Source organism: Petrimonas sulfuriphila (assembly GCA_038561985.1).
Lineage (GTDB): Bacteria > Bacteroidota > Bacteroidia > Bacteroidales > Dysgonomonadaceae > Petrimonas > Petrimonas sulfuriphila.
Genome location: CP073276.1, coordinates 2,076,172 through 2,191,514, shown reverse-complemented (window position 1 = coordinate 2,191,514; position 115,343 = coordinate 2,076,172). Strand labels below are relative to the sequence as shown.

General features: G+C 42.6%; 118 protein-coding genes, 3 tRNA genes and 4 pseudogenes (2 of these 125 only partly in view). 51 read left to right on the top strand and 74 right to left on the bottom strand.

Annotation, left to right across the window (positions count from 1 at the left end; genetic code table 11):
• The 5 genes from KCV26_09200 to KCV26_09180 form a co-directional block, all read right to left on the bottom strand.
• Window positions 1-180, bottom strand: partial view of a PqqD family protein gene (locus KCV26_09200; GenBank protein WZX35506.1) — the 5' portion only. The gene continues 66 nt to the left of window position 1, outside the view; 180 of the gene's 246 nt are visible here — the first part of the coding sequence; the start codon lies at window positions 178-180; the stop codon falls past the left edge of the window.
• Window positions 181-382: 202 nt separating this feature from the next.
• Window positions 383-748, bottom strand: a complete 366-nt coding sequence (locus KCV26_09195) for a hypothetical protein (protein ID WZX35505.1) — start codon at window positions 746-748, stop codon at window positions 383-385.
• A gap of 42 nt (window positions 749-790) precedes the next feature.
• Entirely contained in the window at window positions 791-1,357 is a 567-nt protein-coding gene (locus tag KCV26_09190; protein ID WZX35504.1) for a hypothetical protein, read from the bottom strand.
• Entirely contained in the window at window positions 1,350-1,643 is a 294-nt protein-coding gene (locus KCV26_09185; protein WZX35503.1) for a hypothetical protein, read from the bottom strand. The genes KCV26_09190 and KCV26_09185 overlap by 8 nt, the downstream gene beginning before the upstream one ends.
• Window positions 1,644-1,688: 45 nt before the next feature.
• Window positions 1,689-2,228, bottom strand: coding sequence for an RNA polymerase sigma factor (locus KCV26_09180; GenBank protein ID WZX35502.1), 540 nt, complete (start codon window positions 2,226-2,228; stop codon window positions 1,689-1,691).
• A gap of 216 nt (window positions 2,229-2,444) precedes the next feature.
• Between KCV26_09180 and KCV26_09175 the strand changes: the two genes are divergently transcribed.
• From KCV26_09175 to KCV26_09130, 10 genes are all read left to right on the top strand, one after another.
• On the top strand, window positions 2,445-3,032 hold the full coding sequence (locus KCV26_09175; GenBank protein ID WZX35501.1) for a TetR/AcrR family transcriptional regulator: 588 nt from the start codon (window positions 2,445-2,447) through the stop codon (window positions 3,030-3,032).
• A 181-nt stretch (window positions 3,033-3,213) separates the two neighbouring features.
• Entirely contained in the window at window positions 3,214-4,728 is a 1,515-nt protein-coding gene (locus KCV26_09170; GenBank protein WZX35500.1) for a F0F1 ATP synthase subunit beta, read from the top strand.
• Window positions 4,729-4,750: 22 nt separating this feature from the next.
• On the top strand, window positions 4,751-5,005 hold the full coding sequence (gene atpC / locus KCV26_09165; protein WZX35499.1) for an ATP synthase F1 subunit epsilon: 255 nt from the start codon (window positions 4,751-4,753) through the stop codon (window positions 5,003-5,005).
• Entirely contained in the window at window positions 5,002-5,439 is a 438-nt protein-coding gene (locus KCV26_09160; GenBank protein WZX35498.1) for a hypothetical protein, read from the top strand. The genes atpC and KCV26_09160 overlap by 4 nt, the downstream gene beginning before the upstream one ends.
• On the top strand, window positions 5,436-6,551 hold the full coding sequence (gene atpB, locus KCV26_09155; GenBank protein WZX35497.1) for a F0F1 ATP synthase subunit A: 1,116 nt from the start codon (window positions 5,436-5,438) through the stop codon (window positions 6,549-6,551). Before KCV26_09160 ends, atpB begins: the two co-directional genes overlap by 4 nt.
• 15 nt (window positions 6,552-6,566) lie before the next feature.
• On the top strand, window positions 6,567-6,821 hold the full coding sequence (gene atpE / locus KCV26_09150) for an ATP synthase F0 subunit C (protein ID WZX35496.1): 255 nt from the start codon (window positions 6,567-6,569) through the stop codon (window positions 6,819-6,821).
• Window positions 6,822-6,828: 7 nt separating this feature from the next.
• Window positions 6,829-7,329, top strand: coding sequence for a F0F1 ATP synthase subunit B (atpF, locus tag KCV26_09145; protein WZX35495.1), 501 nt, complete (start codon window positions 6,829-6,831; stop codon window positions 7,327-7,329).
• 11 nt (window positions 7,330-7,340) lie between these two features.
• Complete coding sequence (locus tag KCV26_09140; protein ID WZX35494.1) at window positions 7,341-7,895, top strand: F0F1 ATP synthase subunit delta; 555 nt, start codon at window positions 7,341-7,343, stop codon at window positions 7,893-7,895.
• Between the two features lie 10 nt (window positions 7,896-7,905).
• Entirely contained in the window at window positions 7,906-9,489 is a 1,584-nt protein-coding gene (atpA, locus tag KCV26_09135; GenBank protein ID WZX35493.1) for a F0F1 ATP synthase subunit alpha, read from the top strand.
• 3 nt (window positions 9,490-9,492) lie between these two features.
• Complete coding sequence (locus tag KCV26_09130; protein WZX35492.1) at window positions 9,493-10,368, top strand: F0F1 ATP synthase subunit gamma; 876 nt, start codon at window positions 9,493-9,495, stop codon at window positions 10,366-10,368.
• A 21-nt stretch (window positions 10,369-10,389) separates the two neighbouring features.
• On the opposite strand, the gene KCV26_09125 is transcribed toward KCV26_09130, so the two are convergent.
• Window positions 10,390-11,082: a Crp/Fnr family transcriptional regulator gene (locus KCV26_09125; GenBank protein WZX35491.1), complete on the bottom strand. Its 693-nt coding sequence runs from the start codon at window positions 11,080-11,082 to the stop codon at window positions 10,390-10,392.
• 175 nt (window positions 11,083-11,257) lie between these two features.
• Here KCV26_09125 and KCV26_09120 point away from each other — a divergent pair, with 175 nt between their 5' ends.
• The 9 genes and pseudogenes from KCV26_09120 to KCV26_09080 all read left to right on the top strand — a co-directional run bounded on the left by KCV26_09120 (window position 11,258) and on the right by KCV26_09080 (window position 21,636).
• Window positions 11,258-11,605 carry a thioredoxin gene (locus KCV26_09120; GenBank protein WZX35490.1) on the top strand — a complete coding sequence of 116 codons (348 nt, stop codon included), beginning with the start codon at window positions 11,258-11,260 and terminating at the stop codon, window positions 11,603-11,605.
• A 72-nt stretch (window positions 11,606-11,677) separates the two neighbouring features.
• Window positions 11,678-12,604, top strand: a complete 927-nt coding sequence (trxB, locus tag KCV26_09115; GenBank protein WZX35489.1) for a thioredoxin-disulfide reductase — start codon at window positions 11,678-11,680, stop codon at window positions 12,602-12,604.
• A 588-nt stretch (window positions 12,605-13,192) separates the two neighbouring features.
• Window positions 13,193-14,212: a Gfo/Idh/MocA family oxidoreductase gene (locus KCV26_09110; protein ID WZX35488.1), complete on the top strand. Its 1,020-nt coding sequence runs from the start codon at window positions 13,193-13,195 to the stop codon at window positions 14,210-14,212.
• A 15-nt stretch (window positions 14,213-14,227) separates the two neighbouring features.
• Window positions 14,228-14,980, top strand: coding sequence for a PIG-L family deacetylase (locus tag KCV26_09105; protein WZX35487.1), 753 nt, complete (start codon window positions 14,228-14,230; stop codon window positions 14,978-14,980).
• A 26-nt stretch (window positions 14,981-15,006) separates the two neighbouring features.
• Complete coding sequence (locus tag KCV26_09100) at window positions 15,007-15,939, top strand: hypothetical protein (protein WZX35486.1); 933 nt, start codon at window positions 15,007-15,009, stop codon at window positions 15,937-15,939.
• Window positions 15,940-17,028: 1,089 nt separating this feature from the next.
• Window positions 17,029-18,063 (top strand): L,D-transpeptidase, encoded by a 1,035-nt coding sequence (locus KCV26_09095; protein ID WZX35485.1) that lies wholly within the window; start codon window positions 17,029-17,031, stop codon window positions 18,061-18,063.
• Between the two features lie 52 nt (window positions 18,064-18,115).
• The gene (locus KCV26_09090) at window positions 18,116-18,796 is read left to right on the top strand and encodes a murein L,D-transpeptidase catalytic domain family protein (GenBank protein ID WZX35484.1); all 681 of its coding nucleotides are present in this window, start codon (window positions 18,116-18,118) and stop codon (window positions 18,794-18,796) included.
• 850 nt (window positions 18,797-19,646) lie between these two features.
• Window positions 19,647-20,278 (top strand): annotated as a pseudogene (locus tag KCV26_09085) (integrase catalytic domain-containing protein).
• A gap of 80 nt (window positions 20,279-20,358) precedes the next feature.
• A complete protein-coding gene (locus tag KCV26_09080; GenBank protein WZX35483.1) occupies window positions 20,359-21,636 on the top strand; it encodes an ATP-binding protein in 1,278 nt (425 codons plus the stop codon).
• A 194-nt stretch (window positions 21,637-21,830) separates the two neighbouring features.
• Here KCV26_09080 and KCV26_09075 read toward each other — a convergent pair.
• Window positions 21,831-21,923, bottom strand: a pseudogene (locus tag KCV26_09075) (recombinase).
• Window positions 21,924-22,243: 320 nt separating this feature from the next.
• On the opposite strand from KCV26_09075, the gene KCV26_09070 reads away from it, so the two are divergent.
• The gene (locus KCV26_09070; GenBank protein ID WZX35482.1) at window positions 22,244-22,978 is read left to right on the top strand and encodes a phage integrase SAM-like domain-containing protein; all 735 of its coding nucleotides are present in this window, start codon (window positions 22,244-22,246) and stop codon (window positions 22,976-22,978) included.
• Window positions 22,979-23,109: 131 nt separating this feature from the next.
• On the opposite strand, the gene KCV26_09065 is transcribed toward KCV26_09070, so the two are convergent.
• The 20 genes and pseudogenes from KCV26_09065 to KCV26_08970 form a co-directional block, all read right to left on the bottom strand.
• Entirely contained in the window at window positions 23,110-24,138 is a 1,029-nt protein-coding gene (locus tag KCV26_09065) for a site-specific integrase (protein WZX38364.1), read from the bottom strand.
• Window positions 24,125-25,129 carry a tyrosine-type recombinase/integrase gene (locus KCV26_09060; GenBank protein ID WZX35481.1) on the bottom strand — a complete coding sequence of 335 codons (1,005 nt, stop codon included), beginning with the start codon at window positions 25,127-25,129 and terminating at the stop codon, window positions 24,125-24,127. The genes KCV26_09065 and KCV26_09060 overlap by 14 nt, the downstream gene beginning before the upstream one ends.
• Window positions 25,122-26,354 (bottom strand): tyrosine-type recombinase/integrase, encoded by a 1,233-nt coding sequence (locus KCV26_09055; protein ID WZX35480.1) that lies wholly within the window; start codon window positions 26,352-26,354, stop codon window positions 25,122-25,124. The genes KCV26_09060 and KCV26_09055 overlap by 8 nt, the downstream gene beginning before the upstream one ends.
• 124 nt (window positions 26,355-26,478) lie before the next feature.
• Entirely contained in the window at window positions 26,479-27,210 is a 732-nt protein-coding gene (gene istB, locus KCV26_09050) for an IS21-like element helper ATPase IstB (protein WZX35479.1), read from the bottom strand.
• A 551-nt stretch (window positions 27,211-27,761) separates the two neighbouring features.
• A pseudogene (gene istA, locus KCV26_09045) lies at window positions 27,762-28,760 on the bottom strand (IS21 family transposase).
• Between the two features lie 531 nt (window positions 28,761-29,291).
• Window positions 29,292-29,975, bottom strand: coding sequence for a hypothetical protein (locus KCV26_09040; protein WZX35478.1), 684 nt, complete (start codon window positions 29,973-29,975; stop codon window positions 29,292-29,294).
• A complete protein-coding gene (locus tag KCV26_09035; GenBank protein ID WZX35477.1) occupies window positions 29,929-30,993 on the bottom strand; it encodes a hypothetical protein in 1,065 nt (354 codons plus the stop codon). The genes KCV26_09040 and KCV26_09035 overlap by 47 nt, the downstream gene beginning before the upstream one ends.
• A 59-nt stretch (window positions 30,994-31,052) precedes the next feature.
• Window positions 31,053-31,364, bottom strand: coding sequence for a hypothetical protein (locus tag KCV26_09030; protein WZX35476.1), 312 nt, complete (start codon window positions 31,362-31,364; stop codon window positions 31,053-31,055).
• A gap of 96 nt (window positions 31,365-31,460) precedes the next feature.
• A complete protein-coding gene (locus KCV26_09025) occupies window positions 31,461-32,471 on the bottom strand; it encodes a hypothetical protein (protein ID WZX35475.1) in 1,011 nt (336 codons plus the stop codon).
• A 26-nt stretch (window positions 32,472-32,497) separates the two neighbouring features.
• Window positions 32,498-33,214, bottom strand: a complete 717-nt coding sequence (locus KCV26_09020; protein WZX35474.1) for a hypothetical protein — start codon at window positions 33,212-33,214, stop codon at window positions 32,498-32,500.
• 105 nt (window positions 33,215-33,319) lie between these two features.
• Window positions 33,320-34,342 carry a hypothetical protein gene (locus tag KCV26_09015; GenBank protein ID WZX35473.1) on the bottom strand — a complete coding sequence of 341 codons (1,023 nt, stop codon included), beginning with the start codon at window positions 34,340-34,342 and terminating at the stop codon, window positions 33,320-33,322.
• A 40-nt stretch (window positions 34,343-34,382) separates the two neighbouring features.
• Window positions 34,383-34,988, bottom strand: a complete 606-nt coding sequence (locus KCV26_09010) for a hypothetical protein (GenBank protein WZX35472.1) — start codon at window positions 34,986-34,988, stop codon at window positions 34,383-34,385.
• Window positions 34,989-35,067: 79 nt separating this feature from the next.
• Window positions 35,068-35,820 carry a hypothetical protein gene (locus tag KCV26_09005; protein WZX35471.1) on the bottom strand — a complete coding sequence of 251 codons (753 nt, stop codon included), beginning with the start codon at window positions 35,818-35,820 and terminating at the stop codon, window positions 35,068-35,070.
• A gap of 122 nt (window positions 35,821-35,942) precedes the next feature.
• A complete protein-coding gene (locus tag KCV26_09000) occupies window positions 35,943-37,427 on the bottom strand; it encodes a bifunctional metallophosphatase/5'-nucleotidase (protein WZX35470.1) in 1,485 nt (494 codons plus the stop codon).
• Complete coding sequence (locus KCV26_08995) at window positions 37,324-37,635, bottom strand: hypothetical protein (protein ID WZX35469.1); 312 nt, start codon at window positions 37,633-37,635, stop codon at window positions 37,324-37,326. Before KCV26_08995 ends, KCV26_09000 begins: the two co-directional genes overlap by 104 nt.
• A 50-nt stretch (window positions 37,636-37,685) precedes the next feature.
• The gene (locus KCV26_08990) at window positions 37,686-38,825 is read right to left on the bottom strand and encodes a hypothetical protein (protein WZX35468.1); all 1,140 of its coding nucleotides are present in this window, start codon (window positions 38,823-38,825) and stop codon (window positions 37,686-37,688) included.
• Window positions 38,826-38,963: 138 nt separating this feature from the next.
• Complete coding sequence (locus KCV26_08985) at window positions 38,964-40,034, bottom strand: nucleoside hydrolase (protein ID WZX35467.1); 1,071 nt, start codon at window positions 40,032-40,034, stop codon at window positions 38,964-38,966.
• 204 nt (window positions 40,035-40,238) lie between these two features.
• Window positions 40,239-40,499 (bottom strand): hypothetical protein, encoded by a 261-nt coding sequence (locus KCV26_08980; protein WZX35466.1) that lies wholly within the window; start codon window positions 40,497-40,499, stop codon window positions 40,239-40,241.
• Window positions 40,500-40,554: 55 nt separating this feature from the next.
• Window positions 40,555-40,845: a hypothetical protein gene (locus KCV26_08975; GenBank protein WZX35465.1), complete on the bottom strand. Its 291-nt coding sequence runs from the start codon at window positions 40,843-40,845 to the stop codon at window positions 40,555-40,557.
• Between the two features lie 230 nt (window positions 40,846-41,075).
• Window positions 41,076-44,087 (bottom strand): response regulator, encoded by a 3,012-nt coding sequence (locus tag KCV26_08970; protein WZX35464.1) that lies wholly within the window; start codon window positions 44,085-44,087, stop codon window positions 41,076-41,078.
• A gap of 186 nt (window positions 44,088-44,273) precedes the next feature.
• Between KCV26_08970 and KCV26_08965 the strand changes: the two genes are divergently transcribed.
• Window positions 44,274-45,242 carry an IS30 family transposase gene (locus KCV26_08965; protein ID WZX35463.1) on the top strand — a complete coding sequence of 323 codons (969 nt, stop codon included), beginning with the start codon at window positions 44,274-44,276 and terminating at the stop codon, window positions 45,240-45,242.
• A 193-nt stretch (window positions 45,243-45,435) separates the two neighbouring features.
• Here the strand turns inward: KCV26_08965 and KCV26_08960 are convergent, their stop codons facing one another.
• The 5 genes from KCV26_08960 to KCV26_08940 all read right to left on the bottom strand — a co-directional run bounded on the left by KCV26_08960 (window position 45,436) and on the right by KCV26_08940 (window position 48,864).
• Window positions 45,436-46,014: a hypothetical protein gene (locus KCV26_08960; protein ID WZX35462.1), complete on the bottom strand. Its 579-nt coding sequence runs from the start codon at window positions 46,012-46,014 to the stop codon at window positions 45,436-45,438.
• Between the two features lie 213 nt (window positions 46,015-46,227).
• Window positions 46,228-46,467, bottom strand: a complete 240-nt coding sequence (locus KCV26_08955; GenBank protein WZX35461.1) for a DUF805 domain-containing protein — start codon at window positions 46,465-46,467, stop codon at window positions 46,228-46,230.
• 196 nt (window positions 46,468-46,663) lie between these two features.
• Window positions 46,664-47,419: an IS21-like element helper ATPase IstB gene (gene istB / locus KCV26_08950; GenBank protein WZX35460.1), complete on the bottom strand. Its 756-nt coding sequence runs from the start codon at window positions 47,417-47,419 to the stop codon at window positions 46,664-46,666.
• Entirely contained in the window at window positions 47,385-48,200 is an 816-nt protein-coding gene (locus KCV26_08945; GenBank protein WZX35459.1) for a hypothetical protein, read from the bottom strand. The genes istB (KCV26_08950) and KCV26_08945 overlap by 35 nt, the downstream gene beginning before the upstream one ends.
• Entirely contained in the window at window positions 48,175-48,864 is a 690-nt protein-coding gene (locus KCV26_08940; GenBank protein WZX35458.1) for a hypothetical protein, read from the bottom strand. Before KCV26_08940 ends, KCV26_08945 begins: the two co-directional genes overlap by 26 nt.
• Window positions 48,865-48,967: 103 nt before the next feature.
• On the opposite strand from KCV26_08940, the pseudogene KCV26_08935 reads away from it, so the two are divergent.
• A pseudogene (locus KCV26_08935) lies at window positions 48,968-49,255 on the top strand (transposase).
• Window positions 49,256-49,366: 111 nt separating this feature from the next.
• Window positions 49,367-49,678, top strand: a complete 312-nt coding sequence (locus KCV26_08930) for an RNA-binding protein (protein WZX35457.1) — start codon at window positions 49,367-49,369, stop codon at window positions 49,676-49,678.
• A 702-nt stretch (window positions 49,679-50,380) separates the two neighbouring features.
• Here the strand turns inward: KCV26_08930 and KCV26_08925 are convergent.
• From KCV26_08925 to KCV26_08885, 9 genes are all read right to left on the bottom strand, one after another.
• Window positions 50,381-51,412 carry a hypothetical protein gene (locus KCV26_08925; GenBank protein WZX35456.1) on the bottom strand — a complete coding sequence of 344 codons (1,032 nt, stop codon included), beginning with the start codon at window positions 51,410-51,412 and terminating at the stop codon, window positions 50,381-50,383.
• Window positions 51,413-51,502: 90 nt separating this feature from the next.
• Window positions 51,503-51,715 (bottom strand): hypothetical protein, encoded by a 213-nt coding sequence (locus KCV26_08920; GenBank protein ID WZX35455.1) that lies wholly within the window; start codon window positions 51,713-51,715, stop codon window positions 51,503-51,505.
• A gap of 35 nt (window positions 51,716-51,750) precedes the next feature.
• Window positions 51,751-52,818 (bottom strand): TPM domain-containing protein, encoded by a 1,068-nt coding sequence (locus tag KCV26_08915; protein WZX35454.1) that lies wholly within the window; start codon window positions 52,816-52,818, stop codon window positions 51,751-51,753.
• Between the two features lie 27 nt (window positions 52,819-52,845).
• A complete protein-coding gene (locus KCV26_08910) occupies window positions 52,846-53,436 on the bottom strand; it encodes a LemA family protein (GenBank protein WZX35453.1) in 591 nt (196 codons plus the stop codon).
• 23 nt (window positions 53,437-53,459) lie between these two features.
• Window positions 53,460-54,548, bottom strand: coding sequence for a hypothetical protein (locus KCV26_08905; protein ID WZX38363.1), 1,089 nt, complete (start codon window positions 54,546-54,548; stop codon window positions 53,460-53,462).
• Window positions 54,549-54,643: 95 nt separating this feature from the next.
• Window positions 54,644-55,183, bottom strand: a complete 540-nt coding sequence (locus KCV26_08900; protein ID WZX35452.1) for a hypothetical protein — start codon at window positions 55,181-55,183, stop codon at window positions 54,644-54,646.
• Window positions 55,184-55,196: 13 nt separating this feature from the next.
• A complete protein-coding gene (locus KCV26_08895; protein WZX35451.1) occupies window positions 55,197-56,417 on the bottom strand; it encodes a hypothetical protein in 1,221 nt (406 codons plus the stop codon).
• 97 nt (window positions 56,418-56,514) lie between these two features.
• Complete coding sequence (locus KCV26_08890) at window positions 56,515-58,080, bottom strand: DUF1565 domain-containing protein (protein WZX35450.1); 1,566 nt, start codon at window positions 58,078-58,080, stop codon at window positions 56,515-56,517.
• 87 nt (window positions 58,081-58,167) lie between these two features.
• The gene (locus tag KCV26_08885; GenBank protein ID WZX35449.1) at window positions 58,168-59,316 is read right to left on the bottom strand and encodes an SPFH domain-containing protein; all 1,149 of its coding nucleotides are present in this window, start codon (window positions 59,314-59,316) and stop codon (window positions 58,168-58,170) included.
• A gap of 337 nt (window positions 59,317-59,653) precedes the next feature.
• On the opposite strand from KCV26_08885, the gene KCV26_08880 reads away from it, so the two are divergent.
• Together KCV26_08880 and KCV26_08875 are read left to right on the top strand one after the other, a co-directional pair.
• Window positions 59,654-59,830, top strand: a complete 177-nt coding sequence (locus tag KCV26_08880; GenBank protein ID WZX35448.1) for a hypothetical protein — start codon at window positions 59,654-59,656, stop codon at window positions 59,828-59,830.
• Window positions 59,831-59,972: 142 nt separating this feature from the next.
• Complete coding sequence (locus tag KCV26_08875; GenBank protein WZX35447.1) at window positions 59,973-60,230, top strand: hypothetical protein; 258 nt, start codon at window positions 59,973-59,975, stop codon at window positions 60,228-60,230.
• 521 nt (window positions 60,231-60,751) lie between these two features.
• On the opposite strand, the gene KCV26_08870 is transcribed toward KCV26_08875, so the two are convergent.
• Window positions 60,752-60,836, bottom strand: a tRNA-Ser gene (locus KCV26_08870).
• A 147-nt stretch (window positions 60,837-60,983) separates the two neighbouring features.
• Between KCV26_08870 and KCV26_08865 the strand changes: the two genes are divergently transcribed.
• Window positions 60,984-62,291: a DEAD/DEAH box helicase gene (locus KCV26_08865; protein WZX35446.1), complete on the top strand. Its 1,308-nt coding sequence runs from the start codon at window positions 60,984-60,986 to the stop codon at window positions 62,289-62,291.
• Between the two features lie 16 nt (window positions 62,292-62,307).
• Here the strand turns inward: KCV26_08865 and KCV26_08860 are convergent, their stop codons facing one another.
• The 6 genes from KCV26_08860 to KCV26_08835 form a co-directional block, all read right to left on the bottom strand.
• Window positions 62,308-62,868, bottom strand: a complete 561-nt coding sequence (locus KCV26_08860; protein ID WZX35445.1) for a 2-oxoacid:acceptor oxidoreductase family protein — start codon at window positions 62,866-62,868, stop codon at window positions 62,308-62,310.
• 10 nt (window positions 62,869-62,878) lie between these two features.
• Window positions 62,879-63,640 (bottom strand): 2-oxoglutarate oxidoreductase, encoded by a 762-nt coding sequence (locus KCV26_08855; GenBank protein WZX35444.1) that lies wholly within the window; start codon window positions 63,638-63,640, stop codon window positions 62,879-62,881.
• 180 nt (window positions 63,641-63,820) lie between these two features.
• Window positions 63,821-64,903: a 3-methyl-2-oxobutanoate dehydrogenase subunit VorB gene (locus tag KCV26_08850; protein WZX35443.1), complete on the bottom strand. Its 1,083-nt coding sequence runs from the start codon at window positions 64,901-64,903 to the stop codon at window positions 63,821-63,823.
• A 62-nt stretch (window positions 64,904-64,965) separates the two neighbouring features.
• Window positions 64,966-65,199 (bottom strand): 4Fe-4S dicluster domain-containing protein, encoded by a 234-nt coding sequence (locus tag KCV26_08845; protein WZX35442.1) that lies wholly within the window; start codon window positions 65,197-65,199, stop codon window positions 64,966-64,968.
• A gap of 240 nt (window positions 65,200-65,439) precedes the next feature.
• Window positions 65,440-65,961 carry an HAD hydrolase family protein gene (locus KCV26_08840; GenBank protein ID WZX35441.1) on the bottom strand — a complete coding sequence of 174 codons (522 nt, stop codon included), beginning with the start codon at window positions 65,959-65,961 and terminating at the stop codon, window positions 65,440-65,442.
• Window positions 65,962-66,010: 49 nt separating this feature from the next.
• Complete coding sequence (locus tag KCV26_08835) at window positions 66,011-66,544, bottom strand: nitroreductase family protein (GenBank protein ID WZX35440.1); 534 nt, start codon at window positions 66,542-66,544, stop codon at window positions 66,011-66,013.
• 235 nt (window positions 66,545-66,779) lie between these two features.
• Here KCV26_08835 and KCV26_08830 point away from each other — a divergent pair, with 235 nt between their 5' ends.
• Both KCV26_08830 and KCV26_08825 read left to right on the top strand, forming a co-directional pair.
• On the top strand, window positions 66,780-67,445 hold the full coding sequence (locus tag KCV26_08830) for a hypothetical protein (GenBank protein ID WZX35439.1): 666 nt from the start codon (window positions 66,780-66,782) through the stop codon (window positions 67,443-67,445).
• Window positions 67,442-68,050 (top strand): response regulator transcription factor, encoded by a 609-nt coding sequence (locus KCV26_08825; GenBank protein WZX35438.1) that lies wholly within the window; start codon window positions 67,442-67,444, stop codon window positions 68,048-68,050. Before KCV26_08830 ends, KCV26_08825 begins: the two co-directional genes overlap by 4 nt.
• A gap of 4 nt (window positions 68,051-68,054) precedes the next feature.
• Here the strand turns inward: KCV26_08825 and KCV26_08820 are convergent, their stop codons facing one another.
• Both KCV26_08820 and KCV26_08815 read right to left on the bottom strand, forming a co-directional pair.
• Entirely contained in the window at window positions 68,055-68,582 is a 528-nt protein-coding gene (locus KCV26_08820; GenBank protein ID WZX35437.1) for a hypothetical protein, read from the bottom strand.
• A gap of 18 nt (window positions 68,583-68,600) precedes the next feature.
• Window positions 68,601-71,012, bottom strand: coding sequence for a TonB-dependent receptor (locus KCV26_08815; GenBank protein WZX35436.1), 2,412 nt, complete (start codon window positions 71,010-71,012; stop codon window positions 68,601-68,603).
• A 403-nt stretch (window positions 71,013-71,415) separates the two neighbouring features.
• Between KCV26_08815 and sucC the strand changes: the two genes are divergently transcribed.
• Both sucC and sucD read left to right on the top strand, forming a co-directional pair.
• The gene (sucC, locus tag KCV26_08810) at window positions 71,416-72,549 is read left to right on the top strand and encodes an ADP-forming succinate--CoA ligase subunit beta (protein ID WZX35435.1); all 1,134 of its coding nucleotides are present in this window, start codon (window positions 71,416-71,418) and stop codon (window positions 72,547-72,549) included.
• Between the two features lie 32 nt (window positions 72,550-72,581).
• Window positions 72,582-73,448 carry a succinate--CoA ligase subunit alpha gene (gene sucD / locus KCV26_08805; GenBank protein ID WZX35434.1) on the top strand — a complete coding sequence of 289 codons (867 nt, stop codon included), beginning with the start codon at window positions 72,582-72,584 and terminating at the stop codon, window positions 73,446-73,448.
• On the opposite strand, the gene KCV26_08800 is transcribed toward sucD, so the two are convergent.
• The 8 genes from KCV26_08800 to KCV26_08765 all read right to left on the bottom strand — a co-directional run bounded on the left by KCV26_08800 (window position 73,443) and on the right by KCV26_08765 (window position 78,330).
• On the bottom strand, window positions 73,443-74,336 hold the full coding sequence (locus tag KCV26_08800) for an HU family DNA-binding protein (protein WZX35433.1): 894 nt from the start codon (window positions 74,334-74,336) through the stop codon (window positions 73,443-73,445). The two genes, sucD and KCV26_08800, sit on opposite strands and share 6 nt — an antisense overlap.
• Window positions 74,326-74,619, bottom strand: a complete 294-nt coding sequence (locus KCV26_08795; protein ID WZX35432.1) for an HU family DNA-binding protein — start codon at window positions 74,617-74,619, stop codon at window positions 74,326-74,328. The genes KCV26_08800 and KCV26_08795 overlap by 11 nt, the downstream gene beginning before the upstream one ends.
• Window positions 74,616-75,911, bottom strand: coding sequence for a 30S ribosomal protein S12 methylthiotransferase RimO (rimO, locus tag KCV26_08790; protein WZX35431.1), 1,296 nt, complete (start codon window positions 75,909-75,911; stop codon window positions 74,616-74,618). The genes KCV26_08795 and rimO overlap by 4 nt, the downstream gene beginning before the upstream one ends.
• The gene (ftsY, locus tag KCV26_08785) at window positions 75,908-76,861 is read right to left on the bottom strand and encodes a signal recognition particle-docking protein FtsY (GenBank protein WZX35430.1); all 954 of its coding nucleotides are present in this window, start codon (window positions 76,859-76,861) and stop codon (window positions 75,908-75,910) included. The genes rimO and ftsY overlap by 4 nt, the downstream gene beginning before the upstream one ends.
• 142 nt (window positions 76,862-77,003) lie before the next feature.
• On the bottom strand, window positions 77,004-77,165 hold the full coding sequence (locus tag KCV26_08780; protein WZX35429.1) for a DUF4295 domain-containing protein: 162 nt from the start codon (window positions 77,163-77,165) through the stop codon (window positions 77,004-77,006).
• 14 nt (window positions 77,166-77,179) lie between these two features.
• Window positions 77,180-77,368: a 50S ribosomal protein L33 gene (gene rpmG, locus KCV26_08775; protein ID WZX35428.1), complete on the bottom strand. Its 189-nt coding sequence runs from the start codon at window positions 77,366-77,368 to the stop codon at window positions 77,180-77,182.
• Window positions 77,369-77,387: 19 nt separating this feature from the next.
• Window positions 77,388-77,627, bottom strand: a complete 240-nt coding sequence (locus tag KCV26_08770; GenBank protein WZX35427.1) for a 50S ribosomal protein L28 — start codon at window positions 77,625-77,627, stop codon at window positions 77,388-77,390.
• Between the two features lie 133 nt (window positions 77,628-77,760).
• A complete protein-coding gene (locus KCV26_08765) occupies window positions 77,761-78,330 on the bottom strand; it encodes a hypothetical protein (protein ID WZX35426.1) in 570 nt (189 codons plus the stop codon).
• A 180-nt stretch (window positions 78,331-78,510) separates the two neighbouring features.
• On the opposite strand from KCV26_08765, the gene KCV26_08760 reads away from it, so the two are divergent.
• The 9 genes from KCV26_08760 (at window position 78,511) to KCV26_08720 (ending at window position 83,751) form a co-directional block, all read left to right on the top strand.
• Window positions 78,511-79,212: a tetratricopeptide repeat protein gene (locus KCV26_08760; GenBank protein WZX35425.1), complete on the top strand. Its 702-nt coding sequence runs from the start codon at window positions 78,511-78,513 to the stop codon at window positions 79,210-79,212.
• Window positions 79,212-79,703 (top strand): 6,7-dimethyl-8-ribityllumazine synthase, encoded by a 492-nt coding sequence (locus tag KCV26_08755; protein WZX35424.1) that lies wholly within the window; start codon window positions 79,212-79,214, stop codon window positions 79,701-79,703. The genes KCV26_08760 and KCV26_08755 overlap by 1 nt, the downstream gene beginning before the upstream one ends.
• Before the next feature lie 29 nt (window positions 79,704-79,732).
• A tRNA-Tyr gene (locus KCV26_08750) sits at window positions 79,733-79,815 on the top strand.
• Window positions 79,816-79,884: 69 nt separating this feature from the next.
• Window positions 79,885-79,957: transfer RNA gene (locus tag KCV26_08745), tRNA-Gly, on the top strand.
• Between the two features lie 69 nt (window positions 79,958-80,026).
• The gene (locus tag KCV26_08740) at window positions 80,027-81,364 is read left to right on the top strand and encodes an MATE family efflux transporter (protein WZX35423.1); all 1,338 of its coding nucleotides are present in this window, start codon (window positions 80,027-80,029) and stop codon (window positions 81,362-81,364) included.
• 29 nt (window positions 81,365-81,393) lie between these two features.
• Window positions 81,394-82,107, top strand: a complete 714-nt coding sequence (locus KCV26_08735) for a peptidylprolyl isomerase (GenBank protein WZX35422.1) — start codon at window positions 81,394-81,396, stop codon at window positions 82,105-82,107.
• Between the two features lie 167 nt (window positions 82,108-82,274).
• Window positions 82,275-82,538, top strand: coding sequence for a DUF2024 family protein (locus KCV26_08730; protein ID WZX35421.1), 264 nt, complete (start codon window positions 82,275-82,277; stop codon window positions 82,536-82,538).
• Between the two features lie 65 nt (window positions 82,539-82,603).
• Window positions 82,604-83,221 carry a winged helix-turn-helix transcriptional regulator gene (locus tag KCV26_08725; GenBank protein WZX35420.1) on the top strand — a complete coding sequence of 206 codons (618 nt, stop codon included), beginning with the start codon at window positions 82,604-82,606 and terminating at the stop codon, window positions 83,219-83,221.
• Between the two features lie 11 nt (window positions 83,222-83,232).
• The gene (locus KCV26_08720; GenBank protein WZX35419.1) at window positions 83,233-83,751 is read left to right on the top strand and encodes a histidine phosphatase family protein; all 519 of its coding nucleotides are present in this window, start codon (window positions 83,233-83,235) and stop codon (window positions 83,749-83,751) included.
• Between the two features lie 69 nt (window positions 83,752-83,820).
• On the opposite strand, the gene KCV26_08715 is transcribed toward KCV26_08720, so the two are convergent.
• From KCV26_08715 to KCV26_08665, 11 genes are all read right to left on the bottom strand, one after another.
• A complete protein-coding gene (locus KCV26_08715; protein ID WZX35418.1) occupies window positions 83,821-84,804 on the bottom strand; it encodes a hypothetical protein in 984 nt (327 codons plus the stop codon).
• 504 nt (window positions 84,805-85,308) lie between these two features.
• A complete protein-coding gene (locus tag KCV26_08710; GenBank protein ID WZX35417.1) occupies window positions 85,309-86,400 on the bottom strand; it encodes a helix-turn-helix transcriptional regulator in 1,092 nt (363 codons plus the stop codon).
• Window positions 86,401-86,425: 25 nt separating this feature from the next.
• Window positions 86,426-87,634: an alanine dehydrogenase gene (locus tag KCV26_08705; GenBank protein ID WZX35416.1), complete on the bottom strand. Its 1,209-nt coding sequence runs from the start codon at window positions 87,632-87,634 to the stop codon at window positions 86,426-86,428.
• Window positions 87,631-88,167, bottom strand: coding sequence for a shikimate kinase (locus KCV26_08700; protein ID WZX35415.1), 537 nt, complete (start codon window positions 88,165-88,167; stop codon window positions 87,631-87,633). The genes KCV26_08705 and KCV26_08700 overlap by 4 nt, the downstream gene beginning before the upstream one ends.
• A 16-nt stretch (window positions 88,168-88,183) precedes the next feature.
• Window positions 88,184-89,602, bottom strand: coding sequence for a cardiolipin synthase (gene cls / locus KCV26_08695; protein WZX35414.1), 1,419 nt, complete (start codon window positions 89,600-89,602; stop codon window positions 88,184-88,186).
• A gap of 35 nt (window positions 89,603-89,637) precedes the next feature.
• On the bottom strand, window positions 89,638-90,579 hold the full coding sequence (gene rsgA, locus KCV26_08690) for a ribosome small subunit-dependent GTPase A (protein ID WZX35413.1): 942 nt from the start codon (window positions 90,577-90,579) through the stop codon (window positions 89,638-89,640).
• 6 nt (window positions 90,580-90,585) lie between these two features.
• Window positions 90,586-91,143: a ribosome recycling factor gene (gene frr, locus KCV26_08685; GenBank protein ID WZX35412.1), complete on the bottom strand. Its 558-nt coding sequence runs from the start codon at window positions 91,141-91,143 to the stop codon at window positions 90,586-90,588.
• 56 nt (window positions 91,144-91,199) lie between these two features.
• A complete protein-coding gene (locus tag KCV26_08680) occupies window positions 91,200-91,907 on the bottom strand; it encodes a UMP kinase (protein WZX35411.1) in 708 nt (235 codons plus the stop codon).
• Between the two features lie 11 nt (window positions 91,908-91,918).
• Window positions 91,919-92,668 (bottom strand): biotin--[acetyl-CoA-carboxylase] ligase, encoded by a 750-nt coding sequence (locus KCV26_08675; GenBank protein ID WZX35410.1) that lies wholly within the window; start codon window positions 92,666-92,668, stop codon window positions 91,919-91,921.
• Complete coding sequence (locus KCV26_08670) at window positions 92,652-93,014, bottom strand: MmcQ/YjbR family DNA-binding protein (GenBank protein ID WZX35409.1); 363 nt, start codon at window positions 93,012-93,014, stop codon at window positions 92,652-92,654. Before KCV26_08670 ends, KCV26_08675 begins: the two co-directional genes overlap by 17 nt.
• A 41-nt stretch (window positions 93,015-93,055) precedes the next feature.
• Window positions 93,056-93,418: a YraN family protein gene (locus KCV26_08665; protein WZX35408.1), complete on the bottom strand. Its 363-nt coding sequence runs from the start codon at window positions 93,416-93,418 to the stop codon at window positions 93,056-93,058.
• A gap of 149 nt (window positions 93,419-93,567) precedes the next feature.
• Here KCV26_08665 and KCV26_08660 point away from each other — a divergent pair, with 149 nt between their 5' ends.
• From KCV26_08660 to KCV26_08645, 4 genes are all read left to right on the top strand, one after another.
• Window positions 93,568-93,795 (top strand): hypothetical protein, encoded by a 228-nt coding sequence (locus KCV26_08660; GenBank protein ID WZX38418.1) that lies wholly within the window; start codon window positions 93,568-93,570, stop codon window positions 93,793-93,795.
• Between the two features lie 3 nt (window positions 93,796-93,798).
• Window positions 93,799-94,233 (top strand): nucleoside deaminase, encoded by a 435-nt coding sequence (locus KCV26_08655; protein ID WZX35407.1) that lies wholly within the window; start codon window positions 93,799-93,801, stop codon window positions 94,231-94,233.
• Window positions 94,234-94,252: 19 nt separating this feature from the next.
• Window positions 94,253-95,449: a beta-lactamase family protein gene (locus KCV26_08650; protein ID WZX35406.1), complete on the top strand. Its 1,197-nt coding sequence runs from the start codon at window positions 94,253-94,255 to the stop codon at window positions 95,447-95,449.
• Between the two features lie 194 nt (window positions 95,450-95,643).
• Complete coding sequence (locus KCV26_08645; protein ID WZX35405.1) at window positions 95,644-96,192, top strand: NAD(P)H-dependent oxidoreductase; 549 nt, start codon at window positions 95,644-95,646, stop codon at window positions 96,190-96,192.
• A gap of 11 nt (window positions 96,193-96,203) precedes the next feature.
• On the opposite strand, the gene KCV26_08640 is transcribed toward KCV26_08645, so the two are convergent.
• The 5 genes from KCV26_08640 to KCV26_08620 all read right to left on the bottom strand — a co-directional run bounded on the left by KCV26_08640 (window position 96,204) and on the right by KCV26_08620 (window position 100,785).
• Window positions 96,204-97,244, bottom strand: a complete 1,041-nt coding sequence (locus tag KCV26_08640) for a fimbrillin family protein (GenBank protein WZX35404.1) — start codon at window positions 97,242-97,244, stop codon at window positions 96,204-96,206.
• A 24-nt stretch (window positions 97,245-97,268) separates the two neighbouring features.
• Window positions 97,269-97,445 carry a hypothetical protein gene (locus KCV26_08635; protein WZX35403.1) on the bottom strand — a complete coding sequence of 59 codons (177 nt, stop codon included), beginning with the start codon at window positions 97,443-97,445 and terminating at the stop codon, window positions 97,269-97,271.
• Between the two features lie 517 nt (window positions 97,446-97,962).
• Window positions 97,963-99,372 carry an arylsulfatase gene (locus KCV26_08630; GenBank protein ID WZX35402.1) on the bottom strand — a complete coding sequence of 470 codons (1,410 nt, stop codon included), beginning with the start codon at window positions 99,370-99,372 and terminating at the stop codon, window positions 97,963-97,965.
• 15 nt (window positions 99,373-99,387) lie between these two features.
• A complete protein-coding gene (locus tag KCV26_08625; protein WZX35401.1) occupies window positions 99,388-100,497 on the bottom strand; it encodes a DUF5009 domain-containing protein in 1,110 nt (369 codons plus the stop codon).
• Between the two features lie 9 nt (window positions 100,498-100,506).
• Window positions 100,507-100,785, bottom strand: coding sequence for a DUF4884 domain-containing protein (locus KCV26_08620; GenBank protein WZX38362.1), 279 nt, complete (start codon window positions 100,783-100,785; stop codon window positions 100,507-100,509).
• A 255-nt stretch (window positions 100,786-101,040) separates the two neighbouring features.
• On the opposite strand from KCV26_08620, the gene KCV26_08615 reads away from it, so the two are divergent.
• The 8 genes from KCV26_08615 to KCV26_08580 form a co-directional block, all read left to right on the top strand.
• Entirely contained in the window at window positions 101,041-102,756 is a 1,716-nt protein-coding gene (locus tag KCV26_08615) for a sodium:alanine symporter family protein (GenBank protein WZX35400.1), read from the top strand.
• A gap of 102 nt (window positions 102,757-102,858) precedes the next feature.
• Window positions 102,859-103,425 carry an RNA polymerase sigma-70 factor gene (locus KCV26_08610; protein ID WZX35399.1) on the top strand — a complete coding sequence of 189 codons (567 nt, stop codon included), beginning with the start codon at window positions 102,859-102,861 and terminating at the stop codon, window positions 103,423-103,425.
• A gap of 70 nt (window positions 103,426-103,495) precedes the next feature.
• A complete protein-coding gene (locus KCV26_08605) occupies window positions 103,496-104,416 on the top strand; it encodes a FecR family protein (GenBank protein WZX35398.1) in 921 nt (306 codons plus the stop codon).
• A 153-nt stretch (window positions 104,417-104,569) separates the two neighbouring features.
• On the top strand, window positions 104,570-108,397 hold the full coding sequence (locus KCV26_08600; protein WZX35397.1) for a TonB-dependent receptor: 3,828 nt from the start codon (window positions 104,570-104,572) through the stop codon (window positions 108,395-108,397).
• 26 nt (window positions 108,398-108,423) lie between these two features.
• Entirely contained in the window at window positions 108,424-110,070 is a 1,647-nt protein-coding gene (locus KCV26_08595) for a RagB/SusD family nutrient uptake outer membrane protein (protein WZX35396.1), read from the top strand.
• A 157-nt stretch (window positions 110,071-110,227) separates the two neighbouring features.
• Window positions 110,228-111,862 (top strand): hypothetical protein, encoded by a 1,635-nt coding sequence (locus tag KCV26_08590; GenBank protein ID WZX35395.1) that lies wholly within the window; start codon window positions 110,228-110,230, stop codon window positions 111,860-111,862.
• Window positions 111,863-111,924: 62 nt separating this feature from the next.
• Window positions 111,925-114,789, top strand: a complete 2,865-nt coding sequence (locus KCV26_08585) for a glycoside hydrolase family 2 (GenBank protein WZX35394.1) — start codon at window positions 111,925-111,927, stop codon at window positions 114,787-114,789.
• Between the two features lie 128 nt (window positions 114,790-114,917).
• Window positions 114,918-115,343 carry the 5' end (the start) of a glycoside hydrolase gene (locus tag KCV26_08580; protein WZX35393.1) on the top strand. 1,053 nt of this gene lie beyond the right edge of the window, so only the first 426 of its 1,479 coding nucleotides appear in the window; the start codon lies at window positions 114,918-114,920; its stop codon lies off the right edge, out of view.

Genomic DNA, 115,343 nt, shown 5'->3' with positions numbered 1-115,343 from the left:
GGTGTAAGTATCTAATTCGTATTCCTCCTGGAGTGCCTTCATGATATCTTCATTACTGTCACCCTCTTTCATTTTACGGAGAATAAATACACCCGTCTGATTAACGCTGAAACTGTCTCCCGTAAGGGGATTAAAGATAAATCCGTTTTCGCTGACAGCAATGTTTTTTCTAATATCCATAGGCTTTGATTAATTAATCTTGATACTCCTGTATTGAGGTAAAACGGTGTCGCCAAAACGCTGTAAATTTAGTATTTTGAATTGAAACTCAACATTCCTGCGTAATAAATTTTTCTGCAAACACCCAATGGCTTTCTGATGTACAAACTAAATTCGCATAATTGGGCTAAATGTTGGTATCGGGTGCTTTGATTTTTGTGATTTATTCCCTGCGGTCACAAATGCCGTTTTTATTGGCATCCACGAAATTTACCGCACTCCCTTTACCGTTGCGAAGCCCTATGCAGCAGCCTTGTCCCCGGCCTCGCCGCGGCATGCCTTTTCCGTTACGGAAGCCCATCCCCCGGCCGCTTCCGTCAAGCAGGCGCTGTTTTCCGTTTGCATTCGGATTTCGCGGTGTCCCGTTCTCAAAATTGTCGCAAACACCGTTGTTGTCTTTATCCACAAACGCAGGTCCGTTTTGAGTGGAAGTTGTTGTGTCTTTTCTGACCGGATTCTGATTCTGAGCAGTTACCATCCCTACCGATAAAACAACTGCTATAGCTGAAATAAAAAGTTTTGTTTTCATCTTTTCTGATTTTTAATTGTTAGTTATGTGCTTCTATCTTATTTATTGCAATCTCCAACCGCGCCTGTATCTGTGCCTGTATTCCTGCCCGCGACCAATGCTGTCGTTCCGGTTGTATCTTCTTCCGAAATTGGCTACCGTCCCGTCTCTGAAAAGCGGAAGAAAGGCCCCCTGTAAACGCTCGCATTGTGAGGAATCGCATACTGATTTTATTTTCAGGTAAAAGTCGTTGGTGACATTCTTTAGTTCGGCATGATGCCTGCCTAAATGAGCCGACAAATTATGCAATCTTGTTGAGTCGGGATGAGTCCCGTTTAACTCCTCAAACATCTCGCTTTTCAGTGAGTCCATTTCGAAAATCAAATCATTGGCAACGTATTGAAAATGGCGGTTCGCTTCCCTGAAAACCTCCATCTGGGCATCATTGAATCCAAGTTCCTGTCTGAAAAAACGTCCGGTCAAGGGGTTTGGCCGGTTTTCATCGAGAACAATTGCCTGGTTGTCGTCTTTACTCTGCCTGTTATGGTAGAAAATGGTCCCGATGGTTGCCAGATTCAGGATAACCAGCAATGCTATTACGAACCACAGTATTTTGTTTGTCTTATTCATAATTTTCGAGGTTGTAATATCCTAAATTTTCCATCTGGCTGTCGTTGATGTTCATAACCGTTTCCGGCGATGTGCTGTCAACATAACTGTTACCGATTGATATTCCTAAAAAAACAACAGCGGCTACGCTCGCAGAAACGGCAGCAACTTGCCAAACCGGATTTTTTTTCACTTCCGGCTTCTGCAACTTTTCAATGTTTGCCATCACGCGGCTGCTTAAAAACGGATTAGGTTCCGTTTGCTTTTCGCGTCGGATAAAATCATCTATTTGATGTTCCGTTTTCATTCTTGTTGTTTGTTTAATGAGTTAGACACGATGACATTTAATTTCCTACGGATGTGTGCTTAATTTTTTTTGCAAATTGTTTTTTGCCCGTTGCAAAAGTTGCTCAACGGCACCTTCCGATATATTCATTACAGAAGCAATCGTTTTCTGAGGCAGTTCTTCGTATTTACTTAAGACAAAAGCCGTTCGTTGCTTTTCAGGCAACGAATCGATTGCTTTACGGATACGCTGGTCGCGTTCCGACTCTTCCAGTTGTTCCAATGGCGTTTTTTCACCGCTTGGCTTGTAAAAAATATCTTCGAGGGATTGCAAGAACCGGTTTTTTCGATTTCGATTGACGAAATTGATGCTCATATTCGCGGTAATCCTGTAGAGCCATGTAGTAAATTCCGATTCACCTTTAAAGAACACGAGCGACTGATACGCTTTCATAAAAATATCCTGGGTGATATCCTCGGCATCTTCTTTAGAATGAACGAACCCTAAAACGGTGCGAAATACCCGTAATTGGTATTTCTCCACCAGCATTTTAAAGGCAGAAGTATTGCCCGATATTATTTCGTGTATGAGTTGTTCGTCAGACATTTACTCGTTTCAGCATTCAATAAGATATAAGACACCGGAAAATAATTTTTCCTACGGTAAAGGTACAATTTTTAGCTATTCAAGTATATTTATACTTAGGATGAATGGTCACGCACGGTGTTTACCCCCTTATTTCAATTAAAAATAAAACCGGTAATCGTAAATAAGATCTATCTTTGTAATCATGTTCTCTTTTACCGTCAAATAATTATTACAATGGAAATTACGCCAAGACAACTGGAAATTATTGAAGCAACCGGAAAAATTCTTACTGCTTCGGGAGCTAACGGGCTAACGATTAAAAATCTCGCAAAAGAAATGCAGTTCTCTGAAGGCGCTATTTACAGGCATTTTTCGAGCAAAGAAGAGATTATTATTATGATGCTTAAATATTTAAAAACCAATATCAGCAAAATATTAAGTAACCTGACAAAAACCGGCGATGTAGAAAAAGATTTTGTAATATTCTTCACTAGACTTAGCCTCTATTTTAAAGAAAATCCATATTTCGTGGTTACGGTATTTTCGGAAGGATTAATGGACGAAAGTGATAAGATAAATAACGAAATATCTGGTTTAATGACCCTTACAAGTAGCCATCTGGAGCAAATTCTCCAAGAAGGCCAAAAACAAGGAACCTTTATTCAGTCCGTTGCATCAAGCGATTTAACGATGATATCATTGGCCACCTTTAAACTGCACATGTTTAATTGGAAGTTCAATAAATTCAAGTTTAACCTGACAGAGAACATCGGGAAAATGTCTGCTTCTCTCTTGGCTCTTTTAAGACGCAATCCGGATTAACAAACTAAATAATCCACAAGTGCATCCGTTTTGTTGCTAACGGGCAACAACGTACAAATAAATAAGCAATCAACGCAGTTGGTACACAAGGCAATTACCGTTGCTATGAATTAAAAAAGGTTTTGTCGGATATATTTTGTATATTTGTAGAATTAGGTTTCCTCCTCTTTATTTATACATTATGACTCATCTTATTGGATATATATCACAAATTATCGGGCCAGTAGTTGACGTATACTTCGATCTGAAAAAATCAAAAGAGTTGCAGCTCCCCGCACTTCAAGACGCACTTTCCGTCACCAGAGACAACGGACAGAAATTAATACTGGAAGTACAACAGCACATTGGCGAGTTTACGGTCCGTACCGTGGCCATGGATACCACAGACGGATTACGGCGCGGGACAGAAGTGAAAGCATTGGGACAACCGATCAGCATGCCTGTAGGAGAGCAGGTGAAAGGGCGTCTGATGAACGTGATAGGTGAAACTATAGATGAATTGAAACCGCTCGACCACTCCGGAGCTTACCCCATTCACCGTCCTTCTCCCAAGTTCGAAGACCTGACTACAAATCAGGAAATTCTCTCCACAGGAATAAAAGTAATTGACCTGCTTCAACCGTATCTGAAAGGCGGGAAGATAGGACTTTTCGGCGGAGCTGGTGTTGGCAAAACCGTGCTGATCATGGAGTTGATCAACAACATTGCCAAAGGTTACAGCGGATATTCCATTTTTGCCGGGGTGGGAGAACGCACGCGCGAAGGGAATGATCTTTTGCGCGAAATGATCGATTCGGGGGTGATCCGTTACGGCGAAGAGTTTAAAAAAAGCATGGACGAAGGGAATTGGGATTTGAGCAAAGTAGATTACAACGAACTAAGGAAGTCACAAGCCACATTGGTTTTCGGACAGATGAACGAACCTCCCGGTGCCCGGGCATCGGTAGCGCTTTCGGGACTCAGTATTGCCGAATCGTTTCGTGACCAATCGGGTGAAGGCAACGACATCCTCCTTTTCATCGACAATATCTTCCGGTTTGTGCAGGCCGGTTCTGAAGTTTCAGCCCTACTCGGACGAATGCCTTCAGCAGTAGGCTATCAACCTACACTGGCAACAGAAATGGGCCTGCTGCAAGAACGTATCACATCTACCAAACAGGGCTCTATCACGTCGGTACAGGCTGTATATGTTCCGGCGGATGACCTTACCGATCCGGCTCCGGCAACCACTTTCTCATACCTGGATGCCACCACCGTGCTGAGCCGTAAGATTTCGTCGCTTGGCATCTATCCGGCTGTTGATCCTCTGGAGTCATCTTCGCGTATCCTGGATCCGCTTATCGTGGGAGAGAATCACTACAACACGGCCATGCGCGTAAAACAACTTCTGCAACGTTACAAGGAACTTCAGGACATTATCTCCATCCTGGGGATGGAAGAACTTTCGGATGAAGACCGGATTACAGTAAACCGTGCCCGGAAAGTGCAGCGCTTCCTCTCCCAACCTTTCTTCATGGCAGCACAATACACGGGACAACCCGGAGTAATGGTTCCCATTGATGAGACTATCCGGGGATTTACTATGATCCTCAACGGCGAACTTGACTCGTATCCTGAAATGGCTTTCCTGAATGTGGGCACCATCGATGAAGCCATCGAAAAAGGGAAAAAATTAATGGATCAATCACAGCTGTAAGAGTAATTTACATTCTTCGATCATGCAATTAGAAATTATCTCTCCCGAAAAAATGATTTTCACCGGCAGTGTCAGCTCCGTCACACTCCCCGGCGCATCGGGTTCATTTCAGATACTGGAAAATCATGCATCCATTATTTCATCACTGGTGAAAGGAAGACTTTCGTTTGTAACCCACCAGAACGAACTGATCGAATTGCTTGTCGAAGATGGTTTTGTGGAAAAGAACAATAATAAGGTAACGGTTTGTTTGGAATCAATTATCAAAGAATTATGAAGAGATTAGTCAGGCATTTTCTCATCGTTCACACGGTTATGTTGTTTGCAGCAGGGTTCGGAGTATGGTATATATTAAAAATATTTTCCCCCGACACATTAATTGATGCGTACTTTGTGCTTCCGCTTTTCTTCTACATAACCGGATTAGTATTTATTTTCATTATGATGAAAATGCCTAAAGACAATCCCAAGGAAATAGTGAATATGTACATGCTGTTGCGGGTGATAAAAGTATTTATTGGAGTGATAATCATCACTCTTTACTGGTTCCTGGACAAAGAGCAAATACGCAGTTTCGCCATTATTTTTATTATTTTTTACCTGATCTATCTCGGAATAGAAACCTATATCTATATGAAAATAGAAATGTATCTGAAAGAAGAACAAAAGAAAAATAATCCGGTTAAAAAGAAATACCTGGAAGATCGATGAAGTACCCGTTTCACATATGGATGTGGGTGTGTGGACTATTTTTAATGGCTCTGCCCCTTTCGGCCTCACCGGAATCTAGTCCGGACCCACAAGCCGAAGAATTGAATGTGAAAGAAATGATTCTTGAACATCTGGCAGACACATACGAATGGAAAATTACCGGCTGGGATAACGGACACATCACCGTTCCGCTTCCGGTCATTCTTCACAGTAAGACAAGCGGATGGCACCTGTTCCTTTCGTCGAAATTACATAATGATGAAAATTCATTTAACGGATTCTACGTTACCCACGAAGGAAAATACAAAGGAAAAATTGTGGAAAGAGATGCTTCCGGAGCCGAGATAAGGCCGTTTGACCTTTCGCTGACCAAGAATGCTGCATCGCTTATCTTTTCATCCATTTTGCTGATTATTCTCGTAATGAGCGTTGCCCGTTCACTGAGACGCAATCCGATGGAAGGGAAAAAAGGATTTATCGGTTTGATGGAGATGTTTATTATGTCCATCCATGATGATGTTATAAGACCTGCCGTCGGTAAAGACCATGCTCGGTACGCTCCATTTCTGCTCACGGTGTTTTTCTTTATTTTTCTGAACAACCTCCTGGGGCTTGTCCCTGTTTTTCCGGGTGGGGCAAACGTCACCGGAAACATAGCTGTAACGATGGTTTTGGCCATTTCAACCCTGCTTGTTGTCAATCTTACCGGAACAAAAGAATATTACAAGGAAATTTTCTGGCCCGATGTACCTAAATGGCTGAAAGTTCCGGTTCCGTTGATGCCCGTTATCGAACTGGTTGGGGTTTTTACCAAGCCTTTCGCGCTAATGATCCGTCTTTTTGCCAATATTACCGGCGGACACTCCACCGTGATGGGGTTGACGGCCATTGTTTTTGTAACGGCAAGCATGGGTGCAACCATAAACGCGTCCATGACGGCATTATCGGTTATCTTCACTGTGTTTATCATGCTGGTGGAGTTGCTGGTAGCCTTTATACAGGCGTATGTGTTCACGATGCTGTCTGCCGTCTTTATCGGGATGGCACGCGTAGAATCGCATCAGAAAGAAAAAGAACTTGTGGAAACAAAATACAAGACAATAAACAAATAAACTGATTAAAAAACTATGGAACTACTTTCAATTTTATTACAAGCTACGGGCTCAGGCCTGGATGTTTTTGGTGCAGCCTTAGGTGTTGGTATCGCTGTTCTGGCCGCCGGATGGGGAATCGGGAAAATCGGCACATCCGCCATGGAAGGGATTGCCAGGCAACCGGAAGCGGCAGGAGATATCCGCATGAACATGATTATTTCAGCTGCCCTTATAGAGGGAGTAGCCCTGTTTGCCGTCGTAGTCTGTGGATTTATCCTGATAAAATAGCACCGGTATGTCCCTATTGACCCCCGAACCGGGACTTGTGTTCTGGATGTCGCTCTCGTTTGGAATGGTTGCATTCATTCTGATGAAATATGGATTTCCCGTAATCCTACAGATGGTGAACAAACGGAAAGGGTATATCGACAACGCGTTGTTGGCAGCTAAACAGGCGCATGAAGAGCTGGACAAGGTGAAAGAGAACAGCCAGACAATTCTGGAACAAACTCGCCTGGAACAAGCAAAAATACTGGAGGCTGCAGCACAATCGCGTGACCGGATACTTGAAGAAGCCAAAGAGCGTGCCCGTATAGAAGCCGATAAAATCATCACAGATGCTCAAAAACAGATTGAAATTGAGAAAGAAAGCGCAGTACGGGCCATCCGTGGCGAGATAGCATCCCTTTCAGTGAGTGTGGCCGAAAAGATACTTCGGGAGAAACTGAACTCAGAGGAAGAACAATCGAAAATGATAAACCGGCTAATGGACGAAGTAATTATTTCAAAATCGTAATTCTTTCCTTAATGAACACAGGACTTATTTCCACCCGATACGCTACTGCTTTGCTGGATTTTGCCGTAGAACAAAACCTGCAGGAAAGAGTGTATTCAGAAATCAAAACACTTCTACATATGTATTCGGAGGTGAGCAACTTCCGGGAAGCCTTGGCAAATCCAGCCATAAGTATACCGGAAAAAAGAAAACTGATTCATACTGCTTCAGGGGAAAGTATCTCTAAACCGTTGGAACAGTTTATCGATCTGTTGCTCAAAAATAAAAGGGAAGAGCGGCTGCAATATATAGCCTTGCGCTTTTTGGAATTATACCGGAAAAAATTCAACATCTTAAGCGGAACGCTTATCACGGCCACTAAGGTTGATAAACCCACGTACAACCGATTAAAGTCGTTTATAGAAAGCAAAACGGGTGAAACATTAGAATTGGAACGACTGACAGACGCATCCATTTTGGGAGGTTTTATACTTCAAATAGGCGATAATCGATTGGATACAAGCGTATCGGGACAACTACTCCGGATAAAGAGCGAATTGAAAGAAGTGAATAGAAAAATCGTCTGATAATAAAAACATGTCTAACAATATAATAAGAACGAGCGAAGTATCGGAAGTGTTACGCATGCAGTTGCAGGCTATAGACACCGATGTTCGATTCGACGAAACCGGCGTTGTGATGCAGGTGAGCGACGGTGTTGTCCGGATTTACGGACTGCGAAATGCCGAAGCTAACGAACTGCTCCGTTTCGACAACGGTGTGGATGCCATCGTGATGAATCTTGAAGAAGACAACGTCGGTGCCGTCCTGTTGGGGCCTTCGATAGAAATCAAAGAAGGAACAACCGTGAAACGCACCAAACGGGTAGCCTCAGTCTTTGTGGGAGAAGGAATGCTGGGACGTGTCATAAACACGATAGGGGAGCCCATCGACGGGTTGGGAAAAATAACCGGCGAGGTTTATGAAATGCCACTGGAGCGCAAAGCCCCCGGGGTAGTTTTCCGACAACCCGTAAATACTCCTCTGCAAACGGGACTGAAAGCTGTGGATTCCATGATTCCTATCGGCCGCGGACAACGCGAGCTTATCATTGGCGACCGGCAAACTGGAAAAACCAGCATCGCCATCGATACCATCATTAACCAGCGCAGTAATTTCGAAACTGGGGATCCGGTGTACTGCATCTATGTAGCTATTGGACAAAAGGGTTCAACGGTGGCTGCTGCCGTACAAACACTCAAGGAATACGGAGCAATGGATTATACCGTTGTTGTTGCCGCCAACGGAGCCGATCCTGCAGCAATGAGGTACTATGCTCCTTTTACCGGAACTGCCATAGGCGAGTATTTCCGCGATACGGGACGAAATGCCCTGGTAGTATTCGATGACCTTTCCAAGCAGGCCGTAGCCTATCGGGAAGTATCGCTGATTCTTCGCCGTCCTTCGGGACGGGAGGCCTATCCGGGAGATATCTTCTACCTGCACTCGCGACTGCTGGAGCGTGCGGCACGGATTATCTCGCAGGAGGAGATGGCCGTTCAGATGAACGACCTTCCCGAAAGTCTGAGAGGAAAAGTAAAAGGTGGCGGTTCCCTTACCGCTCTTCCCATCATAGAAACACAGGCGGGAGACGTATCGGCATATATTCCCACGAACGTGATTTCCATTACAGACGGACAAATTTTTCTTGAGACCGATTTGTTCAACAATGGCAAGCGCCCGGCCATAAACGTAGGGATCTCGGTGTCGCGCGTAGGCGGAAACGCTCAAATTAAGTCGATGAAAAAAGTAGCAGGAACGCTCAAAATTGATCAGGCTCAATACCAGGAGCTGCAAGCATTCACCAAATTCGGTGGCGATATGGACAAAGTGACGGCAATGACCATCGATAAAGGGCAAAAAAACGAGCAACTCCTCATACAGTCGCCCCATCAACCCCTGAGTGTAGAAAAGCAAATCGCTATCCTCTACTGCGGGACAAAAGGACTGTTAACCGATGTTCCGTTGGAAAAAGTTTCCGAATTTGAAAAGAAATTTCTCCAGATTCTTGAGCTTAACCACCGGACAGACGTACTGGATGAGTTGAAAAAAGGTGTTCTCAACGATGTTGTCACTAACATTCTGGAAACCGTTGCTGCCGACACCAAGAAACAGTTGTAGCCAATGCCTTCGTTAAAGGAAATAAAAACACGGATACAGTCGGTGCGGTCGACACGAAAAATCACGTCGGCCATGATGATGATCGCTTCTTCCAAATTACGGAAAATACAGAAAATCATAGAAAACCTGTATCCGTACCAACAGAAACTGCAACAATTGATGGAGCTTTTTGTGAACTCACAAGATAACCTGGTTTCCCCATTTGCAGAACGACGTCAGATAAAGCGGGTGGCACTTATCCTGTTTTCGTCCAACACAAGCCTTGCCGGCAGATTCAATGAAAATGTAATCTCCCAACTGAAGGTTACGGTAAACGAATATCTCCCTCTAGGAAAAGAGAATATCCACATTTATGCCATTGGTGATAAAGTGTATGAAGCAGCCCGGAAATTGGGGTTTGAGACTCCAAATAATTTTTGCCACATCGCCGACAAGCCCTCGTATGAAGCAACGCGGCAACTGGCCTCGGATCTGATGGAACTTTTTTTAAACAAGAAGATCGATAAAGTGGAGTTAATTTATCATCACTACAAAAGCAAAGGAACACAGGAACTGTTACGGGAAACATTTTTACCCATTACCCTGATGACAGAAGATGAAAGATGGAAAATTCCCCAGCCCGATTATATCGTTGAGCCTGATCCACAAACCATCATGGACCAGCTCATCCCTAAAGTACTGAAATTGAAACTATACACTATTCACGCAGATTCAGTATCATCGGAATATGCCGCACGTACTATCGCCATGCAAACCGCCACCGACAATGCCGAAGATCTGCTGGACGAACTCACACTCCAATACAATAAACTACGCCAGCAATCCATTACTAACGAGCTGTTGGATATCATTGGCGGATCGTTTGGAAAGCCTGGATAATTTTTGAAAGTGAACCTTTTGTTAACCCAACCGCTCTGTTTTTTCCAACTCCGACCGGTCAAGTATAGTGATGTCTTTTCCTTCAAGCACTATAATCCCATCACGCTCAAACTCTTTTAGAAACTTGATGGTACTCTCCGTGGCTATGGAAGCAAAATTGGCAATGTCCTGCCGGGAAAGGTGCGGAAAAACTTCTTGTCCCGAGAATTCATATCCGCTAAGATACAACAGTGCCGAAGCCAGTTTGCCCCGCATCTGCTTATACGTGATATTACCGATAACCGTCAACAATTGACGCTCATCGCGAAAATTTCGCGACGTAATGCGCATGGCAAACTCCGCATTGTTCATCAACAATTGACGCATGTTTTCCTTATCAATCATGCAAACCTGTGTATCCGTCAACGCTATAGCCGATGTAGTGTGTACCGTTTCCCCGAAAACAGAGGCAAACGCCAGAAAATCTCCCGGTTTTGCCAGTTGTAGATTCAGCTGCTTATCGCGTCCGGCTTGTAGGTAAACCTTTACCAACCCATCCATTACCAACAAGACATGGGTGGAGAATGCGCCCTGTTTAAACAACGTTTCTCCTGCCAGATAGGTGAGTTCTGTTTTACCGGAACTGATAAGCGTCAGCTCCTCAGGCTTCAAGTCGCGAAAACAAGCTACCATCTTTTCGCAATTATCTGTATCACTCTCTGGAAATGGGTTCATTTTTCTTACTTTTTCCATCAAAGATACAACCTTTTCATATAACTGACATTTATCAGTCCAAAAACTGACAAAGCTCATTTTTTTTCATGGAGTATGTCAGCCGGTATTCTTCGTTTTCAAACCGATTATGCCATAACTTTGTCGTCGGAAAATAACAATAAAATCAACAATAATTATGAAGTATTTAAGAACTAACATCCACGAGATTGAAACTGCTGAAGAGCTGCAGAAAATTATCGACGAGAACGAAAACGTAATGGTATGCTGCGGACGTATGGGACCGATGTGTATCCCTGTTTATGAAATCATGGAAGAACTGGAAGAAGAACGCCCTGAAGTGAAATTCTACTCCATGGCTTTTGACAGCCCGGAATCGGGAGTTATAAGAAATGCTCCCGAATGCCGCGGATTTATGGGACTTCCTTTCACCATGTATTATAAAAGCGGAAAGGTAGCCAAGGCAACCACCAGCATACAAAATATGCAGCAAATCACATCGAATCTGGATCAGTTTCTGTCCTGATAATTATTTTTTGTATTAATTTCATGAAGATCAATCCCCAAAAGGATTGGTCTTCCTTTTAAAAGAAAGAGTATGGAGAAAATATACGACGTAATGATCTTGGGAGCCGGAGCGGCCGGATTGTCTGCGGGAATCTATGCCTCGCGCGGAAAACTGGATACGTTGATCTTAAGCGAAGGCGTTACGGGAGGACAAATGGTATTGACCAATGAAATAGCCAATTATCCTGGCGTGGAAACGATAAAGGGATACGAACTGGTGGATATTATGAGGAGGCAGGCCAAAAGTTTTGGCTGCACCATCAAGACAAATGTTAAGATTGTACGTTACCAATTAGCGGGTGAAACTAAAGAAGTAGAACTGGAGGACGGAAGAATCTTCCGGGCGAAATCGGTGATCTTGGCCCCCGGAGGAAAACCCCGCTCGCTGGATATTCCCGGTGAAAAGGAGTTCGAAGGACGGGGAATCTCCTATTGTGCCACGTGCGATGCCGATTTCTTTCAGGACAAGCGGTTGATTGTGGTGGGAGGCGGAAACTCCGCTCTGGAAGAAGCCGTAACCCTAACCAACTTTGCATCGCACGTAACGATAGTGCATCAGTTTGACCATTTTCAGGCATTTGCTCATGCTGTGGAAGAGGCGAAGCAAAACCCGAAGATCAGCTTTGTGATGGAATCGGAGCTTCGTGCCTATATGGGCAACGGAACGTTGAAAAAGGTGCAGATCGAGAACTTAAAAACCAAAGCGGTCTCCGAATTGGAGACCGATGGCGTTTTTGTTTTTATCGGCTACAAACCCAATACCTCCGCATTTAAAGGTATGGTAGAGATCAACGAAAGGGACGAGGTCATTGTGGATCCAGCAATGAGAACCAATATCCCCGGCGTTTTTGCCGCAGGCGACAGTATTGCCAAACGCTACCGGCAGGTAACCACTGCGGTGAGTGACGGCACAATTGCCGCACTCAGCGCCACCGAATACGTAAGGGCCAAAGAGTAAATTTCCTTTCGAATTTAACAAACACAATAAAGTCCTGAAAGCCAAATGCTTTACAGGGCCTTATTGTGTTATAATACCTTGTGCCTTACTGTTGTTTATAGCGGTCTGAATCTATGCCGGCAAGTTAATTCAATAAATTACTGATTTGTTATGCTTTTTTTATACATTTGCAGAACCAACAATAAATAATTGAACCTTCCCAAACAAAACGACGTACTGTGAAACAATGGTTCAACGATACTTTCAAAGACAAACAGCTTCTTTACTTTAGTAAAAAGGCGATAGAATCAATTTTTCAGTTTCGCAAGCTTTTTAACTTTTTCGGACAAAAAGCTTGGTTTTTCTTTAACCTATGACTTGTAGTAAAGCAATCATAAGGTTGAATCTTTTTTTACGAAATTCTCAACATAAACACCGTAAGTATTTATAAAATAATTACTCCCTGAACCAAGAAATATCAATGAACAAAGCATTTAAATTTAACAGGACTTGTCAAAAGAGAATGAGTGAGTTTGCCATAGTTGAAATTATTATAAAACAATACATGAAATCAATTAAAACAATTTATAAATATAAATTCAACGTATTATGAAAAAGTATAACGTAGGAATCGTTGGTTACAGTTGGGCTGCAGGCGCCCACATAGACGCAATTAATAGGACCTCTCTTGCACAGGTTACTGCGATCTGTTCTTCGCGGGGACTGGATTCGAAGGAAATCAGCGCCAGGCACGGAGGGAACATCAGGTGTTACGAGGATTATTCGGAAATGATTGCCAATCCCGATATACATGTGGTGTCCATATGCAGTTATCCTGCCCTCCACGCTAAGCAGGCCATTATGGCAGCCCGGGCCGGCAAAAACCTGATCATTGAGAAACCGATAGCCCTCACGTGGGAAGATTGTCTGGCCGTGGAGAAGGCTGTGAAGGAAGCTGGCGTAAAGACATGCGTCTGCTTCGAGTGCCGTTTTTCCGGTCAATTACAAACTGTAAAGTCACTTATAGAACAAGGATTATTGGGGAAAATTCATTATGCGGAAGTTGATTATTACCACGGTATCGGGCCATCTTACGGGCAGTACCGGTGGAATATTAAAAAAGAGGAAGCGGGAAGTAGCTTGTTGTCGGCAGGGTGTCATGCCATGGATGCCCTCTTGTACTGTATCGACAGTGAAGTTGATGCGGTTCATAGCTACTCGACCGGCTCTTCCCATGCCGATTTTGCCAAATATGAATATCCCACCAGCTCCGTTTCGATCATAAAATTCAAAAACGGTGCTGTAGGAAAAGTTGCCTCGGTTATTGATTGTCTGCAGCCCTATTATTTCCATTTCCATTTGGTAGGAAGTGAAGGGAGCCTTTTGGATAATAAATTTTATTCTACGAAAATCAAAGAGTTAAACAAGAATAAATGGAGTGATTTATCCATGAAGCTGCTTGATTCGGGCGATGTGTCCGATCACCCATACCTGCATCAGTTTGAAGCATTTTTTAAAGCAATGGACGAAGGCAGGGAGATGCCTTTAACCAGCTTGGCGGATGCCATGAAAACACACGAACTGATTTTCGCCGCTGATAAATCCGCCGAGGAAAATAATCTTAAATGAAATAACAGGATGGATATGGAAAAAAGAATTGTTGCCATTTTAGCGCATCCGGACGATGCGGAATTCATGTGTGCCGGGACATTGTCCCTGTTTAGAAACAGGGGCTGGGAGGTTCATATTGTCACCATGACTCCCGGTGATAAAGGCTCTGCGGTACACACCCGGGAGGAAATTTCCCGGATAAGGACCGGCGAGGCACGCAGATCCGCGCAGATTATCGGGGCAACCTACCATTGCGTGGGGCTCGAAGATGTGTACATAATCTACGATAGGGAAGCGATAAACAGGACAACCGCCGTGTTGAGAAAGATCCGGCCCTCGATAGTTATTACCGCCAGCCCGACGGACTACATGGTGGATCACGAGACGACCGCAAGGATTGTTCAGACGGCCTGCTTCTGTTGTGGCATAAAAAACATGGAAGTTGATGAAGCGCCCTTCGAGCCGTCACCCTACCTCTATTACGCGGACGCCATGGATGGAAAGGACAAGTTCGGACATGCCGTCGCCCCCTCGATGTATGTGGACATAACGGGAGAGATGCCGGTTAAGGAGGAGATGTTGAAAGCCCATGCAAGCCAGCGGGACTGGCTGCTTGAACACCACAAGGTGGACGAGTACATCCTTTCCATGAAACACTTTGCGGAGGTAAGGGGAAAAGAGGTGAACCGCAAGTACGCGGAAGGTTTCCGGCAACACCTGGGGCACGGGTTCCAGAAGGGAAACGTGCTTGCCGGGATCCTGGAAGAGAATATCATTATCAAGTAAAACACCCAAATTAAATAATTTAAACTATGTCACGAAAAATAAGTATGCTGGCCCCGGACTGGTGGGATTTCACAACACTGGAAGACGAGATTCTGGGCGATGCCGCCAGGTTGACCCCCGAAGATATGCTGGCCCTTTCAAGGCCCGGATTCAAGGTTGTTTTCTACGACACGCTGGAGGACTTCTACCTGGCCGAGGCGCTTGAATACATTACAGCATGGAAACAAGCTACGGCAAGTGAACCCGTCGGGGTCTGCGGCCCCATAGGGCCAACCGAACAGCTCCCGCTGGTGGCCCGGCTGGTGAACGAGCTGGAACTGGATCTGTCAAATGCCCATTTCTGGGGTATGGATGAATGGTACGTGGACGGGAAGGAGATCGGCGTCGAGAGCCCCATCTCGTTCGAAAGGGCGAACAATGAGCTGATGTTTCACAGAATGAATAAAAAACTGCGCATGCCGGAGGAAAACATACACTATCCCGAAGCCGACACCTCGAAATACATCAAAAGTTGGAACACGGGCGTACGGTGTGCGGTAATGCAGGGCGGACAGGGTGACACGAAACATTGGGCCTTTAATGATCCGGTGAAAAGAGAAGGGAAATACAAGGACAACCCTCCCTCGCTGGAAGAGTACAAGAAACTGACCACCCGTGTTGTCGACCTCCATCCCATTACCTGTATGCAAAACGCGAGGACCAGTGCCGGCGGTGTTGTTACGGGAATCCCCTCGCAGGCCTTGACGGTGGGCCCCGTACAAACCTGGCAGGCCGAAAAGGTATCGATCTGGCAGGCGGGAGTACATGACAATCCGTTTGGACAGAGGCTGACCGCATTGATGATCGGGAAAAAGATTATTGACTCCGCCGTGCCCATGTCGCTGCTGGCAGACCACCCCAACGTCCAGTTCAACTACTACAGGGGGGGACTGGGTACCTGCGGAACCGAAATGCATTAACATGCTGGCGAAGAAAAACGAATAGGCAATTGCCTTTGTCTATCAAGGAGGATAGATCTGGAGCGTTGTCCACGTTTATTTACAGGCACGCAAAAAGAGGCCGTCTCATAATAAACTATGAGACGACTTTTTTCTGTCTTCTTTTAGTAGATAATAACATCTAAAAAGATAAAAATAGCCCCTGATAAACCTTATAATGCCACTTTAGCAGGTTATGTGCAATCGAGAACAATACATACTTCACTTCTGCCCTGTCTTTACCCCTGTAGAAGAACCGTTTGCAATTTTTTGTTTTTCAGGGTACCGAAAGTAGCCTCCTCCTTCGGGTAACAACTGTAAAGAATTCACGCTACACAAGATGATCGATGCATGTGATGGTGTCGGAAGTGGTCTGGTGAAGGCGGATTATTTTTGCGGAATTATTTCACCTGGATGAGGTGGAAGTAGTACATTGTCGTTGGACTGTAAAATTTAACATTACTTCTGCACCATTTCAAATAGTCTTAAAATCTCTAATTTTTAAGCAACTAGGCAATTTTTCGTTCATGAAAATGAAAACCGTGAAACAGCCTCTTTATCACTTAAAAATGATTCGCTTTTTCAACCAATATGTCCAACCGCTAATTACAAGCTAATTGGACTTATTCATATCTCATTTATTGCGGAGAGAGGGATTATGAACCTTCTCCTTTCCTTTATCATTATCAATGATTTAATTTTTAAAACCTACAGTCGGCAACGAATTAGGCACAATTTTACAGCACCTTATTTGTCCACTTTTGACCTATATTCTCTGCATATATCTTAGGTTTAAAGATACAATTATTTTTGTAATAAATAACTTTCATAACATCAATTAATTATATTTAATTTAGCGCAAGGAAATGCGAATGCTTTATTCTACTGGTTCTACTACAGAGCGACTACCCGACCTTCTGGGCAAGCGAGAAAAGCTCTGAGCTACCAAACAAATTATGAAATAGTTATTAAATGAATGATCATTTTGTACAGTTTGGTTGTTACATGAAGTAATCAGTTACATAAAACAATTCAAATTGAAAAAAACCACACATATAACAGAATAAACCCATGGAGTTCAAAAATATTCAACCTATTCATATTCTCCTTCTTTTATTCCTCACATTGGTAATTCAAACAGGCTGTAAGCCCGGGGACAGCAGCGACAACCTCACACCCGAAGTCACTACAGAAGACATCGACACAATCCCCATAACGGAAGTAAAAAAAGAATGGACAGCCGCCGATATACAGTTGACAGAAAACCTCGAATACGATCAATATACACTGGAAGATGAGTATCCATATAAGGACACTGTACGTCGCTTTCAATGGGAGAAAGTAAAAGAGAAGATTGCACACCTTGAAAATGCAATGGAAAATGGCGGCAACTGGGGAGTATTCAGTAACTATAAAAATATGAATGGCGAAGCTCCCACCATAGAAGGCTTTGTACGCAACGAATATAAACGCGTGTCCGACGAGTATGGCGTGGAGCGATACCAATCGGTGCCGCTTTATGACGTAACGCAAACCGACAAGATGCTACGCTACGGCAGAGATGGATGGCTCGTAAAAATTCCCGATAGCGATACCACAGAGTTAGTACGTGTGCAGGGTGTATCCTTTGAGGGAGAGTACCTCGTGCCCAACCGTTACCTGAAACCCTGGGGCAACACCATCCGCTTCACCAAGGTGGTAGTAGTTGACGTCACCAACCAGCATGTTGCTCTTCTCGAAAAGCAAGGCAACACGTGGAATATCCTTAGCAAGAACCCCGCCACCACCGGTGTACACAAACCTCCCTATGCCCAGGAAACACCCACCGGTCTCTTTGCTATTCAGCAAAAGAAGGAAAAAATGTATTACCAGCAAGATGGCAGCTCCCAAATTGCTGGTTACGCCCCTTATGCGTCCCGCTTCACCAATGGGGCATACATCCATGGAGTACCGGTACAGCTACCCAGAAAGAATATTATTGAATACAGTGCATCATTGGGCACCACACCCCGATCGCACATGTGCGTAAGAAACGCATCCTCACATGCGAAACTCGTTTTCGAACGGGCAACTGTTAAAGAATCTGTCGTATTGGTAATTGACTGATGGAAATATTCAGAAAAAAGGTATATTTGAAAATCACTTTCTGAATTTATCTATGCGTACATTCACTATTACTCTGTTTTTGGTCCTCTTCTGGAACCTCTCTTTCCCTATTGGTGGGGATTCCTCGCATGGGGATATAGTAAAACCTAAACTCTTCAATCGGGATTGTGAGCTTCTCTATGAAGAGATGAACCTCAACGGATTGATTCAATTTAATGCCTTTGAAGCAGCTTTCACGGGTTATAAAAAGTTAAATAATAATAATTCAATCCTTACGGTAATTGATTTCAGTCTTCCTTCCACTGAAAAAAGAATGTATGTTCTGGATCTTGAGTACAAAGAGGTGTTATTTGTCTCCTATGTTTCACACGGACGGAACAGTGGAGAGAACTACGCCACTAAGTTTTCAAACCGAAACGGATCATACCAAAGCTCTTTGGGATTTTATCGTACAGGCAGCACCTATGAAGGAGGAAATGGTTACTCACTTCTGCTTGACGGTTTGGAAAAAGGGATCAACGATATGGCCCGATCACGGGCCATTGTGATTCACGGAGCCGACTACTGTAGTGAGACAGTAATTCACTCTTCCGGGCGACTGGGACGCAGCTTCGGATGTCCCGCACTTCCCAGAGAGCTGACAAAGCCTATCATCGACGCCATCAAGGGAGGCTCCCTCCTATTCATTTATGCCGATCAGCCTGATTACTTGCAGAAAAGTAAGGTGATTTAAGTCGTGCAGAAAGGGAGAGTTATAAACCAACCTCTTGTTCCGATAGATATCAACAATTTAATCATTAAAACCTAGAATCGGCAACGATTTATACAAAACTTTAAAGCACCTTATTTATCCACTTTTGAGCTATGCTCTTCTGCTAAAGTGAAATTCATTTTCTTTTATTATTTTGTGCTTTCTCATAGATGTTTTTTCTACTATTGAGCCAAGTATCTGCTTCCTCTTGAATCTCAAGTTTAGTTCTCTTTCTCCCTTTCTCTATCCAAACAAGCAATTTATCTTTAAAAAAGTATAGTTTTTTCCCATTCTTATAACAAGGAACCTCTCGCTTCCTGACAAGTACATACACAGTTGCTTATATCTCTATATTAAATAATTATGGAATAAAGTTGAAGGAAATTTCACCAAATGAATATCCAATGACAGAGAAAGTAGTAGCAAGAACACTTGTGTATTTTGCAACGTGCCGTTCTCGTTATAGCGATACATAGCCGTTTATATAAAATGGCAAATGCTGGAGGATAATGGTTGCTGGATATTCGAAGTAACAAGCTGTGGTCAGAAATTAATTCAGGCACTTCCATGCCGGCAATTCATTACTATTTGCAAAGTAACTTATTTTATAATTAACTGGAAGAAAACGGTGAAATTTGGACAAATTGTTATCGTTTTGTCCAAAACGGAATCGGTAGTCGGTAACGATTTAGGCACGAAATTGTATCTTTTGGGGTCTTTTTAGTGTTCTTTTAATCGGACATAAAAGACACAAAGTCATATAAATCAATGACTTGTAGGCTTTCATCTTGTTATTATCTGGTTTTGTCCAGACCTTCCATCGGAGGCTCTTTCTGCCTATGATAGTTCTAAACCAAAACTAAAAAACTCACTCAAAAAAGTAATTTCTCTTACTTGGGATGAACTGACAAAATTTAGGGAATTCCAAATACCGGAACAAAAACAATACTTGTAGCGTGTCCGTGATGGGTTTTTATTTTGTTGCTTTACCGGATTAAGATATTCTGATGTTTTCAATCTTCACCGAAGTGACATAAAAGAAGGCCACATTGAAGTTACTACCGTTAAAACAGCCGATAGTCTAATTATTGAGTTGAACAATCACAGCAAAACCATTCTCGAAAAATACAAAAACATCGCATTTCAAGAACGAAAAGTACTGCCTGTTATCAGCAACCAACGTATGAATACCTACTTGAAAGAATTGGCGGAATTCGCAGAAATAAATGAGCCTGCGCCTGAAACCTACTATAATGGAAATGAGCGCATTGATGTGGTTACGCCAAAATATGCTCTTTTAAGCATGCCGCTCGTCGCACTTTCATCTGCAACGCCCTTTCACTTGGCATTCCGGCAAATGTGGTTATGAAATGGACAGGACACAGCGATTACAAAGCAATGAAACCTTATATCGACATTGCCGACGATATAGAAGCCAATGCGATGAGCAAATTCAATCAGTTACAGCATAATTATTCGAATAAAAACCAAGAATATTTTCAAGTGTATTTGAAAATAATTATATTTGCGAAAAATATTCAATTATGATTGAAATAATTAGTTCCATTCGAAAGTACAATTTTTGGGATAATAACCCGATATATTTGGGATATTCTCGTACATTCTACACGGACAAAATTGGTCAATATCTTGGCAATAAATTGGTAAAAGTACTTGTCGGTCAGCGTCGTGCAGGTAAAAGTTACATCTTACGCCAAATCGCATCCAAATTGATTTCCGAAGGTGTAAAGAGCCAAAATATTCTTTACATCAACAAAGAATATATGGAACTGGCGACTTTGCGAACCGCTGTTGAGTTGGAACAGCTTTACAAAACCTATCGAGAAGCTTTAAAACCCAGCGGAAAAGTGTATGTTTTTATTGACGAAATACAGTATATCGATGAGTGGGAACGGTTTGTAAACTCACATTCACAAGATTTTGCAGAGCCGAGCGAACTATTTATCAGCGGTTCAAACTCTAATCTTTTATCCGGTGAATTGGCAACGCTTTTGTCGGGTCGATACGTAGAATTTGAGATTTTCCCGTTTAGTTTTCCCGAATTTTGTGGAATTTCAGGATTGGAAATCAATAGTGGAAATTACAGAAAATTCCTCCAAAGCGGTGCCTTGCCCGAACTTTTCAACTTGCCCAACGATGAAATGAAGCAGAATTACGTGTCGTCCATAAAAGATACGGTGATGTTGCGCGACATTGTGGCACGCTATAATATCAAGGATGTAAAGTTGTTAGACGATTTGTTTGTTTATTTAGTCAATACTGCATCCAATTTGATTTCGATAACCAACATCATTAACTTTTTTGCATCGAAAAAGCGTAAAACAAACTACGAAACGCTTTCATCTTACGCCAATTATTTGGAAAATTCATTTCTCGTTCATCGTGCCGAACGCTACAACATAAAAGGCAAAGACACGATTTCGGGCAACAGCAAGTATTATCTGAACGATTTGGCTTATCGAAACTATCTTTACGCCGGGTACGGATACGGAGTTGGATATCTTTTGGAAAATGCAGTTTATTTGAGTTTACGACGTGCAGGCTACCAAGTTTATGTAGGAACAATAAAAGATACGGAAGTCGATTTTGTGGCAATAAAAGGCGATAAAAGGCTTTATTTACAAGTAACTCTTAGCCTTACAGAAGAAATCACAATAGAAAGAGAATACCGTTCTTTAAAGCTCATTGATGACAATTTCGATAAGTATGTAGTAAGTATGGACGATTACAAGATACCCACCAATGAAGGGATTGAACATATATCTGCGTGGGAATTAGAAGATTTTCTGAATAGCCTATAATATGACCAAAATCGCCGACATCCTTCCCCGATACACACAATTCAACACGATAATTGCCGAAATTTCGAACAGGCGTTCGATTGAGTTTTCTCAACAACAATTCGTTGCTGATTTTTACACTCAATTCAATAATATCCAATCGTTTGAAGCGATGTTGATTGATTTGACGATGCAAACCAAATTGGAACGCTTCAAGACCTTTCAATATTTGTATGACCTAACATTTTTGACACAGTCCCGATAGGGACACCTTTACTTAATGTGGTAGTGGTCGCAAACGTATGGCGTAAGGTATGAATAATAATCAAGGAAACAGTAATCCGCGAAACGATGCAAATAAAACGTAATTCGTTCAAGATGAATCATTTTGCTTCAAATTGTCATTTTGCTAAAAAGTAGAATATTGCAAAATACAGCAGTATTTCAGTTACCAATTCGTTACCTCGGTTGTTACCGAAACAAAACAGGTAACTAACAGCAAAACAACGAACTTGATTCGGGTTCTTTTGTTTTGATTCACAGCATTTTGCATATCAAAGAGCACTTATATAACCGGTAACTTTGTCGTCAGATATTTGACGACAAAGTCCATAAAATTATAAGTGTTATGAAAACAGAAAAATTCAAGGTTCTGCTTTACCTCAAAAAAAGCTCTCCCGACAAGTCGGGCAAAACTCCCATCATGGGTCGCATCACTGTCGGACGGACGATGGTGCAGTTCAGCTGCAAACTCTCCTGTACTCCCTCGCTTTGGAATCCCCGAGAAAGCCGCTTGAACGGCAAAAGTCGTGAGGCGGTAACCGCCAATGCCAAGCTGGATAGGTTGTTGCTTGCTGTTAATGAGGCTTACCATGCGCTGATAGAGCGTAAACAAGCTTTCACAGCTGAAGATGTTAAGAACCAATTTCAGGGCAGTGTTGATACCCAAATGACACTCCTCCGGCTATTTGACCGTCTTACTGACGAACTAAAAGCCCGAATAGGTATTGACCGTGCGGCAGGAACACTCCCAACTTACACCTATACTCGCCGAGCTTTGGCGGAGTTTATCAAAAAGAAGTTTAACGCTTCCGACCTTGCTTTCGGACAGCTCAACGAGCAATTTATCCGCGAGTTTCAAGAGTTTGTTTTAGTGGATGTTTATTTCACCCCAAAAGTATACCAGTATTTCAATCCAAAAGTATACCATTTAAAATTAATTTGCAAACTTGTTTTGTTAGTATTGCTATTTTGGCGGTACCGCCAAAATAGCAATACTAACAAAAGGTTGGTGCTCTTATTTTGTTTCTCTTTCCTTTCATTGTATATTCATCATTTTTTTTGTTTCTTTAATTCTGTATGACTCCCCGTAATTATGGAAAGCTTTCCATAACGAGGGTTATGACAACAAATTAATTATGTAAAGTCCAGTGCAAAGCATATTGATTATCGGCATATTACAAACATGCTTCACATTTGGACTTTACATAATATTCATTTCTTACCGAGTCCTTTGAGCCATGAGATCAAGTCATTATTATCAACCCATTCTCCAATAACACCAGAAGGAGTGAGATTTTCAGATGCCTTTTCAATAGCCTCTCTTTTCTGTTTCGAGTCGGCTCTCGCATATATCTCAGTTGTCTGTATGGAGGAGTGTCCCAATAAGTCCCGTATCCATACAAGGTTGACACCTGATTGAAGAAGGTGCATTGCCCGACTATGTCGCAGTTGATGGCAACTCGTGATCTCGGGAATGAGATTCGGATTGCTTATTCGAGCCATTACAGCATATTTTTTCAGTATATACGTTATACCTGCCCTTGTGAGTTTGTTCCTCGAGCTATTGCAAAAGAGTGGATTCTTTTTACCGATATCCGTATCAACGTGATAGCAGATCATGTATTTGGTCAGGATATCAACGACATGTTCACATAAAGGCACGATCCTCGTTTTCCGCCCCTTTCCATAGATTTTGATTGAGTATGGTTTACATTGTATTCTCAATGATTCTATCGTCAAGTCAGCGAGTTCCTGAACCCGGCAACCGGTATCATACATCAAGGCAAGTATTGCAAGATGCCTCAGTTCCCTCGGGTCGGTCGTGTCCGGCTGTTCAAGCAAGAGTTTTATCCCTTCTTTGGTGAAGTGCGAGGGAGTTGTGTGTCCCTTTTTCAGTCCTCTGATTGCCAGGATTCTTTGCCACTGGTCCATATGCTCCACACTGTCGTACTGAAGATACGACACGAAGGATCTGACAGCAGCCAGCCTGTTGTTTCGGGTTGCAATACTGCAGCCTTGCTTGTCAATTAGCCATTGCAGGTATCCGATGATATTATCCCTGTTTGTATCAGCAAGTGTAACCTTGTCTGCTTTAATATGCTTTTCATCTCTCAAGTATAAAAGGAAAGATATAAACGCATCTCGATAAGCAGACACCGTATTGGGACTGACATTCCTTTCGTGGGGCAGATATGTACCCAGGAATCTTGAGAGTTGTTTTGCGAAGTCATTCGATGCCATCTTCTTTGCCATATATAAAGTTGTTCAAAGATGAGCACTGCCGCAATAGGTCGGGATATTCACTACATGTGAGGCGCACATATCCTTCTGTTGCAGTTAGAGTCTTATGCCCAAGGCACGCGGCCAACAACGGAAGTGCAGCATAGATATCCATCTCTTCCCCTATCATCTTTACAAGTGAATGAGCTGCCATGGTATGTCTCAGATCATGAACGCGTGGACCGAAGTGTTCCCCCCGATACGCAATGCCACAGCGTGTATATACCTTTTTGAACCATCGATAAGCATTTGCTGAAGAGACCGCGTCTCCATTAAGTTTTACAAAGAAAGCATGTTCAGCGTAGTTTATACCCTTGATAGGCAACATATTCCTGTAATGCAGATACTTCAAGAGGTTATCCTTAAGTGAACCGCATACCGGCACCAAACGCTCTTCTCCATTCTTCGTACTGCCCCATGTTCCCACTCGCAGTATATTCCTTTTCAAGTCCACATCCTTGTTCCTTAAAGAGACAGCTTCCGTGATTCTCAAACCCGTACTGTAAAGAAGACGAAGCAGGCAAGGTATGGATATGATCGGGTCATCCTTCCTGTGACTTCTCCGTAATAGAAGGTCCGCCTCACTTAAAATATCTTGCATTTGTTTTTCCGTAAAGATATACGGTACGAATGCACGATCATTATCACATTTTGGCAATGGCATTATATAAGAATTGATGCCATGTTCATTCATGTATTTTGCCAACTGGGCAATCCGTGAGCATTTTCCATGGAACGTCCGGCTACAATCATTGAGTCTTGTCGCTGCCCACGCATCTGTAAGCTCTTTGGTGATAACCGGCTCTGTAAGTCCATATTGCATCGTGAACTCGTCGAACTCCTTATAAGCCCATTTCGTCGATATGATCGTCTGTCCACAGGCTTCTTTCATGCGGATTATGGCCTTCATATAAGGTGCCAATACTCCCTTGTAGTTAAACGGATCAGCCATAAAGCCATCCTCCTCTCTGTGTGTAGAAGGCATCACTGGCCTCCGGGACATCCAATACGCACCTCATCATGTGCGCAAGGTCTATTCGAACATATGTCCTTGTTGTATCCACCTGCGTATGCCCCAGTGTCTCGGATATGACAGGTATTGGTATGGATTTGTCGAGCATCCTCTGAGCCAGGCTGAGCCTCAGGGCATGGCCACCATGATGACGGTCACCGAAGTCAACTCCTGATTCTCTAAAAGCGACAGCGATTGCACTATGAACCGAACCCGGAGTCATTTCACCATATGGTGGGCGGCAACTTAGAAAAACCTTGTTTGATGTAGACTTTGGACGTGCATTCTTGAGATAGTCGATTATTGCATTGCCTACGACAGGCAATAGGGGGAGGGTCAGTGGATTTCCAGTTTTGTACTGTATGATGTTGATGCTATTGTTCTCCCAGTTAATATCTTTGAGGCTCAGGCTTGCCACGTCTGATACTCGCAGTCCAAGCCTGGAACATAATGCAACCATTGCGTAGTCACGTTTCCCGACATTGCTGGTTCTTGATATCGACTCTTCCAATTGCCGTATTTCTTCTGGACTATAGAATGATGGTGTTTTGATATGATCGATATTCTTGCCCGGAGACCGAAGAACATAAGAATAGTCCTTGGCTATGAGATTCTCTTTATAAAGATAATTCAGGAAGCGGCGTATCGTTCCCATATACTCTTTCTGGCGGTACTGGCGGCTTTCTATGAAATTTACAATACAGTCTTCGATTATCCCGGATATATGACTGATTCCGCTCTCAAACATGTACTCAACGAAGTTGCTGATTATTCTTTTGTAGGCCTGTATAGTTTTTTTCTCGCTTATACCATGGGCTTTCAAGGATTCAAAATAATCTTCGGCTGCAGTTCCAATTTCACCTCTGAAGGGATACTGCGCGGGAGTGTGCAGCCTCTTGCCCAGATTATCGTTCAAAAATACATTGATCAAGACATCAACGCTCTTGATCAAATCACGATGGTAGAATGTGACGGTACTACCGTCATGGAAGGTAAGCACACATTCTTTACCTACCTTCTCGTCGAAGTCAACCAAGCTTTTGGCGGTCATGTACGAAAGTATTCCTTTTTTCCACAACCAGTTATAGGTGTAGATCCGGGAACTTGTATACCGGGCCTCTGTAAGCAGTTGATTGGCACGATCAATTACATTTTGGATTTCCATAACTTTTGTTTTTTAATGTTGTTTGTGTAATATGCCACAGTAAAGTTATGGAAAGTGATTATGGAAAGTATATATAGTAAGAGTTTTGTTATAATGAAGTTAGATGGAGGATGTGCAGCACAATTCACATAATTAGATTGTTGTCATAACCGTTCATATTTACCAAGTGTGCTTTGTGCGTGATTCTGTCTACCAGGGCAGCCGTGAGTACCGGGTCACCGAAGATTTCCTGCCACCGGTCAAAGGACAGGTTGGTGGTGATGATGGTTGCCTTTCTTCCGGTTCTGAGCGATAGGTGGTTGAACAGCAGTTCGGCTCCTTTTTTATCGAAAGAGACATATCCGAACTCGTCGCAGATAACCAGGTCGTACTTCTCAAACTTGGCCTCAATCTTTCTTAACGATAGTTCCGAGTGCGATTCACGCAACTGGGTAAGCAGCCGGTGGACGGTGGTAAAAAACACCTTGTAACCCTGTAAGCAGGCTTTCAGCCCCAAGCCGATGGCGATGTGCGTTTTGCCCGTTCCGGGATTGCCCGAGAGAATCACGTTTTGGGCGGCGCCTATAAAATCCAACCGCTCCAATACAGGCAGTTTTTCCTGTGCCCCCGCGGGCAGTTGGGAGCGGTTCAGATTGCTCAGATACATTTTGGAGGGGAACTCCGCGTTTCGTATCTGGGCTTTTTTACGGTTTTCAAGCCGCAGTTCATATTCGCGCTGCATTAACGTGAGCAGGTAGGCTTCATAATTGAGTCCCGAGGCGGCCGCCTCCACTGCCAGCTCTCTGTAGTCCCGTCTGAAAACGGGCAACCTGAGCTCTTTGCTGTAGGCTACGATGTCTTGATGTGTTGTTTCCATTTGTTGTCGTTTTAAGCCATTAATCCGGTTATGTAAGCAAGTTGCCTTTGAGCCATAGTGCAGATAGTGTCCTGGGGCACGCTGGGGGCTTGCTCGATAGTGTTGCCCAACAAGGCGCGCAGCTTCTCCACGCTAAGGGATACACAGGGACAATCCAACAGCCGAGCGACGGTTTCCTCCAATCTCTGCTGACTGATTTTACGCTCATGGCAGAAGGAGAGCAGACCGATAAATTCACGTGGCTGATGGCTGAAAAAATCCAGGTATAGTTTTTTTAGATAGCCACTTTGTGCCAAGGCCACACTGCCGGCTAAAGCGCCCGGTTTCCTTTGAAAGGTGGACAGGTAGTGCGCGATGTGCACCACCCATTCGTGTTTACCGTAACTTCGCGCGTGAAGGCCGACGCGTTCCTCTCCATGATACAACTCCACGCTTCGGCTCGAGGCTTTCATTTCGACGAACTTTCCCACTAAATTATCGGGCACCGAGTAGCGGTTGGTACGGTAACAAACGGTGGCGTACTTATCCACCCGTAATTGAATTTGTTCACTGCATATAAGCTCCGAAGCGGGATGAGGCATCAACACCGGCACCTCTTGGGCAAACAGTTCTTCAGCGCTCTTGCCGTAACCCTGCTGTTTACGACCGTTTAAATCTTTCAAAATCCGGGACAGATGCGATGAGGCCTGTTCCAGGGTTTCAAAATCGTCTTTCAGAGCGAAAGCTTTGCGGCGAACGTACTCCACGCTGCGCTCCACGTGCCCTTTCTCGTTGCCCCGGTAAGCGTTGCAGAAACGATGAGTGAATCCGTAATGCGCACGCATCTCCAACAAGGCACGGGTGGGTTCTTTTTCATGACGCCCCACGAAACGGGCCACCGCCACACGCATGTTGTCGTAAACCATACGGGGGTAAACTCCCCCCACCGAGGCAAAGAAACGTACGTGAGATTCCTGGAAAGACAAGGTGTCCTGCCCATGGTAAATATAGGCTTGCCGATAGTTACTGTAAGCGCCGGTGAAAACGGCAAGGTGAAACTTGCGCCATTTACCCCCGATGAGCAGTTTTATCTCCCCCCAGTCAAACTCGCAGCTCTCGCCCGGGTTGTAAGACTGACGGATAAACGCTTCTTTTGGCTTTTGACGATTTTCTTTGCCGGCAATATAATTACACACCGTGGTGTAACCGATGTCAAATCCCTGCAGGTGGAGTTGCTCCAAAATGTCTTTCTTTTTGAGCATTTGTTTGACCAGACCTTGGGCTTTTTTTTGTTCGTTCACCGCAAGCAAATTATCGATAGCCGATTCCACTTCGCGCGTGAGTTTCAGCTTTGACCGAGCCCGGGAGAGCCGGTAAACCGGCTGCAGGAACAGATTACCCGAATGAGCCTTCTCTTTATAAGTGCTTGATTGCAAACATGAGGCATGTTCATCGAGGTATTTCTTGACCGTCTTGCGGCTGATGTGAAGATCGCGAGCTATTTTACGCTGACTGTGACCTTCACGGTGACTTCGAATGATGATTTCTTGTTTTGTATACATACTTATCATTTATGGTGAACAGATAAAATCCGTTCAGGTTAATAAGTGGTATACTTTTAGATTGAAAAGTGGGGTGGTTTTATATTAATATATACATAAGATAAGGCTTTTAAGCGTATTGGCAATGCGCCTAATTCAATTGATTTAATAAATTATCTCTTCGAGTCCATTCCGCTTTTGCTCTATCGGAAAAGTCAAGAAGATGAACATAGGATGGATGTAGATTTAAAATCTCTTGTTCATATTAATTGTCTGTCTCAGTTGTTATTGGGTCTGAAACCAAAGTATCAGGGCGATTAGCTTTCTGCTGCTGATTAGTGCAGGCAATGATTGTGAAAATAGGTAAGCATGTCCAGTGTTTCATTTTAGCAAGGTTTTTTTATTGGATGACGCACAACGTTTGCCAAACCGCTGTTGAACTAAACCTTCGGTAGCCCTTTCCGCAGATAGTCTTACTACCTTTGCAATGATAATAAATAGATTGAGGCCGAAAGTTGAGGCTGACTGCGGAGAAGTTCTCCACCTGCCATTGCTCTTTTATTACCTCGCTCCATAAAGCGAAACATTTTCTGCAATTTTTTGGATGGAAAGCTCATCGTTGTTTGCAACAAACAGATTTTTTTCATAATCTGTGAATATTATACTGTTGTTTTTGAGCCATACAGGATTTTTATTGCTCCCGATATCCGTTTGTTCTAGTATCATCTGATTACTACCATCTTTGTTGGCTATACAATAAGGACCGTGTCCTAAATCGCCCATCTCAATGATTGTACCGTAAAGAATTTTTGTCTCATCCGGTGAAAGCGTAAATGAGATGAACTCTGTTTCAACCCAATAATCTTCACTCTCTTTATTTCTCAGCACATTAAAATCCAGTTTGTCAGACAAACACACTTTTACATTGTTGCGCGTATAATAGAGTTGTTGTTTTGTTGTTTTGAAGTACTGATCTGCTTTATTACGAGGAAGTTCCGTCATGAATTTTCCTAAAACCCGTCCGTCAGATTCCTTGTCCAGAGATTTTTTTTCTTTTCCGGCAATGGAGTATATGTCAAATTTCCTAAAATCGTAGTAGTCCCAAACAAAGCCGTGCTCCATAAGCAGTTCTCCTTTATGGTAAAGAAGCGGGCTTATTTCGCCATAGGTGTCGGTTATGCAATCGTCTTTTTTCAGTTTACGCCCCACCAAACGAATCATCCACAAAAGCAAGTTTCCAGCCATTGGGTGTGTTGATGAAATAAAATCCGCGGGGATTAAGATATCTATCGGGTAAATAGACTGCCATGAGTTTTGCATTTGGGTAGGCTGTTTTTACCGGTTTTGTTTCAAAGGTTTCCATATTAACAAGCAGCTCAGGAACCTTTTCTATCGCAACATAATAGACAACATTGCTGTTTGTATAAATGAGGTCTTCAGGAGACCCGCCATCGTTTATATATTCAAGTATTATTTCTCCATCATGCATCGGCTTTAGATCATAGTCGTCATATTCAGTAAAGCCAAAATTTTCAGCTCTGGTCGCCAATTTTGTGACAGTACCTGGAGCGTGGTATCGTCTTACATCCATTTTCGAATCAATGTATGTAGCCAGTGTTTTGTCATTGTTCTTGAGCAGGCTGCTAAAGTTTTTCCCCCAATAGCAATCGTTCAGGAAGCCCTCGATAAAAGCGGGAAACAGATCTTCTGGTTCTCCGGAAGAAGCATTGCCATTTTGCGCATTTGCATTATAATCAAGCACTTCCAATTTAAAAGAATTGATTATATGTTCAATAACGCCTTCCATCCTGTCATTCTCTTCTTCGGGATATTCGAAGCGAATGGTGAAATATCTATCATTAAACACAGTATAATCAGTGTGCAACATATTATCAACCTTATATTTGATAATATAGTGGTTGTCTTCGAGCTTTTTACTGAGAACTCCTGTAATGAAAGCTAAATCCTCTGCGTAGGCCTTTTCAACCGAAGGAGGTTCACCATCTTTAGTGGGATCATCTTTGAACTCATAATAAACGATCAGTTGGATTTTTTGATCTTCCGAAATGAATTTTTGCCCGTCTCCGCTATCCGCTTCACCTTGCGGAATAAGGAAATCGGGATATTCAACGGTGTAGTCGTAGCGATCGTTGTGGTAAGTTTCGTAGTTTACGCTGCCTGGCTGCGTATCTGTTTTCCCGGGGTTGCCGTTGCACACTGTAAGTAGGACAAGGGAAATGATAAAATACGTTAGTTTGCTCATGGTTGTTAAATTTTAATAGTTGGAGGCTTGAATTAATGGACTTTGTGGGGCAAGGGCTTTCATTTAATTTTCATAATAAAGCCGCCTGTTTCAAACTCATGACTTAAATGTCCGAAAATTTGCATGGTTATACTCCTTTGTCCCATTTCTTCGGCAGAGGCTTCGGTGAGCCTGGTCATGGGCAATCGTTCAATATCGGCAATTGTGCATTCAAAAACGGGGGTCTGGCTTTTGTCGGCATACACCACCTGGTCATTTAAACACACTTTGCCGTATTCAATGTGTCCTGTAAGGATTGTACCAAGGTCATCTTTGAGTGCATGTGTTCCGTAAATCCGGAAAAGGAATGATTTTTTTGCTGTAGCTGTCATAATTGTTTTGTTTATCTTAATAATGATAATTATTAGATTGAGGCCGAAAGTTGAGGCTGACTGCGGAGAAGTTCTCCACCTGCCATTGCTCTTTTATTACCTCGCTCCATAAAGCGAAACATTTTCTGCAATTTTTTGGATGGAAAGCTCATCGTTGTTTGCAACAAACAGATTTTTTTCATAATCTGTGAATATTATACTGTTGTTTTTGAGCCATACAGGATTTTTATTGCTCCCGATATCCGTTTGTTCTAGTATCATCTGATTACTACCATCTTTGTTGGCTATACAATAAGGACCGTGTCCTAAATCGCCCATCTCAATGATTGTACCGTAAAGAATTTTTGTCTCATCCGGTGAAAGCGTAAATGAGATGAACTCTGTTTCAACCCAATAATCTTCACTCTCTTTATTTCTCAGCACATTAAAATCCAGTTTGTCAGACAAACACACTTTTACATTGTTGCGCGTATAATAGAGTTGTTGTTTTGTTGTTTTGAAGTACTGATCTGCTTTATTACGAGGAAGTTCCGTCATGAATTTTCCTAAAACCCGTCCGTCAGATTCCTTGTCCAGAGATTTTTTTTCTTTTCCGGCAATGGAGTATATGTCAAATTTCCTAAAATCGTAGTAGTCCCAAACAAAGCCGTGCTCCATAAGCAGTTCTCCTTTATGGTAAAGAAGCGGGCTTATTTCGCCATAGGTGTCGGTTATGCAGTCGTCTTTTTTCAGTTTCCAATCAACCACCCATTGTGGTGTAATTTTCGAATCGCTAATGACAGCAGATTTGAGCCATAGCGAACCATCACGCTCTACACTGTAATACAATGTTTTTCCTTCTGCATCGAAGGTAAAATTAAAAATGGTATCAGATTCTTCGACGAATTTTACTTTTTTGTTATCGTCAAAACTGTGGAAATACAATTGGCCATCAATAAGATATGCTAAGGGGCATTGCGTGTAGGCAATATCTGCAGGTTTCTCCAAAATGACTTCTGCCACAGTTGTATCAGCAGGTTGCAGCTCATTGTGGCCATTTTCCTGATTGCCCTCTCTACAAGCGGATAGTATGGCAAAGATTGCTAAGAAATAGATTGTTTTTTTCATTTGTAATACGTTTTTAAAGTAGAATGCTACCTTTCCCATTTTTCGTTATTCCATTTTAGCGTAACTTCTTTGATTGCTTCATAAGGAATTTCACGGGCTTCATCGTAATCCATTAATTGATAAGCATCTATGCTTACTTTTATAGATGTTCCGGTCTGGGGTAGTTTGTAATAAATAGCATAGTCACCTTTGGCAAATTGCTTTTCTGCAAATTTTCGGGTATCGGCCGATAGCTGCGAAACATTAATAAAGTCAGTCAACTTATAATTTTGATTTCCGCCCAAACGGTAATTGGGATCTTCGGCAAGTTTTCCGTTTTGGTAAAAAAATGTCCTTATTTCACTTCCCGATTCCGTACCATTATTTATAGCTACCAACTTGCGGCCGTCTTTCAGATTCCAGTAGCACATTTCCCATCCAAACTGCATTCCGGTAAGGCTTAAATATCCGTTTTTCACATCGCACACATCAATGGGAGTTGATGAAATATCGTAAGCTTTATCTTCACCAATATTATTAAGCAGCAGCTCTCGATTGGTTAAACTTATTGCTTCGGGAAATGCATCATCGGGCAGCAGTAGAAATATATCTTTAATATTTACGACTGTAGCATCGGTTGTTTCTCCCGCAATTTCATTTTGTTTCATGGTGCCTGAAATTTCGACGGTAGCGCCTTTTTGATTCTCACCTGTACATGAAAAAAGTATTGCAAGAAATGCGATCAGATAAATTTTCGATTTCATGGTTTATCTTTGTTTTTGAATGTGCAATTTTGTGTGAAATTATCTTTTACTAATAGATGAAAAGATTCTGTTATTAATTCATGCTTCTCACTTTATCTTAATCCATCAAGGCCCACTGTTAAACTCTATCGTTTTAACCAGGTCATTCTCATCAAAATTGACTTCTATATTAAGAATCTCCATGCTTATGAAGGCTTTATTACCGTCTTTATTTTCAAATAAATCGTCTTTAGTGAGTCCGAATTTCTCGATCAAAAAATCTTTATCGCAGTTTTTATCTTCGCAAATAATCCATCCGAAACCCTTCCCCGGCTTAGTGATATAGGCGTGAGTCATGCGGTCGTCCTGATAGGTTAACTGAATGCCGTCGTACTCCATGGTTGTGGTCGTCACAATATAATCCTCATCTATGTAACCGGAAACTTCCAAAGGTTCTGTTTCTGTATTCTCAGATTGTGGTTTACCCAACAAACGTTTTGCATCATCGGGATTGGCTCCCAATTGAAATTTAGCAAGTGCGAGATTTTGTAAAAAGGGAAGATTTATATGACCCTGATGTACATCGATTAACGCTGTTTCAATATAGTCTATCAAAAATGCATCGGCCGACGGGATAAGCACTAGAGTATTGAAAAAAACGTTCTCTTCACCGTAGTCAATAAGTGCTGTAAATTTCAAATCAGAAAGGTGGGTTATGGTCACATTTTCTAATTTATCGCCTGCTTCCATGCCGTTTCCCATTCCAAACGGGGCCCAAACTTCCTTACCCAAAGGATAAATCATTTTCCATTTGTTTTTAAACACTTTTTCGGCAGCTATCTGCTCTTCTTGTGCCTCAAATTCAGGGTATTCATAGATTTCGAGCTTTTCGTGATAAAACTCAAGATACCGTTCGGTAAACACTTTCTTCTCATCAGGCAGACAGTAGCCGATTTCAGCGGAGCATTGAAAGATGCTTTTCAGCCATTTATCGCCCGAAGCAATTTGCTGCGCATCTGTTTTTCCCATCAAAGAACCGGAAGTATTATCTTCCTGGTTGCGGGCGGCCTGGTTGCAGCTTGTTGAGAGTGCAATTGCCAGTATTGAAAACAGTAGTGTTGTTGAAGAAAGAATCGATTTTTTCATCATTATTTTCATTGTTTTAAAAGTTAAAACATTAAGTCCGAAGTCATTTGTACAAATCCATGTATTCAAAAATTATTTTAACCGCTTCTTCTTTCATATCTCTATTCAATGATCTATTCAGGCGAACATTGTTCGTTAGGTTATAAACCTCACTCCAATCTGAATCCATCGCTTTTTGTGCCTCAATCAGTGCGCAAATAATATTGATTGTGTAACTTTCGTTGTTCTTCGACCTTGCTTTGAGTGCGTAAATAATTGGCTCGTCAACATTGAAATAGTTTTCCATTGCCTGCAGGTAAGCCAAAGAAATCAGCAAATCAGCACTGGCCTGATTAAGGAATTCATCTGTGTCTTTAAAGTTATATTTCTCCTGCAAATATTCATAGAAGTAGTAGGCATTGTTAAAACCATTAAAACCCCAGCCCAGTTGATTGATTACTGCTATTTTCAATTCAACCGGATGCATACTTTCATTCAGATAATTCATTAATTCAATCGTTAACCTTCCTTCGGTTGTGGAAGCTAACTGAACTATTTTTGAATCTTTATAAGCTTCACTAATTGGTGTGGAAGTCAGCGGAGAATCTGCAAATAGATTTTGACTGAGTACAACTGCCGCAATCAGGAGTAGGGCTAATTTCGCTTTCATATTAATAAGGTTTTTTAGTCTGGTGTTTGCTACTGATGAATTATCAGCATGATTTATTCACGTTAATACGGATTACCACTTACTTAATAAACATGTTATCGTCCCAGGTTTTGCTGCCGGGCAGCTCTTTTACCTGTGAATAAAGTCCGGGAAAATTATCGACTAGAAAATATTTGCTGTCCCAGGGTTTGATTACACGAATGATGTCTTTGCCGCTGTCTTTACCGCCGGTGAGCACATAGTACTGAATGAATTTAGCATCCATTTTACTGTTGTATTCATAATTGGAATTCATAGCCTCCACTTCCACGGTATAGGGCTTTTCAGGTATGTATCCGTTTTGCTGATGGGCACCTTTCAGGTAAGCGGCTACCTGATAGGGACGCGCATAATATTCATCTTTACCGCGAAGCAGTTCGCTGAGGCGATGCATTATCCGGTCCTTGCTCATACGCCCGGGATTGTTGGGATCGTGTTCATTTTCAGTGGTTGCCAGATACAAACACTTTTCGCCAAAAACGGGGTATTTGCGGTATATTTCCATGGCAATCAACACCATGGTTACGGCGCCTTGCGGCTCGGTGGAAACCTGTGCCTGCAATTCCTGAAATTTTGCAACCGTCCATGGGAAACGATCGAAGGTGCAGGATGCCTTGTCGCTCATATCAAGCTCATCATGGTTAATTTTACCGGCAAGTGTTCCGGTAATGGAAGCATTGTCGGCAGGCACCTTTTCTTCTACAAAATCCTGAGTGGCTTTCTTGCAGGCGCTGAAGCTTATGACCAGCGCAATCGCTAAAATCAGAACATTAATTAATTTGGTTGTTTTCATTGTCATCTGTTTTATTAAAAGTTTTTACATTATTCTTGTTTATCGACCAGCCTATCGGCTACAAAAAATACTTCGTTTTTTCTTCCTACTCTTCCTACTTCCTACTCCCTATTCCCTACTCCCTACTTCACCATCTCCACCCTTGTCACTCCTCTATAACTTGGAATGGTTTTCAGCCCTTTAAGGTATTCAATGGTGGTTTCTGCTGAAGGACGAAACAGTCCCTGTCCGGGATCGTTGTGGTCGTATTTATAAACCGAAGCCATATAATCGTTCATGACTACGGAATACGTTTTGTCCATATCAAACGGTTTTCCGTCGGTTGTTAAAAGTTCCACATCTTTAAGCTTCCCATCGGGGTTTAGCATATAGCGCATAGTCATTCCCGAAGGATAAATGGGCAAATGGTCATCGAGTAGGAATGCACTGAGAAACAGATTGCGCATTTCGTGGCCTGTAAGGTTAAACAGCACTATTTCGTTGCCGAAAGGATCCATTTCATAAACGTCCTTGGTACGCACCGGACCTTTGGCAAGCGTTGATATACGAACCCCACCCGGATTGATAAAAGCAAGGTCGGTTCCCGAAGCAAAGCGTATGGCATCGGTCATCAGGAATCCTATTTCTTCGTAGTTTGAAAAATCGTCTTCGGCTATTGCGATGGTTTCGGTCAATGCCGGATTGTTGTTGTAGGCATCCACCATTGTTTGAATGTCGGCACGGGAATTCCCCTTCTTGCCCACGGTTAGCAACTGCATTTCTCTACCCACCTTTCCTTCGGGACCAACTCTCAGCTTAATGAGCGTTGCATATTTGAGTTTCCGTTCGGCCTGCGTAATCATAATTCCATTGTGGATTTGATCTTTTTCGACTTTGGTGTGCGAGTGTCCGCCAATCATTACATCTACGCTATTTGCCGGCAGTTGATTGGCTAATTTCACATCGTTTTCAAATCCGAGATGGTTCACCATCACAAATACGTCGCAACTGTCTTTCAGGAAGAGATATTCTTTGGCGATTTGAAACGGGTCTTTAAACCCAAATCCTTTTGCATTATCCGGGTGTGTGTCCGGAATTCCATTGTCGTTTATGTCCAAAAAGGACACAAAGGCTGTTCTCAGCCCATTTGGGCTTTTGATTATTACATATGGTTTAATGCGAAAATCGGGTGTTTTCGGCAGATCGATATTGGCACTAAGGAAATCAAACTTCGCTTTGTGTGTGATGTTTGCAAAACCCACAAGGCGGGAGTCAAACTCGTGGTTACCCACTGCCGACATATCAAATTTCACGGCGTTCATCAGCTCAATGATGGGTATTCCCTTTTCGGGATATTGGTCGTTTGCCGGGTTTCCTGTTTGATTATCACCACCCGAAATAAGCAATAAGTTGGGGTATATATTCCGCAAACTGTCAGCCATAAAGGCAAGCCGGGGGAAATTATCAATGGCTGCGTGCATATCGTTCACGGCAAGGATTTCTATCGTTTTTGCTTTGGGAAGCTCAGCTACTTTTACTTTGCGGTTTGTGCCACAACTTATCAAAAGTGTAGTTCCAAGCAGAGCAATACCGCAGATTAGCTTTTGTGATGTTGTTATTGTTTTCATTGTGCGTTTGTTTTTTAGTTTTAATGTACAAGTGATTTCCTTCGCTCAGGGCGCCATCGGGAGCTACGCTATTGCCATAGGCATCGGTCACGATTGGCATTTTCCGGGGCAGTTTTTTGTTGCGAGCCATGTAATAGCCCCGCATTACATCAAATACTTTGGCTCCGTTATGTATCGTTGCTTCCTCATCGTTGACAAATAGCTTCATAGTATTGTTTTATAGCGTTATGTTTTAAATGATTGGCGTTCAATTTCCACCTAAAATTTAAAATTGCTGAATTTAGGATGTGCTTTCATGGCTGCCGGAAGTTCAGGCGAAAGTTGATTGTTCGATAAATCGCATACAGTTAGCTTTACACATTTAGCTAATTCTGCAGGTATCTTGCCGGTGAGCTGATTTTGATTCAGTCTGAGTGTAGCCAAATTGAGACATGTGCCTATTTCAGACGGGATACTTCCAGTAAGTTTGTTTTGATAAAAACCCAAACCAATTAATTTACCTGATGCAAATAATTCGACAGGAAGCTTTCCGGTAAGACCACAATTGACTATAGTTACACTTTTCAGATTGGTCATTTTGGCCACTTTGTCGCCGGGTATGGGGCCGCCGGAATTGCTTAAAGCATTCATAATCAGGTATTCAAGATTTGTCAAATCCCATATTGATTCAGGAAATTTTCCAATGGGTTCTTTATTTCCACCTACAGATCCAATACTGAAGTCTACCTTAAGTAATGTTAACTTGCTTAGCCTGCCAACACATTCAGGCAACCCATTTACGGGTTGATTGGGCATTGAAATGGAAAGTTCGGTTAGGTCCGCTAACTGACAAATACTTTCGGGAATTTTACCTTCATATCCATGAAGTCCCAAAACCTGTAATTTGCTTAATTGTGAAATATTTTCAGGAATAACTCCACCAAATCCTTTGAGATATAATTTTTTCAAATCAACAAGGGTGGAAAGATCCGGCAATACCGGTTTATCCATTTTTGGCTTTGTATGCACCGTAAGGGACAAATTATTCAACTTTGTCAATCTCCTAATTTCTTTAGGGATAACATTAGGAGCATCGCATTCTCTGACAAAAACAAAAAGTTGTTCCAATGCAGTCAGTCCTCCAATCTCAGCAGGTAAAATTCCGTTTACATGGTCTCCTGCAATCCGCAATGCAATCACCCTTCCTTCATCATTGGTTTTCACACCTTCCCATTCCCCAATCGGTTTCTCACTAAGCCAATTCGTAGCTTCGGACCCTTTCCAGTTAGAACCGTTCATAGATTCATAAATTTTCACTAAAATTTCCCGGTCAGTCAATTGCTTAGGTGCAGAACCACTGCAACTGATTAGGGCTATGACCATGAACAGGCATGCCATTGTTAAAAATACTTTTTTCATAATTCCTTTTTTTTGAGTTTGTATTTTTCAGTCTTACTTTTGTTTTTTTTTACTTTTTTGGGGACGAGGGACGTGTGGGACGAGGGACGACTCCTCAAGCTACCTACTTCTTACTTCCTACTTCCAGGTTCCAACTCACTAAAACTCCCTGCAATAGTCTTCTACCATTTTCCACAGCCTGTCGCTATCAACGGTAAGTACAATGCGAGCCTCCTGCGTTCCCACCGGTTGATTGCGTTCAAAAGCGACCGATTGCCCGTAAGAGAAACCGAATTGCGAATTCACATCCACATAACGTGTGACTTCCTCTGTAATTAAGGTAGGGTCCATCATAATAGCTCCTGCAATTACGTTCCAGATATAATGCACATATTCTGTATCGTCGATGTAGAGTGCGTTTAAGAAGTTACGCTTCATCATCGCTTTCAAGTCAGGATTTTTAATGATATCAGTTATTTTCTTATACCTGTCTTTTTTAAACGGCATTTTTTCGCATGCATCCAATCCTACAATAATCTGTTCCTTGAAAGGAGAACGCAGACATATTTTTGCCGCCTCAGGGTCCATCCACCAGTTAAATTCTGCGGTGGGCGTAGTGTTTCCGGGTTTAAAGAATGAACCTCCCATGTAGATTACTTTTTTAATCAATGGAATTATTTCGGGGGCCATACGGACCGCTGTTGCCAGATTTACACATGTGCCAATGGCAATGATGGTTATTTCGTTTGGACTTTTCTTTACCTCATCGATAATAAAGTTGACCGCCTTCATATCCAAAGGTTTCGCAGTTGATTCTGACCCATATTTTTGCAAATACACCGATTCCCACGATTTTGGCTCGGGATATCCCGCAGCACCTACATAAGCATCGCCAATACCAAACAAAATACGCTCGTTCTTAATGGTTTCAAAACGGCTTGGAAATATAGGGTAGCGAATGCCCGGTACAACAGGAATATGAGATTTTCCAATGTCCTCCAACTGTCGGATGGCGTAGGCAGTTCCCTCAGGAACCCAGGTATTTCCAACAACAATGGTAACCCCTATAAGATCAATATTGGGAGCATTGGCAAGCATCATCATCGTGATGCCATCGTCAAACACCTCTACCATATCGGTGTCCAGAATTACTTTTTCTTTCTTTTGTGCTTGTGCAGTTGCCCCGAATAAAATCAGGCAGACGAGAGTGCTAAAAATCATTTTTCTCATAGTTGGAATTTTTAATAGGTTTGTATTTCATATAAATTTAAAAATAAAAGCCCAGTATTTATTTACATCTATTCATAAGCTCTAATATTGCAGCTTGTTGAGAGTGCAATTGCCAGTATTGAAAACAGTAGTGTTGTTGAAGAAAGAATAGATTTTTTCATCATTGTTTTAATTGTTTTAAAAGTTAAAACATTAAGTCCGAAGTCATTTGTACAAATCCATGTATTCAAAAATTATTTTAACCGCTTCTTCTTTCATATCTCTATTCAATGATCTATTCAGGCGAACATTGTTCGTTAGGTTATAAACCTCACTCCAATCTGAACCCATCTCTTTTTGCGCCTCAATGAGTGCACATATAATATTGGTTGTATAACTATTCTTATTCTTCCCTGTTGCTTTTTTAGCGTAAACAATCGCCTCATCAACATCAAAGTAATCATCCAGTGCTTTTAAGTAAGCCATACAAATAAGTAAATCACCTCCTGCTTGGTTAAGAAATTCATCACTGTCTTTATATCTATTTTTTTTCTTTCAAATATTCATAAAAGACGGTTGAATTATCTTTACCATTAAAATCCCAACCTAATTCATTTATTACGGCTATTTTAAATTCAACCGGATGCATACTTTCATTCAGATAATTCATTAATTCAATCGTTAACCTTCCTTCGGTTGTGGAAGCTAACTGAACTATTTTTGAATCTTTATAAGCTTCACTAATTGGTGTGGAAGTCAGGGGAGAATCTGCAAATAAATTTTGACTGAGTACAACTGCCGAAATCAGGAGTGCGGCTAATTTTGCTTTCATATTAATAAGGTTTTAATTGATCTTTTTGTACAGCAAAATTGAGATTAATCCATTATATATGTCTGTAAATATCACGCAGAAATTAGCATAAAGCACGCATTAACGTTTAAATAATTAGCACAATTAGTGCATTTGTTTGTGGTATCAGATTGATTATGTGTGTTTTGTATGTGCTAATTGGCTGTTGGCTTTTGGCTTTTAGCTGTTGGCTAATAGCTAAAAGCTAATTGCTAAACATGTATCTTCTGAAATTGCGATGGGGAAATTCCAAATTCTTTTTTGAATATGCGTGAAAAATAATTGGCATCATAAAATCCACATTCATGAGCAACTTCCGACATAGGGAGAGAAGTCTCCTGAAGCATCTTCTTTGCCTTGTTTAGCTTCACATGCAAAATATAAGACAATGTTGACTTGCCCGTTATACCATTCATTTTTCGATTGAGCTGCGATGTGCTTACCGACATTCTCTCAGCAAGATAGGCTGTGTTTAGATCAGGGTTTTGCATTTCAGTAAGAATAATACCTGTTATGACATGTAGATATTTGAGATTTGCTTCACTCTCTGCTCTATTAACAGTGTCGGTTGTTATGTTATTGGCAGACTCCATAAATTTTTCAATCAGCGTTTTGCGACTTTCCAGTATATTATGGATAGTAATGAACAGCTCCTCTGTATCAAACGGTTTCTTAATATATGCCTCGGCACCGCATCTCAAGCCCTTTATACGGTCTTCGTCGCTACTCTTTGCCGTAAGCATAACTATTGGAATATGATTGAGCATAATATTCTGTTTCATTTCGCAGCATAGCTGTGTGCCATCCATCACAGGCATCATCACATCCGTAACCACAAGGTCGGGGATATGCATTTTTGCAAGTTTCAAGCCCTCCTCGCCATTTCGGGCAACTAACACCCTATATTTTTCACTCAGTATTGTTTTAATATATGTGTTGACATCTCTATTGTCCTCAACAATCAAGATAATGTGCTGTTCATTAGTATTTCCTTCTTCATTAATATCAGTATATAAGTTGGTCTCTTTAGTTCCAACCCTTTGTTGGATCTTCGAGAGCGAGAAAGAACTCTTTTGCTCAAGAAGTGGCTCAATGTTTGTTAGGTTATTATTTTTTAATGGTAAAGTCACAATAAAAGATGAGCCTATGCCCAATTCACTGTCAACCTCAATTTCTCCTTTCATCTTTTCCACCATCATCTTGGTGAATGCCAGGCCGATGCCGTTACCCGATTCATTTTGACTATTGGTACTCTGATAAAACATCTCGAAGATACGCTTCAAGTCACTCTTTGGTATTCCATCTCCTGTGTCTGATATTTTGATCTTAATGGTGTCGGGGCGTTGTCCTTTTGAAACCACAAAGTCTATTTTATCTCCCTCTTTTGTATGTTTTATAGCATTTGATAAAAGATTGCCAATAATTTTATCGATATAGAAAGGAATGAAATCCATTTCTTGTGACTCTATCACAGAATAAAAAATAAGGTTTACATCTTTCTCTTTTGCAAAAAGCTTAAATGTTTCGGCCGACATTCTAAGATACGAAATTATGTCGCCACGTTTCCAGTTGGGAGCCTCTTTTCCCGATTTAAGTTTGGCAATATCAAGAAGTTGGTTTACGAGATTAAGCAAATTATTACTTTGTCTGTCTATGGCTGATCTATAAACATGCTTTTCTTTTTCGGATAAGTGTTTGCTGCTCATTAATAGGTCATTAAAACCCTTTATAACGGTTAGTGGAGTTCTAAATTCGTGTGTGATATTTGTGAAAAAATCGCTTCTGGTTAGCTCCAATTGTTTTAACGTTTTGTTGCTCCTAACGCGCTGTTTGTATGCATAATATAGTAGTGCTGTGATGATAATTCCTACAAGCGACAGAGCCAAGGTGAAATATAATGTCAAATGCGTCGACCGTTGTTTGGATTTATTCTCCGCCTCAATTCTCTGAATGTTCCTAATGTTTTTGTTTTGCTCGTAACTTAGGCGCACGTCTATAAACCTATTAGTTTTTTGCAATCCCTGCACGCTGTCTCGCATGAGTGATTGCAATTGATAGTGCTCAAGAGCTTTTTTGAAATCTTGTGTGCTCACATCAAAGTCGTGCTTAAGCAAATATATTTCGGCCAAATGTTCTGGCGATTTTATTTCATTTGCTGTTTGCTCTGCAAGACTGATATAGTGTTCGAATTCAGAAATATTATTGTCTAACAAATTAATTCTGGCAATTGAGATACATGCTTCCAACCAGTGCCATCTGTCGGATATTTGATGCATGAGGTCGTATGCCTGAATATACTCATCTTTCGCTTTTTCATATTTTTGCTCTCTTTCATAAAGCTTGCCTAAATGAATAAGGCATAGTCCAATTCCCATGTCCGATTTGGCTATTCGATTATGCTCCAATGATTTATTATAATAGGCATGTGCTGAGTCTAACTGTCCCCGCTCTTCAAAAATTGCTCCAATATTGGCATAGTTAATGGCCTGACCTATATTGCTTTTCAGCTTCAGCTCATCTTCCAACGCCATTCTGAAATATTTTTCAGCATGGTCATAATATCCAAGTGTCAGGCCCACGTTTCCGATTCCATTTAGAGAAACAACTCTGTTTTTCATTCCAACTCCCGGCACATGTGCCTGTGAATATGCTTCAGCATAATCCAATGCTTGATAATGATAATCTGATGCTTCGCCATGCGAGCCGATCCGTCGGAAGTCTGTTCCCAGATTATTGTATGCCTGCACTATTTCGATGGTATCATTGAGCTTCATAGCAAGTGCCAACTCTTCCTGATGATTATTTATTGCTTCGGTGAAACGCGAGTTTTCACGCATAAATACACCTAACTGCTTATAAACCAGCATTACAGCAAAATCGTTCTCCTCATCAATATATTGTTTCAGCAAAAGTTTCAGAGAATCTTCACTGTATCTGTTTCTGTATAAAACGGCGGAAATCTCTTTTCGATTTGCTTCCGCTTGCTGCAACTGTTTTTGAGCATCTGAGCAATCGCAGAAAAAACCAATTATCAGCAACACAACAAGTATAGCAAGTGAGGTTGGTGCTTTATATCTATTAATCCTAATTTTCATAGCAAACAAACAGGTATTTGGTCTTGTTTTTTCTCTGTATTGAAATATTTTAGGGAGTAGTAAACCAGGTAAATAGTTTTTCCTCCTTTTCTCAAAGATATTGTTTACTTGCGCGTTTATTCTATTCATGAACAGATTATTACTTTTTCATTTAAAATTCCATCCATATATTACATTTGTAAATTCAATTAGTAAATGCAACTTTGACGGCAGGATAGTATAGATTATTTTTTCAGAGCTAGGGAGGAAAGACTCCCCCCCTTTGCTCCGATGGAAAAAATGACTATAATTGTTCTCCGCCTAAAGTTCACATTTATGAGTCATTTAACCAGGGAACAAAGATATACTATTGCATCGATGTTGCAAAACGGCTATAATCAAAAAGAAATAGCCCTTGTTATTAAAAAAGATAAATCAGTTGTCAGCCGGGAGATCCGCCACAATGCAGATGCCCGATCCGGCGTTTACAGAGATGATTTAGCTCATCGTAAATACCTGAAGCGTCAGGAGTATAAAGCTAAAACCAGAACCTTCACACCTGAAGTAGAGGAATATGTCAGAGATAGATTGCGTCTAAAACACAGTCCTGAACAAATTGCAGGTGTTGCCAAAAAGAACGGGGATAAATGTGTGTCACACGAGCGAATCTATCAGTTTATTTGGCAAGATAAGCGAAAAAAAGGAACGCTGTATCTTGATCTTAGAAACAGAGGACGTCGCTATAAAAAGCGAAGTGTGATTTACGATAAACGGGGTATAATCCCCAATCGCACAGACATCTCTCAAAGACCGCCTGAAGTTGAACTGCGCGAACGCTTTGGTGATTTAGAAATTGACCTGATTATAGGTAAAAATCACAAAGGCGCTATCTTAACCATCAATGACAGAGCTACCGGATTCGGAAAACTTCGTAAATTAGATGGAAAAGATGCTCAGCAACTTGCAACGGCTACCATTGATTGTTTGATGGAATGGAAACCTTTCCTTAAAACAATCACATCTGACAACGGGAAAGAGTTTGCCGCTCATGAATTGGTAGCCAAACATTTAAATATCGATTTCTTCTTTGCTAAACCATATGCAAGCTGGCAAAGAGGTTCGAACGAAAATTTTAATCGCCTCGTCAGGCAATATATACCGAAAAAAGTTGATTTTGATTGTATTCCTACAGATTATATTAATTTTGTGGAATATCAACTCAATAATCGACCCAGAAAAAGATTCAAATACGAATCGCCAATGTTTATGTTTAATCAATTATTTTTCATTTTTCTATTTTTTTAATTGAACTCTTAATCTGTTCCCCTCTGACAGCCTGCCATCGTGGGCTACACTGTTTCCGTATCGATCCTCAACAGGAGGTAATGGATTTGGAATTTTGAGCTTTCGACGAACATAATATGCTCGAACTGCATCAGCGACTTTTGCGCCGCTGAAGAGTTCAACCTCTGTTCTATTTACAATGACTTTCATATGGCTAATACTCTATTTCACCCTCTCTTGTAGTTTTTATAAGTCGCCAGTTTTTGCTTTTAGCAATATCCACCGCTTCTTGCGGCACCTCATTCAAATCTTCTTCGGTGTCATAACTCACTTCTGCTACAGCACCTCCGGGTTTTTCAACGTGTTGTACTGCTTTGAAAAGTTCAATCATCGATTTTGCACTGATTTCATTATCTTGACAAATAATTCTTCTTAATTGATTGAATTTCTTTGCTTTAATCGTTTTGATTTTATTACTATCAATCCAAAGTTCTTTTAGCTCTGCATTATTACTCAAATCCAATTCTGTCAACTCATTATTTGCTATTTGCAAATCGGTTAACTGAACATTCTTTGTTAAGTCTATGGATGTAAGTTTATTACTAGTTGCTTGTAACTCCTTTAGGTTTGGGCATTTTGAAATATCCGAATTGGTTATTTTCTTCACATTCAAGTTAATATAGCTTACATCACCATAAATGGTGAAGGTATTGGCATCTAAGATTCCTTTAAATTCTGTTAGCTCATCGGGATAAATCAGTTCCCCTTCATCCTGAACTTTATCATTATTCAAATCAACCCAAATGGCTGCGGTATCATTGGCGCTCCGCTCAAAATAAAACGAAAATAGTGTGCCAACCTCTACTTCTGTTGTAATGGTGATTTGTGGGTTTTTAGATTTCTCAGATGAAGTGCCACCTCTTCAAGACATTACCAACACTGAAAGAATAGCCACTATTATGTAATACCTAGTTATACTCTTCTTTTTCATAAAAGTAAATTTATATTATTTATCAAATCTATTCGGACCTGGCTCACTATCTTTGATAGCCAATAGAATAAACCATATAGATCCAATAAGTGGAATCATATTTACCAGAATCCATCCTCCACCTTTGCCAATATCGTGCATACGGCGTACTCCAACTGCAATTGAAGGTATCAATAAAGCTAAAGCGAATAATCCCTGAATAATCATAAATAACATCCTAAGCAGTTTTACTCCACCCAGGATATTTATAAACATAGATAATACTACACTAACAATAATGTAAACAAGGATATACTACCAAAACTCTGTTTTATGTTTATATTAACCCAAAAGTATACCATTATTCCATTCCAAAAGTATACCATTTTAATTTAATCTCAAAGTTTATTTAACTCTTGGTGGCGGTACCGCCACCAAGAGTTAACGGGTGTTCTTATTTTTACTTTTTTCTTCATTGCTCTGTCATCATTTTTTTTGTTTCTTTCAATCTGTATGATACTCCGTTCATATTTACAAGATATGCCTTATGGGTAAGCCTGTCTACAAGTGCTGCCGTAAGAACAGGATCTCCGAAGATCTCTTCCCATCTGTCAAAACCTAAGTTTGTTGTTATGATGGTTGATTTTCTTCCCACCCTCAAAGAGAGATGGTTAAACAACAGCTCTGCTCCCTGTTTATCGAAAGAGATATAACCAAACTCATCACATATTACCAGGTCATACTTTTCAAACTGGTTTTCTACCTGTTTTAAGGTGCGTTCAGATTGCGACTCTCGCAGCTGGGTAAGCAGACGGTGTACGGTTGTAAACAGTACTTTATACCCCTGCATACAGGCTTTAAGTCCAAGCCCTATCGCGATATGGGTTTTTCCCGTACCCGGGTTTCCCGCGAGTATCACATTCTGTGCTGAAGCTATGAAGTCTAATCTCTCAAGAAGCGGCAGTTTCTCTCTGGCACCCTGAGGCAGCTGTTCACGCTCAAGATCGGTAAGATACATTTTAGAAGGAAACCGTGCATTTCTTATCTGTGACTTTTTACGATTCTCCGACTTAGCCTCCCATTCACGCTCCATAAGTTTAAGGAGATATTCCTCATAATCGATTCTGTCTTTGGCAGCCTCGAGGGCAAGCTCTTTATAATCACGCCTGAAGACAGGCAGTCTGAGAGCCTTGCTATATTCTGTTATTTGATTGTTTATATTGTCCATTGTCGTTTGTTTGATGCATTAATTCTGTAATCCACGATAGCTGTTCTTTAGCCTTTAGGGTTATATTGTCTTTTGTCTCTACTGTTGGTGCTACAAAAGACTTATTCCCCAAAAGAGCACGCAACTTCTCGAGAGTGGCATGATTACCACAGGTGCTGAGTAATCGCTTCACTGACTCTTCAAGCTTTTCTTCACTTACCATATGATCACGACAGTATGATAGAAGCTCTATAAACTCTCGCGATTCATTTTGGAAGAGATTAAAATAAAGATTCCGAAGGTAATGGTTGCCTGCCAGAGCCTGACTCCCGACAAGGGCTCCCGGCTTTTTCTTAAATGTGTCAAGGTAATGCTCTATATCAATAACCCAGTCATGAGACTTGTAACTTCTATGATGAATGGCAACCCGTTTGTTTTGAGAGTAGATATGCATCTGTCTGCTTCTGACGCTAACATCAACAAACAACCCTACGAGATTGTCGGGTACCGAATAACGATTGCCCTGATAACTCACAGTTGCATATTTATCTGCCCTTAACTGAATCTGTTCACTGCAAATCATTACCGATGATGGATGTTTTACCAGAACCTTCTTTTCTTCCGTCAAAAGCTCCCCGGCACTCTTGCCGGTTCCCTGCTGCTTCGTGGCATTAAGCTTCTTTAAAATGGAGTCTAGCCACTCCTGTGCTTCGATCGCAGAAGCAAAGCTGTCTTTGGGTGCAAAGGCCTTGCGACGCACGTACTCAACGCTACGCTCAACGTGACCTTTTTCGTTTTGCAACAGCAACCCGCATGTTATCATAAACCATCTCCCGGTGTACACCACCTATCTGACGGAAGAAGCGTGTATGTGCTTCCATGAAAGAGAGTGTGTCCTGACGGTGATAGACATAAGCATACCGGTAATTACTGTAGGCACAGGTGAAAACGGCTAAATGCAGACTTGTGCGTTTACCACCTATCAGAAGTTTGATTTCTCCCCAGTCAAACTCACATACATCACCTGCAAGGTATGCCTGACGGATGTATGCTTCTTTTGAGGTCTGACTGTTTTCTTTAAACCTGATATAATTGCAAACAGTGGAGTACCCAACATCAAAAACCTGTCGAAGAAGTTCTTCATGGATGTCTTTCTTTTTCATCATCTGCTTGCGTAATCCATCTTCCAGCTTCACTTTGTTTTTCGAAAGCAGCTCATCTATGATCTCTTGTACATCGGTTGTTAGCTTGACTTTTTGGCGAGGTACAGTCATATTATAAGCAGGCTTGTCTGATAAAGCGATGGACTGAGCGGCTTCTTTAGAGCAAACAGACTGTAATAATGCTTCATGCTCTAAAATGTACTTTTTTACAGTCTTACGATTGATCTGCAAATCGCGGGCAATGGTGCGCTGGCTCTTACCCTGCCGAAAGCTGTCAATAATGATTTCTTGTTTTGTATACATGCTTATCATTTGTTAAGAACGGATAGAATCCATTCATGGTTGTAAGTGGTATACTTTTCGATTAGAATATGGGGTATTATTTAATTAATATATACAAGAGAGCCTATTCAAGCAACTAAAGCAAAACTTCCCTCTTCGTTATTTTTATGGTGAAAGTGCCAATGCTATAAAGATACAAGTCTGGTGTACATTGATAGCCAACCTGCTGCTGATGTTGATTAAGTGCAGCGTAAAGAAGTCTTGGAGCTTCTCGGGACTAGCCACAATGATAAGAATTCTTATGATGTACTACGTAAACTATAAAAGTATCCTCGAATATCCAGAAAGAGATTGGGATGTGATGATTGAAGAAGTTATCAGACCACCAAACCACCTTTCGCTTTTTGATTAGAGGGCTTGGAATAAAAAACGCACTTCTCAATCACCTATTCATAAGTGATTGAGAGATGCGTTATGCTCTTTTCTGAGTTTTAGCGGACACCAATAAATTAATTATTATTACATGAACATTTTTGTTGCAGGCTTAAGTTACCAAATTAACGAAGCCGATTTAAAAGAACTTTTTGAAGAGTACGGAGCAGTATCTTCAGCGAAAATTATTACAGACAGAGATTCAGGCCGTTCAAAAGGTTTCGGTTTTGTTGAAATGGATGACGAAGCAGAAGGACAACGTGCTATTGAAGAACTAAATGACGCAGAATTCGACGGTCGTACTCTAGCAGTATCCGTTGCTCGTCCACGCACAGAGCGTCCACAAGGTGGTGGAGGTTACAACAGAGGCGGTGGCGGCGGTGGTCGTAGAGATAGATACTAAGTATCAGTCTTAATTAAAAAAGAAATTATCGGAGCTGCATCTTAATTGATGCAGCTTTTTTTGGCTCAATACTGAAAATGGTTTCTCTGGTTTTAATCTTTTTCTTTCTATCACATTCAAAAATATTTCGATCAGTTGAAAATTGCATCCACCACGGTGGAAATGTTTACAAACACATTATACTCCCCTTTTTGTCCTTATTCGGACAAATTATTACTTAAAAATCCAATTCTCGATTGAGAATTGGATTTTTATCAGCTACTTTTTTAATTTTCATCAGCTTTTCCTTTTTACTCAGCATTTTCCTCCCATATTTGTTCAATAAAGCACCACTTGGGCGATTCAAAACATTTCTACGATTGTAGATTTCGTTTTCAACAGATGAACGTCCAATATGCTCCCGTAGATTTGATTTCTAACTTTTTTATGATGCTTCCTCCCATGAATTGTGAAAAATATCGGACTATTATTTGCAATTTGACACTTTTCGGAAACGTGAAAGTAATGTGAGTGTAAGATAAAGCTTCTTATTAGTAACTAAAATGTAAATATGTTTTAGGTTTAGGTTGATTGTAAAACTATATAATATATTATGATAGTAGTTTGCTAAAAACACTATTGGGATATAGTGACTTTAAAAACATTTGATTGCTTGTGAAAAGTCTCCATTTAATCAAACCTCTCTCTCATCTATCTTGTTCTTTAATATGCTGCAACAAATTTATAATCAGTACCGTCCCACTCGCTATATACATGATACATTTTGCCGTTTGTTACGGTTTTGGCGTGGATAGTGGTGGGTGTAGTAAAATCTTGATTACCCCCGGGAGAGAGTATTCCTTCCAATTGTGGTACTTCAACTAGGCTTGCTACCCACCTATAAAAAACGATACTTTCGCCGGCTGCTAATTTTTGTCCGGTAAAAGGCAACCAACTGTATTCATTGATTTTAAACCACAAATCTCTACCTCGATCTATGGTTGAAGATTTATATGAGAATGCTTGCGTGGAAACATCAAAATATCTGGTATTGGTGCCATGATAACCGTTCCACGCCCACTTCGTGCCTTGTGGATTGTCTAATTTTAGTTCTTCTGGCATATCCATCTCTACTCCACTACTGTTCTTAAAGTGTAGTGCCATCATCCAACCACTATGCTTCAAGTTGAAGGGGACAAATGCTGGCGTTGAGCTATTTACGATATTGGCTTGTGAGAAATAGAGCATGGGGCGTGCTATCCCTTTTCCGGTACTTCCCATCTTATCAAGTGTGATGCACTGCTCTTCACTGTTCTCCAGTTCATATAACATCGAGCCATCTTTGAAATAGCCACCGTTATCATCTCGCGTATCTGTTTTTTGATACACACCAAAGAGACAGAAGCTGGCATTGTTAGGAATTTCGCTTGGCACGGTAATGGTAAACTGGGCAGACTTACCATTGTTAGAAATACTACTTCCCACTATAGGGGCATCGTTGTGATAATAAGTACCATCTTTCTCAAAGCAGAGCATCAATTTGTCACCCTCTTCCCATTTGAGGTCTAAACCATAGCTTCCTGTTTCAGCATCGGGTGTAAGCGATACACGTGTTTGAGCATCATCGTTGGCTTCGGGCATTGCAGCACTTACAGTGAATGTGCGGTTTTCTTGTGCTTCAATTTCTAAATTGTCTTGTGTGCAGCTCACCATTATCATGGCAAGGAGTGCGAGTGTAAATAATGTTTTTTTCATTTTTTTTTACGATTTGTGCGGTTTGACTTGAGAGCATTATAGTGTAACTGTTTGCCAATTAGTCCCCTGTTTGTAATTACTAATTATCTGTTACCAACCTTCACCAGGCATACTTGGCAAATCACTACTTCCACTTTGGAGGATGTTTTGCTCCAGTTCAATGTCGATAATTTCGATGTGTGGTGCAGCGTATGTTGTTGCTCCCACTTTCTCTGGTAATGATACTCGTAATTTCTCTTCTCGATAATTTGAATTGTTAGTTACAATCTCTTTGAAATTTTCAATAATCGAATTTGTGTTCATAATTTTTGTTTTTTAAATTAGTAAATAGTTCAATTTTAAAACTTAGTGGATGCTCCGCCGCCTCCACTTTTTCCTCCTCCCCACGAACCTCCCTTAGTAAAATTACCGCTTCGGTAAGTGGTATTATTTCCGCTGTTTGTAGATTCTGTTTGTGGTTTCACATATTTATAAGGAACCAACTCCTTATGCACAAATCCACATTTAGAACAAACGAACTCATACTCTTTCATGCCATCCTGTCCAGGTATTGCCTGTTGCTTGATTATGGGTTCTCCCTTTTTCAAGCTGACAGTGCCAGTTGATTTGCAACTCTGACAATCAATCTTTGCATTCTTGGCACCACCCTTGAAAAGTCTGAATAGGATAAATACAGGAAAAAATAATACGGCAAGCAAACATCCCAATCCACCAGCTGATTTCTGCTTGATGGCACCTAAATAGGGTGAAGATTCTTCAGATACTTTCTTTTTCTTTCTGCTCTCATTAAAAGCTAATGCTCCTACACCTAATACCAGCCAGATGATAATTGGCAAAGTCATGCTTTTTGCGTCAATGGGTTCTTTTATAAGTTCAGAAGTTCCCTTAAGAACTTTTTCTATCTCATCCACCCCCGCAATCAGTCCTTCTCCATAGGCATCTTCCTTCAGAAACGGTATCATTTTTTGAGCTTGAATCAGTTTTGATGTGCCATCACTCAATGTGCTTTCTATTCCGTAACCCGTTTCAAATACAATTTCTCTTTTCCCATCAGCTGTCAGAAGCAAGATAAGCAATCCGTTGTCTGAATTTTGATCGCCTAATCCCCAATAGCCGAATAATTCTGTTGCAAATTCTTTTGCAGAAGTGTATTGCTCATCAATATCAGGAATTACGACAATTGCCGTCTGAACATCTAATGATTCTCTTATCTCAAATAGTTTTTTGTTCAGTATTTCCTTGTCATTGTATGTGATCACCTGCTCAGGATCTGAAATGAACTGTTGAGCATCTCTTAGCTGCACATTGGGCACCTCTCTCACCGTGTATTGAACTTGTGCATACGAAACTAAATTAAGCAACAGCAGAAACACTATTGTCAAAGATTTCAAAATTGAATTTCTCATACCTGTTTTATCTTTTAAGTTGTTATATTAGAATTTCACATCAGGTTTTGTATCACTGTCGGGAGCAGATTCAAAATAATCTTGTTTCTCGAACCCAAACAATCCGACAACCAGATTTTTTGGAAATCGTCTTCGGTAAGTGTTGTAAACTCTCACTGTTTCGTTGAATCGCTTTCGCTCCACCCCTATTCTATTTTCAGTGCCTTCCAGCTGTCCTTGCAGCATGATGAAATTTTCGTTGGCTTTCAAATCGGGATAGTTTTCTACAATCATTATTAATCGAGACAGTGCATAGCTCAGCTCTGCTTGTTTTTCACTGAATTGCTGTAAATTCTCTGCATTGAGCTGGTCGCTCTCGATGTTTGTATTTGTGGCATTGGCTCTTGCTTCAATCACCTGTCTGAATGTTTCTTGCTCGTGCGAAGCATATCCCTTAACGGTTTCAACCAAGTTCATTATCAGATCGGCTCGCCGCTGGTATTGATTTTCTACTTGCGACCAAGCCATTTTCACGTTCTCTTCGCGTTTAATTAGCCTGTTGTATGTCCCCCAAAAAAAGGGAACAATCAACAGTAATACTGTGAATATTACGAACCAAATGATTATTTTTCTACCCATACTTTCTTTTATTTTTTTTTCTGTTACCCAAGCATCATTATCAGTGCCGCTATAACAGCTATTATTGCAGCTATCAGCAATATAATCTTGGTTTTATCTTTTGGATATTCACCAATAACCTGCCCGGTACGACCATTTACCACAAATTGATAGAGTTTACCGTTGAATTTAAAGGCACTGATCCAGATCGGCAACAGCAGCAGTTTGAACATCAAGTTGTTGTATTGTGTGTTTTTACTGCTAACCTTTTGTTTGTTGCCTCCAATGTCAGAGCGGATAGTACTATCAATCACATTATCCATTTTCTCTTTGGCTCTATTCACTCCTTCTCTGAAATCAATTTGATAAATTTCGGTGATAAACCCCGCCATAAACTCCTGCCGATAGGCCACACAGTTCGTCATGTCCCAGTTGGTTAGCTGGTTCATAATTTTGGGTGGAAGTGTTTTTGCCGCGGGAACTACTACATCATCAAAAGATACTGATACATCTCCCCGCGCAGGATACCAATCTGTAACAGTGCGACGAACTTCTTCTCCTTTGTTGTTGCGAGAAGTTTCAGTACGGTCTTCGCCACGTTCGCCGGTATAGTCGGTATAGGTATCGGCATCGTAGGTCCAAAAAGGCAGATATACACCTTTGAACATCTCATTGTCCACTCCTCCTTTTTTTAGCTCCGATGGCAGAAACCATTTCTTTCCCAGCCATTTTGTGAAATTTGCACTACTCTGTTTTTCGGTTATTTTAAACGGAAGCAGATATTTCGGTTGCCAAAAACGCTTTATGGATGCTTCGTCTAATATAAGAGGCGTAGAACAAAACACGCATTTTGCTGCCGAAATATTGGGAGCCAATGTAGTATTGGCGCCACATTGCCGGCATTTTATTTCAGAAACTTCTACGGTTTGATCCTCGTTGTTTTCATTGGCACGGTCTTTCCAATAGTTGAAATCGTTTTCTTCTATTTCGGCGGCTGTTTTATCGAGCTCTGCGCTCTTTCCACAATACACGCATTTCAAATCTTCATCGGCAGGTGAGTACTGCATTATGCCACCACACGCTTTGCATTTTGTCTGCAAAGCATCGGTTATAGGTTGTTTTATTTCAGTCATTGTACCATTTTTCATTTCCATAGAATTTAGTTTAATCAAGATTCGATTTATTGATGTATTTAAAGAAGCAGTACATTATGAATCAACCAGCACCATTACTCAATCCCAAATTCTTTAGCGCTTAGGGGACGTTGTTCTTTAAGTGTCTCAAAATTCAAAAAATCCATTATTGAGAACAAATCGTCAAACTTTCGTTCCAAATTTTCACTTGCGTAAGTTTCAAACTCATGTTGTCTTTCGTCTAACTGTTTTTCAGTATTTGCTGTAACTTTAGGATCTAATTTGTCTAACGCATCCCATGAAGCAATAGCACTAGTCATTATGTAATCTTGACGCGTCTCTTCGTCTTTTTTGGCGAGGACTTTTCCGTATTCAATCATCTGCTTTGCAGAGCTGTCATATAGTTTATCGATCTCCTTTTCAAAACTAGCATCTATTTTTGAATGTTTATTAAGCAGGTTTCCGACTTCCTGAAACACACGGGCATAAATTGCCGCTGACTCTTGAGCAAACTGCTCTTTGGTTAGTTTTTCTATTTCATCCATATCTTTAAAATTTGGTTGTGAGCTGCTTCCACCGCATCCATTAAGGATAAATGCTGCAACTATAACTGTAAGTAGAATTATTTTTCTCATTGTACTGTTTTTTTTATTTTCCTGTATAATTTACCGCCCTGTCATCTGTGCCAATGCCGAAGGCTTCCACCGCACCATACTTGTCGCTACCCGCATAAGGCTCAATAAAACTGAGTGTACGCATAGTGTATCCGCCAGAGCCGTTTGGTAGGATAATTTTGGTGTTGATTCGGCGGTGGATGATTTGTCCGAGTGCGTTTTTTTCAACCCGCCATGCCGATTCTATAATTACGAGTTCTTTGATATCCCACGATGGGTATGCTTGGCGTGCAAGTTCAAGCATTTTGGCTTTCAATGCAGGATTGTTCATCTGCGAAGCGGGTATGGGTAGTTTTTCTTGGTTAGCCAATGAGTTTATTTGTCCTTCCGCCATACTTGAAATTACAATATTCGCAAAATTATGTTCATCCCACTGCAATGATTGGTCTCTACGGTCAAGTAATCTGCGAATACCAATTAATTGAGCTCTCTCATAATCGTATATATCTGCTTTAGCGGGCGTAATTATGGGGGTTCCATAATCATCGTAAATTACGAAGTGCAGTTTCCCATCTATATTTCTGATACTGTTCATTCCTAAGGGTAACGATTTTAAGGTAAATCTATTTTCTCCCACTTTCTCAACTTCATATCGTTGCGTTACATAGCTTTTAAGAACGCCAATGTAGTGTTCATAAAGTTCGGACTCTTTTTTTATATTTTGTTCTGCACTGAATTTTTCACTATCGGTAAATAGTTTTCCCACATCTGATTTCATACTAAATGTGCCGGGTGTAAATAGAGCCTCATAAATAGATATGTTATCGTTATTTCTGTCTTCTATTTGTTTTTTTATAGCCTCCAACTCCTCAGACGAAAAACGATAAATACGTAGTACAAATTCATAATGATTCATCTTGTCGAGTGGCTTTGGATTTGCATTTTCTTTTTCAAAGTCAAAAGAGGCACCTCCTTTGTCAGCAAAGGAATCATACGCCCAACAAGTAGGTGGCCTCAGGCTTGGGTCTTTCATTTTCTCGACGGCTTGGCGCACCTCATCAGACAGACCGGTCATAGAAACCGACATTTTTGTATCCAATGTTGTGTTGGACGCACCTTCGGTTGCATTACTCGCTGCTTCTTTTGTCTCCTTTTTCACTGTTTCTTTGGCTTTGTTGAGTAATTTGCCAATTTGCGCTTGCGCCGCACCCTGTACGGCAAACACAAGGATTATAATTGCAATTATTTTTTTCATTTTTTTGTGATTTTAATTATTTACGATTCTCATTAATTTCAGACCAATTATATTTATAGTTAATCAAAACGTTTGCAACACTATAAATAATGCAGCATTAATAAACCCTTTGTGCTCCGTAGCCTTTCACAGCTCCAAAAAGGTCAAATACCTTATCAAACGGATATCGATTGCCATACATGGAAACACGTATAGTTTCAGTGCCTTGCATATTCATTCCCAATGCCGAACGAAACTGATTTACTGATGAATTGGGATTAAAAGAAGAGGTTTGTGAGCCGGTTATTCCTATAAATCCTTTCAAATAAGGCACATCTATCTTTTTGCTGATGGCATTTACCTCTGCTTCGTTCATCTCACGATTATTTTCATATTTATGCAATTGGTTTACGTCCTCAAAATTCTTTGCTAAAACAAATGTCCATCCGCCGCCACCAGATGGTAGCACCATATCGCCATTGCGGTTTCCAAAAAACAAGTTGTTCCACGCCGAGGTTACCCGTTTGGCTTCTTTGGATTTATCAGCATCCACATAAGCGCGATCCAGACCGCCATAATTGGAACAGCCGATTATATTGTTATACACATCGGCGTCAATACCTGTCATATAGCGGAATCCATATCCCATATCTTCCATGAGTTTATCTCGGCACCAAGTAAACAGCACGGTATTCTCGTGAAATGAAATTTTGGATGTATTGGGTAGTGCCAGTCCGCCACGCACCTCGCAGGCAGCCATTCGGTTTGCTACAAACACATTGTTGTAAATATCAAAATGTCCGCCTTTACAGGCCATCTGTATGGCGAAGTGATATCCGTTGAGAAATACACAGTTGCGGACGGATAAATTTCCCTCCATCTCACCGCTGATAAGCTGAAATGCGCTTTTCATACCCTCGGGTTTCATAGTAGGCACGCTCGCTACCGATTCGCCAACAACCAGGATACGTCCTGTTTCGCATCCCTCAGGAGCAGCGGCTACCGGATTGTCATAAATCGGAGCTAAATAAGCATTGATTTGTCCGCGGTCGAAAATGATACCATCTACTAACACTACACCATTCCGTTTACCGACTACACGAATATCCATCACCCCTTGATTGCCCGAAGTCATTATCTGAGCTGGTCCTGGTTGCATTGTAGTACGAAACTTTATAGGGTCGCGTTGCGAAAAATCATTGGAATAGCCTCCTACGATAGAAACATACTTATTCACCTTCACCCATCCCTGATCCAAATAACCGAGATAATTGCCTTCGGCAAGGCAAATAAGGGCTCCTTCTGGGGCTTCATCAATGGCTTTTTGCAAGTCTTTGAGTGGCGATGATTGACTGCCGTCATTGCGGTTGCTACCATTGTTTGAGGACACGTAAATGGTTTTTGATCCTATGGGGATTTTGCCCTGACTAACCGATTTACGGCCGGAGGAGGCTCCACCGGATGAGGCATTTGATATGCCTTGATCGAGTTTCTTTTCGCCTCGATCTAATGCTTTGCGGGTTTCGCGTGCCGCCTTTTCTTTAATCTTTTGCTCTACTTGTTGCTCGGCAGATCTTTTGACTTGATTGCCAAGTTTTTTCAAATTGATTTGTGCATCAACTGTAAAACTGAATGCAAGTAGGAATGCTATAGCCATTATTGCTTTGTAAGTTGTTGATTTCATTTTTATTTGTTTGTTATGTTTGTTTTGTAATTTCTTTAGTGTTCTCTTCGAAATAGTCAGAGCAACACTTTGTGGTTTCTTTTTAATTTACAATGGTGGCGGCACCGCACCAAATAGTTGCGATAGTTCCTGCACCGAGTTTGCCGCAGCCCATGCCGGCATTCCGGCTGTCCACACCAAGGTGTCGCGGGTAAGCTGTCCTTGCTGAATCATTTGCTGAAGTTGCGATACAGGGAACGGACCTTGCTGCACGCCGCCCACTGCCACGTGATACGTCGTTTGTTGCGGCATTGGGGGTGGAGTAGGTGCAGCCTGTTGAGGTGGCTGTTGCCCTCCGTGAAACTGTCCTGCTTGTGGATTCATCATCTGCCCCGCCATTTGTCCTGCCATAGCCAGTCCAATACCTGCACCCATCGCATCGCCGGCAAGGTTGCCACCTCCGGCGGGATTGTTTGCCGAATCTTTCAACGAATCTGCAAACTGCATCTGGGTATAAGCGGTCATATTGCCAATCACGCCCATGCTTGTGCGGCGGTCTAATGCCTCTTCCACAGCCTCTGGCAACGAAATATTCTCTACCAAAAAACGGGTCAGATCGATACCATATTCAGCAAAGTCATCCTTGAGACCGATGGTCAGTTCTTGCGAAAACTCATTCATATTGGCTGCCAAATCTAATGCGGCTATTTTAGATTCGCCCAAATAGTCGGTAAACTTGGTTATCACAAAATTGCGAAGCTGCTCGCTTATGCCTTCTGTGGTGAACTCGCCACTTGTGCCTGCCACATTTTTTATAAATGGAATGGGATCTTCCTGTACACGGAAGTTGTATGAACCAAATGCACGCAAGCGGATGGGACCAAATTCAGGGTCGCGCATCATAATAGGGTTTGCCGTTCCCCAACGCTGATTCAAAAACTGCTTGGTGTTTACAAAATATACATCCACCTTGAAAGGCGAATTGAAGCCATACTTCCAACCACGAATGGTGGTGAGGATGGGCATGTTGGAGGTGGTTAGCTCATGGCGACCAGGCTGAAACACATCCGCAAATTGTCCTTCGTTTACCAACACCGCCACCTGCGTTTCGCGTACCGTGAGCTGTGCTCCATTTTTGATTTCAGAATTGTAACGTGGAAAACGCCAAATCATGGTATCGCTCGTGTCATCTGTCCATTCGATAATATCAATAAATTCACCGAATGCTTTTTGTTTGATTTTGTTGAAAAGTGCCATAGCTTTTTGCTTTTAATTATTGATTTTATTTTTCAAATTCCTTTATTGCAAATTTGAGATATATCAATAATTATTATCTGCACTTATCACGCAAATAATAGCATAAAGCACGCATTAACGTTTAAATAATTAGCACAATTAGTGCATTTGTTTGTGGTATCAGATTGATTATGTGTGTTTTGTATGTGCTAATTGGCTGATATAGGTTGACCGTTTTCAAACAAAGATCATTATGTTGAAAACAGGTAAACGCGTGCGACATCATCGAAGATTTTCGGAAGATTTCAAGTTGAAAATTGTTCGTGATTATGAATCCGGTTAATATTTTGTTCCAGAAATGGAGAAAATTTACGATATTTCGACCTCACTTATTTATAGGTGGATTTATAAGTATTCTAAGTATAACAAAAAAGGTGCCCAAGTAGTAGAGATGAAAGATAGTAACGCTGAAAAGATCAGACAAATGGAAGCTCGTATAAAAGAGTTGGAACAAGCTGTAGGTCAAAAGAAATGAATATTGACTATTTAGAAAAGATGATTGATTTGGCCAAAGAGCATTATGATATGGACATAAAAAAAAACTCAAACATCCAACGCTCTGGTGGTTCCAAGACAACAAAGAAAAGTTGAATTATAGTTTAAATAGTCTTTATAATATGTTGAATATAAGTAAGCAATCGGTGCATCAAAGCAGAAAGCGACAGGAGTTGTTCGACTCTGAATTAAAAGAGTTGATATCTCAGGCAGATATTATCAGGGGTGGGCATCCGGGTTGTGGAGTTGAGAAGTTGTACGAAACCTTGAAGCCCCAAACAATGGGTAGAGATAAGTTTTGTGAGATTTTCATGGATTTAGGATATCGTGTAAGAAGGATAAAAAAACTACACAAGGGCAACTATTCCTCTATGGTTTAAACTGAATTAGTTTCGATTTAATCTGACAGTTAAGGGCAAAATACTTAAATTTGTAATATCACAAACAAAATAAGTTTCACCCTTAAAAACTGTCAGAAATGAATACAGAGACAAAGTTAATCAAAAAAAATTAGGACAGCTTATATTAGCAGAAGAAATAGTTAAGATCCGGCTAAGTCATTTGGGTGATGTCTCTCAGGCATGCAAGTAATTAGGATACAGCCAAGTTACTTTCTGCTGATACAAAGAACTAGTGGAAACTGGTTGTATTACCCTCCCCAAATAATACGAAAATAAATCTGATAGGGATAATTTCACTATCGGGGTGTTTAAACATAAAATTCCGTATAAATAAAATTTTATTTTCAATTGTTTGTTGTGCACATACAGGAATAAAAAATCTCTTGTGCGGCAAAAGGAAAGAATTGTTTGAATAGCTACAAAAAAACACACAGTCAACGCAATAGTGTGCGTAAAACTGTGCGTAAATTTCGCAAATCATTGATTTACAATGTATATTGCGGAGAGAGAGGGATTCGAACCCCCGGAAGCTCTCACTTCAACGGTTTTCAAGACCGCCGCGATCGACCACTCTGCCATCTCTCCTTGCTTTTTGTTCAAAAAGCGAGTGCAAAGGTATAATTATTTTCGAAAACAAAAAAGGTTACATCAAAATTTATTTCACAGAACGGCGGTCTCTCGTATAAAAAAGGAAAATAAACACTATCTTTGCTGAAATTTTAGAAATTAGAAATGTTATTTACCGAACTTCCACTGTGCGATGCCCTTCAAGACGGGTTACAGGCAATGAACTTCAAAGAAACTACACCTGTCCAGGAGCAAGCCATACCCGTTATTCTCCGGAAAAAAGATGTTATCGCCTGTGCACAGACGGGAACAGGTAAAACAGCTGCCTTTCTGCTTCCGTTGCTGAACAACCTGCAGACCGAGCCGCACGAACATCATAAGGTAAACGCCATTATCATGGCACCTACCCGTGAGTTGGCGCAACAAATCGATCAGCAGATGGAAGGATTTTCGTACTTCACACCGTTCTCATCGGTAGCCGTTTACGGTGGCAACGATGGGGATGCCTGGGAGGTACAGAAAAAAGGGCTGCTTAGTGGTGCCGATGTGGTGATTGCCACGCCGGGCAGATTGCTGTCGCACATCAACCTGTATAACATTGACTTTTCAGGCGTGAAGTATTTTATTCTGGATGAAGCTGACCGGATGCTCGATATGGGTTTCTTCGACGACATTATGAAGATTGAAAAATTGTTACCGAAAGATCGCCAAACGATCATGTTTTCAGCAACAATGCCCCCAAAGATCCAACAACTGGCAAAAACTATTTTACACTACCCCGAGGAGATTACCATCGCTGTGGCGCGTCCGCCCGAAACCATTTTGCAAACAGCCTATATTTGCTATGAATCGCAGAAAATTGAGATCGTTAAACAGTTGTTCTCCGACAAAAAGCCCAACAAAGTAATCCTTTTTTCAGGAAAGAAACAAAAAGTCAAGGAAATTGCCAAAACGCTTCGTAAAATGGGACTGTCTGCTGACGCCATGCATTCTGATCTGGAACAGACAGAACGCAATTCAGTCATGCACGAATTCCGCAACGAAAGAGTGGATATTCTGGTTGCTACCGACATCGTTTCACGGGGTATCGATATCGATGACATATCACTTATCATAAACTTTGATGTACCCTACGATGCAGAGGATTATGTTCATCGCATCGGACGTACGGCACGCGCAGGAGATTCGGGAATGGCCATAACGTTTGTCTCGCCCGACGAACAACTTCGTTTTTCAAGGATCGAGAAGTTTCTACAAAAAAACATCTACAAAATACCCGTTCCCCCGGAGTTGGGTGACGTTCCCGAATACAATCCCGAAAAACGGCGAAAAGAGGGCAGAAAACATTCTGATAAACCTCAAAGAGGCATAGGGAAAAAACGCACCCAGGAATCAACGGAGAAAAAGGCACAAAAAAAGACTTCTAAAAAAACACAAAGCCGGCCTGACAAAAATAATCAAACCGGCTCCTGATTTCGATATTACAGGATTACAGGCAATCTGCTTCCTGCTCCAACTCAATGATATCCATTCCTTTCATAATGGCTTCTTCATTCATTGGCAAAAGCTTATGATGACGTTCAGGCAACGTTTTCTTTAACCCTTCCATAACGTTTGCCAACTGAACCATGGGTGATATCTTAAGTAATCCGCCCAATACAATCATATTGAACACCTTTGTGTTGTTCATTTTCATGGATTCGTCCATAGCCTTAATCCGGTAAACGTTGATATCCTTACGCCTGGCTTTATGGCGAATTCCGTAATCGTCGTATATAAGTGCTCCGCCCGGTTTTATCTTTTCTTCAAACTTATCCAGCGAAGGCTGATTCAACACGATGGCCACGTCGTACTGGTTAACGACCGGTGAACTGATGGGTTTATCACTGATAATAACGGTTACATTGGCCGTTCCTCCACGTTGTTCGGGCCCGTAAGCCGGGAACCAGGACACCTCTTTGTCTTCCATAATACCGGAAAAAGCAAGAATTTTACCCATCGATAAAACTCCCTGGCCGCCAAATCCCGAAATAACAATTTCTTGCAACATATTTTTCAAGTTAAATATTCTTTAAATCTCCTATTGGAAACACCGGAAACATATTCTCGGCCATCCAGTCGTTGGCTTCGGCAGGCGTCATTTTCCATCCGGAGCTACAGGTTGATACAACCTCAACGATGGAGGTTCCCTTACCGGCCATAGCATTTTCGAAAGCCAGCTTTATCATCCTCTTGGCTTTCTTGACCGCTGCTGCGGTATGAACGCTTACGCGGGTGGCCAAACAGACACCATCGAGCAATGCCAGCAAATTGAGTATTTTAAGTGGGCTACCCATGGTTTGCACATCACGTCCGTCCGGGCTGGTGGAGGTTACCATCTTACTGAGTGTTGTCGGCGCCATTTGTCCGCCAGTCATCCCATATATTCCGTTATTGATGAAAATAATAGCGATATTCTCCCCACGGTTGGCAGCGTGGATGGTTTCTGCAGTACCTATAGCTGCCAGGTCGCCGTCCCCCTGATAGGTAAACACCATTTTGTCGGGATTCAGCCGTTTTGCTGCAGTTGCTAAAGCGGGCGCACGTCCGTGAGCGGCTTCCTGCCAGTCGATATCCAGGTATTTGTATGCGAAAACCGCACATCCAACCGGGGCAATTCCGATCGTCTTTTCCTGTAGGTCGAGTTCTTTAATAACTTCGGCAATGGTTTTGTGAACAACACCGTGCGAACAGCCGGGGCAATAGTGCATATGGTTGTCGTTCATGATTTCCGGTTTGGCGTAAACCAAGTTTTCGGGGCTAACTATACTGTTTATATCCATAATTTTATCTTTTTGAAAATCTGTATAAAAAATAACAAACAACGGCGCAAGCCCCTGTAATCCACGTAAGTTTCATGTTTTGGCCAGAAACGAAATAAACGACTATTGTTGCTAAGAAGAAAAGCAAAAACAGCATCGAAAATAATTGTTGTAATTTTGGGCTCACGGCTGTACGTTTTTTTATTTTACTATTTTTTCCTTTAATGCATCCAATACTCCGTCGGGAGTAGGAACGATTCCACCCAGACGTCCGTAATGCTCAACGGGTACTTTCCCGTTTACGGCCAATCGCACATCTTCCACCATTTGTCCGGCATTGAGTTCCACAGTCAGCATACCTTTCACCTTATCGGCATATGTATTGAGTATGTTGCTTGGGAAAGGCCACAACGTTATGGGGCGGAGAAGCCCAATCTTTATGCCCTCCTTCCTAGCCATATCTATGGTTTTAAGACAGATACGGGCTGCCGAACCGAAGGCAACCAGCAAATAGTCGGCATCCTCGCATGCAGTCTCCTGATAACGAACCTCTTCCTGTTCAATTACCCTATATTTTGCCTGAAAACGCTCGTTGTTTTTTTCCATGAGAGCTGCATCCAACTCCAGTGAAGTTATGATATTGGGGCCTCTGTCTTTTGTTTTTCCAAGTGTTGCCCACGGACACTGTTCGCGAATTTCCTGTTCGGTACGGCGACGCCGGTACTCCGGAAGTTTCACTTTCTCCATCATTTGCCCGATAACACCGTCGGTCAGTATCATGGCCGGATTACGGTATTTGAACGCCAGATCAAAACCCAACGATACAAAGTCTGCCATTTCCTGAACGGAATTGGGAGCCAGCGTGATTAGCCTGTAGTCACCGTGCCCCCCGCCCTTTACGGTTTGAAAATAATCAGACTGTGAAGGTTGAATTGTGCCTAATCCCGGTCCGCCACGCTGTACATTTACGATAAGACAGGGCAACTCCGCGCCGGCAAGGTAGGAAATTCCTTCCTGCTTAAGGCTGATTCCCGGACTCGAGGAAGAGGTCATGGAATATTTTCCGCAAGCGGCACCACCGTATACCATGTTGATGGCCGCTACTTCACTTTCAGCTTGTAGGACAACCATCCCTGTAGTTTTCCATGGAGCGGCCTCCATAAGTGTTTCTATAATTTCGGATTGTGGGGTAATGGGATAACCGAAGTATCCGTCTACACCGTAGCGGATTGCCGCATAAGCAACAGCTTCGTTTCCCTTCATTAATGTTACATCTTCTGTCATAATTTAAATTCAGTTTTTTTGATCTCCTAATGAGTATTAGACTTAAAAAACAAAACGTTCACTTATTTATCCAATCGTTTACGATAAACGGTTAAACATCCTTCGGGACAAACGGTTCCGCAGTTAAAGCAACCGATGCACTCTTCCGGGTTTTTCATGTAAACGTAATGATAGCCGCGATCATTCACTTCCCGCGGTTGTAATTCCAACACGTCCGTAGGACATGACACAACGCAAAGATTGCAACCCTTGCAACGTTGCGTATTAACAACTACATAACCTTGTACTTTTGCCATTTTATTTATTTGTGGTTTTTGTTGGTTTTTGCAAAATTAGTCGATGTTTCAAATGTTTTCAACTTTTCTGTGTTAAATATTTCCTTTAAGTATTTTAATACTATCCTGGTAAAGAGCCGGATTATAATTAAACCTCATCTATTCGCGACAAAAAAGTATAAATTTTATCAAAAAACTGGAAACAAGAACCGAACCAACATAAAAAAGTTCGAAATATAACTTGGGTAAATATTTAATTTTTCACCAAAAGAACGCGTCGTTCACCATCCATTTGCCCTGGACTTTCATCACTTGTTCAATGACATCACGGGCAACTCCTTCACCACCCTTGACGGGTGAAACGTAAATGGAAATATCCTTAATTTCAGGACAAGCATCTGCAGGAGCCACCGGTAAACCCACTTTTTTCATGACCAAATAATCGATAATGTCGTCGCCCACATAGATGATCTCTTCCGGGTCGAAGCCGGTTTTATCCATATATTCCTTCAACTGTTCGGTTTTATCGTACGATTTCAGGTAGATGTGCCTTACACCGAGTGACTCCAGGCGGCGGCGGACAATTTCCGAACGTCCTCCGGTTATCACTGCTACATCCAGTCCAGAACGTATCGCGTGATGAATGGCATAACCGTCCCGCACGTTGGTTGACCGCATCGGCTGGCCGTCTTCGGCAAGCGTTACGGTTTGACAGGACAAGACTCCGTCCACATCGAAGATAAACGACTTAATTTTGGTAAGATCGTAATTAATTGCGCTCATGCAAATTTATAAATTTTTAGACATTTAGATTTATAGATTCGGTGCACTGTCAAAACGTATACTTTCCCAGATGCACCTTTTCCCACAACAACTGATCGCCATTGTTGGGAGAACGGGGTTTTTCTTTTTTCCCGAAAGAAATGACACAGAGCACTTCCAGCGGCATAGGGACATCGAGTATCCCGTTAATGTATTCTCCGGAAGTGATTGTTTCAGAAAAGTCACGGTTCCTGACCTGTACCCAGCAACTGCCGATCCCCAGTTCTTCGGCCTGTAACTGCATATTGATGGCAGCGATAGAGGCATCTTCAATCCAAGCATCGGTTTCAAGCGGATTTCCAAGAACCACAACCGCCAGTGCCGCATCTGCAATAAAAGCAGCGCTCTGAGCCTTGCACCTGGAAAGTTTTGCAAGCATCTCCCGGTCTTCCACGACCACAAACTCCCAGGAATGTTTGTTTTTGGAGGTGGGTGAAAGCAACGCTGCTTCCAGGATAAGTTGAACAGCATCTCCCGCCAAGGGTCCATCCGCATATTTCCGGTAACTTCTCCGATTGATCAGAAGTGTGTTAAAGTCTTGCATAGTTCCTATTTCTTTCGACACACAAAAATAGCCATAAAAATTAAGACAACACAGCCGCAAACAGGAAAAATGTTTCGGTTGTAAAAAAAGCAAGAAAGCTCCTGAAATCAAGGGTGGTGAAAATTCTCATGCGTTAATCATTTTTAATTAGAATCAATCTAAACAAAAACAGTTATCTTTGTATCCAAAACTACTTTCTATGTATCACGTTTGCCGAACATATATAAAACCGGGGATGAAATTGTTTGACTTAATCGAGGAAAACCCTTCGCTTTTGCTGGTAATGCAGCATTTCAATTTCGATTTTCGGGTAGGCGATTTCACCATCAGCCAATTATGCAAAGAGAAAGGAATCAGTGAGAAACTGTTTATATCGATTGCCAACCTGTACAACGGCTTCAAACCCAAAGAAAATCCCATTGATTCCGTTGACGATGTAAAGCAGATTGTACGCTTTTTGAAAAACAGTCACGACTATTACCGCAACGATAAATATCCGCAAATAAGTGCCTACATAATGCAGCTGCAGAAAAACCATCCTGAAAAGGAATTAAAGTTGCTGGAGCAGTTTTTTAACGAATACTTTGCTGAGGTTATCGACCACCTGGACTACGAGGACAATGTGGCTTTTCCGTATTTTATCGAGTTCCTGGGCAACAGGGATAATCTGGAGAGCAATGCATACTCGGCCCAGGAATACAGCGAACACCACACCGATATAGAGCTGAAAATAAAAGACATAAAAAACTTATTGTTGAAATACGTAGTAATCAACGACGACCTGAACTTACGCCGTAAACTGCTTTTCTCTTTGTGTGAATTGGAGTACGACCTCTATATCCACTCATTGATTGAGGAAACCATTTTAATTCCTTTCGGATACAATATGGAGAAAGCATGAACAGACACCGGTTACATATCGCCATCATGGTGCATTCGCAGATTATTTACGAAGGATTACACGCGGTACTTTCTCAATCGGATATTGACTGCGTAATCTGTAAAGTGGATTCACTGGACGATTTGGAAAATATTCTCCCTTCAAAAAAGGTAGATTTATTGATTATCAACCCTCTACTATTGGTGAACAGGGAGAAGGACGTAAGAAGGATCCGGAAAAATCACCCCAATTTCTCCATCGTTGGAATTCACTTAGGCATTGTCGATAACCATTCACTGGCGCTGCTCGATTCGTCTTTTACCATTTTCGACACATTGGAGCAGGTTTTGTCCAGGTTACAAAAAACGGGAACCAACAGTGAATTGAAATTCCCGTCAAACGATGATAACCTGACTGAAAGAGAACTTGATGTACTTACCCAATTGGTTCACGGTTACTCCAACAAGGAAATTGCCGACTCGCTCAACATCAGTATCCATACGGTAGTTACCCACCGGAAAAACATAACAGCCAAAACCGGCATACGGAGCCAGTCGGGATTAACCATATACGCTATCTCCAAAAAAATTATTCAAATCGAGGATGTTGACCTGCAAAGCCATTGAGTCGTCACACCAACGCCACAATCGCCACCGTAATAACAATGCTTAATGCAATCATCGCTATTCCCCTCCGGCTTTTCCGGCTTCCGAACTTAAACATAAACAACGAGGAAACCGCAAGGAAACAAAGCATAAATCCGTAAACAAGAGACAGCACGGACACTCTATGCGTTCCGGTAATCTTGTGCAAATCCACCAACTTGTCAAACGGAGAGATATACACTTTGCGCGTTACGACTGATTTTCCGGTAGCAGCATGGTAAAAACCTTCCTTGAAATAAATTGTTTCCCCTTCTTCCCTTTCCACTTTAAAATTCCGAATACGGAGCTGTTGTCCCAAATCATTCCCCGAAAGATTCGTTGCCAGTTGCTTTTCCTCTACTTTCTCCGTCTTCAGCAAGTCGGTATTCCGATAAATAAGCAAAATTCCCGAAAGCGCATAAACAAGGGTCAACCCGATGGTTAGAAATCCGATATCGCGATGTAATACCCGCATGATGTGATAAATGTTCTGCTTTTTCTTTTGAGTTTCCATTTTTTTCTACCTTAGCTGTTAAAACTGATAATTCAGCGCCACCGCAACATTCCTAGGATCTGTCGGATTGAGGTAGCCACCGCGATAATATGCTGTGTAGCCCGTGGAATCGAACAGATTGTTCATAAACACCCGGATGCGGTAATTTCTAAACCGGTAACCTACCTGCGCATTCACGGTAGTATATGCATCTGCGAGAAATGGACGCGTGTTTGCCTGCACAGCGTGTCCAGGCACAACGCGATAGGTATATTCGGCCAGCGGGCGTTGGCCCACGTAATACATGCCCAAGCCAAAGGAAAGATTGCATAAGACGCCATCAAAAATACTATAATTTACCCATCCGTTGGCAGTATTCTTGGCGGTGTTCATCGGAGCAGACCCTGCGTGATAATAGGGGCTGTCGTGATAAGCGGCGTCCAGGTAGGAATAGCCCGCCACGACATCCAGGTTTTTCAGCAAACGCCCTGTAAGTTCCAGCTCCACACCTTCCCTCTTCAGATTTCCGGCTTTCATGTAGTAACCCGTGTTCTGTCCGGCATCGTTAAGCAACGAATAGGTCAGGTTGTTGTTCTGGATGTGGAAATAGGTCGCATTGAAACGAAGGCGGTTGTCAAGCCACTCCGTTTTCAGCCCCACTTCAACCTGCTTTTCACGCGTGGGGCCGACGGGCGTAACACGATCCTCAAGAAGGTTTGCGGCGCCACGCAACGATGTAGTTGTCGTATACGATGCAAAAAGGTTGAAATTTTCGTACGGTGTAACGATGATGCCAAACAGCGGATCCCACACATCACCGCCAGTAGACGAGACAACGTTGTCGCTCAATCCGTTCACCTGGCTATATCGTAATCCTAGCGACACTTTCAGATAACGGTTAAACGTCATTACTTCCTGCAACAGTAAACCGTAGGAGTAGGATTGCGACGTGGACGGATCGCTATCCTTAAGCACGACATTGGGCATGACATTGGGAATAGCTTGCAGCACGTCGATCGTGTCTACGGTAACGGAATTGGTGCTGACAGTGGAAACATCCGACCAGCGATAATCGAACCCTACGTTAAACGTATGCTTCACAGAGCCGGTTTGAATATCTTTACCAATGAGGTCTGCCTGAAAGACTCCGTTCTTGTCGCTTCGCTGTCCGCCGCTGTAATTTCTCGATCGCAGGTTGTACTTACCTGTTGTGCCCGCAGATCGCAATGCCGAAACATGGCCCCGGACGGAACGCGAGTTCAGGTCGGCACCGGCATACGCCACACGCACGCTGAAACCGTTTCCAAGTTCGCGCGTGAGGTGCGCCATGTATGTCAGGGTGTTGGTAAACTGACGGTCGCTTGAAAAACCCAGGAACTTATCGGCCGGCATTTTGTAGATATTGTTCACACTGTCGGCACTCAGGTTCACGGTTCCCTGGTCCGGGGTACGCGAATCGTGCAGGTAATCCATTTCAAGCACAATGTTGGTTTTTTCGTCAGGTCTCCACGCAAATGACGGATTCACGTAAAAGCGGTCTTTCGAGACATGTACACGGTAATTATCCGCCCGTTCATACGCTCCGTTGATGCGGAAAGCGGCATGTCCGTGCACATCCAACACACGCTGGATATCAAACGTGGGGCGAACCTGTCCCCAACTGCCGATACGCAAGCCCAGGTTCCCGGAATTGACAAAACGGGGTGTTTTGGTAGCAACGTTCACTACCCCCCCTGCCGAACCAATATCGTTCCCGATGCCTTGCGCAATGGCGGCAGAACCGCGCAACACCTGCACGGTTTCAACCCCCTGCATGTCCGAAAGAAAACCCTGCCCACGAAAATCGGAATGGATGCGCACCCCGTTTTTCACCACGGGGATCCCCCGATAACCACGCGAAGTAATGCTTTCCGATGTATTGCCGTAAGTGGCAAAAGTCCCCAGTCCGGGTGCATTTCGCACAGCATCGTTGAGCGTCATCGCGCCTTGTTCGGCAATCATTTTTTGCGATATCACAGATACACTTTGCACCTGCTCGTCCAACCTAAGCGGTATACGCGTGAGCGCTTCCATTTTTTCGGGACGTTCGCGCCGCCCCCCAAACACTTCCACTTCCACCAACATCCGTTCATCGGGTTTCAGGTTGAAATTTTCTCTTCGGGTTTGCTCTCCCCGTTTAAAATCTATTTCTTTCGTAAGCGGTTTATAACCCATATAACTCACCATAATCCGGTGTCGTCCGCCGGAAATATGCTCGATACGGTAATCCCCCGACGCGTTAGTATCGTCTCCGACGCCCAATTCTTCAATATAAACGGTTGCCCCCACTAACTCATTGTTGTTTTCATCCGTTATTTTCCCCGTCAACACATGGTGACCGCGTTGGGAAAAAACAACCATCGTGCTTATCAGCATTCCGGCAATTATTGAGTATATTATTTTTTTATTCATCTTTTTTCTTCTTGATTTTTCAGAGCACAAAGGAAGAGCAAAATCACGCTTCGCACAATCCCATAAATCAGGGATATTTCGATAAACAGAATACCTAAAAAAAGTGATTATCTCACGCGAGCTATCACAGTACTTCTGTATCAAAGTTCTATCAGAAAAAATTGAATCTAATGAAATTCAAAAAAGCTTTCCAACAATACAATAATATACTGATAAACATTTTGTTATTCTATTTTTTTACACTTTTTGCCGGGTACGGGAATTATTTTTCTCTATTTGAGCAAACATTTTACCGCTCTCTCATGTTAAACAACATAATTAAAGTGCCACATATTGTCAGAAAAATCATACAGCTACATCAAAAATCAATCATTCATTAAATATTAGTATAAAATAAAAGCCCATGAAAATTCATGAGTATCAGGCAAGAGAATTATTAGCATCTTACGGATTGCCGGTAGACAAAGCATATATCTGTCGTAACGTTGATGACGCAGTGCGCGCATACCAGGAGCTGGATACTCCGTTAGTGGTTGTAAAAGCGCAGGTCCATACCGGAGGTAGGGGGAAAGCTGGAGGGGTGAAACTCGCCCAAAATGAAATAGAACTCCGCCAACATGTAGCCAACATCTTGTGGATGGATATCAAAGGCTTTATCGTTGACAGGGTGCTTATCGGTAAAGCGGTGAATATTGCTTCGGAATATTATGTAAGCTATGTCATCGACAGGAAATCTAAATCTACCATCCTGATGTTGAGTCGCGAAGGGGGAATGGATATTGAAGAAGTGGCACGCAACACTCCCGAAAAAATCCATAAAATAGTTATCGACCCGCTTATCGGTATACCAGACTACCTGGCACGAGAAGCTGCTTTCAAACTGTTTGACGATATCAAGCTAGTCCGTGAAGCAGCAACAATTTTCCAAAAGCTATACAGGTTGTTCGTGGATACCGACGCATCGCTGGCAGAGATCAACCCTTTGGTGCTCACCGAAGAAGGCCTGATTAAAGCCATCGACGCAAAAATGACTTTCGACGACAATGCCCTTTACCGTCATCCTAAAATTGCGGCTCTTTTTGAACCGACAGAAGAAGAAAAGAAGGAGCAAAACGCTAAAAGCAAAGGTTTCAGCTATGTGCATTTAGGCGGTGAAATAGGTTGTATGGTTAACGGTGCCGGACTGGCCATGGCGACGATGGACATGATAAAACTGTATGGCGGAGAACCAGCTAACTTCCTGGATATCGGTGGAAGCTCAAATCCTACAAAAGTCATTGAAGCCATGAAGCTTTTACTAAGTGACAAGAATGTAAAGGTGGTACTGATCAACATCTTTGGAGGGATTACCCGTTGCGACGATGTAGCCAGAGGATTACTGGAAGCCTTCAGCCAGATAAAAACCGATATTCCTATTGTTATCCGTTTAACCGGAACCAATGAAAAAGAAGGCCGCGCCTTATTGGAAGGCACCGAATTCCACTTGGCGGAAACCATGGGTGAAGCAGGGAAAAAAGCCGTTGAGTTGGCAAATTAAGTTCAGCTTTAAACTTTTAACGTCTAAAAAATATGAGTATTCTAATCGATAAAAATACACGATTAATCGTTCAGGGAATTACCGGACGCGACGGAGGATTTCACACTGCAAAGATGAAAGCATACGGCACCAATATTGTTGGAGGGACATCGCCCGGAAAGGGCGGAGAAAATGTGGAAGGAATCCCTGTTTTTAATACCGTTCGTGAAGCTGTAAAAGAGACAGAAGCCAACACATCGGTAATCTTCGTTCCGGCTCCGTTTGCCAAAGATGCCATGTTGGAGGCTGCCGATGCAGGAGTAAAACTTATTATCTGTATTACCGAAGGTGTCCCTACCCTCGATGTAGTTGAAGCTTACCGCTACATCAACCTAAAGGGTGCCAAACTAATCGGTCCCAATTGTCCGGGTTTAATATCTCCCGATAAAAGTTCAGTGGGCATAATGCCTACCATGATTTTCAAACGGGGGGCAACCGGAGTAATCAGCCGGAGTGGAACACTCACTTACGAAGTCGTTTACAACCTCACCTCCAAAGGGCTGGGACAATCCACTGCCGTAGGTGTAGGCGGAGATCCCATTGTGGGGCTCTATTATCAGGAACTGTTGGAAATGTTTCAAAACGATCCTGAAACCGACTCTATAGCCCTTATCGGCGAAATTGGGGGCGATGCTGAAGAACGCGCTGCTGAATACATCAAAAAGCACGTTACAAAACCGGTAGCCGCGTTCATTGCAGGACAACAGGCTCCTCCCGGAAAACAGATGGGACACGCAGGAGCAATCATCTCCAGCGGTTCGGGTAGTGCCGCTGAAAAAATTGCTGCTTTCGAAGCCGTGGGAGTTCCGGTAGCCAAAGAACCGAGTCAAATACCGGAATTATTGAAGAGCAGGTTATAAAAAATCGTCGCCTAGCACTTTGGCTTTGGCTACAGATTGTGTGTTCGAGGCATCAATGTCATATTCAGAAGAATCAGGAATAATCAGTTCAGTCCCAACGGTAACAACGTTGGGATTTTCTATTTTATCTTTGTTTTTCAGGTAGATATACACCCAAAACTCCCGGTTCCCGAACTTCTCTTCGGCAATCAGTCTGAGGGTTTTACCCTTTTGCACCACCACTTTTTCCAACCTTTCCGGCAGCTCCTGAGTTTTTTCAGCAACAGGAGCCTTGAAAGGATGCAAACTGTCTTTTACCGAAGGGTTTTCAGTTATTGTTGCCGGCTGTGTCCCGGCTTGCCGCTGAATGAAAAAAAAAAGACTTGCCAACGCAATGGCAACGCCTCCCAAAATGGGTATCCAGACAGGAGGAATTTTAGAACGTTTTTGGACATTGGCGGAAGCCATTCTATCCGAGCGAAAAACTTCCTGATAAGCTTCCCTTTTTACTATCGGCTTTTCTTCGGTCAACTCCGTCTTTCCCTCTTCCTCTTCAATCACCTCTTCCACTCCTTCGAATGCGATACCTTCATTCAACAGAATAGACTCAAAATGAGAAAACGGTTTGTTTACAAGCTCTTTTAATGCTGTTGCCGGGAAAAAACTCAACCGGTTATGTGCGGGGATTTCTATCTTTTCGCCGGAATTCACATCAACGCTTTCACGGGCTTGAATCGGAACGAGCTTAAATGTTCCGAAATCTTTGATTTTAACCACTTCGTCTCCGGAAAGAGTTTCCGAGATGAGTTCGAACAACGATTTTAAAAATGCCTCTGACTCTGTACCGGAAACATTGGTTCGCTTAGCCAGCAAATCTGCCAGGTTGGCAAGGGTAATTCTATTTTCCATCTTCTTCCATGGTTTTCAGTTGCTCTTTAATGCCTGATGCCGGTTTAAATGTGGCCACAATAGATGGAGGAACCAGGTACCGCTGTTGGGTCTGAGGATTCACGGAGATACGCTCAGATCTCTTTCTGGTTTCGAAAACTCCAAAATGCGGAATGAAAATTTGTGTATTCTCCGAAAGTTTTTCATTTAGTTCACATACCGTCGCATCCAGCAAATCAGACACCTTCGATTGAGAAAGACCCAGCCGTTGCGCCATCTCTGAAATAAGTTCCTTGTGTGTCATAATGAAACATTTCCTATTAAATCAAACGGCATAGCCGATGTAATCTTCACCTCATAAAATTCACCCGTTCTCAATGGAGATTGTTTTTCAATCAACACTTCCCCATCAACTTCAGGAGAATCGAACTCGGTACGACCCACGTAATAATCGGGATCTTCCCGGTCGATAATTACCTTCAGGGTTTTCCCCACTTTCGATTCGTTAATGGTTACAGCAATAGATTCCTGCACGTCCATCAACACATTCATCCTTTCCTGTTTTAGACCGGGAGGCACGTCGTCCGTATAATTATTATCGCAATAGGTATCCTCTTCGTGCGAGTAAGGGAAAGCTCCTAAACGCTCGAAACGGGTCTCTCTTACAAATTCAAGAAGTTCTTCAAAATCCTGTTCAGTCTCACCCGGATGTCCTACCATCATCGTTGTGCGCAGGTGAATTCCAGGAACTTCCTCCCGAAAACGGGCAATCAGATCAATCGTTTGTTGCTTCGTAATGTTTCGTCTCATTCTCCCCAGCATATTGTCGCTGATGTGTTGCAAGGCAATGTCGAGATAGTTACAAACGTTTTCTCGCTCGCGTATTACGCGGAGTAATTCGATAGGGAAATGTGCCGGATAAGCGTAATGAAGACGAATCCAATCGGCACCTTTGATGTCCGCAACCCGTTCAACCAGTTCGGGCAACCTCATCTGTTTATACCTGTCCAGTCCATAATAGGTAAGGTCTTGCGCGATAAGCTGAAACTCCCGTACGCCTTGCGAAACCAAACGTCGAACTTCTTCTTCAATCTCTTCCAGTGGCCGTGATTTGTACTTACCCGTCATGATGGGGATGGAGCAATAGGAACAGGTGCGGTCGCATCCTTCGGATATTTTCACATAAGCGTAATGCGGCGGAGTTGACAGGGAACGGTCGAACTCAAGGTCTTTATAGTACGATTTACCTAAGTCAGAAATCAGGTTTTTCCAGGCGAATTTGCCGTAAAATTTGTCTACTTCGGGAATTTCGTTCTGCAGTTCATTCATGTACCGCTCCGATAAACATCCCATTACGAAAAGTTTTTTCAGCCTGTTTGTCTTTTTGGCTTCCGCAAATTCCAGGATCATATTGACGGATTCCTCCTTGGCATCGCCAATGAAACCGCACGTATTTATCACAGCTATGTCACCTTTGGGATCTGCAGGATCATGCTCCACCGTGTAACCGTTAGCAACAAGTTGTCGCATTAGTAATTCGGAATCTACCAGGTTTTTAGAACAACCCAGGGTTATGACGTCTATTCTGTTCTTCATTCTCCAAACAACGAATCCACAAATTCTTTCCTTCGGAAAACTTGCAGGTCTTCCATCCCTTCACCCAGCCCTATATATTTTACCGGAATTTTAAATTGATCCGAGATACCAATAACGACTCCACCTTTTGCTGTTCCATCTAGTTTAGTGATAGCCAGAGCCGAGACTTCGGTGGCAGCGGTAAATTGTTTAGCCTGTTCAAACGCGTTTTGCCCGGTGGAACCGTCCAATACCAGAAGGACTTCGTCCGGAGTGCCCGGAACTACTTTACTCATCACGTTTTTAATTTTGGTAAGCTCGTTCATCAGGTTAATCTTGTTGTGCAAACGCCCTGCAGTATCAATGATTACCACATCGGCATCATTTGCTTTTGCCGAACTCAACGTATCAAAAGCCACCGACGCGGGATCGGCACCCATCTTTTGCTTCACCACGGGAACCCCCACACGTTTACCCCAGATATCAAGCTGCTCCACAGCCGCAGCACGGAAAGTATCGGCCGCGCCAAGATATACGGACAACCCATTTTGTTTAAACTGATACGCCAGTTTCCCTATGGTAGTGGTTTTCCCCACTCCGTTCACCCCAACTACCATAATAACGTATGGCTTTTTATTTTCCGGGACGGCAAACTCAACTGTATCACCCGAGTTGTTTTCAGTGAGCAGTTCGGCTATCTCCTCCCGGAGAATTTTTGTAAGTTCATCCGTACTCACATATTTGTCGCGGGCAACACGTCCCTCTATCCGGTCAATTATTTTTAATGTCGTATCAACACCTACATCCGAAGTTACCAATATTTCTTCCAGTTCATCGAGCACATCATCGTCTACTCTCGATTTTCCAGCAACGGCACGGGTTAATCTGGAGAAAATATTTTCCTTGGTTTTTTCCAGTCCCTGATCAAGCGTCTCTTTCTTTTTCTTCGAAAATATTTCGAACAATCCCATAGTTGCGTAATTTTTACTTTTTCAATTTCCCATGCAAGGGCTTATGCGATGCTTCCGCAATATCGTACAAATCTACAAAATAGTCAATAAAAAACTTCCCCACAAGTTCTTGCAGGGAAGTTTTTACATATTTTTAACGGATTTATTTTTTAAAAAAATCTTGTACCCGATCGTTAAGGACCATCTCTTCTCTGAAACTGTAAGCTCCTGTTTTTTCAGACTTCACCATTTTAATAACCTTGGTGTGGCTGCGTCCTGTTGTTGAAGTTTTATCGCGGAATCCTGCGACTGCTTTCTTTGCCATAGTTTACTCCTTAATTATTTAATTTCTTTATGAACGGTCATTTTCTTTAAGATGGGGTTGTATTTTTTCAACTCCAATCTTTCGGTTGTGTTTTTTCTGTTCTTCGTTGTAATGTATCTCGAAGTCCCGGGCATTCCGCTTTCTTTATGTTCGGTACATTCTAGAATTACCTGAACCCTGTTTCCTTTTGCTTTTTTCGACATTGCTCTTTCCTCCTGATAATTAAGCGTTTAAATACCCTTTTTCAGCAGCTTGCTTTAAAGCGGCATCCAATCCTATTTTATTAACGGTGCGTAAACCTGAAGCAGAAATATTCAGGCTGATCCAGCAATCTTCTTCCACCCAATAGAATTTCTTTTTGAACAAATTAACGTTAAATTTACGTTTTGTTCTTCTGTTGGAGTGAGAAACGTTGTTTCCAACCATTGCTCTTTTTCCGGTTATTTGACAAATCTTAGACATTGCTATGTTGTATTTTATTGATTTCTATAAATATTCAGCTGTTTTCGGACAAATCAGGGCGCAAAATTAACCATAAAAAATGTATTTACCAAAAAAACGGCAAATAAATTTTCAAGAAGATCGGGATCCGTCTTTATTTGCTGAGATTAAAAATTTTACTCAACTCATTGTACAACCCGTTCAGGTAAAACAACGTACTCTTTTGGGTGTTCGTCTTAAATTCTTTGTCTAGACCTGATGCGGCAGAAATTGCAGTGGAAGTAATGGTTTCTTCTGCGGTAAACGTTTTAGGGAAGAACGAGGAATTGGGAGACTGGCTGTTCTGATAAGTAACATCCCTCACAACCAACATACAGCCCGCATTGGTTATGGTAGCATCAAACCGGTAATTCATGACCACTTTTTCCCGCACTCCGTTGCTGTTCTGCGGCAACAACAGTTCTATTTTAGAACCTACGGTTATGCTTCTTGCCTTATCGTCAAAGCGTATACCCGATAACAAAGGGTTGCCGGCGTAATTATCCTTCCCCCACTTGTAGAGCAATGCATATCGCTGATCAGCAGCAAGTTCCCGATCAATATGAATAAACTGTTGAAACACCACTTTCCCGTTTACCACCGGAACAGCAGTAAAAACAGACTGGGCATTTACCTGAATCAGTCCTGAAGCGAATATTAATGCAGTGAAAATAATCTTCTTCATAACTTAAGTTTTAGTTTCTTGCATAAATTTACTTTATACAATGTATATGACTACAAACTTACGGAAAAGATTAATCAGCGACAAACAGTTTAGAGAAAATTTATCCAATTTATTTTATTTATCGCTTAAAAACCATTACTTTTGCAACTTGAAATTTGATAACATTATTTTTTGAACAAAATGTCCAATAAACATCAGGAAAGTAAAGCCGAGAAAGGTTTTGAGAATATCGAAGAAGCGTTGACTTCATCGGAACGTTTTATTGAAAAGAATCAAAAAAACATTTTAATCGCATTGGCAGCAGTCGTTTTGGTTGTCGGCGCGATCATTGCATACAACTATTTGTATAAAAACCCACGAAACGAAAAAGCACAGGCAGCCATTTACAAAGGTGAAAGATTCTTTCAGAATCAAGAAGACTCCCTTGCCCTTTTCGGTAACGGTAACGATTTTATCGGCTTCGAAAACATCATAAAAGATTTCAGCGGCACCAAAACTGCTGACCTAGCCCGTGCCTATGCCGGAATCAGTTACAGCAGATTGGGAAACAATGAAAAAGCGCTGGAGTACCTGAACAAATTCAAAGGTGGCGATTTGTTAATCACCCCGGCTATAGCAGGAGCAATAGGTGATGTTTATATGAATATGGGGGATACCGAAAAAGCCATTTCTCATTTCAACAATGCAGCCCAAAAAGCCAACGATGAAATGCTGACGCCCATCTACTACAACAAAGTGGGACTTGCATACTTATCCGTTAAAAATTACGATAAGGCCATTGAAACCTTCCAGATGATCAAGGACAAATACCTCAACTCACCACAGGGACAGGAAGCAGACAAATACATTGAAGCCGCCAAGCTTCAAAAAGCAGGAAATTAATGGCCACTGAATTACAGAATCTATCGTCATACGACCCCGGATCCACACCGCGGGGTGAAGGAAAAAAAATTGGTATTGTTGTTTCGGAATGGAACAAACCTGTTACAGGGAATTTGCTAAACGGCGCCATTCAAACACTGCTTAAGTTTGGTGTTCAACAGAACGACATTGTTGTGGAATATGTCCCTGGAAGTTTTGAGCTCACCTACGGGGCTAAAAAACTGATTGAGAAAATAGACCCAGACAGTGTTATCGTAATCGGATGCGTTATTCAGGGAGAAACACCACACTTCACGTTTGTGTGTAACAGCGTTACACAAGGAATCACTGAGCTGAATATTCTCCACAACATCCCGGTAATTTTCGGATTACTGACAACCAATACGCTGGAACAAGCGAAAGCACGTTCGGGCGGGAGGCACGGGAACAAAGGTGATGAAGCTGCAATTACTGCATTAAAAATGATTGCGCTCAACGAAAAATACAAATAATTGTATTATCTTTGTCCCTCGAAAATTTTGGGCAGTTACCAGAGTGGCCAAATGGGGCTGACTGTAACTCAGCTGGCTTACGCCTTCGGTGGTTCGAATCCATCACTGCCCACAAAACAATTCACAATGCAAAATGCACACTTATTATGCATTCTTGATCATACATTGTAAATTGAATGTTGCGGAAGTAGCTCAGTCGATAGAGCATTAGCCTTCCAAGCTGAGGGTCGCGGGTTTGAATCCCGTCTTCCGCTCTAAAAAGGAGTAGCTGTAAAATAGTTACTCCTTTTTTTAAGGTAACTGTGACAACCGATAAACAACATATGCCTGCGATTCGCGATTTCACACAGGGAGGTATTTTCCGTCAACTTATCACCCTGGCGATGCCGTTAATGGCTGTCAGCTTTATCCAGATGACCTACAATATGGTTGACATTATCTGGATCGGCCGCTTGGGCAGCAAATCGGTCGCAGCTGTGGGAACAGTGGGTATGCTGATTTGGATGATGAACTCCTTCGCACTCCTATCCAAAGTGAGCGCTGAAGTCTCCATCGGGCAGTCCATTGGTGCTAAAAGGCTGGATAAGGCTATGCTCTATGCTTCGCACACTACTACCATCGCCATCATTTCGGGCCTGGTCTTTGCCACTTTCTTTTTCCTGTTTCCCCAACTCGTCCTTTCTTTTTTCAGGCTGGAAGCAGACATCACGCAGGAAGCCATTCGTTACCTGAACATTGTTACTTTCAGTGTGCCTTTCATGTTTCTTATCCTGAATTTCTCGGGGATTTACATTGGAACCGGAAGAAGCGATATCCCCTTCTATTTTAATGCGGTAGGATTGGTTTTAAATATCGTGCTCGATCCCCTTTTCATTTTCGGTTTCGGATTTATTCCTGAAATGGGATCTCAAGGTGCTGCACTGGCCACCACTCTTTCACAGGTAGTGGTATTTATGCTTTTTATTCGCCATCTACGAAGAAAAAAAGGTGTTTTGGGACAGTTCGCCTTCTGGATAAAACTCCGAAAAAACTACACACTCAATATCCTGAAACTGGGAGTTCCCGTAGCGGCCATGAACGTCTATTTTTCTATCATCAACATGAACCTCACCCGTATAGCTTCCATTCACGGAGGACACCTGGGAGTTACCAGCCAAACCACAGGTGGGCAAATAGAGGGAGTTACCTGGAATACCTCACAGGGGTTTGCAACAGCTCTGGGTAGCTTTGTAGCACAGAACTTTGCTGCCGGTAAGATGGACAGAGCCCGCCATGCTTATCGGTATACATTAAGGGCTATGATGGCTTTGGGGCTTGTAGTGACAACGTCGTTCATGTTGTTTGGCAGTGAAATTTTTTCGGTTTTCATTCCCGAAAAAGAGGCCTATCTTGCTGGTGGCGATTATTTATTTATTATTGGTATATCCCAATTGTTCATGATGCTGGAGCTGACCACGCAGGGAATGTTCAACGGAATTGGGAAGACCACTCCTCCGGCCATTGTAAGCATCGTATTCAACACCCTGCGCGTTCCGCTAGCCGTTTTCCTGGCTTCTGCCATTGGCGTCAACGGTGTTTGGTGGGCCATTTCAATCACTTCTGTTGTGAAAGGAATATGCTCGGCCACGTGGTATTATTTTTCACAGCGAAAATACAGGTAATTAGTGATAACAAGAAAAAACAGACAAATATGAAATCTCACGCAACATTTGTTTTCCTTATTTTAGTCTTGGCGCTGACAATGCAAGCTTGCTCCTCGTTGAAGCACAGCAACGAAAAAGAACAGAAAGTCCTTATCCAGACCACTGAAGGCGATATTACGCTAAAACTATACAACGAAACACCATTGCATCGCAATAATTTTATCAAGCTGGTGAATGCAAAAACCTATAACGGATTACTTTTCCATCGTGTAATCAAGGAATTCATGATTCAGGGAGGAGATCCCCAGTCCAAAACGGCAGGGCCGGATACAATGCTGGGCGACGGCGATGTCGGCTACACCATTCCCTCAGAATTCAGGACTCCCCAAATTTATCACAAATACGGCACTATTGCCGCTGCGCGTGAAGGAGACGACAGCAACCCGCAAAAAGCATCATCGGGTTGCCAGTTTTACATTGTAGTGGGGAAAAAGTTTACAAACGAACAACTGGATAAGCTGGAGGAAAGCAAAATAGCCCGTTACGGAAATACAAACGACTCTACTTACAAATTCAGCACACAAGCGCGACAAGATTACATAAACGTCGGCGGAACACCACACCTCGATGGCAATTATACCGTATTTGGCGAAATATTGAAAGGGATGGAGGTCGTGGAAAAAATATCGGAAGTAGAAACAGACAAACACGACCGTCCCATAAAGGCAATCCGAATAAAGAAGATGAAGCTGATACGGTAACACATACAAGGGCTACGAAACCTATCACCGGCTGAATTAATCGAAATGCCATACTTTGATAAAGGGCTCTATGAAAAAAATCACCTTTCGTTTGCTTTAGTTAGTTATCCTAACTATATTTGCGGATGGCAATGGTGCCAAGACAACCGGCTTAAAACGTAAAAATCATGGAAGCAGCTGTTTGGGATACTTATGTAACAAAAAAAGACGGAAAGGTTATGCATTTTGACATCATTGTTCCGGCGGATTTAAAAGATGAAAACGTAATTCACAATTACGGGAGAGAATACCTTAAAGCAAAGGGGCAGGAAGGACAACCACTCACTTCCAAAGAAAGCAAATATTGCCATACGGAAAAAATAAAACCCCAGTGGATAGCCGATATCCGGGAAAAGGGATATTATATTTACGAAATGGAGAATTGTGATTAACCACCTTATCCTCGGGGAATAAAAAAAGATATTCTATATAATTGAGATTGACAAAATATAAATAGATGGAGGATTTTCAGTTTTATTCCGACCAAACTACCGAAGGGAAGATCGTTGCTTCCCTGGAAAGGATATCTCAGGCATTTCGTGTACTGTTGTGGAAGAAAAGCAAGGAGTTCTCCCTCACTCCACTTCAGGTGCAAATTTTGATTTTCCTGTTCACACAAAATGAAGAAAAAAAGAAAGTGAGTTACCTGGCAAAAGAGTTTAATGTTACCAAGGCGACGATAAGCGATACCGTAAAAACACTGGAACAGAAACACCTTGTAGTCAAAGACAATGAAGCTACCGATTCACGAAGCTTTGTTATCAACCTCACGGAAAAGGGAAACAAAATAGCCGGGCAGACCTCGTCTTTCGCCAAAGAGATTTATAGCCCTATTGCAGAACTGAGCCGGGATGATAAAAAAAACGTATTGTCAAGCTTGATAAAACTGATCATCCATTTAAACAAAACGGGAGTAATTTCCGTTCTTCGTATGTGTACCACCTGTTCCTACTATCGACCTTCTGATGATGAAAAAAAAGACCATTGTACGTTGTTGAAACGGGACTTGGACCACGTTCATATAAGAGTTGATTGTCGGGAACACAAAATGCTGGATTTTCCAACTACAGTATAACAACAGAAGAGATGAAAAAGCTGATTGTAATGCGGCACGGGAAGTCATCTTGGGACTATGCTCACCTGGATGATCACGACCGTCCATTGAACGAGAGAGGCAAGAAAAATACGGCTAAAATGGGAGTTTACCTGCTCCAGAAAACGGGGAAACCGGAGCTCATACTCTCTTCATCTGCCGAACGTGCATATGCAACAGCCGTTATTGCCGCCGAAAACATGGGATATCCGAAAGAACAAATTGTGACGGACAAAGAATTATATTTGGCCTGGGTAGAGGAAATTCTACAATGTTTATCAAGAGTCCCCAACACAGTCAGCTATTGTCTGATTGTTGGGCACAACCCCGGATTAACCCTCCTGATCAATCATTTTGGTGTAGCGCTTGACAACTTGCCTACGGCATCGACAGCCTGTTTTGAGTTTGATACGCAGGTGTGGAAAGATATTTCACCGGAAAATGCCCGGTTTCAATGGTTGAAGCAGGCAAAAGAGATAGAGATGCGGGACAGCGGTGATATCCGTGAATAACAGGAGGAGAATAAAACCAGCAGTTCTGCAAATATAGATCAATCAGTGCCGGAGTTATTGCTGCTTTACCTATTTGCGTACAGACGTAAAATCCTTGTCGGTCAGTTGCAAATTAACACCGTCCCACAGTGCATAGAGGCAGTAAGCGTTACCGGCTTGGTGCGGGACAGCAGAGGCGCTTGTTGCATTTATACTCTCCTTTTGCACACCATCTATTTTCACTTTCAATCTGGTAGCTGGCATCGTGTTACCGGTCAACAACACAAAGCGGGAAAACTTCCGAACATCGTCGCTCCATATAGAACCTGAAATAACTCCCTGAGAAACACCATAATAAATCACTTCTTTAGAAATCAAATCATAGCGGGGTGCTCCTTCGCCATTTTTATAAGCATAGAAGCCGGCAGCGTCAGCGGGATTGACCTGTATCAACTCCATTTCCGTATATGCAACTTCAGCTCCAGCAGCGTTTTTGAAGCAGATTATCTGCATCGCACCCAAATAATTAAACGTGAGCGAAGTCGTGGGTACACCAAAAGCTATCTCCGCAGACGCTGTAATGGGCGTATAATAAGTATCCGGAGAAACACTGCCATAACCACCGGAAAAAGGGAAAAAAGGAGTATAGCTAAAATCAACCAGTATTTTTCCTCTGGCAATTTGGGAAGAGGAGCCGTGCACACAATAGAGTGTATAGGGGTTAGCCGTGTTAATATCATCGGGGACTACGATGTTGAAAGTGGCATTTTTTTTGTTGTCCGACAAATGCTCATCGGTAAGGGTGATTTCCGTCCCCTTCAAGATGGTTGGCCCCTGCACAAAGTAAGGCTGTACTTTGTCGCCCGCTTTCCACGTTACGGAAATCTTCGTTTCATCCATAGCCATAGAGAGGCGCGTGGCGGTCGCAGGATTGTTGTCGCCGGATCCAGGCGCGGCGGCAATTACGGTCAGTAGTGATGCATCATGACTTAGTTCTATCGCATCATCTGTTTTGTCGCAGCTTGCCACAATGAGGGCAACGGCTGCGAAAAAAATAAATAATTTATAATTCATAATGTATAACCTGAGAATTAATGTTGTTGCATTTATAAGACCAAAAGTCGCGAACTAAGACTGTCAACAACAGACTTATGGATTAATAGGCTGTTTTGTTTTGGGACTTCCGAAAAATAATCATTGCTTACAATATCTTACCAATCGTGAACAGGCATATCTGGAACACTTCCGCCTAAAATGTTTTGATTCAATTCAATATCGATCATTTCGATATCAGGAGCTTCATAATGTTCAACCGCATTGTTCGTTTGCAAATTTTCTTGTCTCATATCTAATTACAGGGTTAAAATAAAATTCTTCGGAGAATTTGCGACAAAGCTACTGGGAGAAGGCAAAAGAAGGGTTGTGTTTCCAACAAAAAATTCGTGTTTGCAACAATCGTGCAAAAACTGCCTGCTTTTTAACAATTGGAAGAGACGGGAGACGGAATGCGGAGGAGAGGAGTTTACAGCAGATACCTTTGTCAAAGTCCGGAACTTTGACAAAGCTGCAACACATTTTTCATTTCAAATGCGTCTTCCGCCACAAGGAAGGGCTCATGCCAACGCTTTTGGAAAAACGGGTACTGAAGTTTCCTTTGTCCGAAAATCCCACCCGTTCGCCTATTTCGTTTATCGGTGTTTTGGGTTCGGACAGCAGGAGGCGTTGCGCCTCGGCAATACGCAAGTCGCTAATCCATTCTTTAAAGTTTTTGTTTTTGCAGGTATTAATGTAAGAGGAAAGATAGGTGCGGTTGGTACTCAATTCATGGGCAACCATTTCGATATTGAGTTCGGGCTGAAGGTAGCGTTTTTCTTTTTCCCATTCACCAACAATATCTTCCAGCATGAAAACCGAATCTCTGACGACTGGCTCTTCCTCCATAACTTCTTCCACCACTGGGGCTATAACAGGAAACTGAAATGCATAATTAATAAACCGTATAGCATAATACGGATAAAGGATATTGAGGAATAAGGCGAAAACGCACAACCATCCATGCGGCATAAATAAACTTACAAAAGCCATTATACCGCTTGAGGTGGCCAGAAACTGCGTGGTTACTGTCCATTTCAGCAGATTGGAGCCGGGTTCGGAAAAATAATTGTTGAGCCGGATAGAATATTGTCTGTAGTTGCGAAGAAAAATCACCGTATAGACCACCACCACAAGCACATAGTAGACAATGAAAACAACATAAGCAAAAAGGAAGGCCAGTGATTTGGCAGAGAAAATCTCGAACAAGAATACGTTGCCGACAACCAGTACAAGGGGAATAACCAAATCCCTGACAAGATTCCTCCACGAAAAGAAATGACTGTTTATCAAGGTAATATTTACAATCGAAAAAACGGGAGCCACACACGCTCCAATCCACAGCGTCATTAGTCGCGTATACCAAATGTCGTCGTTGGTTCCGGAGTCGCTCATACTGAGTTCAGTTAGATTTACGAGCGTCATCAGAAAAAAAACGCCCCACGCCAACAAAAGACGCACGCGTTTATAGCTTCTTAAATCGTCACGCCTAGGAACGGAAACGGTTAAAAGAAAGACAAAGCATAAGAGCATCAACCAGAAAGTGCCCCAAGTGAGAAGATAATATATTTCTGCCATTATTCAACCTCAAAAGCTCATTTCTCTACAATCCCGGCAGGAACAACCCGATATCGTTTACCGGCCAATTAAAATGATTGGCTACATAAGAATTGACCATTTTCCCGGTAAACATGTAGAATCCGGAGGCAAAACCGCGGTCGAAACGGGCGAACCGTCCTACTCCCCCACTCTCGGCCATTGCCGAGAACATCGAAATAAAAATATTGCTCAAAGCGATGGATGCTGTGCGTGCTACGCGGGAGCTTATGCTTAATTCACAGAAATGCAAAATACCGAACCGTTCAAAAACCTGGGGATGATTGGGTAAACACGCTTCCATCGTAGTTTCGAAACATCCTCCATATGACATACGCAAGTCAATAATGAGCGACCCTTTCTTCATTTCGCGGATCAAGTCGGTGGAGATACGGTACAAGTGCGTTTTATTTACATATTGCATGGCTCCGATCACCACATCGGCAGAGCGAAAAACATTGCGCAACACATTCGGTTGCAGGGTAGAGGTAAACACCATCCGACCCAATTCGTGCTGGATTTTCCTAAGTTTATTGATATCGTTATCAAATATTTTCACTGTAGCACCTAATGCAAGCGCAGCACGCGCAGCCACAGCTCCCGCAACACCTGCCCCTATAATCACCACTTCGGTAGGCGAAATCCCTGGAACCCCACCCAACAGAATACCTTTTCCACCGTGTGCACTGCTGAGCAATTCCGATGCTACAGAAATGGAGTATGCTCCCTCAATTTCACTGATGGCAGTTACAAAAGGAGAAATCTGGCTATCATCATAAATCAACTCATAAGCCAGCGCATTTATGCGTTTTTCCGCCATTAGCTCCAGTGTTTCCGATGAGATCAGGTACAACTGCAAAAACGAAAACACACTGCTTCGTGGTTTCATCATCGAAACTTCATCAAAAGTAGGTGCTGAGACCTTCAGAATAATATCGGCCTGAAAAACTTCGGCCTTTGTTTGTACGATATTTGCTCCTGAATCGGAATAATACCGGTCGGAATAATTAATAGCCAGCCCGGCATCGGATTCAATCATTACCTGATAACCCGATTCAACAAGCAGGGCCGTTGTTTCGGGAGTGATTGCCAGCCGTTTTTCCACTTTTTGATTTTCCTTTGGAATACCTATTACAAGCGAGATGTTTTGTTTGTCTGCTTTCAGCAGCAATTCACGAACAACAAATTGTGTGCTTCTTAAGGGTTCGTATATCATTTTAGCCGTTTTTTTATTTCGTCAGCAATTCTGTCAACGGTCAGGTGAATATCTTCTTTTGTGATTAAACGGTCGGTTTTGTAAATAACTTGTGCCTGATTGTAAAACCGCTCCCTTTCTTTCAGGTGTTGGGCAATGAATAACGTCAGGTCCTCTCCGGTTTTTCCGGAAACAATGGGTCGAACTGTTTTCGATGTCCGTAACCTGGCTGCAAGTTCTTCGGGTTCCGCATGAATATATACCGTAGTTCCTGTTTGATTCATCAGCCGGATATTTTCAAAAAAACAGGGGGTCCCGCCGCCTGTCGAAACCACCACATCCTCTATCTCTGAAACCTCGATTAACGATTTTTGCTCGATCAGGCGAAATTCACGTTCACCCCGTTCAGCAAAAAGCTCTGGCACAGTCTTATGGTATTTGCTCTCGATAAACTTATCTAAATCGACAAAACCTATATCGAGCAACTTAGCCAGTTTCTTGCCAACCGTGGTCTTTCCCACACCCATATATCCGATTAAATAGATCCTAACCATATTTTTCTATAATTGGTTATAACAAAGGTGCAAACAAACGCATTAAAGATTCAATAAACCTGAGCCTCATCGGTCTCCTCATCCACTCACGCAGGGAGACAACCTGAGAAAACCGTTGATCCTCAACAATGATATCCATGGCTTTTTCTGCCACATCGTGATCGTAGATAAACGCTTCCACCTCGAAATTGTGTTCAAAACTGCGTGAATCGAAATTCACCGAACCAATCAATGTAAGGGAATCATCAAACACCATCAGTTTGGAATGCAAAAAGCCTTTCTCGTACATATACACCTTCACCCCACTTTCCAGCATCTCCTTTACGAAAGAACGTGATGCCATTTGCACCAAAGGCACATCCGATTTTTTGGAGATGATCAGCCTTACATCCAGTCCTCGGATAGCAGCTGCCTGCAGCGCTTCTATCATGGATTCAGGCGGAATGAAATAGGGTGTTTGAATGAAAATACTCTTCTGTGCATCGTAAATGGCCTGAAGAATACCGTGAGAGATTTCCCTTTCCTCACGGAATGGCCCGCTGTTGACAGTCTGCATGGATATGCTTCCATAAACAGGAAGCTCCGGAAAATATTTCCTCGACGTGATAAGTGTCTGACTCACAAAAAACCAATCGATAAGAAAGATCGATTGTAAACCCTGCACGCCTTTGCCTTCGATGCGTACATGTGTATCGCGCCAGATTCCCCATTTAAAACCGTAGATGTACCTGTCGGCAATGTTTATGCCTCCTACATATCCAATCTGTCCGTCAATGACAATTATTTTTCGATGATTCCGGAAATTTAGCCGCGAGGTAATTTTGGGAAGTGCAACCTTTAGAAACGGTTCTGCTTCGATACCGGCCTTTCTGAACTCCTCAAAAAATGCTTTAGGGGTTTTACGTGAACCAAAGCTATCGTAAATAACGCGTACTTCAACACCTTCGAGTGACTTTCGGATCAATGCGTCCCTCACTTTTCTGCCGATGTTATCCCCTTCAAAAACATAATACTCTACGTGGATATGTTGTTTTGCATTTTCAATATCGCGCAGTAAATCTTCGAATTTTTCCGCGGCATGGGTATAAAACCGGACATCGTTCCCTCCCAGCAACGGGGTATGGTCAAGGTTTTTCAGTAAACGGATCAAACTCGCATGCTCCTGGGGATAAGCAAACTCCTCCAGCGGGCCAACTTCATCCAGTGGACGTTTCTTGAGCTTGCTGTACATCCGTTTGGTAATGACTTGTTTTTTGGTAAAATCCTGGCCGAAAATAAGATACCAGATTAATCCCACAAAAGGCAAAAACACAAGCACCATTACCCATGAAAGCGTCTTAATGGGATTCCTATTCTCAGAAATTACCACAATAACCACACTGATGATGGTTAAAGCGTAAAGGATCTCGAGAATAAGCATCAATACACTGTTCATAACTGTTTCTGTTGTAGTCCTACGGCACAGCCAGATTACCGGTATTTTTCTTCGTTTGCATCTTCCAGGATATTCAAATAAGACTGATACCGGCTCTGACTGATGTAATGATTTTCCAACGCTTTTATCACGGCACAGCCGGGTTCGTTCAGGTGCAGGCAGTTATAAAACTTGCACTTCGACGAAATCCTGAAAATCTCGGGAAAATAGTGAGAAACCTCAGCCGTTGTCATGTCGATGGTTCCGAATCCTTTGATTCCCGGAGTGTCGATAACGAAGCCTCCCTTTTCAAGTTCAATCATTTCCGAAAAAGTAGTAGTATGCATTCCTTTGTTGTGGTAATCCGATATCTTTCCTACTTTTTGCGTTGCGTCTTTTTGCAGCGTGTTTACGATACTTGATTTTCCCACGCCGGAATGTCCGGCAAGCAGTGTAATCTTTCCACAAACAAGCTCACGTACTTCATTCATCCCCTCTCCTGTGAGCACCGAGGTTTTAATGCATGTATACCCGACAGTTGAATACAAGTGAACTAACCCATCCACGTATTCCCTGTCATCGCTGTCGTAGATATCCGTTTTGTTGAAAACAAGAACAACAGGAACACTGTATGCCTCTGCGGTAACCAAAAACCGGTCGATAAATACTGTGGTTGTTTCCGGAAACCTTACAGTAACACAAAGAAGAGCCAGATCAATGTTGGCAGCAAGAATGTGCGAGTGTTTGGAAAGGTTGGACGCCTTGCGGACAATATAGTTTTTACGGTCTTCAATTTCGGTAATATATGCCGTTCCATCAGAATTTACATCGATTTTCACCCTATCTCCCACTACCACAGGGCTCGTGCTCCGGATACCCTTAAGACGGAAATTCCCTTTTGCCAGACACGACATGTCCGTCCCTTCGTCCGTTCTTACCAGATAGTTATTGCCCGTATTTCTGATTACCAGTCCCCTCTTACTTCCCTCCTCGCTCATCGCTATTTATACGGTAAGTATTTCTTTTTCCTTTTCGGCGAACTTATCATCAATTCTTTTGATGAATTTATCGTGAAGTTTTTGAAGCTCATTTTCAACGTCTTTTCCCATATCCTCGGGAAGTCCATCTTTAACAGCCTTTTTCACCTCATCAATCCCTTCGCGGCGGGAGTTCCGAATGCTGATCTTGGCATCCTCCGATTCCTGCTTGGTCTGCTTCACAAGCTGCCTGCGGCGTTCTTCGGTAAGCGGCGGGATTCCCAGGCGGATAACTTCACCGTTGTTCTCGGGGGTAATTCCCACGTCAGAATCCATAATCGCTTTTTCAACTACTTTCAGCATATTTTTTTCCCACGGTTGAACCAGAATAGTTTTGGCATCAGGAGTAGAGACTGTTGATACATTCGACAACGGAACGTGACTGCCATAATATTCTACTCTCACCCCGTCAAGAATACGCACATTAGCTCTCCCTGCACGAATTCGTGCGAAAGTTTCTTCCAGAAATTCCAAGGTCATCTGCATCTTTTCCTCGGCATCTTTTTTAATTGTTGAAATATCCATATCTTTTTGTTTGATGTTATGTTAGCAAAAATAGTGAAAATATTTGAATAAATCTTTCACACGTGCACCAGGGTTCCAATATTATCCCCGGAAAGGACCTTCTTCAGGTTTCCGTATGTGTCCATATCGAAAACAACAATGGGCAGGTTATTTTGCTTGCACATTGTCGTCGCCGTAAGATCCATTACCCGCAAGCCCCGGTCGTAAACTTCATCAAATGAGATCGTATCGAACTTGGTTGCCGACGGATCTTTTTCGGGGTCAGCAGTATAAACACCGTCAACACGGGTGCCTTTAAACATGGCATCAGCCTCAATCTCTATTCCACGCAGAGCAGAAGCGGTGTCGGTGGTAAAGAACGGGTTTCCCGTTCCTCCGGAAAGGATAGCCACTTCACCATTTTGCATGGACTCAATCGCTTTCCATTTGGAGTAAAGCTCGCCGACAGGTTCCATACGAATGGAGGTATAAACCCTGTTTTTCTGACCAATGGCCGTCAATGCAGAACTCAATGCCAGGCTATTGATAACGGTGGCAAGCATGCCCATTTGGTCACCTTTTACCCGGTCAAACCCTTTTTGCGAGCCGCTCAAGCCCCGGAAAATATTTCCACCACCGATAACAATTCCGACTTGCACTCCCATTTGTACAGCTTCTTTTATTTGTCGGGCATAGTCATTCAACCGGACTTCATCTATCCCGTACCCTTTTTCTCCTGTCAGCGACTCACCGCTGAGTTTCAGTAAAATTCTGTTGTATTTCATCTATATCTGTTCTATATAAAAGCTATTTCCTTAAACGCATACATTCGCTCCTCATTGGTCTCAAGCGTCTTCAATACAAGATGACCGGACGGAAGCACGTTATCGATTTTTGCCTGAAACTTGCCGTTTGCATCTTCAAACCAGTAATAACCGTTTACCCGGTACAAATCAAGCATGTATTCATCTTCAATAACTTGTTTTTCTCCGCGCTGCAACCCCCTGTATAACAGAAAAAACTCTTTCATCAAAAGATCCAGGATGTAGTCTTTATCCTGTTCGGTTGCAGTGATTTGCCTCAACGATACCGGATTGGGCAATTCCGGCGGAAACACCTGCTGGTTGAGGTTCAACCCGATTCCAATGATGGAGTTTTCAATTATTTTCCCCTGCAAACTGTTTTCTATGAGAATACCGGCAATTTTCCGGTCTTTCCAGTAAATATCGTTGGGCCATTTGATCCGGATATCATCCGTAAACTGATCCAGGGTATTTTTTATGGCCAGTGAAATTATCCGGGAGATAATAAACTGCTCGTTAGCAGGAATCTCTATCGGATAAATCAACAGACTGAAAAGCAAATTATCTCCTTTTGTCGAATACCAGCTGTTGCCCATCTGTCCACGGCCTGCCGTTTGAAAATCAGCCACCACAACAGAACCTTCTTCCAAGTGTTCTGTTCTTAATAACTCTTTCAGGCAGGAATTTGTCGATTCCGTTTCCTCCAACCGCACAATTTTTCTGTCTTCACTCAACTGATCCATAGTACTCTTTCTGCTTTATTTTGGGTAATTTCTTAATGACTTCTTCCACCGAGTGCCTGATCCATATTTTTAATTCCTCATCCGGCATTTCTCCAGTTATATAAATTGTGTTCCAATACGTTTTGTTCATATGAAAAGCAGGCTCCACACATCTGTATTCTTCACGCAACCGCACCGCTTTTTCCGGTTCACATTTGAGCGCGACAGACAATCTGTCAGCATCCAACGGGATAAGGGCAAACATCTTGTCACACACTTTCATCACCAATGTAACATCGTCAAACGGCGTTGTTACTTCCGCACCCGGAATGGAAAGACAGTAATCATAAAGCTCTTCTATATTCATATATTCCTGATTGATAATCGCGTAAGGTAAATAACCAATGCTCACAGGAAGGGCAAAAAAGCATCATCGATATGCTCCAGGTCAAATCCTCTTCCATTCCAGACCAGACCGATAATATCGAACCGGGCAGGCTTGTCGATATCCATTTCAATCAGATAATGATCGGCAGCATCCAACATTCTACGCATTCGGAGCTTATTCACAAAACCCACCGGATTCCCCCATTGAACAGACGTTCTGGTTTTCACCTCGACAAAGACAATAAATTCTTCGTTCTCCGCAACAATATCAATCTCGTAGCCGTAAAATCTCCAGTTCCGACAAACAATTTTATAATCTTTCGATTTCAGGTATCTCACGGCCTCCTCTTCGCCTCTTTTGCCTAACTCATTGTGTTGTGCCATTTTTTTGAAATATCGGCCGGTTATAAAACCAACAAATGCTTAGAAATACAAATTTATGCAATATTCTTTTCTTTCGTGTTAAAATATTTTGTTTTTTTGTGCCTGAAAAGGATTTACGCAATTTTTCAGAATAATTTCTTCAACAAGAAATGAGAACGACAAAAAAGTACAAATTAAAAGGACGTCCCACTCCAAGGTCGAAAAAAGCAGAGTTTATGCTTAGCGACGAAGAATACGATGTTATCAATTTCTATTTGAAGAAATACAAAATCACCAATCGCTCACGGTGGTTCAGGGAAACCATACTGAATCATATTCTCAAAAATATGGACATGGATTATCCCACCCTTTTTGAAGAAAATGAAATGAGGAGATAAGATATGCTGGACGACACTTACTTTATGCGGCAGGCGCTGATTGAGGCGCAGAGAGCTTACGATAAGAACGAGGTTCCGGTGGGTGCAGTTGTAGTTGCCAACCACCGGATTATCGCCCGGGCACACAACCTGGTGGAGACCCTCAACGATGTTACCGCACACGCCGAAATGCAGGCGATAACCGCAGCCGCCAACGTGCTTGGCGGAAAATACCTAACCGACTGCACGCTTTTTGTCACTGTTGAACCTTGTCCCATGTGTGCCGGCGCGTTGGGCTGGGCACAACTCTCACGGGTTGTTTACGGCGCAAGCGACGAAAAACGGGGTTTTTCCAAGTCAGCGCCTAGCGTTTTACATCCTAAGACAACCGTTACCTCAGGGGTTTTGGCCGAAGAATGTGCAAAGCTGATGAAAGCTTTTTTTGAAAAAATAAGATAACCACACCATACACATTGTCATGAAAACATTCTATTTTTTAATTATCAGCATGTTGTTTTTTGCCTGCGGTTCACATTCCAACAAAAGCAACGACAGCATCCCAAATGTCAAAGCCATCGATGACGTTATGCAGGCATTTGTAGATTCGGGTTTTATACCCGGAGCAGTTACCGCGGTGGTTTCGAAGGATAACATCCTGCATCTCGGGAGTGTTGGTGTTGCAGATTATGAGACAAGGTCGCCCATGCAACCCGACCACATTTTCTGGATTGCCTCCATGACAAAACCCGTCACAGCTGTTGCCTTACTGATGCTTCAGGATGAAGGAAAACTTTCTGTCGACGATCCGGTTTCGAAATACATTCCCGAATTCATGGACTTAAAAGCACCCTCTGGAAAGGATGCCAATCTCACCATCACACAGATAATGAACCACACTTCGGGTTTACGGGAAGCGGATGCTCAAACGGCCATGAGGGCAAAAGAGCTTGCAGACCTGATCCCTTCTTATGTCAGCGGCCCTACTCAATTTGAACCGGGCAGCAGATGGAACTATTGCCAATCGGGGATCAATACCGGAGCAAGAATTGTGGAAGTGGTCAGTGGACTACGTTTTGACCAATTTCTCCAGCAACGTATTTTTGATCCGCTTGAAATGAGTAGTACCACTTTCTATCCTGTCTGGCAGAGCAGTACTCAACGTGCTGCAGGCTATATTAAAAACAGGAACAACGGACGGTTTGAAAAAGCTGAAGTAGCTGAGATCTTTGGCAAACCCGATAGTGCACCACTGGGTAATGGTGGACTGTTTTCCACTGCTCTCGACTATGCGCACTTCGCACAGTTGCTTTTGGGAAAGGGTATTTACAAGGGGAAACGCTACCTCAGCGAAAATGCCATGACTTACCTCACTTCAGTAAAAACGGGTGAACTTGACTGTGGTTTTCTTCAGGAGGCTCAATACGGAAACCTTGGAGCAAATTACGGATGGGGAGTTGGCACCTGCATTCTTAGAATTCCTCATCCGGGAGTAGCAGCCATGTTATCGCCCGGCTCATTCGGACACGGCGGCGCCTGGGGGACACAAGCATGGATAGATCCCGTTAGGGATATAGCCTATATAATGATGATACAACGTCCGAATTTCAATTCAGACGCAAGTAACATACGTGCCGAATTTCAGCAAAAGGCATTTGATGAATTGGCAATTAAATAGATATAGCCTATTAAACCTGCATTAATATTTTTTAAATCTATGCTTTTCCGGTTAGATTTAGTTAAATTATTTTCTAATCCCAGACTGGTAAAAACTTTTTAGGTCCTATCCTTGTTAAAGTCGGGGAATGTGTAAACAAAAGACATCCAGGCTCTTTATAAAAATAACACTTTAAAAATCAAATTTTATTTATTATGAACAAGAAGAAGATCGCTGTTTTAATAGGCAGCTTAAGAAAAGAATCGTTTAACAGAAAAGTAGCTAATCAGCTTATGCAGCTGGCTCCCGATTCCTTGGAATTAGAAATTGTAGAAATAGGGCAATTACCTCATTACAATGAGGATATAGATCAAAATCCGCCAACAGAATATGTCGATTTTCGCCGTAAAATAAAAGCTGCCGACGGCTTTTTATTTGTAACACCCGAATATAACCGATCGGTTCCAAGCGCGCTGAAAAATGCTTTCGACGTAGCCTCCAGACCTTATGGACAAAGCGTTTGGGGAGGGAAACCGGGAGCGGTTGTTAGCGTATCAATGAGTGCTATCGGTGGATTTGGCGCTAATCATATTGTACGTCAATCGATGGTTTTTCTGAATGTTCCCATGATGCAGCAACCCGAGGCGTATATCGGAAGCGCCCATACTCTTTTTGATGAAAACGGAAATCTTCTGAGTGAAGATACGCGCGATTTCCTCAAAAATTATATGGACGCATATGCCTCTTGGGTAAACACTTTCTGATCACACTTCCATTAAGGAGCGATAAAGGTCGAGTCGGTGAATTTCAACAGGTACGGACGGGGAGGAGTGGTGGACTCATCATTTTCTATTGTAGCAAACAACAAATAATTTTTCCCTGTCTGAAGACTTCTGGTGATGCTCTTGTTGACATTTGTAAGGCCGGTTATGTCTGACAGAGTCCCTGGACTTTTTAAGGAAGCCAGCATTAAGTCGAATGCAGCGATGTCCGTTTTCGGAACAAACCAGAGGTAGTAGGTTCCCACTTCATCCGGAGCAAGTGTGGCTGAGGGAGTAAAAAAAGTCAAGGTTGTTGAAAACTGTTCACTCCCTCCCACATAAGTTTCTGCCGCCATATCAAACAGTGCCCCACCGTTTCCATTTAATCGGTTGATTATCCAGTTCTGACTTGGATTGGTCTGGAGGACAATTGAATGCAGATCGCTAATGGTTGCACTGCCCACATTTTTCAGGTTTAGCGTCATCATCGACCCCAGGTGCTTGAAAGAAAGTGAAATCGTTGTCATAGCCGGATCAATGACTTTTTTGCTCCATATGGAAAAGACAGTTGCCTGATCAGCTAAGGTTGCCTGATAATTAAACTGAGCCGCCGGCAAGACAGCGACAGTGGGAGTAATCGGATCCAATACACTCCCGGTAGTTATTTCACTTTTTCTACTGCTTCTGTAAGCGTATAGGGTGTATGGGTTGCCGACATCGATTCCCGCGGGAACTGTAACCGTAAATTGCGCTGTTTTTCCATCAGCGCTTACAGCAGTAACATTAGCGGTATTTTTGTCCGCAGTCCCCCCTTGTTCAAAGCAAAATTGTATTTCATCGGTCGCTTCCCACCGGAATCCAATGGATTTAATTATTGTAGCACCGGTTTCTTCGAGGTAACCGCGCGTTCCGGCCGGCTCTTCGAACGAAGCAGTTACTTGTAACACCTTATCTTTCGGTTCAGCAGTCAGATCATCTCTGAGATCAACTGTTTCGTTGCTGCAGCCAGCTGCAATGAGAGCAATAGCTGCATAAAAAAATAATTTAAATTTCATAATCATTACCTTTTTCTGCTCAGCTTATAATAGATCTCCGGGCATGTCGCCCCCATTACTTCCAGTCTGTAAGAAGCTCTGTTCCGCTTCAATATCGATAACTTCAATATCGGGTGCCACATACGTTCCCGACATACCTTGTACAGACAGAAATCCATCTTTCGGCATGATTTGTGAATTGTTGTGCAGTTTTTTTCGCATAACGATAAAATTTTAAAGGATTTGTAAAATAATTAAACATTAAATTTTCTTCGTAACAAAAACGAGCGATATATAACCTTAACGCTACTTCTTTTTCGAAAGAAAGCGATGAAGTAAAATGCCGATGTTAAACATACAATGCGTGCAGCATTTTGCGACGGTAAAAATACTACGGTACCGGACAGAAATGTTAGGACTGAATGAACATTTTTTTGTATTTTCGGATTAGCCTCAATGTTAAATTATAACTACAGAAGCACAGCTTGCATGTAACCGCCTATATATATGGCAATTATTTTCAAAAAGTTTTTTTCATAAAAAAAGCTGCAATAAAAAATCAGGGAGGAGCTTCCAAGCTATCAAAACATCATATCTATCTGTCTTACTGTCAATTAAAAATTGATCAGTCTCTTTTTTTATAATTGACGTTTGATAAATTGACAAACCAATCATATGAATCTACACATAAATTTATGCTGTAATTGTCCAAATCCACTTCTGCTGTCCTGGTGATAAGCTAGTCATTATATAATTTCCAGGCCCGATCATCGGTTCTTGCACACTGCATGATTTTTCTCAATTCTTCTGCTTTTTCAGGATACAGTGAAATGATATTGTGATTTTCCGACGGATCGGAAGCCAGGTTATAAAGTTCAAACGTCGGGTTCTTTCGGATGCTTTGATGAATCAATTTCCAATCACTCTGAATGACGGCCTGCTTTCCATCCATTTCCAGAAACTCGAAATAGAAGAAATCGCGGCTTTTCTGTCCGTCTCTATTCAGAAACGTAGGAAGAACACTCACCCCATCAGTAGGTTTTGGGTATTCCACACCCAACAGTTCGGCAAAAGTGGGCATGTAATCCCAAAAAGCGAAGGCAAAGCTGTTTTCTTCTCCGGCCGCCACATGGCCTTTCCACGAAACAACAGTCGGCACACGGACTCCTCCTTCGTACAAATCGCGTTTGTATCCGCGGTAGATGCCGTTGCTATTGAAAAAATCGGGATCTCCCCCACCTTCGCGATGTGGGCCGTTATCACTCGTAAAAACGATCAATGTATTTTCGTAAATACCTTCGGCTTTGAGTCTTTCAATAATCTGCCCCACATACACATCAATTCGCTTTACCATAGCCGCGTGAGTAGCACGGGGATGTTCCTGTGAAGCATATCCCCCTTTCCGGAACGAAGGACCATCATCTATCCCCCTATAAGGTGTTTCCGGAAATTTTCCACGAAACTGTTGAATAATGGAGTCTTCGGGAACGATCAGTTCCGCATGTGGAAGCACTATGGGAGCATAAAGAAAGAACGGGTTGCCTTTATTGTTACTGATAAAACTCAGTATTTCTTTTTGTATGAGGTCTTGCGCATAAGCTCCGGATCGTCCGTTATCGTTCTCGGGCAACTCTATTCTTTTTTGATTGCGCCACAGATGGCCGGGATAGTAGTTGTGGGCCAATCGCTGACAGTTATAACCGAAAAACTCATCCACTCCCTGATGGATTGGATCACCGGTTGATCCGGGATATCCCAGTCCCCATTTTCCAAAAGCGCCGGTTTTGTAGCCGGCATTTTTAAACAGATGAAAAAGCGTATAAGTATTTTCCGGTAACGGGAATTGACCCTCCGGATCCATCTCTTTGTTTCCACGGATAGACGCATGACCGGTATGCAATCCGCTCATCAGGCTGGCACGCGAGGGAGCACTTACGGTTGTACCGGAATAGCTCCGCGTAAACCGAGTTCCGTTAAGCGCCAGCCGGTCAATGTTCGGTGTCAGGAATTTCTCCTGCCCGAAACAGCTTAAATCACCGTAACCGAGGTCGTCGGTAATAATAAAAACTACGTTGGGTTTTGGTTGAGCAAAAACAATTCCTCCCAAAGAAAGGGCTCCTGTTGCCAACAACGATTTTAGTTGTTTCATAAGAGATCGATCCTGTTAAACCTTCAAAAAAACTTTCTTTTTATAAAGTATGTATAAGAATACCCAACCGATAGTCACGTAACCGATAGCCATGATAAACGGGGCCCATGCTTCGGGCAACAGCCCGGCAAGCCCGCCAAAGAAAAATCTATTTGCACTGTCCCATCCTATTATCCGGTTTGCCAGATAGATGGTTATGGGGTTCATCCCTATAACTACAAAGAAAAACGCCCATTTCTGAAATTTCCACACATCGATAACCAGGTAGAAAATTGCGAGCAGCAGCATACTCAATCCGCCTACCCAGCAAACGAATGAACTTGACCACAGGTTCTTGTTAATAGGGAAAACGAGGTTCCATACCTGTCCTACAATCATCAATAGAACAGCTGCTGTTGCAAGGTATAATACTTTCTTTGTAGGTTTCAGCTTAGTCATCAAGAACTCTCCGGTAAGCATACCCAGAAGCGCCGTACCAATAGCTGCAACGGTCGGCAACAGCCCTTCGTTGTCTCCTATTTCATAACAACAAAACCTACCCGGCAATAAAATCCGGTCGATATAACTGGAAATATTTCCTCTCATGGAGTAATGATCGGGATCCCCCAGGTCGGGCGCTTTAAAAAACACAAACAACAACCAATAGGAAATCAGGATCCCGCTAAGCCACAGCAACCGGATTCTCGCATTTTTAGTGTTCATAAACAGCAGTGCGGCAAACATCCAGGCTAACCCGATCCGGCCAAGCACGCTCGCGTAGCGCATATTTGCCACATCAAAATTCAATCCGTTGTTGTAAATAACCCCGATCAAGACCAAAAGCAATCCCCTTTTAAAGACATGCCTGTAAAGCGACTTCCGTCCCCCATCGATACTCAAGCGTTTCTTAGCCGAAAACGGAAAAGAAACCCCGGCAATAAACAGAAACAACGGGAAAATCATATCGTATGCATGAAATCCGTGCCATTCCACATGTGTCATTTGGTTGGCCCACCATTGTAATGCAGGGAGGCCGGTCAGCGATCCAAGCAAAACAAAAATCTCCTCCGCACCCATGATCCAGAACATATCAAACCCGCGAAGGGCATCCAATGATTTCAGTCTTTCCGGTTGTTGTTTCTCCATTATGTTTTGTTAATTTTTTCGTGTTTTGTCATAATCATCGTATGTAATCCTTACCGAATTAGTCACTCTGGCAGCTGTGGAATCGTTTTTTATGCTTGTCACCTCTCCCTGGCAATTGGTAAAATACACGTACTGCCCCCTGTCGTAAAACCTATAAACCTTACAGCCATCGTGCTCGAACAAATAATCAACCTGATACGACTGGTTATTAACGGGAATTTCCGTAGAAACAGGAAGACGATAAAGCGAAGAACAGCAATATATTACACTTGTAAGTGCAATCAACATCAGGATTTTAACAAAGGTCTTCATTTTGCAAGCAAGGAAAAATACAAGTACGATTACTCTTGCAAAGATAAAAACTTTGGTTTATAATGATCCTAAATTTCTTTATATTTTCTTAAGTCTTTTGGCCGGTCTTTTAATGAAATATGTATATTTGCGAAACATTTGGCGTCACTCACTAAACCGGTTGCCGTGAAAGACGGTTAGCAGGGTAACATTATACTCGCGAAAGATGGCTATTAAAAACCACCTTATCATATGCAACAAATAAACGACTTCTTGACTACCCTGCATAACTACATCGGAGGAAACTACTGGTTTATTTTTCTCCTGTTGGGAACGGGTACCTTTTTTACTGTTTACCTCCGGTTTCCCCAGATCAGGTATTTCCGCCATGCCATTAAAATAGTAAAAGGCAAGTACGATAAATCAACAGACAAAGGAGACACCTCCCATTTTCAGGCACTGGCGACAGCATTATCCGGAACCGTGGGAACGGGAAACATTGCAGGAGTAGCTCTCGCCGTTCACCTGGGAGGGCCCGCCGCCATCTTCTGGATGCTGCTTACGGCTTTTCTTGGGATGTGTACGAAATTCGTGGAGGTAACGCTGTCTCATAAGTACCGTGATTTCGACGAAAAAGGCATGGTAGCCGGAGGCCCGATGTATTACATGAAAAAACGGCTTAACATTTCCATAAAAAACGGATACCGGATAAAAACCGGTTACTGGATGGGCGGCTTTTTTGCCGTAGCAACTGTCCTTTCATCCTTTGGATCGGGAAGTTTACCGCAGATAAACAGCATATCCAACTCCGTTTTCGCTACTTTCGGCATCAAGCACGTCATTACGGGAGCCATCATGGCTTTTTTCCTTGCCCTGATCATTATTGGTGGGATCAAACGGATTGCCAAGGTTACCGAACGGTTGGTTCCGTTTATGGCCATCTTTTACTTTGTGGGAGCATTAGCTGTTATCTTGTTTAATTACCAGAATATAATCCCCTCCTTCGCCTCTATCTTTCTTGACCTGTTCACGGGAACAGCTGCTACGGGAGGATTCTTAGGTGCGGGATTTGCTTTTGCTTTCAACCAGGGAGTAAACAGGGGGTTGTTTTCCAACGAATCCGGACAAGGCTCGGCACCCATTGCCCACGCTGCTGCCAAAGCGCATGAACCCGTTTCCGAAGGGATGGTGGCTATTCTGGAACCCTTTATCGACACGATCATTATATGTTTCTTGACGGGACTGGTATTGTTGTCATCTGGGGTGTGGAAAGAGAAACTGCCCAACCAGTTTCAGAAAACGGATATTGAAGTCTTGACAGCGCATTACAGTGAAAATAAACCGTCCGATGTCTCGCGTCTGGAGAATCACCTCAACCAGACAGCCAGACTTCCCCTTTTTAGCGGAAAGCTGGACATTAAAGACGGTCAGTTGCAGGAAAATGTATCCATCATCCATGCTCGTTCATTGGCCAGTGAGGTGGTGGTCCTGGAATCAGGGCAACCTTTCACGGGCCGGATCGATGTTGTAAATGGAAAAGTGACAACCACCCCCTATAATGTAACGTTCCGTGGGAACTCACTTATCCACAGTGCCCCGCTTACAACAGCCGCGTTCAGCAAGAGCTTCTTCGGCGATTTTGGAAAATACATCGTTTCTATCGGCTTGCTTTTGTTTGCCTTTTCCACGTCCATTGCCTGGTCGTATTACGGAGACAGGGCTGTAACTTATCTTTTCGGAGCCAATTATGTACTGATTTACCGCATAGTTTTCGTGATCGCCTTCTTTTTTGCGTCGTTTACCGATACTACTATCATCTGGAACGTGTCGCTACTCACGGTAGCGTTTATGGCCATTCCCAATCTTTTCGGCCTACTGGTGTTACACAGGGAAGTGAAATCAACAATAAAAGATTATTGGAAAGGATTCCGGCAAGAATATCCCGATGAAAAAACACCGGAAAAGTGACTTGTCTTTGAATTTGTTGGCCTGATCCTAAACAATATTTTTATCAAATAATTTCAATAGACAGTTTTTTGTGCCTATTTTTGCTTTATAAATTCAGGACTGATGAATTCTTTCTCTTCCGTACAACATTTCAATAATTTGTTTAACGAATATTATGATCGTTTTATTCGTTTCGCATGGGGATATGTAAAAGAGAAACAGGTTGCAGAAGATTTTGTATCGGAAGCTTTTACAACGTACTGGGAGAACAAGGAAGACCTTTTACCGGACACAAAGCCTCATGCTTACATTTTGTCTATAATTAAAAATAAATGCATCAATTATTTACAACACCTCCAGGTGCGTCAACGTGCCGAGAAAGAAATAAACGCTCACGCTGAATGGCTATTATCTACACGAATAAATACCTTACAGGCCTGCGATCCGGATTTCATTTTTTCAGACGAAATACAGAAAATTGTAGAATCCACCCTTAACAAATTACCCCAGAAAACACGCCAAGTATTTATTTTAAACCGATATCAGGGCTTATCCTACAAAGACATTGCCAACCAAATGGATTTGAGCACTAAAGCTATAGAATTTCATATGTCAAAAGCCTTGGCCCAACTTCGCTTTTCGTTAAAAGACTTCATTCACTTGTTGCTTTTTTTATTTTATTTTCAATAAAAAATACATTTTCCGTTAGGGTAATTCACTCCTGAACTGTTATACATATACAGGATAAAGAAACTAACGCGTGAACAAAGAACTTTTATACCGTTTCTTCGAGGGGAATGCTTCGGTTAATGAAGAAAAACAGATAAAGCAATGGCTTGATGCTTCTGAAGCCAATCATCGTGTATTCTTTCAAGAACGAAAAGTCTATGATGCAATCTTATTAACCACACGAGGGACCTCATTAAAACAAAAAAGGAAGGTCTTGCTGTCGCCATGGGCAACAGGAGCTGCAGCGGCTATAGCCCTGCTGCTCATCGTTAGCGGATTATACTTGCTCATCGGGAAAGATTCAACCGGACCGTACAACACCCTATTTGTACCGCCCGGCCAACGTATCAACCTCATCCTTGCCGATAATTCTAACGTATGGCTCAATTCGAATACCGAATTTCGCTATCCGTCCTCATTTTCAAAGAAAAACCGAACGGTATACCTGAACGGTGAAGCCTATTTCGATGTTAGCAAAAACGAAAAAAAACCGTTTATAGTAAAAACCGGCCAGGGGGATGTACGTGTTACCGGCACATCGTTTAATGTTGAAGCATACTCGCGATTCAATTCTTTCGAAACGAGTCTTTTTGAAGGAGGTGTGGAGATTTACAAAAATGAGGTTAAACTCGCGGCTTTAAAACCAAACGAAAAAGCAGTTCTGAGCAACAATGGATTATTAGTTGTGTCAAAAATAGAAGATACCGACGAATACCTCTGGAGAAACGGCCTGATCGCATTTAATAATAAACAGTTAGAAGAGATTCTTTTATCCCTCGAAAAATATTTCGATATAAAAATTCAAATCGATTCGAAAAAGTTACCGCAACACACATACACTGGAAAATTCCGTCAATCCGACGGTGTTGATTATGCATTGCGGGTGCTGCAAAGAAGCATCCGGTTCACTTACGAAAGAAACGAAGAAACAGGAACAATTTATATAAGATAAAACGTACTAAAACACGTGTGCCTATGAGATAAACGAATTACAGACCACCTGGAAAACAAGAATCGGCAAGCGCTGCAACGCTCACCGATTATGCGTTTTCGTCAACACAACCAAGAAATATTCAATGTATTAACTAAAAACAATTACAAATGTATGAAGAAAAACTATTCATTGGGTAATCATTTAACCGAAAAAGTGCCCATTAAACATTTTTTATTGATTATGCGAACAACCTTTATTTTATTGTTTACCTGCATCTTTTGCTCTATGGCCGAAATGAGCTACACTCAAAATGCCAGGGTGACGATCAATAAACGAAACGTAACACTCAAAGAAGTATTAAACGAGATTGAAAAGCAAACCGATTATCTGTTCATCTACAGCGACGAGGTAGATACGAACGAGAAGGTATCGGTAAAATCCAAACAACAAGCTGTTTCCAATGTACTCCATGCACTTTTAAAAAATAAAGACGTCAATTATGCGTTGGAAGGCAATCACATCCTCCTCTCCAAGAGAGCAGAAGGAGTAGCAGAAGGACTTGCCGATGCACAGCAACAGAAAAGGAAAATTACCGGGACAGTGGTGGATAATGCAGGCATACCTGTAATTGGCGCGAATATCCTGGAGGTAGGCACCACCAACGGAAACATTACGGACATAGATGGCAACTTTTCCTTAACTGTAGCGAACGACGCGGTAATCACCATTACCTATATCGGCTACCTCAATCAAACAATCCAAACTGCAGGCAAATCCAATTTCAACATCATCCTGATGGAAGACACACAAGCGTTGGATGAAGTGGTGGTGATTGGATACGGTACTGCCAAAAAGAAGGACTTAACCGGAGCAATCTCCGCCGTTGACGGTTCAATCGTATCCTCTCAGTCGGTATCTACGGTATCCCGCGCTCTTGAAGGCGCTGTAGCAGGCTTGCAGGTTTCTTCTGTAGACGGCCAGCCCGGTATGGATATGGGTATACGTGTACGCGGTGTGGGGTCGGCAAACCTAAACAGTTCTGTAGCGCTGGTTGTGATTGACGGAGTACCCGCGCAAAGCGACAACCCACTGTCAACCATCAATCCGAACGATATTCAAAGCATCACGGTATTAAAAGATGCGGCATCTACGGCACTATACGGTTCCCGTGGTGCAAACGGTGTGGTGCTTGTCACTACCAAGAGGGGAAAATCAGGTAAAACCAATATCTCATTTTCTGCCAAAGCAGGTTTCAATTCCGTGGGGCCATTTGACCTGGGAAAGATTGATAACGCAAAAGATTTTTATGAATTTGCATGGAAATCGATTTATAACTCATACCGTTATGGGGTAAACGGTACAGGACAACCGCAAAACTGGACCACCAATGTAAACAACCCCAATTATTCACATGAGCAGGCGGCAGAATTTGCCAGCCAGCATCTGTTCAACTACATTAATAAAGAATCGACATTTGGGACAAATCGATTTGGAAACTACATGGCATACCGCGTTCCGGGCGCAGTTTATGTAGATGAAACAAACGTAAGCGGAATTCCCGCCAAAACAATGACGGGTGCCTATCTGGTAGGCACCGACGGACGATTGAATCCCCAAGCTGAACTTCTGTATAACGACACATTCGACAAAGTACTGTTAAACGAGAACTTCAGGCAGGAATACAATATTTCAGCCAACGGAGGAACCGATAAGGTTGATTATTACGTATCTCTTGGTTACCTGTCTGACCCTTCTTATATCAGCAATTCAAAATTTGACCGGTTCAGCGGCAGATCAACCATAAACTCTCAGCTATTCAAATGGTTAAAAGTAGGAGCCAATGTTGGGTTTTCCAGAACTTCCACTGACAAAATGGGTACCACCTGGGGAAGAAACGCCGGCTCTAACCAAGGGAACGTATTTAGGTTTATCAACGGGTTTGCCCCCATTGTTCCCGTATATGCTTACAATGAAGACGGCAGTTACAGAACTCATCCCGAAGATGGCACAATATACAATTCCACGGCAGGAAGCACCTATTCACCAATTGGGGAAACGGGGGCATTGTATGGAAGCACCAACATCGCCTATGCGATGGAAAATGACAAATGGCAGGATGTGGCTGACATGCTTACTACCCGGTCATATGCTGAAATCAGTTTCTTGAATGATTTTAAATTTTTGGTGAACTTCTCGTTTGACAAGAACAATATTTCTCAGGTAAGATACGCCAATAGCGTAACCGGAGCGGCAAAGGACCAAGGAGGGATTTACAGGAGGCTGACTAACCAAACCATCATCAATACCCAGGAGATCCTAACTTATAACAAAGACTTTGACAAACACCATGTGGATGCCATGGCTGCACACGAATTCAATGACTGGAGAAATGAAGGCATTAACTGGGGATCCAGCTATGAATTGATCCCGGGATTTTTGGGTTCTGGAAACTTTGTAGGCCGATACGTCAATGCCAGAGGATTTGGAGGACCCGGATACGGAGACGACATTGAAAGAATGGAGAGTTACCTGGGCCGTGCCAATTACATCTACGACGAAAAGTACTACCTCTCCACTTCGATCCGTCGTGACGGTTCATCCAAGTTCAAGAAAAACAGGTGGGGTACATTCTGGTCGTTGGGTGCCGGTTGGCGCGTAACGTCCGAACCCTTCATGATGGGGACCAAAAACTGGCTGGACAACCTGAAATTGAGAACGAGCTACGGGGTAATCGGTAACTCCAATGCAATTGGCCGCTACAGCGGTTACAGGACCTGGGGCTACGGAGCGAGGTACACCGAAACATCAGCGGGTACGGGTACACCCAATGCCTATACAATGAGCGTAGGTGGTTTTGTGAACGATGCATTGACTTGGGAAAACACAAAGACTTTTGACGTAGGAATTGATTTCTCCTTGTTTAACCGGGTGCACGGTACCGTTGACTACTACAACCGACTTACCGACAACACATTCTACAACCAACAGGTGAACTATATGGCAGTTGGCCAGGAATCACTCCAATCCAACAGTGCAGCATTGCAGAACAACGGTTTTGAAGTAGAACTCGGGGTGGATATCATTCGCAGAAAAGACTTCTCCTGGACTATTTCTACAAACGGAACACACTACGCCACTACGTTAAAAGATGTACCGGCAGGTTCTATTCCGGAATATACTCCGGGTTTACCTCCCTATACCTACGAAGCTAACGGTGAAGGATGGTCAGCCAGCGGTGCTGGCAATGCGGCCAGCGGACAATACTACCTCAGAGGAGTAGGAAGAGACTGGTATAACTTGTGGATTTATAAGTATGGAGGTGTAGACCAGGAAACAGGGCTGCCTTTATTCTATCACAAAGTAAGCGAAAAGGATGTTACAGATGGCAAGTATCCCGGTGCAAAAGTGGGTGACGATGTCAAGACCAAGAATTACAACGAGGCTTCGAAATATGAAGTGGGCAGTGCCATTCCAACATGGATTGGCGGTTTTTCTACGACAATTAATTATAAAGGATTTGATTTGAGCGCCATGGCAGCATACCAATTGGGTGGTAAATACTACAGCGTAGAATATGGAAACGGCCTTTACAGAAGCAGTTATTACTTAAGGTACAATATCGGCGTCCTTTCAGAGGAATTGATCAACAACACCTGGACTCCTGAAAACAAAAATGCCAAATTCCCGATGCAATGGTACGGGGCGGATAATTACGACGGTTCAACCTTCGGTTCATGGAAATATACCGACATGGCCCTCTTCTCTGCATCCTATTTAAGGCTGAAGAATATCACATTAGGATATACATTGCCGGGTAAACTGCTGTCGAACTACCAAATCAGCAAGTTGCGCCTCTTTGTCTCTGCAGATAACATGTTTATGATCTCTGCGGCTAAGGGTGTTGACCCCAGTATGTCATTGACCGGTGGAATGGAAGTAGGTGCCTATACCTATCCTACCATGCAGACCGTATCATTTGGTGTAAATGTTGAATTATAATTAAACGCTATTAATTTTTGAAAATGATGAAAAAGATATTTCTATATTTTTTATTGATGGGTTTTCTGTTTTCCGCATGTGAAGACAGCTTGGAAGTTGCCCCACCCAATAACCTCACAGACGAAATGATCCAGGAGATCCTGGCTTCGGGAGACGAAGAAAGGATTAAACTGATAATGGGCGGATTGGTGGAAACACTGGATGCCAATTTCAGGCTGGCCGGTGATTATTCCGGATTTAGCAGTAATCCGACAAATCCCCTTACCAACCAGGATCTGTTTGGCAATCTTAGGGGAAATGATATTGTATTGGGAGAAGCCACATTGGGAAGTACCGGCACATATGAAACATATTATAACATAGATGCCAGCTTTGAACCATGGAAAGCCGACAGTAGGGGTACTACTTACACCTGGTGGTTATTGGCAGCAACTCCCCATACCAATGCAAACAAGGTGCTGGCCTATCTGGATAAACAAACCGTTGAACAAAGCGGCAGCAAATCGCTGAAGGATTATCGGGCACGGGCACTGACCGTTCGTGCATATGGATATATGTTGCTGATGGAAAGATTTCAAAAAGCATACTTACATGGAGGTAAAGAAGGAAAAGGAATGCCGATCTATACCGAATATGGAGTGAATACCCCTGTAGCCCCTGCATCTGCCACCGAAACCTACGACTTCATCAAAGCGGACCTGAAAGAAGCTGCTCAACTTTTTGCGGAGTCTCAAATCGGAAATGCGAGCGATGGATTTACCACTGACAAGCCAAACGATATTGACCGTGGAGTAGCACTCTTCTTTCTTGCCCGCACATCGCTCTGGACAGGCGATTATGCTACCTGTATCACAGCTACCCAGGAGATTTTGAATAAATATCCCAATTTTATTGCTGAAGAGTATTACGGCATTGATAACTCCCGTGTAAGCGCCTTAGCCGCAGGTACGGATGATGTGAGAGCCAACGACAATGCATTCAGCAGCCTCAGCAGAAATCCTGAAACCATCTTGGGCTGGGTTGACGGAAACGGAGCTCAAACCTATCAGTTTAGCAATTTCAACTGCTTTCTGGAAGGCAACGGAGGTTTAAGTGCATACCATATGCGAATAGACAACAGGTTGTATGAAAAGATGGATGACAACGATTACCGTAAAAGCAGGTTTATTACAACACCGGTAGCCTATACTTATCCTACGGACAATAGAGAAAGGGTGCTTCCCAAATACACCAACCTGAAATGGGGTGCTACCATTGCCAAACAGCATAACGTCAGGAACAATCAACTAAACTGTGACTATACCTATATCCGTTCTTCGGAAGTATTGTTGATGCTGGCTGAAGCACAGGCTCTTGCCGGCCAGGAGGGTGCTGCAAAAGCAACGCTTAACAAATTACTTGCCGCAAGAACAAAAGAGGGTTCACCGACATTGACGTGTGACAATTACTCGTCTATGGCTGGCCTTTCTGTGCTGGATATGGTCAAACTGCAGTGGAGGATCGAAATGTGGGGAGAAAACGGGCTTGAATATTCCAACAGCAAACGCTGGAACGTAGATATTGACCGTAACGGATCAACGGTTCACTGGTCATCCGGAAAAATCTACAAAGTGGAACATATGACCTATGAAATCCCTATTCAGGAGACCTCTACGAACCCGAATTGGTTCTAAATTCTATGTTCTCATAAATTTCTAATTATAAAGAGGGTAGAGATTTCTTAATCCCTACCCTCTTTATTCTAAAATTATCTGATTTGTGCAATTCCTCGAATCAGATCCGGTATTTTTTGTAACAATTTCAAAACACCTTTATCATCCGGGCAGTACTATGCAAAAAAAATATATCGTGTGCTTTTTGGTATCCTGGGGCATACTTCTATCGTTACAAGTTAATTCAGCTGAACCAGAAAGGAGATACCGGATTATTCACAACAACGACGGAAGTGATGCTCTGGGCAATTATTGGTTCCACAAACGGCCCCTCACTGTGCATGATGTGAATGCTTACGTCGACATGGTCAGCCATTCACAAGTGACTACCTACATGATGTGCACAGGCAGCGATTTTTTTTATTACCGCTCAAAGCATGGCCGTATATTGGGTGATGATCTTGACGGAAAGCTGGATTGTGGTAATGACACGGCTGCTACCCATCATTACAAAAGTTTTTACCTAAACCACCTGAATCTCGAAAAAGATGGTACTGATCTGATTGAAGCATCACTTAAACGAGCTAAGATGCACGGTATGGAAGCTTTTATCACCTATAGGATGAACGACCTTCATTTTAATGATACTACGTCCAATTGCCCCATAACTTATCCCAAATTCTGGTATGCACATCCTGAGTTTTGGACCAACGATGACACCCCCGGATTAAATGGTTCCAGGGCATTGGATTTTGCACATCCGGAAGTACGTGCCCATAAATTGGCGATCATTACCGAGCAACTGGAGAGATATGAGATGATTGACGGATTGGATCTGGATTTTATGCGTTTCATCGTCTATTTTAAACAAGGCGAAGGAAAGAAAAACGCTTTCCTGATGACCGAACTGATGAAAGAGGTAAAAGCCAAAGTGGATGAACTCTCTGAAAAAAGAGGAAAAAAAATACTCCTTTCCGTCAGGGTACCACTCACGGTCCGGGATTGCCTTGACAAGGGGCTCGACATCCAGGAGTGGATCCGTCTGGGGTTGGTCGACTTCATAACCATCGGAGTGCACTGGCGTGGCAACCCTTCCCTTCCGGTTGCACAATTTATCAAAGAACTGGGATCAACAACTGTCCCGGTCTATGCAACCATCGATGACGGAGGGTACAAACCTCGAGAGACCTTTTCGCACGGCATGTTCAGGGGAATGGCTTCCCATATCTTATCGCAGGGTGCCGATGGTATTTATCTTTTCAATCATTACTATGGAGCTTTTAACTCAACTTACCAAGGATTGTTGCACCTTGAAGAGGGAGGCCAGGTATGCCGGGTTATCTCACCTCATCTTATTCAGGAACTGGGATCCCCGGAGACACTTGCCTACAGGAACAAGATCTATTGCCTCTCCGATGGTGTAACCGAATATGGCATCAAACACATCTCCTCCTTACCCTTGGAGGTAAGATCCGATGATTTCTCCAAAGCCGAAATTTTTATTGGGGATGATCCCGGAAAGACCGTTCCCGAAGAGGTGATACTCTTTGTCAGGAGCAGTAAGCAGGCATCCTTTACATTAAAAGTCAACGGCAGGGACATAACCCATTCGGCGCCGGATTATGTCTCACTTTATGACAAAGGCAGGGGACTGATGGAAGGAGAATGCCAGTATGCATTTGTCCTACCCGTAGAAAGTATTCAACAGGGATACAATACCGTCGCTTTCCACGCAGCAGACTCATCTCTCCTGGTGAAACGTGTGGAAATCGCACTTAAATACGGAGATGTGAAAACACACGGATATTTTTAACGAACCTACAACCAAAAAAAATAAACAGTTTCAAAAACAACTCGAATAGTATTAAAAACAATATGGACAGACGATCTTTTATCATTCGTAGTGCGGCACTTTCCGCCGGTCTTGTAGCCACTGGGGGTGTTTCCCTGTTGGGATCCGACACACTTGTGGATACAAACGGAAAGCGTAGAGCCAATATCTATACCACATTTAAGAATCCGGATGCCAAATACCATCCTTTCGTCAGGTGGTGGTGGAACGGAAACAAAGTAGAAAAAAAAGAGATTATCAGAGAGTTACGCCTGTTGAAAGAAGCGGGTGTGGGTGGGGTTGAGATCAACCCTATCGACTTCCCTTCAACAGGAGATGATCTCGGCATCAAATCGATACGGTGGCTCAGTGACGAATGGATCGACCTGTTGCAGGTTACCTTCAATGAAGCTAAAAAACTGGATATGACCTGTGATCTGATCGTAGGTTCAGGTTGGCCTTTCGGTGCAGAAACGTTACCCCATGAAGAGCGTGCCCAGGTGGCACTGATACTCGCTGAGGAATTGGAAGGGCCAATGGACTATGAAGTCTCGCGTTACCATATTTTCAACGAGACGGATCCCGGAGTTACTGACACCTTTCCGGGCAGGACTTTTGAAATTCTTTCCCTGAAAATGGTTCCTGAACCCATGGAGAGTCTCGACCAGGTGATTGAATTATCGGACCAGCGGCATGAAGAACTTATCCAGGTTAAGGTGCCGGAAGGGAAGCATGTCTTTTATGCCTTGGTGAAAGTCAACTCCTTTGCCTCTGTGATCAACGGTGCACCCGGTGCTGCAGGTCCTATCCTGAACCATATGGACAAGGAAGCCGTAAAAAAGTACCTGAATCATATGTCCGACACCATCCAGAAAAAAACCGGCCCACTCTCCAACCACCTGAGGGCCTTCTTCACCGATTCGATGGAATTGGAGGGCTGTAACTGGAGTGCCGATCTCGCAGACGAGTTCAGAAAGAGAAGAGGTTACGACCTGATGCCCTATCTCCCTTTTACCATGTTCAAGGTCGGACGGCTGGGGGCTGTGGTGGATGAGAATTATGGCGTAAAGAAAAGTCCGGAGTTTGAAGAGATAATCCGTCGTGTCCGCTTTGACTTTGAATATACAAAGGCCGAATTGCTGTATGAACGTTTTACCCAAACCTACCTGGAGTGGTGTCGTGAACAAAACGTAAAATCAAGGGCTCAGGCCTACGGCAGGGGATTCTTCCCGTTGGAGACAAGCTTGGGGTACGACATCCCGGAAGGAGAATCGTGGACCACCAACTGGCTCCGCCACAAGCTCGGAGAAGAGATGTCGGATGAGGATTATCGCCGGGGGCGTGGTTATACCATGATCAACAAGTATGTTTCCTCCGCAGCACACCTTACCGGCAAACGATTGATCAGCTGTGAAGAGATGACCAACACTTACCTTGTTTTTAATGCTACATTGGAATTACTAAAAATAGGTTCGGATCAGGCAATCATGTCGGGGATTACCCATTCCATATGGCACGGATTCAACTATTCACCCCCGGAGGCACCTTTCCCGGGGTGGGTACAATACGGCTCCTACTATAACGAAAACAACAACTGGTGGCCCTATTTCAAGTACCTGAATCGCTACAAGGCCCGAATCTCATCTTTGTTACAGCATGCCGACATGTATACCGATATAGCCATACTGCCGGCCAACTACGACATGTGGGGTGAGATGGGTGTACAGACAGACCCCTTCCCCGAAAAACTGAATATCCCCTACACTTCCATCATCTGGGAATCTATCAATAAGAATGGAGGAGCAGCCGATTATGTAACCGAAAAAATCATTCAAGAGGCAAAAATTGAAAAAGGAAAACTCTGCTACGGACCCAAAAAGTACGGCATTTTGTTTTTGCCGGAGGTGAAGAGTATGTTTCCCGACACCTTGGCCAAGCTCTACGAGTTTGTCCGCGGGGGAGGAAAAATATTCGCTATTGAGTGCCTGCCAGAGAAATCATTGGGCCTGCACAATTACAAGGAGAACGACAAAAAGGTAAGCGCCTGGACGGATAAACTTCGTGCATATTCCGACCGCTTTGTCCTGACTCCCAAACCGGATGATCTCCGCTACCTGGAGTGGTATACCGGCTTACAGCAAAAATACCAACTGCCCCATTACCTGGAAATCAGCCGGCCCGACCGTTATCTGATGCAGACTCGTTATCAGGCAGATGACAAAAGTGAGATCTTCTTCTTCTCCAATGCCCACAAGCATGAAAACAGAGACACCCGGATCACTTTCTCCAAAGAAATTACCCGGGGACGTAATCCCTGGATACTGGATCCCGAGACGGGTAAATCGTATCGGTTGAAGCTTGATGGCAATAGCCTGCAATTAAACCTGGGGCCGGCAGAGTCCCGCATCATTGTCTTCAACAAAGAGCGGAAAGGTGAATATTGGGAAGAGCTGCCCTTGAATCACCCGGCCGCACAGTTCCTAAACAACAACTGGGAGGTGGAGCTCCGCCACAGCCGGGAGAAGTGGGTGAAGAGCACACAAATGGAAACATTACAGGATTTAAAAGATACCGAGCATGTCCGTTTCACCGGCACTGTGGTTTACAAGAAACGAATCCAGATTCATAAGAAAGGAGCCATTCTGAATCTGGGAAAGGTATCCGGTGTATCCGAACTGTTTGTCAATGGGAAATCACAAGGAGTAAAATGGTACGGTAACCGTATTTACAAGCTGGGTGATGATGTAAAAACCGGAGAGAATGAAATCGAGGTGCATGTCATCACAACCATGGGTAATTATATGCAGGCATTAACTGACAACCCCACTGCCCAGAAATACACGAACCGGAAAGGCAGGGAACAGGAAATCCAATCGATGGGACTGGTTGGACCTGTTACAGTTTATTAATCATTAGCAAATAAATACGTGATTAAAGCGAATTCACTAAGGTTAGGCTATTCCTCTCTACGGCATAAAGGAACAGTTCCATGTAGCCTAACTTAAAATATAAAATATAAAACATAAAATATAAACAAATGAAAAGAATAAAAACTGTTTTTCTGACACTTGCGGTGTTTTCTATTTTGCATCTATCAGCCGCTGAATACAAAGCATCATACTTTGGTATTAAGTCCAACGGCACCACGTTAAACACCACCTCTATTCAGAAGGCTATCGATTACATCCACGAAAAGGGAGGCGGCACACTGGTTTTCTATGTGGGGCGCTACCTGACCGGCACCATCGAATTGAAATCGAATGTGCATATTGTGCTCCGGGAAGGGGCCATACTGGTAGGATCAACCAACATATACGATTACAACATCGAAGAACCCATTTTTATGCCGGCATTGGTGTACGCCAACAAGGCAAGCAACATCTCCATAACCGGGAAGGGTGTGATTGACGGGCAGGGAGCCGAGGTGGCTTACAACTTGGTTGACCAGGTCCACAAGGGGATT

Coding starts and splice junctions, on each gene's coding strand:
- KCV26_09195 (WZX35505.1), bottom strand. CDS start 748: ATGAAAACAAAACTTTTTATTTCAGCTATAGCAGTTGTTTTATCGGTA.
- KCV26_09190 (WZX35504.1), bottom strand. CDS start 1,357: ATGAATAAGACAAACAAAATACTGTGGTTCGTAATAGCATTGCTGGTT.
- KCV26_09185 (WZX35503.1), bottom strand. CDS start 1,643: ATGAAAACGGAACATCAAATAGATGATTTTATCCGACGCGAAAAGCAA.
- KCV26_09180 (WZX35502.1), bottom strand. CDS start 2,228: ATGTCTGACGAACAACTCATACACGAAATAATATCGGGCAATACTTCT.
- KCV26_09175 (WZX35501.1), top strand. CDS start 2,445: ATGGAAATTACGCCAAGACAACTGGAAATTATTGAAGCAACCGGAAAA.
- KCV26_09170 (WZX35500.1), top strand. CDS start 3,214: ATGACTCATCTTATTGGATATATATCACAAATTATCGGGCCAGTAGTT.
- atpC (WZX35499.1), top strand. CDS start 4,751: ATGCAATTAGAAATTATCTCTCCCGAAAAAATGATTTTCACCGGCAGT.
- KCV26_09160 (WZX35498.1), top strand. CDS start 5,002: ATGAAGAGATTAGTCAGGCATTTTCTCATCGTTCACACGGTTATGTTG.
- atpB (WZX35497.1), top strand. CDS start 5,436: ATGAAGTACCCGTTTCACATATGGATGTGGGTGTGTGGACTATTTTTA.
- atpE (WZX35496.1), top strand. CDS start 6,567: ATGGAACTACTTTCAATTTTATTACAAGCTACGGGCTCAGGCCTGGAT.
- atpF (WZX35495.1), top strand. CDS start 6,829: ATGTCCCTATTGACCCCCGAACCGGGACTTGTGTTCTGGATGTCGCTC.
- KCV26_09140 (WZX35494.1), top strand. CDS start 7,341: ATGAACACAGGACTTATTTCCACCCGATACGCTACTGCTTTGCTGGAT.
- atpA (WZX35493.1), top strand. CDS start 7,906: ATGTCTAACAATATAATAAGAACGAGCGAAGTATCGGAAGTGTTACGC.
- KCV26_09130 (WZX35492.1), top strand. CDS start 9,493: ATGCCTTCGTTAAAGGAAATAAAAACACGGATACAGTCGGTGCGGTCG.
- KCV26_09125 (WZX35491.1), bottom strand. CDS start 11,082: ATGAACCCATTTCCAGAGAGTGATACAGATAATTGCGAAAAGATGGTA.
- KCV26_09120 (WZX35490.1), top strand. CDS start 11,258: ATGAAGTATTTAAGAACTAACATCCACGAGATTGAAACTGCTGAAGAG.
- trxB (WZX35489.1), top strand. CDS start 11,678: ATGGAGAAAATATACGACGTAATGATCTTGGGAGCCGGAGCGGCCGGA.
- KCV26_09110 (WZX35488.1), top strand. CDS start 13,193: ATGAAAAAGTATAACGTAGGAATCGTTGGTTACAGTTGGGCTGCAGGC.
- KCV26_09105 (WZX35487.1), top strand. CDS start 14,228: ATGGAAAAAAGAATTGTTGCCATTTTAGCGCATCCGGACGATGCGGAA.
- KCV26_09100 (WZX35486.1), top strand. CDS start 15,007: ATGTCACGAAAAATAAGTATGCTGGCCCCGGACTGGTGGGATTTCACA.
- KCV26_09095 (WZX35485.1), top strand. CDS start 17,029: ATGGAGTTCAAAAATATTCAACCTATTCATATTCTCCTTCTTTTATTC.
- KCV26_09090 (WZX35484.1), top strand. CDS start 18,116: ATGCGTACATTCACTATTACTCTGTTTTTGGTCCTCTTCTGGAACCTC.
- KCV26_09080 (WZX35483.1), top strand. CDS start 20,359: ATGATTGAAATAATTAGTTCCATTCGAAAGTACAATTTTTGGGATAAT.
- KCV26_09070 (WZX35482.1), top strand. CDS start 22,244: ATGAAAACAGAAAAATTCAAGGTTCTGCTTTACCTCAAAAAAAGCTCT.
- KCV26_09065 (WZX38364.1), bottom strand. CDS start 24,138: ATGGCATCGAATGACTTCGCAAAACAACTCTCAAGATTCCTGGGTACA.
- KCV26_09060 (WZX35481.1), bottom strand. CDS start 25,129: ATGGCTGATCCGTTTAACTACAAGGGAGTATTGGCACCTTATATGAAG.
- KCV26_09055 (WZX35480.1), bottom strand. CDS start 26,354: ATGGAAATCCAAAATGTAATTGATCGTGCCAATCAACTGCTTACAGAG.
- istB (WZX35479.1), bottom strand. CDS start 27,210: ATGGAAACAACACATCAAGACATCGTAGCCTACAGCAAAGAGCTCAGG.
- KCV26_09040 (WZX35478.1), bottom strand. CDS start 29,975: ATGGCTGGAAACTTGCTTTTGTGGATGATTCGTTTGGTGGGGCGTAAA.
- KCV26_09035 (WZX35477.1), bottom strand. CDS start 30,993: ATGAGCAAACTAACGTATTTTATCATTTCCCTTGTCCTACTTACAGTG.
- KCV26_09030 (WZX35476.1), bottom strand. CDS start 31,364: ATGACAGCTACAGCAAAAAAATCATTCCTTTTCCGGATTTACGGAACA.
- KCV26_09025 (WZX35475.1), bottom strand. CDS start 32,471: ATGAAAAAAACAATCTATTTCTTAGCAATCTTTGCCATACTATCCGCT.
- KCV26_09020 (WZX35474.1), bottom strand. CDS start 33,214: ATGAAATCGAAAATTTATCTGATCGCATTTCTTGCAATACTTTTTTCA.
- KCV26_09015 (WZX35473.1), bottom strand. CDS start 34,342: ATGATGAAAAAATCGATTCTTTCTTCAACAACACTACTGTTTTCAATA.
- KCV26_09010 (WZX35472.1), bottom strand. CDS start 34,988: ATGAAAGCGAAATTAGCCCTACTCCTGATTGCGGCAGTTGTACTCAGT.
- KCV26_09005 (WZX35471.1), bottom strand. CDS start 35,820: ATGAAAACAACCAAATTAATTAATGTTCTGATTTTAGCGATTGCGCTG.
- KCV26_09000 (WZX35470.1), bottom strand. CDS start 37,427: ATGAAAACAATAACAACATCACAAAAGCTAATCTGCGGTATTGCTCTG.
- KCV26_08995 (WZX35469.1), bottom strand. CDS start 37,635: ATGAAGCTATTTGTCAACGATGAGGAAGCAACGATACATAACGGAGCC.
- KCV26_08990 (WZX35468.1), bottom strand. CDS start 38,825: ATGAAAAAAGTATTTTTAACAATGGCATGCCTGTTCATGGTCATAGCC.
- KCV26_08985 (WZX35467.1), bottom strand. CDS start 40,034: ATGAGAAAAATGATTTTTAGCACTCTCGTCTGCCTGATTTTATTCGGG.
- KCV26_08980 (WZX35466.1), bottom strand. CDS start 40,499: ATGGCTTACTTAAAAGCACTGGATGATTACTTTGATGTTGATGAGGCG.
- KCV26_08975 (WZX35465.1), bottom strand. CDS start 40,845: ATGAAAGCAAAATTAGCCGCACTCCTGATTTCGGCAGTTGTACTCAGT.
- KCV26_08970 (WZX35464.1), bottom strand. CDS start 44,087: ATGAATAGAATAAACGCGCAAGTAAACAATATCTTTGAGAAAAGGAGG.
- KCV26_08965 (WZX35463.1), top strand. CDS start 44,274: ATGAGTCATTTAACCAGGGAACAAAGATATACTATTGCATCGATGTTG.
- KCV26_08955 (WZX35461.1), bottom strand. CDS start 46,467: ATGTTTATAAATATCCTGGGTGGAGTAAAACTGCTTAGGATGTTATTT.
- istB (WZX35460.1), bottom strand. CDS start 47,419: ATGGACAATATAAACAATCAAATAACAGAATATAGCAAGGCTCTCAGA.
- KCV26_08940 (WZX35458.1), bottom strand. CDS start 48,864: ATGTATACAAAACAAGAAATCATTATTGACAGCTTTCGGCAGGGTAAG.
- KCV26_08930 (WZX35457.1), top strand. CDS start 49,367: ATGAACATTTTTGTTGCAGGCTTAAGTTACCAAATTAACGAAGCCGAT.
- KCV26_08925 (WZX35456.1), bottom strand. CDS start 51,412: ATGAAAAAAACATTATTTACACTCGCACTCCTTGCCATGATAATGGTG.
- KCV26_08920 (WZX35455.1), bottom strand. CDS start 51,715: ATGAACACAAATTCGATTATTGAAAATTTCAAAGAGATTGTAACTAAC.
- KCV26_08915 (WZX35454.1), bottom strand. CDS start 52,818: ATGAGAAATTCAATTTTGAAATCTTTGACAATAGTGTTTCTGCTGTTG.
- KCV26_08910 (WZX35453.1), bottom strand. CDS start 53,436: ATGGGTAGAAAAATAATCATTTGGTTCGTAATATTCACAGTATTACTG.
- KCV26_08905 (WZX38363.1), bottom strand. CDS start 54,548: ATGACTGAAATAAAACAACCTATAACCGATGCTTTGCAGACAAAATGC.
- KCV26_08900 (WZX35452.1), bottom strand. CDS start 55,183: ATGAGAAAAATAATTCTACTTACAGTTATAGTTGCAGCATTTATCCTT.
- KCV26_08895 (WZX35451.1), bottom strand. CDS start 56,417: ATGAAAAAAATAATTGCAATTATAATCCTTGTGTTTGCCGTACAGGGT.
- KCV26_08890 (WZX35450.1), bottom strand. CDS start 58,080: ATGAAATCAACAACTTACAAAGCAATAATGGCTATAGCATTCCTACTT.
- KCV26_08885 (WZX35449.1), bottom strand. CDS start 59,316: ATGGCACTTTTCAACAAAATCAAACAAAAAGCATTCGGTGAATTTATT.
- KCV26_08880 (WZX35448.1), top strand. CDS start 59,654: ATGGAGAAAATTTACGATATTTCGACCTCACTTATTTATAGGTGGATT.
- KCV26_08875 (WZX35447.1), top strand. CDS start 59,973: ATGTTGAATATAAGTAAGCAATCGGTGCATCAAAGCAGAAAGCGACAG.
- KCV26_08865 (WZX35446.1), top strand. CDS start 60,984: ATGTTATTTACCGAACTTCCACTGTGCGATGCCCTTCAAGACGGGTTA.
- KCV26_08860 (WZX35445.1), bottom strand. CDS start 62,868: ATGTTGCAAGAAATTGTTATTTCGGGATTTGGCGGCCAGGGAGTTTTA.
- KCV26_08855 (WZX35444.1), bottom strand. CDS start 63,640: ATGGATATAAACAGTATAGTTAGCCCCGAAAACTTGGTTTACGCCAAA.
- KCV26_08850 (WZX35443.1), bottom strand. CDS start 64,903: ATGACAGAAGATGTAACATTAATGAAGGGAAACGAAGCTGTTGCTTAT.
- KCV26_08845 (WZX35442.1), bottom strand. CDS start 65,199: ATGGCAAAAGTACAAGGTTATGTAGTTGTTAATACGCAACGTTGCAAG.
- KCV26_08840 (WZX35441.1), bottom strand. CDS start 65,961: ATGAGCGCAATTAATTACGATCTTACCAAAATTAAGTCGTTTATCTTC.
- KCV26_08835 (WZX35440.1), bottom strand. CDS start 66,544: ATGCAAGACTTTAACACACTTCTGATCAATCGGAGAAGTTACCGGAAA.
- KCV26_08830 (WZX35439.1), top strand. CDS start 66,780: ATGAAATTGTTTGACTTAATCGAGGAAAACCCTTCGCTTTTGCTGGTA.
- KCV26_08825 (WZX35438.1), top strand. CDS start 67,442: ATGAACAGACACCGGTTACATATCGCCATCATGGTGCATTCGCAGATT.
- KCV26_08820 (WZX35437.1), bottom strand. CDS start 68,582: ATGGAAACTCAAAAGAAAAAGCAGAACATTTATCACATCATGCGGGTA.
- KCV26_08815 (WZX35436.1), bottom strand. CDS start 71,012: ATGAATAAAAAAATAATATACTCAATAATTGCCGGAATGCTGATAAGC.
- sucC (WZX35435.1), top strand. CDS start 71,416: ATGAAAATTCATGAGTATCAGGCAAGAGAATTATTAGCATCTTACGGA.
- sucD (WZX35434.1), top strand. CDS start 72,582: ATGAGTATTCTAATCGATAAAAATACACGATTAATCGTTCAGGGAATT.
- KCV26_08800 (WZX35433.1), bottom strand. CDS start 74,336: ATGGAAAATAGAATTACCCTTGCCAACCTGGCAGATTTGCTGGCTAAG.
- KCV26_08795 (WZX35432.1), bottom strand. CDS start 74,619: ATGACACACAAGGAACTTATTTCAGAGATGGCGCAACGGCTGGGTCTT.
- rimO (WZX35431.1), bottom strand. CDS start 75,911: ATGAAGAACAGAATAGACGTCATAACCCTGGGTTGTTCTAAAAACCTG.
- ftsY (WZX35430.1), bottom strand. CDS start 76,861: ATGGGATTGTTCGAAATATTTTCGAAGAAAAAGAAAGAGACGCTTGAT.
- KCV26_08780 (WZX35429.1), bottom strand. CDS start 77,165: ATGGCAAAGAAAGCAGTCGCAGGATTCCGCGATAAAACTTCAACAACA.
- rpmG (WZX35428.1), bottom strand. CDS start 77,368: ATGTCGAAAAAAGCAAAAGGAAACAGGGTTCAGGTAATTCTAGAATGT.
- KCV26_08770 (WZX35427.1), bottom strand. CDS start 77,627: ATGTCTAAGATTTGTCAAATAACCGGAAAAAGAGCAATGGTTGGAAAC.
- KCV26_08765 (WZX35426.1), bottom strand. CDS start 78,330: ATGAAGAAGATTATTTTCACTGCATTAATATTCGCTTCAGGACTGATT.
- KCV26_08760 (WZX35425.1), top strand. CDS start 78,511: ATGTCCAATAAACATCAGGAAAGTAAAGCCGAGAAAGGTTTTGAGAAT.
- KCV26_08755 (WZX35424.1), top strand. CDS start 79,212: ATGGCCACTGAATTACAGAATCTATCGTCATACGACCCCGGATCCACA.
- KCV26_08740 (WZX35423.1), top strand. CDS start 80,027: ATGCCTGCGATTCGCGATTTCACACAGGGAGGTATTTTCCGTCAACTT.
- KCV26_08735 (WZX35422.1), top strand. CDS start 81,394: ATGAAATCTCACGCAACATTTGTTTTCCTTATTTTAGTCTTGGCGCTG.
- KCV26_08730 (WZX35421.1), top strand. CDS start 82,275: ATGGAAGCAGCTGTTTGGGATACTTATGTAACAAAAAAAGACGGAAAG.
- KCV26_08725 (WZX35420.1), top strand. CDS start 82,604: ATGGAGGATTTTCAGTTTTATTCCGACCAAACTACCGAAGGGAAGATC.
- KCV26_08720 (WZX35419.1), top strand. CDS start 83,233: ATGAAAAAGCTGATTGTAATGCGGCACGGGAAGTCATCTTGGGACTAT.
- KCV26_08715 (WZX35418.1), bottom strand. CDS start 84,804: ATGAATTATAAATTATTTATTTTTTTCGCAGCCGTTGCCCTCATTGTG.
- KCV26_08710 (WZX35417.1), bottom strand. CDS start 86,400: ATGGCAGAAATATATTATCTTCTCACTTGGGGCACTTTCTGGTTGATG.
- KCV26_08705 (WZX35416.1), bottom strand. CDS start 87,634: ATGATATACGAACCCTTAAGAAGCACACAATTTGTTGTTCGTGAATTG.
- KCV26_08700 (WZX35415.1), bottom strand. CDS start 88,167: ATGGTTAGGATCTATTTAATCGGATATATGGGTGTGGGAAAGACCACG.
- cls (WZX35414.1), bottom strand. CDS start 89,602: ATGAACAGTGTATTGATGCTTATTCTCGAGATCCTTTACGCTTTAACC.
- rsgA (WZX35413.1), bottom strand. CDS start 90,579: ATGAGCGAGGAGGGAAGTAAGAGGGGACTGGTAATCAGAAATACGGGC.
- frr (WZX35412.1), bottom strand. CDS start 91,143: ATGGATATTTCAACAATTAAAAAAGATGCCGAGGAAAAGATGCAGATG.
- KCV26_08680 (WZX35411.1), bottom strand. CDS start 91,907: ATGAAATACAACAGAATTTTACTGAAACTCAGCGGTGAGTCGCTGACA.
- KCV26_08675 (WZX35410.1), bottom strand. CDS start 92,668: ATGGATCAGTTGAGTGAAGACAGAAAAATTGTGCGGTTGGAGGAAACG.
- KCV26_08670 (WZX35409.1), bottom strand. CDS start 93,014: ATGAATATAGAAGAGCTTTATGATTACTGTCTTTCCATTCCGGGTGCG.
- KCV26_08665 (WZX35408.1), bottom strand. CDS start 93,418: ATGGCACAACACAATGAGTTAGGCAAAAGAGGCGAAGAGGAGGCCGTG.
- KCV26_08660 (WZX38418.1), top strand. CDS start 93,568: ATGAGAACGACAAAAAAGTACAAATTAAAAGGACGTCCCACTCCAAGG.
- KCV26_08655 (WZX35407.1), top strand. CDS start 93,799: ATGCTGGACGACACTTACTTTATGCGGCAGGCGCTGATTGAGGCGCAG.
- KCV26_08650 (WZX35406.1), top strand. CDS start 94,253: ATGAAAACATTCTATTTTTTAATTATCAGCATGTTGTTTTTTGCCTGC.
- KCV26_08645 (WZX35405.1), top strand. CDS start 95,644: ATGAACAAGAAGAAGATCGCTGTTTTAATAGGCAGCTTAAGAAAAGAA.
- KCV26_08640 (WZX35404.1), bottom strand. CDS start 97,244: ATGAAATTTAAATTATTTTTTTATGCAGCTATTGCTCTCATTGCAGCT.
- KCV26_08635 (WZX35403.1), bottom strand. CDS start 97,445: ATGCGAAAAAAACTGCACAACAATTCACAAATCATGCCGAAAGATGGA.
- KCV26_08630 (WZX35402.1), bottom strand. CDS start 99,372: ATGAAACAACTAAAATCGTTGTTGGCAACAGGAGCCCTTTCTTTGGGA.
- KCV26_08625 (WZX35401.1), bottom strand. CDS start 100,497: ATGGAGAAACAACAACCGGAAAGACTGAAATCATTGGATGCCCTTCGC.
- KCV26_08620 (WZX38362.1), bottom strand. CDS start 100,785: ATGTTGATTGCACTTACAAGTGTAATATATTGCTGTTCTTCGCTTTAT.
- KCV26_08615 (WZX35400.1), top strand. CDS start 101,041: ATGCAACAAATAAACGACTTCTTGACTACCCTGCATAACTACATCGGA.
- KCV26_08610 (WZX35399.1), top strand. CDS start 102,859: ATGAATTCTTTCTCTTCCGTACAACATTTCAATAATTTGTTTAACGAA.
- KCV26_08600 (WZX35397.1), top strand. CDS start 104,570: ATGAAGAAAAACTATTCATTGGGTAATCATTTAACCGAAAAAGTGCCC.
- KCV26_08595 (WZX35396.1), top strand. CDS start 108,424: ATGAAAAAGATATTTCTATATTTTTTATTGATGGGTTTTCTGTTTTCC.
- KCV26_08590 (WZX35395.1), top strand. CDS start 110,228: ATGCAAAAAAAATATATCGTGTGCTTTTTGGTATCCTGGGGCATACTT.
- KCV26_08585 (WZX35394.1), top strand. CDS start 111,925: ATGGACAGACGATCTTTTATCATTCGTAGTGCGGCACTTTCCGCCGGT.